Origin of the sequence: Planktothrix paucivesiculata PCC 9631, assembly GCF_900009265.2 — a bacterium.
Lineage (GTDB): Bacteria > Cyanobacteriota > Cyanobacteriia > Cyanobacteriales > Microcoleaceae > Planktothrix > Planktothrix paucivesiculata.
The window spans coordinates 109,936-225,278 of the sequence record NZ_LR735008.1 but is presented as its reverse complement, the minus strand read 5'-3'; the positions used below and the strand labels follow the sequence as shown (position 1 = coordinate 225,278).

Here is a 115,343-nt window from a genome sequence, read left to right as displayed (position 1 = left end):
TGTTATTTCACTTGACAAAATAGGTAAAGAATCACCGTGAAATATAATATGTCCCTGGTCTTCATATCGTTCAAACATTACCATTGTTTAGGAAAGTAATTTATAAACCCATAAAGTGTTTCCAGCTATTAGCGATCGCCCTAATCTAAACTTATTAAATATCACCTTAGATTAGGAATTATTATAACCTTTTTTTCACTATTTAACAACAAGTAGAACTCACAGGAGCGCAACAGGAATCATCGGAATTAGTGATAGTAACGTGATAATGTTCTCCCTTGGTTTCTTCCGGTTTACGAATAGCATTCCGTCTACAATCGAATTCTGGGGCCGATTCAATATAAAACGGCGACTTATGGGAATACCAATGTCTACTCATTTTCAACCCCATTTTCGTTGATCAAAATATCTTGTTCCTCTGCTTCTACATTAAATTCCACACGACTTTGTAAAACGATTTCTTCAATAACAGATGCACCTTTACCCCGTTCTAAAACCCTATCAAAATGACTGATCAGTTCGGGAATATTAATCACTTCTTCTACAGATTCCATATATTTTTTAACAATGGCTTTAATATTATATTTTTCCGTCGCTTTTTCTCTGATTTTGTTTAAGATTGTTTCAACGGTATGTTCTGTTTTCACAACAAAAGTAATTGGATATCTCTGAACCTTATCAATATCGAGAAAATATTTACCTGCATCAAGAGTTTCTGTGACTTGAAAAAATCTTCCCAGGGGTTTCATTACAAAGTCTATACCCCCATCGTTTGCGTTGGTTCGACCCGTTTTATATAAAACTAAATATTCCACATTTAGTTCATCGGGTGACCAACCCCAATATATTTGTTGGTCTGCATAATATTCCTTCAAAATGGCGTAGCTGACAATTTCAAAAACTCTTGCATCTATATTAGGTTTCAGTAAATCTTTAATAAATTTAACCGCTTGTGAAGGATCTTGTTTCTGAATATCGATCATCTGTTGACAATAGATCATAAAGTTATTGAATGCTTGACCACGCGCTGCTATATAAGCATCAATAATATCTTTAATCGCTTCAGCAATATTTATTTGAGAATTATCAATAGAACATTTTAAGAGATTTTCATTAATCCAATATTTATTGGTTTTAGAATCTCTGATTATAGGTACATAAGATGATGTGGGAAAGTATTTTTTAAATTCTTCATTTAGTCTACTATTGAGGGCATGATTTTGGAGTTTACTTCCAAATGGAAGTTCTCGTTGTCTCTGAAGAAGTCTTGTAAATTTTGCTCCTTCATAATCACTATAATTGCCATTAATATGAAACTTATTATTTAGATAGTCTTCGACCAAGACATATATAGCATAATGATTTGCAAATCCTGCTCGTGACTTGGAACCACGATTAGCAGCTTTTGTCTTAATATTTAGATATTGTAATAACTCGCTAGAATCCAAGATTTTACTTCCCTGTTCAGGAAAATATATATTTAAAATTTCAGTAATCTTATCGGTAAATTCATGCTGTACNTATGGCTCAGTGGAACCACTCCGATCCATCTCGAACTCGGAAGTGAAACGCTGATACGGCGAAGATACTTGGCGGGTAGCCGCCTGGGAAAATAGCTCGGTGCCAGGTTAATAATCAAAAACCCCTTCCAGTGATAAATCGGAGGGGGTTTTTGTTATCAATAGTTTCTGCAACGGCTGTTTGATATTCGTGCCTACAGACTTAATCTTCTCGGGAAAACTCATACAAATTTTTCCCGGTGGTCTTAGCGCGATACATGGCTGCATCTGCTAACTTAATCAGGGTTGACCTATCTTGGGCATCCGTGGGGTACAAACTAATACCGATGCTGGTAGTAATCGAAATTTTGTGTCCTTCTAAAACGGTTTCTTCCGTAATGGTATCAAGGATTTTTTGGGCAACCCTAGCAATATCTGACTTACTGGGAATCCCCGGCAGAATCACGGTAAATTCATCCCCCCCCAAGCGAGACACCGTATCACTTCCCCGCAGACACCCTTTGAGTCTGTCCGCAATAGTTTTAAGTAGTAAATCTCCCACCTGATGACCGAGATTATCATTCACATCCTTAAAGTCATTTAAGTCTAAAAATAACAGTGCCACCATTCGATTTTGGCGGTTTGCCCATTCGATTGATTGAGTTAACCTTTCTTGGAATAGGGTACGGTTGGGGAGTCCAGTTAGGGGGTCATGTTCGGCGGAAACCCGTAATTCTGCATTAGACCGTTTGAGTTCGGCGGCAATTTGTTTTAAATTATCTTCTAAAAGTTTCCGTTCGGTAATGTCTCGAATCACTCCTACTAAATAGACATTTCCGGCCGCGTCTCGGTGCAGCGATCGCTTGGTTGCAATATAATGGGTAGTACCCAAAGCATTGGTTAACTGTTCTTCATTTTCCTGTTCCCAGGTAGTATTAAAAGCCATTTCATCTTGTTGGCGAAACATTTCGGCTTCATGTTTAGGAAAAAGTTGATCATCGCTTTTTTCCATTAATACATTCAACGGATAACCCACAAATTTACAATAGGCTTGATTTAAAACTATTTTCTGATGGTCTTTATTTTTGACAAAAATCGGGTCAGGAATAGTATTAATAATACTTTGTAAAAATTCGGTAGACCGTTTTAACTCCCCTTGTAAATGGGCTAAATGGGCAATAATCACGCCCGCCGACCCCATTAAAGCCAGATTAGCCGGAATCACAGGAATCCACCAACCTTTAAGAAAAGCCAGATAAGTTACCCCGCCGATCCCAATACTAATTAAAATAATTAAAGACACCGAACGACGGAGGGATTGGAGTTTCCAACTCAAGGCAGCCCCCACCCAAGACCATCCGAAAATCCACAACCATTCTAAGGGTTCTGGCCAGACTTTAATTAGGGTTCGACCATCCAAAACTGAACTAATAATTTGACTGGTTAATTGGGCTTGTAGTTCAACACCATACATCGGTTCAGAAGACTTAAATATCCCATCACTATAGGAGGTAAATTCTGAATCTTTAATACTCGGAGCCGTGGAACCAATAATCACAATTCGATTTTTAATTAAATCAGGAGAAACTCGACCTTCCAAAATATCCCGCATCGGAATAGAGGGGAATGTTCCCGTCGGCCCCCGTAGGTTGACTAAGAATTGATAACCGCCATTGTTGGCTCTAATATAGGAACCATCATTAGGTTTAAACCAAGGAAATACAGTATTTTTGATTTTTAATTCCTTGGGATTTTTCGGAGAAGGTTTAGGTATAATTCCTTGATTTTCGAGATAAATTAGAGCCAGTTGTAAAGCAAAACTTGTGCGAAATTGTTGATCTTCATTGTTAATATATAATAATCCCCGTCTAACTTTACTATCGGCATCTCGCGGGACATTATTAAACCCAATTTGGTTTTTTTGTACTAAAATTGGAGACGATTTAACCTGCGACTTTCTGTTAGTTTCTAATAATTCAATCCCGATTAAATTAGGAATCGTTTCAAAGGCTTTTGCTAATTCTGCTTGTCCGGGTGCGATGGGCAAATCCCGATAAATATCTAAACCAATGGCTTGTGGTTGACCCTGATTAACTTTTTGTAACAGTCGAGCCAAAGTTCTATCAGAAGTTGGAAACCCATACTCTTGTAAATCCTGTTCATCAATCCCGATAATTAAAATCCGATCATCTACAGATTCTAAGGGACGTGCTCGAAAATATTGGTCATAAAGCGCCCATTCGGACGGTTGTAAAATCCCTAAAAATCTAATAAAAATCACCACCGCCGTCACACCAGAAGCAGTTACTAATACTCGACCTTCTTGAGATAACCAGCTTTTAAGTGGGACTCGACGACAATACTCTTTAAATCTTTTGAACATCGGTTGCAGCCATCCTCCTGTCGATTGAATGTCAAGTCCTAGGGGCGGATACTGTAACTGACCCTGGGTAATCCGCCCCATCTCTAGTTGATCAATCGATCAAAACTTGAAGTTTTGTTGCCCCTGATAGTTCGATAATTCAGCTAATTTTTCTAAGGGTTGAATTCCCGGGTACAATTTACCCCCAATTTCCCAAGTGGGGAAACCCTGAATTCCGGCTTTTTCGCAAACTTGGGTTTGAGAATTTTTGCCATCACTCGTACATTCAATATAGTTAATCATAGCAAACGCCTCCTTCCCAAAGAGTTGTTTTTGGTCGTAACAGTGGGAACACCAATAGGCCCCATATTCCTTTGCCCCGGTTTGGGTCAAGTGACGAGCTAAAGCAATTTCGGCTGGCCCGGATGTGGTAGTAATCGCTAACCCGGTCTGACCATTACTGTTATCCAAAGAGTTAGGAGCATTGGCAACATCAACACTATTGTACAAACCTAGGGCAACAATGGCCGTAATCATCGCTATCCCAAGACCCGAGAACCAAAGTTGACCCAGATCTTCCCAACTGGTGCCGATGAGAGTTAAAACAAATAGACTCAGACAGAACAGGGCCGAGGCAATACAGTAGGGACAGATTGCTTGAATTCTAAAAAATAGCAAAAACATCAAGTAACTACTGAAACAGACCATTGCAGTAGTTACAAGGAATAGAAAAAACCCCGTTTGAGCTTCAACTGTTTGGCGACGGGCTTTTTCTGTCACCGGGTTAACAATCAAAGGAGCAACGGCTAATAGCAAAACCGTGGTATAGGCTAAAAATCCAAATAAAGTTAGGGGTAAACCTAAGACCGTCGCATAAGGACTATTGAGAACCTCCTCACAGCCAGAAGTGGGACAAACCGCCGTCCCACCAAGGAGTTTAATACTGGTTAAGTAGATATTTTCGATCATACCGATAATCGCGATCGCCGCGATCATCGGCCGTGACCAACGGTAAACCCAAGGGGTAGAACGTCCCATAAATCAGTGATCAGTAAACAGTTATCAGTTATCAGTGTAAGAGTCAACAGTGAGGCGTCAAGACTATCAACTCGCTATTTCACTGATTATTTCTGGCTGGGACTAATGACTGATAACGGGTACAGCCGTGCCATGGCGCGTCTCTACTGATAACTGATTCAAGCTCCGGTGGGTCGTTTCTACAAACTGACTAACTCGACTGGGATCAATCGCTTGATGAATCTGTCCATGGCGTTTTAATGAACTGGACACAATCACCCCATCCGCTGCTTGCATCAGGGTTCCGACGTTTTCCCAACTGGCGCCACTGCCAATAAATACAGGGGTTCCCATAGCCGCCGCCTGAGCCAGTTCTAAATCTTCTAAACTGGGGGGGCTACCCGTAGACCAACCGGAGAGAATTACCCCATCGGCCAAGGCCCGCTCAATCGTTTCTTGGACAGCCGTGGTCAGGTTAGGAGATCCTAATGGACGACCATGTTTGACCAAAACATCGGCTAAAATTTTGACATCACTACCCAATTCCCGTCGATAGCGCAGGATTTCATGGGCGTGACCTTCAATAATCCCTTGATCCGTGGCCATGACGCCGTTTAAGACATTGACGCGGATAAATTGAGCACCCGTACAGGCCGCAATGGCTAAGGCACTATGGGCATCATTCCGCAGCACATTAATCCCTATGGGCAGCGTGACTAAGTTCATAATCCGCTGCACAATCAGGGTCATGGCGCTGACAACGGCTGGATCAACTTGATCTTTGGCAAAGGGAGCATCAAAAAAATTTTCGACGATGATGCCGTTAACCCCACCGGAAGCCAAGGCGGTTGCCTCTTGTTCAGCGCGGTCAATAACTGTTTTCAGGTTTCCTCCCCAACGGGGAGAAGTCGGTAGAGGCAACAGATGTACAACACCGATAATAGGATTAGGAGTTTTAAAGATTTGATCTAAGTCCACAGATTTACCTATGACCACCAAAGTTTTGCCACCTTACCTCTAGGCTCAAAGTAAAGGCAGAGTATGGAGGGTTTGAAAATTAATAAAGACATTACATTATACAGTTATCAGTTATCAGTTATCAGTTATCAGTGCAAGAATTAACAGTCTTTAAGTCTTCTGGTTCAGGAGTTGGATAGAATCGGTAACGGTAGGTTTTTTCTGTCATGTCTTAACATTCTCACACAAAATCTGTAATTTGTTTTTTTGGGTCGCCATTCATCTCGACGCCAACGTTCCTTATGGTGCGGGTCTTCTGGCTCCCATTTTTGATAACTGATAAAAAAATGAAAATTCTTCTAGTCCTGTTGGGAATATTGCTGGGTGTTTTGATGGCGATGGAAATGGGGTTACGCCTGGGTTGGGGATTGGGTTCTCCCGTCCTCTATTTGGCGGACTCGGACATCGGCTATTTATTAGCCCCCAACCAAAAAACCCGTCGTTATGGCAACTTAATTAACATTAACCAGTATTCGATGCGAAGTGGGAATATTAGTCCACTGCCAACGGCTGGGACTCGACGGGTGATGTTATTGGGGGATTCTTTGGTGAATGGGGGATGGTGGACAGACCAATCTCAAACCCTCTCGGCCTTAATGGGTAGACAATTGGCTGCTGCGGGCAGTGGGGGGAATTGGGAAGTCCTGAATGTGGCTGTAAATTCCTGGGGGCCACCGAATCAACTGGCTTATTTACAACGGTTTGGGCTGTTTGGTTCCGAGGTGATAGTCTTGTTGATCAATACCGATGATTTATTCTCTGGAACCCCAAATCCTGGCGTTGTCGGACGCGATCGCAACTACCCTAATATATCCCCTCGTTTAGCTTTAATAGAGGTGTTTAACCGCTATTTAAAACCCTCTGCACCGATGCCGACCGTCGCCCAACCTCAACCTTCTGACCCGGTGGGATATAATTTGGAAAAAATCCAAAGAATTCAAGCCCTTGCTCGGCAAAATGATGCTGACTTGATTTTAGCAATGACACCTTTATTAAGGGAAGTCGGTGAGCCGGGATCGCGGGATTATGAAATTAAAGCCCGTCAACGATTAATGGAAGTCGCACAAGCTGAAAATTGGGTTTATATTGATTTTTTGCCGATCTTCAAAGCTGCTGCTCAACCCGAAACCCTCTATCGAGATCATATTCATTTGACGCCCTCTGGCAATCAATTAGTCAGTGAAACCCTGAGTCAAAGGTTAACAGAAGCCTGGAAAATCCAGAATAAAAATAGATCCTGATTTTCTCCCGATTTTTTATCCGTTTGGTTCCATATTTATCAAAAATAACTAATATTTATTTTTGGTTCAAACCCCAAGAGAAGAATGAGTTTTTCCCTGGGATTTTCTAAAATCCTTGACTGATGTTAGATCTTCAATTAATCTAGTTAGTATGCTTGATCAACTCATCCAATGGCTGGAGATATCCTCAAGGTGATTGATCGGATTTTTTCCATCGAATTCGGTTAACATGAGGTGTAGACCTATGAAGATCAACATTTAATCAGGGTCAATTAAATCTAAATACAATTCACTATTTTAAGAAGGTGAGAATATTAACTATGCCGGGTACTTTAATTAATCGCTATGCTCCTGATTTTGAATTACCAGGAATTGATGATGAAGTTCATCATTTGGCTCGTTATTTAGAAGAATATAGAGCCGTTGTTGTAATTTTTATGTGTAACCATTGCCCCTATGTTCGTTCATACTTACATCGCCTGAAGCAGTTACAACAAGACTATCGGGAACAGGGTGTAATTTTAGTTGGGATTAATGCCAATGATGCCACCCAATACCCGGATGATAGTTTTGAGAATATGAAAAATTTTGCCATAGAACAGGGATTAAATTTTCCCTACATTCGAGATATTACCCAAGAGGTAGCCCATTGTTTTGGGGCGAGTAATACCCCAGAAACGTTTTTATTAGATCGGTCAGGAATTGTCCGCTATCAAGGCTTAATTGATGATAGTTCCCAACTGGCGGAAAATGTCACTGTCCCCTATTTAAAAAATGCGATCGCCCAACTCCTAAACAACGAACCGATTACCACCGAATGCACCGATGCGATCGGTTGCTCGATTAAGTGGAGATATTGATATCCCTCTTCTGTCACTCTCCGGTTTTTCCTATGATTAGTAATTTCCAAAGCCACGTTATAGTCAACTATCTGGGATGGGGCGATCGCATTTTAGCCAATTTCGCGCTCTCAGGAATTGCTACTCGGAAAAAAATAGTGTGATCGCTTGCTGTGTCTACGCTCTAGGACTGAAAAAATGCAAGATTTTTCGGAGAGTGACAGAAGAGGGATACCAGAAGCACTTGAACTATAGATCCTGATATGATAGCCCCAATGTCTGGGCGACGAGTAACGATCAACCTAATCCGTTCAGGAAAATTGGCGATACTGATGAATACAAAGGCTATGGGGGTATAAATGGGAACAGCGTACAAACGCATTTTACTTAAATTAAGTGGCGAAGCCCTGATGGGAGATTTGGGCTATGGCATTGATCCATCGGTGGTTCAAGAGATTGCTCAAGAAGTAGCCGAAGTGGTTAATCAAGGAGTACAAGTCGCTATTGTGGTGGGTGGCGGTAATATTTTTAGGGGGGTGAAAGCCGCCGCCGGGGGCATGGATCGAGCCACGGCCGATTATGTGGGGATGATTGCTACGGTGATGAATGCGATTACCTTGCAAGATGCTTTAGAACAAATTGGGGTTCCGACCCGGGTGCAAACGGCGATCGCCATGCAGGAAATCGCCGAACCCTATATTAGACGAAAAGCCATTCGCCACCTAGAACTAAATCGGGTGGTTATTTTTGGCGCGGGTTCGGGAAATCCTTTTTTCACCACGGACACCACCGCAGCACTGCGGGCGGCCGAAATTGATGCGGAAGTGATTTTTAAAGCGACCAAGGTAGATGGCATCTATGATAGCGATCCCAAACATAACCCGGACGCCAAACGTTATCAAACATTGACATACAGCTACGTCCTCACCCATGATTTACGAGTGATGGATAGTACAGCGATCGCGTTGTGCAAAGAAAATAATATCCCTATTGTTGTATTTGATCTGACTGTGCGGGGAAATATTAGCCGGGCAGTGAGTGGTGAACCTGTTGGAACCTTAGTTGGAGGTTGGTGTGAAGTTAGCTGAAGTTGAAGAACACATGGTTAAGGCATTGGAGGCGGCTCAACGCTCCTTCAATACCATTCGGACGGGGCGGGCCAATACCAGTTTATTAGATCGAATCATCGTGGAATATTATGGGAGTCCCATGCACTTAAAAGCATTGGCGAATATTAGTACCCCCGACTCCACCACGATTGCAATTCAGCCCTTTGATCGAAATAGCCTCAATATTATTGAGAAAGCGATTTTGATGTCCGATATTGGGTTAACCCCCAATAACGACGGTTCCGTGATCCGTCTGAATATCCCCCCTTTAACCAGCGATCGCCGGAAAGAATTAGTCAAACAAGTGGCTAAATTAGCTGAAGAGGGGAAAGTGGCCGTCAGAAATATTCGTCGGGATGCGATTGATTCTATTCGGAAACAGGAAAAAAGTAGTGAACTCTCAAAAGATGAATCTGCTGATTTGCAAGATTCCGTTCAAAAACTGACAGACAAGTACATTGCTAAAATCGATGAAGCCTTGGCTGTCAAAGAAAAAGACATCACCACTGTTTAACTGAGTTTGAGGGTTGGGGCTTGGTGATTTACGGTTAACACTCAACCCTCAATAAACAACAAAATCCCTAACATATTCATGACAACAATATTTGACTGTATTATTGTTGGTGCTGGCCCGGCCGGAGGAGCAGCAGCCTATCATTTAGCCAAACGCGGGCGTTCTGTTTTAATTTTAGATCGATTTGCCTTTCCTCGATTAAAACCCTGTGGAGGGGGAGTTTCTCCGGCGATCGCCCAATGGTTTGATTTTGATTTTAGTCCGGCAATTTCGACAACGGTGGAACGTATTCGCTATACTTGGCAATTAGATGATGCCGTTGAGTCTGAAATTCCCACGCCGATGTGGATGGTACGGCGAGATGTCTTTGATCAATTTCTCGTGGAACAGGCGAAGGGTCAAGGAGCGCAATTCCAGGACAATACAGAAGTTACCGGGATTGAATTTAAAAGCGATCATTGGCAAGTAAATACTACCACTGAACCCCTAACCGCTAAATATTTAATTGGGGCTGATGGGGCTAAGGGTTCAATGGCGAAATGGCTGGGCTTGAAACAGTCTAAACTGCGCCAAAGTCAATTTATGGAAGTGGCAACGGATCAATTGTTGTCACCCAGTTTTGAATTTGGCATGGTAAAAAATGGTAGTATTTGGGGATTCCCCAAGGCCGATGGTTATTCCCTGAGTATTGCGACTTTTATCGGGGGAGAGCCGAAAGATCTGAAGAAAGACTTACTGGATTACGCCACTAAAGCCGGTTTAGGTCATTCGACCGTTTATGACCATCCTCTGTGTCTCTGGGATGGAGATAAAACTTTACATACCCAAAACGCTGTACTTGCCGGAGAAGCCGCCAGTTTAGTTGATCCCTTATCAGCAGAGGGAATTCGTCCTTCCATTTTAAGTGGGGTCAAAGCGGCAGAAGCGATTGATCAAGCCTTAGGCGGTGTGGGTAATGCTTTAGAAGGCTATACCCAGACAATGAAGGAAGAATGGGGTACGGATATGGTCTGGGCCGGACGTCTGGGCGGTGCATTCTATCGGTTTCCCAAAGTCGCTTATAAGGCTGGGGTAAAAATGCCCGCCGCCACAAAAATCATGAGTAAAATTTTCTGTGGTCAACTCCGTTACGGAGATATTGCGAGTAAGGCAATTAAACAATTAATGCCCTTTTAGTTAGTTATCAGTTATCAGTCATCAGTTATCAGTTCCTAGTTATTAGTTATCAGTGACTAACAACTAATAACGGGTACAGACGCGCCATGGCACGTTTCTACTGACAACTGATAACTGATCACTGATGACTGATGACTGATTAGGTACTTATTATGAATCGGTTGGACAATACACAACAACTTCAATCTAAATTAGATCAACAGGTCTTGCTACATCGGATTACGAACCGCATTCGTCAATCCCTAGAATTACCCGGAATTTTAACCGCCACCGTTGCCGAAATTCGTTCATTTTGGGGAACCGATCGGGTGATGATTTATCAATTTAGTCCCGATGGTAGTGGGGAAGTGGTGGCCGAATCTCGCGATCGCGATCACCTTCCCTCCCTGTTGGGATTACATTTTCCCGCCGATGATATTCCGCCCCATGCTCGGGAAATGTTTTGTTCCCTGCGTCAACGCACTATTATTAATGTCGGTGAGGGAAAATTTGGGATCAGCAACGACTCAGGAGAAGCCGAAACCCCATCTGGGATTGACTATCGCAGCCTTGATCCTTGCCACCAAGCCTATTTAACGGCGATGGGGGTACAATCTTCCCTGGCGATTCCAATTTTACTAAATCCGCCCCATAACCTAGTCGGTGAAACCCCTCTACTCTGGGGATTATTAGTTTCTCACCACGCCGAACCCCAAGCCATTGCTGAAACCGATATCCAAGTAATCCAGTTATTAGTAGATCAATTGGCAATTGCGATCACCCAAGCTAATTTATTAAGCCAAACTCGACAAAAAGCTGGACAGGAAGCCACAATCAATAGTATTGCTTCTCTACTCCATGAACGCCCCACCATTGAACTACAAGAGGCATTAGAAGCCACCGTTAAAGCTCTGAGTGGAGTGGGGGGACGGCTCTATATTCCGGCTTATTCCCTGAGTCCCACGGAGGTGTTCACGGCGGGTAAACAGCCCCATGCTCCTATGGGTAGTGCTTCAGGTATTTTAGAAGAACATCCCCTCTGGCAACATTGGTTAAGTCAAGGTTATGGAAATCCGTCCCATTATTCGACTGCACCGAATCAATTCCTATCTCCTTGGGTGATCACCGATGTTTATAAGGAATATCAATGGCGAGTTTTAATCTCAGCCTTTCAGTCCACATTAATTCGAGGATTATTAGTTTTACCGATTCAATCTCGTCAGCAATTATTGGGGGTGCTGACTATTTTTCGGGAAGAAATTGATACAGAAACTTTGTGGGCGGGAGAATTTGATCCCAGTATCAAACAGATGATGCCCCGGCAGTCTTTTGAAATTTGGCGAGAGTCTAAACAGGGACAAGCTCAATCTTGGACAGAAACAGAATTAACTTTAGCCACAGCATTAAGCCGTAAATTTGCTATGGCAATTCAACAGTATCGACTATATCAAGAAGTTCAAACTTTAAATATTAATTTAGAACGGCAAATTGCCGAAAGAACCTCTCAACTTCAACGCTCCTTAGATTTTGCTAAAACCCTAGAACGAATTACCGATCAAATTCGTCGGACGCTGGATTTAAACGCTACTTTATCTTGTTTGGTTCGGGAAGTTAGAGTTTTATTAGATACGGATCGGGTGGTGATTTATCAACTGATTAGTGGACAGGCGGGGGAAGTTGTATTTGAAGATCGAGGGAAATCTATTGGCTCGATTTTAGGGATTAAAACACCCGATGATTGTTTTCCGCAGGAGATGGCGGATCTTTATAGACAAGGAAGAATGCGGGCTATTTCTGATATTTATAAAGAAAATTTAGCCCTGTGTCATCAAGAATTTTTAGAAGATTTGTGCGTGAAGGCAAATTTAATTGTTCCGATTAATCAAGAGTCTAAACTTTGGGGATTATTAATTGCCCATGAATGTACAAATCCTCGTAATTGGGAAGTTGAGGAATTAGATATTTTACAACAATTAGCAGATCAAGCAGCGATCGCAATTTATCAAACAGAATTGTATCAACAAAGTCTTCAATCTGCCCAAAATGAACAGGCAAAAGCCCAACAACTTACCCAAACTTTAAATGAGTTACAAAAAACCCAAAGTCAACTAATTCAAACCGAAAAAATGTTAAGTTTGGGGCGGTTAGTCGCTGGAATTGCCCATGAAATTAATAATCCGATTAATTTTATCTTTGGTAACTTAATCTACACGGGGGAATATAGCCAAAATTTATTAAATCTGATTCAACTCTATCAACATTATTATCCGTCTCCGCCGCCAGAAATTGTTAAATATATCAGCACTATTGAGTTGGATTTTATTACCCAAGATTTACCTAAAATTGTGGAGTCGATGCAAAGTGGGGCTGATCGCATTCGTCAATTAGTTCTATCTTTACGCAATTTTGCCCGATTAGATCAAGCGGATTTAAAATTTGTTGATCTTCATGAGGGGATTGAAAGTACATTATTGCTGTTGCAACATCGTCTTAATCTTGATTCATCAGAGGGGCCAGAAATTCAAGTTAAGCGAGAGTATGGCAACCTTCCCCCCGTGGAATGTTACGCTAGTTTGCTCAACCAAGTGTTTATGAATCTTCTAAGCAATGCCTTGGATGCGTTAGCATTAAAAAGCACCGGAGCCAATCAGTCCTATCCAGAACAGACACAACCATCTTTAGAAATCCGCACAAGCTTGAAGGATGAAATTACAGCATCCCCTAAAGTTGTGATCTCGATCATTGACAACGGAGCAGGTATTCCTAATGCCGTACTTACCCATATTTTTGATCCGTTTTTTACTACAAAACCGGTGGGTCAGGGGACGGGTTTAGGGTTATCAATCAGTTATCAAATCATTGTTGAAAAACATCATGGATCGCTCAAATGCCTCTCTAACTGGGGAATAGGAACAGAATTTAGAATAGAAATTCCCGTGCGACAATCATTACCTGATCTAGCCATGGATTCGTGAATGGCAAAATTCATACCCAAGATTTTAAGTGATGTTTTATACTGTAGATAAGTTGGCAAACTGATGACATTAGGCGCTTGTATATGATCGTAAATCGACATCAATGGAAGCAGTTACGAGAATGCTGTCTCAATGACAGTACCTTTGCCCAATTGCAGGGAATTTTAAACCTAAAACTCTCACCTTATGAACTAGAAACATCCAGTTTGAAGACTTGGGAAGATTTACAGGATCTCGCAGACAATAGTGAGGATATTTTTGTCGAATATGATATTAATTTATGTTATGTTAAAATTAATTTAGCCGGAGCGATCGCCCTGGGTATTCCTCCCTCTGAAATTGTGGGAAAAAGAAATCAGGACTTTTTTAATCAGCAAGCTGGGGAAATAGATAAATTTGTCGATTATGTTTTAAAAACAGGCGAAAATATTCGGGTAAATCAAGAAATTTCTTTATCCAAGGGAGCCAAAATTTATAATAGTTTATATACTCCGATTAAAGATACTAATGGGCAAGTGACAGGTGTGATGGGAGTTTGTCGAGATGTCACCCATTTAAGACAGCTTCAAGACACCTCAAATCCTATCTTAATTCAAGCTCAAATGCAATCTCAACATTATCAGTGTTTAACAAAAATAATTAAGAAAATTAATCAATGTTTGCAGTTAGATACCCTCTTACAAACCACAACATTACAACTTCAACAATATCTGAATGTTGATCGGGTAGGAATTGTGCAGTGCTATGGGAATGCGGAAAGTATCCGGGGAAAATATATTGCTGAAACCGTATTACCTGAGTTTAAATCCCTGTTAAATTTCGAGATCACAACAAAAGAATTATTGGGGTTTAATCCCGCCGAAAAAAATCAACAAGCTCTGGTAGTTTCAGATATTTATTATAGTGGATTCAATCCCTTAATGTTCCAATGGATGAGGGATTATCAAATTAGAGCCAACTTAGGAATTCCTTTATATAAAAAACAACACTTATGGGGATTTTTATGGGTATATAATCACCAACGCCGAGATTGGAAACCCGATGAAATTGAATTTGTCAGGGAAATTGCTAAATATTTAGAGACTGCAATTGAGCAACGAGAGTTAGGTCAAGCAATATCTCAAGAATTGGAACAACGAAAAACATTAACCAGGGTGATTAGTCGAATTAGAGAAACCTTAAATCTGGATCAGCTTTTTCAAGCTACTGTAACAGAGGTTAGACAGCTTTTAAATGCGGATCGAGTAGGTGTTTTTTACTTTAATCCCAATTCGGGATATGGGGAAGGAGAATTTATCTCGGAAGATGTAGTTGCCGGGTTTGGTTCAGCTTTAGCTCAAAAAGTAGAAGATCATTGTTTTTCTGATCAGTTTTATAATCTGTATCAACAGGGTAAAATTAATGCGATTCCTGATATTTATCAGGCTAATTTACAAGATTGTCATCGGCAAATTTTAGCCCAGTTTCAAATTCGAGCTAACTTAGTTGTTCCCCTGCTCAAAGGTCAAAAACTTTGGGGTTTACTCTGTATTCATCAATGTAAATATCCTCGCTATTGGCAACAATCAGAAATAGAATTTGTCACTGAAATTGCTAAAAATTTAGAAGTGGCTTTACGACAAATTAATTATATGGAACAGGTTCAAGAACAGGCAAAAAAAGTGGCGCAGTTAACTGAAAGACAAAAATCAAGTGAGCAGCAAGAATTACTCTATCAAGTGATTGAAAAAATCAGAAATTCTTTAGATATTTCTACTATTTTTAATACGACTGCCGCCGAAGTTAGAGCATTTTTAAATGCAGATCGAGTTGTGGTTTATCGCTTTAGTTCCGATTGGTCGGGTTATTTTGTTGCTGAATCCGTGACTGAGGGATGGAACTCTTTATTTGACACGGTTCCCATGATTCAAGATAGCTATTTACAAGAGACATTAGGAGGACGGTATCGAGACAATCAAACCTATGCTGTTGATGATATTTATACCGCCGGACATAATCCTTGTCATATAAAATTGCTGGAACAATTACAGGCTAGATCCTATATCATTGTGCCGATTTTACAAGGACAATCCCTCTGGGGATTACTCGCAGCCTATCAAAATTCCTATCCTCGTCATTGGGAGGATGAAGAAATTAAATTATTAGCTCAAATTGGGACTCAATTCGGAGTAGCTTTACTCCAAGCAGAACTGTATGCAGGGACTCAAAAAAAAGCGGAAGAATTAGCTCAAGATTTACAACAAACCCAAAGTCAACTGGTGCAAAGTGAAAAAATGTCGAGTTTAGGGCAGCTAGTGGCTGGAGTCGCCCATGAAATTAATAACCCGGTTAATTTTATTTATGGAAATTTGAGTTATGTCACGGACTATACCAGGGATTTATTAGAGTTAGTCAAATTATATCAAAAACAGTATCCTGATATTTCAGAGGAGATTGAAAATAAAATGGAAGACATTGAATTTGATTTTATCATAGAAGATTTACCTAAGATTTTATCTTCGATGAAAGTCGGAGCCGATCGCATTCGGCAGTTAGTTTTGTCTTTAAGAAATTTCTCCCGTTTAGATGAATCTGAGGTGAAAGCGGTTGATATTCATGAGGGGATTGATAGCACTTTATTAATTCTCCAACATCGCTTAAAATCTAAACCTGATCGTCCGACGATTGAAGTGATTAAGAAATATGGAAAACTTCCTAAAGTGGAGTGCTATGCTGCTCAATTGAATCAAGTGTTTATGAATATTATTAGTAATGCTATTGATGAACTAGAATCCTTATCTAAGGAGTCTTTAGATACTAGATATTTAGCCATTTCAATTCAAACCCAGTTAGTGCCACCAAGCCAAGAACAACCGATAGAACGAGTTAGAATTATTATTCAAGATAATGGTCATGGCATTCCTGAACCAGTCAAAAATCGGGTTTTTGACCCATTTTTTACCACTAAACCTGCGGGTAAAGGCACGGGATTAGGGTTATCGATTAGTTATCAAATTGTAGTAGAAAAACATCAGGGAATGATTGAATGTCAGGCTTTACCGGAAGAAGGGACAGAATTTATTGTGGAAATTCCGGTTCATCAAATCGGATAATAGAGTAAAGTTTATTTACACCAACCTATTACCCATTACCCATTCCCCGTTCCCTGTTCCCTATTCTATTGAGTTTTACTGACCCATTCTACTATACCATCGGCTAAGGTTATTGCTAGTTTTTGTTGTTCTTGGGGATTAACAATCCATTCAAATTCTTCGGGATTAATCATAAATCCTAATTCTAATAACAAAGATGGGGCAACCGTAGGACGAGTTAAGGCTAAATTATTCCAAAATACGCCATAGGAAGGACGGTTTAGTTTATTGACTAAATATTCATGTAAAAAGACGGCTAAATCATGGGCTTGAGGGTTATACCAAAAGGTGCTTACTCCTTTTGTTTTGATGGCATCTCCATTATCGGGTAAGGCATTATAATGAATAGAAAGGGATAAATCCGGTTCCTGTTGATTAATCATTTTTACCCGATCTTGAGGGTACAAATCTTCATCCCCGTTGCGGGTCATTAATACCGATGCACCGCGTTTAATTAGTTCGGTTTCTAATAGTTTAGAAACCACTAAATTAACATCTTTTTCGGGATAACCAGTTGGGCCTTTTGCCCCTAAATCATTGACGCTACCATGACCGGGATCAATTAAAATTTTTAACCCCGATAAGGGTAAATTCGATTGGAGGTTTGGGGGATTTTTCAGAGATAAAACTAAAGTTGTGCCATCATAACGGAGTTTATAACCCCATTGTTGTTTGGTTTTAAAATGAAATGTATATTGCACGGCATTTTGTGATTCTCCTCGGGGAGATAAAATCGGTTGCCAATCCATACGGGAAATTAAAGGACTATCATTAAACCGAATCGTATCGGTTTTTGCTGTTGTGTTATGGAGGGTTAAGGTTAAACTCTGATCTTCTTGTTTAACGGTGATTGGAACTGGCACTTGTAGAGGAAAAGAAACCTCTAACCAATCCCCAACTTGACGAGAACTAGCACTTCTAATTAAGGAATTCGGCGGGACTGACTCGGTGATGATCCGGGTTTCATTGGCTTTAATCCACCCCCCATAATCAAGACGTAAATAATCTCCTTGTCGTCCGATAATGGTGGCACGGGTTCCCTTGGGTAAAGGAGTTAAACGGGAATGATCGCTAGTGGGGCCAGTGCGGGCTACGCCTTCATCTGCAATAATTTCAGCCACTTCAAATTGAATGGGAGAGAGCAGAGAAATTTGCCCCGTTGCCCGTTGGGTAATAGTTTGATTATTCAGGGTGAGTTGATAGTTGGGTTGACCTAAATCTAAGGGTTTTTTGGGATCGGAAAATGGCAAATTCTCGGCGATTTTTCCACATCCTTGATATTTTACAGTGTTAGATTTTATCGGTTGATTGGTTCCAGTTAAAACCGCTTTGTTATCGGGTAATTCTAAGCTCTGGGACTGGGGGGATAAAGATAGGATTTGTCCGGCTAATTCAACAGAAACCGTTGATTTTTCTGGGGCGATCGCACTAAAACAAATTAACTCACCGGGCAGGATAGACAGATTCTCAGCCGGAGTCAATGAATCCTTTAAAAAGCTGACATTATTTCCCGGGCTCGCTTCAGTGGAAATTCGAGTAATATTAAGTTTGATTTTTTGATCTTTGTAGCGTAAAATGAAATTGTTTTCCCCAAGCTGCAATGGAAATGTGGGTGCAAAGTGACCAGCTTGGCTTCGGGGAACCACTTGGCCGTTAATCGAGACTTCTCCATCGGGTGTTGCTGTTCCAATCAAAAAAATACGGTCAGAGGTGGTTTTGTGATCTGGCGGCGGATAAGCAACATATAAAGGTTGTTGGGCCGATGTTGAAGATACCAAGACCATACTGATTAGCGTTGTTAGTCCTAGAATTCGTTTCATGAGTGTGATTTGAATTGGTGCTAAACCCATTGTATCGATTTAGGGAGTATGGGTATTACCCTCCATGTTTTCCGGGTTTTAGCTACGATTAATTTTTATTGCTATTAGACAATAGGAATTGATTGCCATTGAGGTTTTGAATTAGGGTATTAGGGTGCAGCCAGTACCAATAGCCGCAAGGAATCCATACTATGAACCATGAGTTTTTTAGCTTAACAGAAAATGATTATATTGTTAAGTTGGGTAAAGATGCCTTCACCATTTCACGATTAAAAGAATTAATTGCCATACAGTTGGAGGAGCATATCATTAATTATGGAGACTTTTTTAATTTGACTTTTTCTCCCGCTAAACATAATGATTTCTGCTTTGATATGCGGAGTGTCCAGTTAATGTTTCCCTTCGAGGGAATGAGCGGTTATTTACTTCCCTTGGGTTCTAAGGATTGGATTCCGGGCCAGGTTAGAGTTCAAGCCAATTTAAAACTAGATCCTGACACCTTGGAGCAAAGTTTTTCCGTTGATATTCAGTTTGCTACGGATGAACCCCGAATAATGGATATTTTTCACTATCCCAGCAATTTTAAGGAAGATCAAATTACTAATCACGGGCTTTCTTCCTGCCATTTGCTCCATCAATCTTAAATTCTAATCAATTTAGAGGGTCTAATTTTTGGACACCCCGCAGTCAGATAGGATTGAATTCTATCTGGCTGTAGGGTGCTGCTCCAAAGCATACCCCGGTTTTTATTTTTTTAAAAGGCAAATCGCAACCAACGATTGAGGGTATTGATAGAGCGATCGCACACAGAAGGTTGGGGTATGCCCTGATTTTGACTTTCCCATTGGTCAATTAATTGTCGGCCAAGGGGAGTGAGGCGAAAACTATCCGTAATCCCCTGACCATCAACTTCTCGACGCAGCACCCCCACCTGAATCAGCCATAACAGGGTATTTTCTGCGGCTAGTTCAGTTAGGGCTACACGGGTATAGGCAGAACTGACCCCAGACTCCCCCGCAATTACAGTCAGACTGACACTGTTAAACCGGATCGTTTGGAACAGTAGCAGTTGAAAGGGAGAACACCGGATCGCCCGTTCCGCCCGTTTTAAGGTGCGTTCAGAATATGGAATTAAAGACTTACCGGGAGATTCCAAAACGGTCATAACGCTCTTAATGGGATAACGTTCTTTTTTGTACTGTATCCCAGATCAAGGGTTAAGAGCGAAAGAATTGATGGCGATATAATACCATCTCACCGTGGTCAGGAACCCAAGCCACCCACTCATCCTCAGTCACCTGACACAAGAGCAACGCCTGATCATGGCTATAGGGATTGGGTTTTTCCCCCATCTGCACCCAGGTAGAGGGAGCAAATTCCGAGGCATACCCAACAATAGGTTGCCATTGGGGTTGAATCTCTGTATCCGCTTGTTTGAGATTAAGTTTCATAATTTTTTGTCCCTGGTCAACCATTGATGCTCAAGTTCTAGGGTTTTGAACCTGATCAATAAAATTATTTCTGTATTCAGAGTTACATAATTATCGATCAAATCCCAGATCCTGTTGCAGAACTTAACGTTTTGATCTGGGGTGCTCAATTACCCCTTCCAAACAAAAACCTTAGCTTCATATTCAGGTAAATCGAGCAGAATATTATCATCTCCCGATTGAATATCATAATTACTTGTCCACTCATGCCAAGTCCCGTTAGCTGGGAAGTTAGGAACTTGATAACCTGCAAAATAATGGTCAGAGAAATTCACCAGCACCACGATCCTTGATCCTTCATCATTCCATCGGGTATAAGCTAAAACTTTATTATCAGGATCTTCATGGAAAAAATCAATATTGCCACTATATAAAGCATGATTAGTTTCCCGTAGAAAAATCAAGCCCTTGTAGTATTGAAATAAACTCTGATTACTCTCATTTTTCACGAGTTTCCAATCGAGTTTCGCAGATTCAAAGGTTTTGGGTTTATATTCTCCAAATTCTTCTCCCATCCAAATCATCGGAATACCTACGGCCGTGATTAATAATGCCGCCCCTAATTTCACCCGTTTAAAAACTTCATCATCAAAAATACCCCGATTTCCTAACTTCACAATCAAACGATTATGATCATGATTGCCCAAATAATTAACAATATTATTCGGCCCCATAAACCCTTGACGTTTACCATCTAAAACATCTTTTAGTTGTTCTAAATCAAAGGTATCGCCACACAAATGATCCGTGAGAGTATGATAAAAACTATCATGCCAACAGCCATCCATCGGCCCATCACTGTTGGTAATAGTGGGGGTTTCCGGCACATATTCAGCCACATTATAAAAGGGTTTTATCCCAGCTTCCTGTTTAGCTTCCTGCACGACCCAACTCATAAAATCATAGTTGCCAATTTGCTTGGCTCCATCATAACGAATACCATCAATATGATATTCTTTAATCCAAAATCTCACCGTATCACCGATAAATTTGCGAGCCGGATAAGTGCCTAATTGCTCATCATACTGTTCATAATTAAATTCAGGCCCCCAGTTATATTCCGTATCTTGCTGGCTATGGTGATACCAATAATCATGATCAATTTGAGTTAAAGGACAGGAGGCTTCGGAATGGTTATAAACCCCATCAATTAATACTCGAATTCCTCGGCCGTGACATTCATCAATCAGGTTTTTTAATTGTTCGGTTGTGCCGTAACTAGACTCGGACGCGAAGAAATACCGAGGATTATATCCCCAACTATGATCCCCTGGATGTTCTTTGACGGGCATTAATTCAATCGCATTGATTCCTAATTCACACAAATAATCTAACTTTTCTATAATGTGCTGATATTTACCCCGGGAATAGATGTCATCTTCTCCCCCCGAAAAATCCCCGACGTGCATTTCATAAATCACTAATTTATGATCAGGGGGTAAGGGTTTGTCATCATTTTTCCAAACATAAGTATCAACAATTTTTTTCCCGTCTTTAATCCTAATAATGCCGTTTTGAGTCTTATCATCAATATCCGTGGCGTAGGGGTCAACAACTTCTATCCACTCATCGGGTTCTAAAAACCAACTTTTTGAACGGACTCGAAATTTGTATTGATAGATTTCGTCTTCTAACTCAACTTGAGTCCGAAAATAACCCTTGTCATCCTTTTGCATCGGAATATCTTTCCAGTTAGAAAAATTTCCGATTAACGCGGCTTCTTTGTTATAAGGAGCAAAAAGAGAAAATTCAATTAAATTAGACATTTTTTTATTGATAAATTTACCTGTATCCCTGATTATATAGAAAACCATTCCATAAATCATCTATCAAAAGAATGAGACATGATTTATTTGTGAGTTATTCATATTTTTATATTAGTCTTCAAGTTTAATTATAGTTCAAGATGGATTTAATTGAGTAAAATAGAAATTGATCTAATAATTAATTCAGGAATCAACTAATGTCAGAAGGTTTTTTACTCAGTCGTCTACTTTTGCGTTTTGATGCGACTAATGATCTGTTGTTACATGATTTATCTGCGGTGGCATTAACACCCGATGGCAACTTATGGTTGGGAGCCGATGAAGGCACAGGAATTGAGCGATTTTCTCCCCTGGAACCTTCGGTTTTTGGTCAGCATCAACATTTTGAATTAGGAAACTTTATTCCTTTGAAAAATCAAGACGAAGAAATTGATATTGAAGGATTAGATTATGATGGTTCCTATCTTTGGTTAGTCGGTTCCCATAGTCTCAAACGTAAAAAACCGAATGGAAAAGATTCCGGTTTAGATATTGAGCGTTTAAGCCAAATCAAAGCCGAACAGAATCGTTATCTTTTAGCCCGTATTCCGATTAAAAATGGAGAGTTAGTTGAGTCTTTTTCCTCTCCTGAGTTGGGGAGTCAAACCTTGAGAGCCGCTGTTCTGCAAACGAATGAAAACGGTAATCAATTGATGGAGGCTTTAAAAACAGATGAACATTTAGGTTTATTTATCTCAAATCCTCTCCCCTCCAAGGAAAATGGATTAGATATCGAAGGATTAGCGGTGGATAAAAATAAAATTTTCTTAGGATTACGGGGGCCGGTTTTACGGGGATTTGCGATTATTTTAGAACTAGAAGTCGAAGAAAAACAACCCGGAGTTTTAACCCTCAAACAAATAGGAGAAAAGGGGAAACCCTATCGAAAGCACTTTTTTGGATTAACGGGTTTAGGAATTCGAGATTTATGTTTACAGAGGGAAAATTTAATGATTTTAGCTGGGCCGACCATGGATTTATCAGGAATCTCAAAAGTCTATCGTTGGAAAAATGCTTTAACTCAATCTGGCAATACGATTACGGATCTTAATTCTGATCAGTTAGAGATTTTATTCGATATCCCTGCTGATGTGGATGGGGATAAAGCCGAGGGATTAGAACTTTTTAATAGTTTAGGACAACCCGGTTTATTAGTGGTGTATGATTCGCCTAATCCTACGCGAATTATATCTGAGCGGGAAGTGTTTGCAGATATTTTCCATTTGTCGAGGTAGGAGCACAGAAAATAATCCCCAAAAAATAATAGAGAGTCGCAACCGATAAATCGATTGATTTGACTCTCCGTTTCCACCAGACTAACCAGAGGGAATAAAGGATTGCACCCAGTACGCTTACTAATATAGGGTACGTCCCTTTAGTCATGCCTCTATCTATAGATAGAGATTGACAGAAAAATTTTAAATCATCAAACGGTGTAGGAGAGTTAGGGAAATAGAATTCCCAAAATATCGGGTTTGACTCGACTTTTGAGTCAAGTGTCGGGTCAAACACCCAAGGGGCCGTGAGCTTCTAAAGATAAAATTCAGGTTTTAAATCTCTTTCCATTAAAGATTCTACGGCTTTTTGAGGAGTAATTTGATGATTTAAAAGTTGATAAACTTGCCAAGAAATCGGCACAGGAATTCGTTCTCGATGGGCAATTTCAATTAAAACATTAGTGGTATTTACTCCTTCGGCCGTGCTCCCTAATTCTGTTAACACTTGTTCTAAGGTTTTACCTGCTGCTAATCCATAACCTACACGATAATTACGGCTTAAAGCACTATTACAAGTGGTTAACATATCCCCTAAACCGGATAACCCAAAAAATGTTTCTGTTTTCCCTCCTAAATGGGTTCCAATTCTAATAATTTCGGTTAAGGCACGAGTTAATAAGGCGGATTTAGCATTAGTTCCTAATTGTAATCCATCACAAACCCCGGCCGCGATCGCAATTACATTTTTTAAGGTTCCTCCTAATTCTGTTCCCATCGGATCGGAACTGGTATAAACCCGAAATCGATTAGAAGCAAATACCCTTTGCACAATCTTTGCTGCCTCTAAATCTTCACTGGCTACCACCGTGGCGGCAGGTAAACCTTGTTGAATTTCTGCGGATAAATTCGGCCCGGATAAAACCACAATTGGATGGTCAGGAAATCCCCTACCCCAAAGTTGAGAAGGGGTACAAGTGCTATCGGGATCTAAACCTTTTGTAGCGGTGACAATCGGAATTTGATCGGGTAATTTTAGGCTGTGAAGTTGATCGATAGTGGCGGTAACTCCTCTCATCGAAATCGCCGAGACTAAGACATCAATAGAGTGAATACTTTCGGCTAAGGAATTACCTAAACGCCGTGACCACAAATAGACGGTATGACCATTATAATTAGCTAATTTGGCTAAGGCGGAACCCCAAGCTCCCGCACCTAAAATGGCTATTTTTAAGGGTGGATTAGATACAGAGGAGTCAGACATGATGGTAGAATATTTTTAGAAGGTTGGATGATAATATTGAATGCCGTCAAAAATTCCAGTAACTCCCGGGTAATTACTGTAATAAACATTTTTTAAAGGTTTAATTTTTTCGACTAATTTTAATTCTGAGTTTGCCACCGCAATACTTTTAAGTCCGGTTTCAAATAAGGATAAATCATTTAATGAATCTCCTGATGTAATCACTTGAGGGGAAGCAATATTTAAGTAATTCATTAATTTGAGCAAAGTTGAACCTTTGGCAACGCCTTTGGGTAAAATATCTAAATACTTATCCCCCGAGGTAATACAATCAAATCCCGCATCTTGAATTTTTTTAATGATTCGGTCTTGATTTTGATCGGGTTTATAATAATAAGAAACTCGATATTCAGGCGATAGGGGTTGTAAGGTTAATCCCGGTTCATCGGCTAAGATTTTTCCAGCAAATTCACTGGAATTTCCCCAAAGATTAGCAATCCAATTTTGGACTTGGGCAACGGGTGTTAAGGTTTTTCCCTCATAAACCGTTGTTCCCACATCGCCAATAATATAATCTGGTCGAGGAATGATCAGGTTTTTTTCTTCATATAAACGCAGGGTAAATTCTAAACTGCGACCGGTGACAAAAATTAATAATAAGCGATCGCGTTTTGACTGCAAATAGTTATAAAATTTCTGTTGTTCCTGTGGAGAACCCCCTAAAAATGTCCCATCTAAATCCGTTGCTAAAACTAAAGTGTTTTGGGTGATCATGGTTCCGTTTTGAGTTATCCTAAATCTATCTATTGGTGATCATAAGACAAACAGACACACAGTAGTAAGCCCTTTAGGGCTATCTAAGTTTTTTTTGTTGAAATTGATTATGAATATCAGTTTTTTAGCTAAGGGTTTAATCATTGGTTTTTCCATTGCTGCCCCAGTTGGCCCGATTGGAATTTTATGTATTCGCCGTTGTTTATCTCAAGGTTATTGGGCGGGATTTTTTACCGGACTAGGGGCGGCTACTGCTGATGCCTTATATGGCTTTCTTGCCGGATTTGGATTAACCCTGATTTCTAATATTTTGGTGAGTCAACAACTCAAATTAAAGCTGATGGGGGGATTGTTTTTGTGTTATTTAGGATTTAAAATTTTCTTAGAAAATCCCCGAGAAGCAACAATAAATTCATCAGGTAAAATTATAAATGCCTATGCTTTAAGTTTTTTTCTAACGGTTACTAATCCGATCACTATTCTATCTTTTATTGCTATTTTTGCCGGATTAGGGGTGGGGAATGAAAACAATTATTGGGACGCGGCTACCCTAGTTTTTGGTGTGTTTCTAGGGTCGGCACTCTGGTGGTTAATCTTAGTCAGTGGGGTCAGTTTATTTCGGGATCAAGTCAATACTCATACGTTACAGTGGATTAACCGCATTTCAGGGGTTATAATTATTGGGTTCGGTTTGACTGCATTATTAAGCCTCATCATAGGTCATTAAATTATATAGAAATAATAAAAATTATTCAACTTTTAACTCCAAAGCCGGGAGAAATTTCTTTAAATTCTGTAAAGATTTATCTTGCCAAGCTACTTCTTTAGACCCTAAAATAATTAATTGAATATTGGGTTTTTTCCGTAATCCCATAACAAATTTTGACAATAAACTAATCCCAGAACTATTAAGAAATGATAGACTTCTTAAATTCAGTGTCATGATTGCTGGTTCCGTTGCGGTTACTTCTTCGAGTAAGTCTTTAATCGGTTTATATTCAACTGGCCCCCCTAAACTTAGTTCTCCTTGAAAACAAATTGTTACAGATTCGGGATCATATTGAACAATATGGTCTTCACCTTTAATTTCTTGTAATACCATTTTTTACCTCTATCTAATTCTGCAAATACACTAATTCTACACTGTTACTTGAGCCATTGTGGTCACTAAAACCAGAGTCACTTGATTGGAGATGGATTCAAATTTCCAACCCAGTTGCGCTTGATAATCATTAATCATCGTGAGTAAACCCAAACCGGAAGCATTATCGCTGTCATCTTCAACACTCCGTTCAACTTGATGAAAATATAATTCATTAGGATCTTGATGCAATAATTCTTCAATAAAATCCTGAAACTTTTTGGCTGCTTCTAAGCTAATCGAATTCGTGGCAAAAATAGCGGCGGTAACTGTGTGTTCTTCTTCAATAAAATGAATCCCAAATCTGATTTTAGATTTCACACTTTCATCATTGAATTTCATGGCATTTTCTAATAACTCATTAGCCACATAACTCACCGCTCCTTTCCCTTCTTGAATCCGTTTTTCCCGAGTCGGGTTATCCCCATCCAAAGGTAAGAAAGAGGAGAAATAATCGGCAACAAAATGGGCTGATAATCGATTATTTCGCCAACGCTGTTTAATGGGTCGGGATGTGGGAGTAAAGGTCAACTCTAGGGAATCATGATCGGGAGGGAATTGGTGTAAAAATTCTCCGAAAATTTGGATCATAATCACTTAACCTTTGGCTGAACTAATTAGATCAATAATATACTAATCCTACTCAAAAGCGCGGACTCTTATAGTTTTCAAATTATAGCAGACTTCAACAGTTTAGTAAACAAAACTTATGTTTTTCTAACTTAAAATCAGAAAATAATCAAATCCTTGACCAGAGGGAGCAAAATTCATATCGCAAGTCAGAGAAATCAGCTTTCCCTAGCGTTGTTTTAAAATCAAGAGGGTAATATCATCAAATTGTTTTTGTTCCCCCATAAACAGTCGAACGTCTGCAATCACATCCTGCTTAATTTTCTCTGCCGAATTATCCCAACTTTTACTGATAACTTCACAAAGTCTTTCCAAACCATATTGGGATTTTTTCATATTTCTAGCTTCGGTAATTCCATCAGTATAAAGAACAATAATATCTCCGACTTTTAACTCAATCATCACTTGACCAATAAATTCAGAAATATCCTCATCTAAACCGATGGGTAAACCTAAATCTATGGTATTAATTCGTTCAACCTTTCCCCCGTGACGCACCACTAATATTTCCTCATGCTGACCAGTAATACTTAGATGCCCATTTTTATAATTTAAAAGTGATAAAGTTAAATTTTTATCAGAATTCATTCTTTGAACATTGCGATAAATTGCTCGGTTTAAAATATTTAAAAACTTCACTGGATCACGTTCTTGAATTTCCTTCAGCACTCGAACCGCAGCCTGGGTCATTACCATTAAAATTCCACTTTCTAATCCATGACCGGTGACATCTCCAATCCCAATAGTAACCACATCATTCATATATAAAACATCATAATAATCTCCTCCTACTTCGTAGGCAGGCTCCATATAAACCGCAATTTCTAATCCTTCAATTAAAGCTAATTCTTCGGCCTTGGGTAGAATTAACTGCTGCATTCTTTTAAGTAAATCTAGTTCGCCACTCATCCGATAGTTGTCAGCTTTTAACCGTTGATTTAAAACCAAAATTTGAGCATGGGCAGAGGCTAATTCCGCCGTTCTTTCTATGACTTTTTGTTCTAAGTTTTCAAAAGAATCTTGAAGTTGATCCGCCATTTTATTAAAAGAATGAGCCAGTTCTCTGAGTTCAATAATTCGTTTAACTTTAACGACTTGATTTAAGTCCCCAGTTGTGATTTTTTGAGAAGCTCGATTCAATCTCAAAATCGGTTCAGTAATCCAATGGGCAATTAAAATTCCCATCCCCGTTGCGATCGCTAATGCCACTAAACATAATAAAATAGTTTTATGAGTATTAGCATTGATTTCTCCCATAAAATCAGACTCAGGAATGGCAACTACAATCAACCAATTTAAGCCTAATTTATCTTGCCAAGGATTCACCCTAACAAAAATATTTTCCCCATCCAATTTAAAATTTAAAGATTGTTCTTTTTGAATTCCGCTAAGGGTGCTAAACCGTTTTAACAGATATTTACTTGACCCCTGAATTAACGGATCACTACTTTGAAAAGCACTCAACCGTTGAGCTTCTCCATTAACTTCTAAATAGGGTTTTTCCTTACTGGAACTCGCAACAATTAAACCATTGCGTTCTATAATAAAAATTTTACTCGCAGGTGTAACTTTTAATTGGTTTAAAAAATTACTAATTTGGGTCAAAATTAGATCAATTCCGATCACTCCCACTAAGTTTTTTTGTTGATTATAGATAGGAGAACTAAAAGCAATAGAAATCACTTCCGGGCGATCGCCCCACTGATAAATTTTACTCCAAATCGGTTTTCCCGCCGCCACAGCATCACTATACCATTTATCTTCTTTATAAAGATATTTTTCGCGAGTAATCAGGGTTGTGGGATCACCTTGATCATTTAATAAATAACGGTTATAATAAAAGTTATCCGTTGGTTTCATTACTTCTACATAGAGGGTTCCATCATCTTCTCGACCGACTCCGAGGAACAGATTATCCACCGTACCTAAGTTAAAATAGCCCAGGGAAGGATAGACTTTCATCTGTTTCCAAAAATGGCGTCGAATGCTGTCCAAATCTTGGAAATTTAACAATTCCAATTCCATTAGATTCAGGTTGACTTCATTCACCTGAATGGGCAATGCTAAATAATGATCTAACTGTTGACTAATGCGATCGCTGACTTCATTTTGGAGTTGATTTGCTAAATCATTAACCGCCCGTTGTCCATTTTCAAATGATAACCAACCGACTAATCCAACGGCGATAAAAATTTGGAAAACAAAGGGAAAAATCAGCAGATTTCTCAAGGAAATTTTTTTAAACAATGGTTTAACCCAAGGATGGAGAAATTGATTTGACATAGGCTTTATTTCCAAAGGGGAATATAAATCATCAGTTGTCATGCGTTGTTGTGATGCGGCACCATCTTAAGATTGCGCTTAAGCGCAACAACGGCACAACAACAGGTTTTTAACAAATATCCCATTTTTGACCATAATCTCGCACAGGATATTCAACCCAACAATTTCTTAACCAGTCTCTCCCTTTTTCTTCTAAATATCTATGAACACTACTATTTTCCCAAGAATAAGGGGAATCTGTAAAGCCATGTTTAACCGGGTTATAATGAATATAATTGATCACTTGATAATAGTGTTGGTTATTTCTAATAGCGCGATCGCTATAACAACACCATAATTTACCTTTGACCTGATCTTCTAAATTCCATTGACGGGCTGTTCTCCCGTGAATTAATCTTAACTGTTTCCCTAACCATTCAAAATCAACAGTTGATGTTAAAATATGATAATGATTGGGCAAAATCACCCAAGCTATAATTTCAATTTCTTCCTGAGTTAATACCTCTGAGAACTCCTGAAAAAGTTGTTGACGACGGGCGACAGTATGTAAACGATGTTGATGTTCATAGCAAGCGGCTGTTAACAGATAAAAAGGTTGATTTTCAATTAAATGGGGGGGACTATGGCGTGGATATCCCTTTTGTAAGCGTTCTTCTATTAATTTTTGCCGTTGTTCAGGGTTGAGTTTACGATACTCGTACATTTTTTTCCTGATTATCTGTAGTAAAATTGTTGTTAGACTTTAGCCCCCAAAATTCAGTGCTTCACAACAATGGTTGCATCATTCTATTATAAACTACGTTGTTGTGATGCGGCACTATCTTAAGAGTGCGCTGAAGCGCAACAACGGCGCAACAACGGCGCAACAACGGGGTTATTTCTTTTTGATTACTAATAAAGTAATATCATCAAATTGCTTTTGTTCACCCATAAATGATTTTACATCCTCAATCACAGCATTTTTAATTGCTTCTGCTTCCCGATGCCAATTTTGACTAATAATAGTACAAAGTTTTTCTAGTTCATAGAATTTTTTCTCCATATTTTGGGCTTCGGTAATACCATCGGTATATAAGACGATTCCATCTCCATGATGTAATTCGATCAAGGTATTATTAATAAATTCAGAAATATTTTCATCTAAACCAATGGGAAAACCTAAATCCATTGTATCAATTCGTTCAACTTTTCCTCCTTGACGAATAATTAAGATTTCTTCATGTTGTCCACTAATACTCAATACACCTTCCGAATAAGTTAAAATAGCCAAGCTTAAATTTTTATCAGAATTCATTCGTTGAATATTATAATAAATCATTCGATTTAAAGTATTTAAAAACTTGATGGGATCATGTTCTTCTACTTCTTTTAATGTTCTAACTGCTGCTTGAATCATCACCATTAAAATTCCACTTTCTAATCCATGACCTGTGACATCTCCAATGCCAATAGTAACGATTCCATGCGTAAATAAAATATCATAATAATCGCCCCCAACTTCATCAGCAGGTTCCATATATCCCACAATATCTAAATCTTTAATTTCCGCTAATTCCTGGGGTTTAGGAAGAATTAATTGCTGCATTTCTCGTAAAATATCGAGTTCTGCACCCATGCGTAAATTTTCAGCTTTGAGTCGAGTATTTAAAGTACCAATTTCTTGATTAGCGTCCGCCAATTGTCCGGTACGTTCCTTGACTTTTTCTTCTAAGGTATCAAAGGACTCTTTCAATTGTCTCGCCATGCCATTAAAAGAATTTGCTAAGATATCTAACTCTTTAATTCCTCCTACTTTGACTTGTTGGTCTAATTCTCCTTCTGCTAATTGATGGGAGGCTTCATTCAGTTGAAAAATTGGTTTTGTAATCCAACTAGCGGTTAAAATTCCCATTGCTGTTGCTACCGCCAAGGCAATTAAACACAACGCAATAGTCATTTTAGTATTGCGTTTAATTTCTGTTATAAAATCCGATTCCGGGACAACAACCACAACTAACCAATCGAGTCCTTTTTGATCTTGAATCGGTAAAATTTGAGCATAATACCATTCGCTATTCTGTTGAAATTTGACTTGTTCACTATTTTGAATAGCCACAAAACTACCAAACCGTTTCAGAAAGGCTTTAGCCGTGTGGCGAATCGTGATATTTTCACTTTGATTAGCTGGAAACCTTTCAACTTCAGCATCTTCTCCTTTCCATTGAATTTTAAAAGGTTTTTCAATTTTAGAACTGACAACCAAATCACCCGAACGTTCAATAATAAAACTCTGTCCATGGGGACTAATATAGAGATTTTTTAAAAATTCTCTAATTCTTAATAAAGTGATATTAATACATAAAACTCCTTGCAATTTTCTGTCATCTTCAAACACTGGTAAAACTGCTGATATTCCTAAAGCGGTATCTGTATTTTGACGAGAAAAGAAGGGATAAATTGAAGTCCAAGTTGGTTTTTGGGCCTGTTTTGCCACTTGATACCAAGGTCGTTTACGGGGATCATATTCAGCTTGTTTTACAAATTCAGCCCGGTTTCCTTGGTCATCTAAACGGTAAATCTGCCGCAGAGGTTCCGTCTCAATGGTACGAATTTTTAGCTGAATTTCCCCCGTTTCTAAATGTTCAACCCCAATAAATTCTCCCTGTTCGTTGCCGTAAAAAATATAACTTTCTAAATCTCCCTCTAACACCAGATTCCAGAAATAGCGTTTTAGCCCTTCAAAATCATTCAAATCTAAATTTCCGGCTTTAATATTATCTTCCGTAACTCGCAGAATTTGAAAAGATTTATTAAAATATTCTAAAACATGATTTTCAATCCGCACACTCACACTTTGAATTAACTGTTGGGCTAAATTTTCAACGGCTTGTTGACCATTTCTAAACGAAAAATAACCCACTAATCCCACGGCGACTGTAATTTGCAAAATAAACGGAAAGACCAAAGCCGTTTTTAATCGGATTTTTCCTAAAGGCCGAAACCTCAAATGGGTTTTGCTAGAAAAATTCATAGACCTATTTTGTATCGCGTATAACGTCGCCAAACCAACAAATTCCGAGGGGAGAACCGGGGTATACTAAAATAGTGAAACATTTTTGAATGATTTCTGCGTGGAACTCTCTTGCAAAAGTCAGTATGCCCTTCTCGCCCTGATGGAGTTGGCAACTCACTATGATAACCCTGAACCCCGACAAGTGCGGCAAATTTCAGCCCAGCATAACATTCCCGATCGCTATCTGGAACAATTACTAGCAACCCTGCGGCGCTGTGGGATTGTTCGCAGTCAGCGAGGTTCTAAGGGTGGCTATTATCTGGGAAAGGAACCCGGGAAAATTACTCTGTTTGATGTGCTCAACTGCTTAGAGGGATCAGATCCCGAAGTCTCTACCCAAAATTCTTGCCCCAATACCGTTGAAAGTACGGTGATCTGGGAATTTTGGCGCGAAGCAGAGCAAATGGCGAATTCTGTATTACAAAAATACAGCTTAAAAGACCTTTGTGAACAAAGAGATGCACGACAACAGAAGGATATTATGTACTACATCTGAATTGTCGGGTATGAGTTCCTGAAACAATTTGTATCAATGTTCTTTATCTTCTAGTGAATATGCGTATCGCCCATAACATTACGGAATTAGTCGGTAACACTCCCCTAGTCCAACTCAACCGGATTCCCAAGGCGGAAGGGTGTGTGGCTCAAATTGTGGTCAAATTAGAAGGCATGAACCCCGCGGCTTCGGTCAAGGATCGAATTGGGGTAAATATGATTAATGTCGCCGAAAAAGAAGGACTGATTACCCCGGGTAAAACCGTATTAGTCGAACCCACATCGGGTAATACGGGAATTGCCTTGGCCATGGTGGCCGCCGCTAGGGGCTATCGTTTGATTTTAACCATGCCCGAAACCATGAGTTCAGAACGGCGGGCGATGTTAAAGGCCTATGGGGCCGAACTGGAACTTACCCCGGGAATTGAGGGGATGAGTGGCTGTATTCGCCGGGCGCAGGAAATTGTGGAGACCCTGCCCGATGCCTATATGTTGCAACAATTTCAGAATCCGGCTAACCCCCAAATTCACCGCAAAACCACCGCCGAGGAAATCTGGGCCGATACCGATGGATCGGTGGATATTTTAATCTCTGGGGTGGGAACCGGAGGCACCTTAACCGGGATAGCCGAAGTTCTGAAACAACGTAAACCGGATTTTCAGGCGATCGCCGTAGAACCCGCCAATAGTCCGATTTTATCCGGGGGTAAACCTGGCCCCCATAAAATTCAAGGGATTGGGGCGGGGTTCGTTCCTCCGGTTTTGAATGTGGATATCATTGATGAAGTAATTCAAGTTCGAGATGAGGATGCCATGGTTTTTGGCCGTCGGATTGCCCGGGAAGAAGGGATTTTATCAGGAATTTCCACCGGGGCTGCTTTATGTGCAGCAATTCAAGTGGGTAAACGTCCTGAAAATCAAGGCAAACTGATTGTTTTGATCCAGCCAAGTTTCGGTGAACGGTATTTGAGTACGCCTTTATTTCAAGAGTAACCAAGGGCTGACGGTTAACCGTCAAGAAATATTAACGGAAATAGTTAGAATTAAGATATTGACAGAATCATGTTCTGAACTTCAGGGCTGATTCTGTTTTTGAGAAACCCGTACCCGCATCTGTTATGTTAACTGGCCCAAAAGAGGAAACGGCACAACGCAATGGGGAAGTCAAACATCCCATTCAGTTCTCGGAGGTTCCCCGACGTCGATGGAAACCCTGGATGATTGCGATTTTGGTTACGGGACTATTGACTATTCCCGCCAGCTTTTATTTAGCACGGAGTCGTAGCCAAACCAAGCCCGACCCGATCGCCACCCTCACGGTTCCGGTGGAGGCCAAGGATTTAACGGTGAAAATCACCGCTAGTGGCGTGGTTCAACCCGTGCGCCGGGTTAACCTCAGTCCTAAAACCCAAGGGCGGTTAGCACAATTGTATGTGGAACAGGGCGATCGGGTGGAGGCCGGTGATATGGTGGCCCGGATGGAAAGTGGGGAAATTGAGGCCCAACTGTTCCAAGCCCAAGCCCGTTTGGATCGGGTTAAAGCTAATTTAGACAAGCTGCAAACCGGAACCCGACCGGAGGAAATTGATCAAGCCCAAGCTCGGTTAAATCAGGTTAAAGCTAATTTATCCCAACTGCGATCGGGGACTCGTCCCGAAGAAATTGCTCAGGCTCAAGCTCGGTTAAGAGAATCTGAATCTCGGTTAAGAGATGCTGAGTCAGGGAGTCTAAATGATGAAATTGATCAGGCAAAAGCTCGAATTGATGCCAATAAAGCGGAATTAAAATTAGCGACGGAACGGGTACAACGGTATCAAGATTTAAAAGGAGAAGGGGCAATTTCTCAGGATCGATTAGATGAATATTTCCGCGATCAACGACGGTTAGAAGCCTTACAAAATGAAGCGGAAAAACGCTTAGAACAATTACAACAAAGTCAGCGATCGCAAATTCAACAACGCCAAGCGAATGTGGAACAGGAACGTCAAGCTTTAAATCAACTAAAAAACGGTACTCGGTCTGAAGAAATTGCTCGTTCAGAAGCGGAAGTTGCGGAAGCCGAAAGTAAATTAGATCAGTTAAAAAATGGCACTCGTTCAGAAGAAATCACCTCGGCAAAAGCGGAAGTTGCTGAAGCCCAAGGACAGGTAAAATTCTATCAAGTACAACTGGAAGATACCAAAGTTCGCGCTCCCTTTTCAGGAATTATTACCCAACGTTATGCCGTGGAAGGCTCCTTTGTAACTCCGGCAACTTCGGCTTCCGATGCCACTTCTGCCACTTCCACATCGATTGTAGCTTTAGCCAAAGATTTAGAAGTTTTAGCCAAAATTCCCGAAGCCGATATTGCTCAAATTAAACCCAATCAACCCGTTGAAATTATTGCTGACTCCTATCCCGATCAAGTATTTAAAGGTCGGGTGAATATTATCGCCCCCGAAGCGGTAAAAGAAAGGGATGTAACCTTATTTCAAGCTCGAATTATAATCGAAACTGGAAAAGATCAACTTCAGTCGGGAATGAATGTGGATTTACGGTTTATTGGCGAAAAACTTAAACAGGCTTTAGTTGTTCCCACCGTTGCTATTGTTACTAATAAAGGTCAAGCGGGGGTTTTACTTCCCGATAACAATAATAAGCCCCAATTCCACCCCGTTACCGTGGGTTCCCAAATCGGGAATCAAATTCAGATCTTAAAAGGATTACAAACCGGAGATCGGGTGTTTATCGAGTTACCCAAGGGACAGAAATTAGACGATATTTTTAAGGATAAAATAGACCCCTAATCACAACAGGGCTGTTTGATGTCCCCTGGAATCTACCGGATCACCCACTCAGTTCTCCCAAAATCTCTTAAAATAACAAAAGACCATCAATATCAAATTTAGTCCCCTTGAGGAGGATAAAATAACAATGCCTTTATCTGTTGGCACAACCGCCCCTAGCTTTACAGTCAAAGACACCCAGGGAAATACCGTGTCTTTGTCCGACTTTTCCGGCAAAACCGTTGTCATGTATTTCTACCCTAAAGATGATACCCCCGGTTGTACTAAACAAGCCTGTAGTTTCCGCGATAACTATACAGAATATCAAGGCAAAGATATTGTGGTTTTAGGGGTGAGCATGGATGATGAAGCATCTCACCAAAAATTTACCGAGAAATATAGTTTACCCTTCCCTTTATTAGCCGATACTGACGGAGCGATCACCAAAGCTTATGATGTAGAAGGCGGTGGCTATGCTAAACGGGTGACTTATGTGATCGATGGCCAAGGAGTCATTTCCCACGTTGATGCAGCCGTTAAAACTGAAACCCACGCCCAAGATATTTTAGCGTTTGTGGGCAGTTAATTGTAATTGAAATTGTCTGTATTTCTAAGATAGCCGCCCATAGAATATTCTGGGGCGGTTTTCTTGCTAGTTTTAGCCTTTTATTCCTTTAGATCATAGAGAGTTTTAATCATGGTAACTTATCTCGGCCCCAGCAATATTCTGATTGATCAACCGATTGTTTTAGTGGGAATTTATGATCGCCAACAGTGTCAAACCGTTGTGGTTATGGCAGAAGACAAATATCCTCTGACTGTTGATTTGAATGGGAAAGCCGGAATTTGGTCTGTCAGCTTGGAAAATGGATTTAATACGGCGGGAAAACGATGGTTAAGACTTCAAGGAAAAGATTATAATAATAATATAATAGCTGATTCTGTGATTGATTTAATGGTTAATCAAGAAGGAATGAATACCCGCTCTGCCTATAGGGTTATGCCGCAACAAGACACATTATTAAAAATTCAACCTATTGATTCTTCCCAATTAAATGATCGACAAAAAGAATCCTTTAAAATTGGGGAAAATTTAGTAGTAGATAGCATAGAATTAGTCAATGATCATCTTAAACTAGAACTGAATAACCCCTTACCCAATTTAGGAAAATTCGTCTATGTTTATCAACCCCATATTATAGTCACAAAAGGCTCAAAACTATTATGGTTTAATCCCAATCAACTCCCCGAACATAGTCCGGGGAATCAACTATTATGGGTGACACAAACTACCCCGATAAAAATGAAACCCGATGATTTATCTCAGTTAGCATCGGATCAATTTATTGAAATGCCTCAAGGTAGTGCTTATAATATTATTGGATATGCCTGTGTTGCCGAACATTTTCGCGTCACTCTCAATCAACAATTCCCCGGTTTTGGTCAATCTGGATATCTCTATCGCCATCACGTTAAAATCTTAGAAAATAATCAAGAAATTCCCTTTGATAATAATGCAATTACCTGCATGATTATTAATACCACACCCTTAAAAAAACGTCCAATTGATTCAGCTTATCTGGAATCCTCCGAAAAAATTACCCTTCCGGCGGGAATGATTTATGGTATCCAAAGTTATACATCAGAATCCGGTCATATTAAAGTGACTTTAACCGAAAATTTTCCCGATTTTGGCAATACTGGATATTTGTATCCCGATTTTATTACCTTGAGTCGGGGGAATCTTCCCTTAATAGTTAATAAAACCTTAACCTATCAAGGAGCAACAGAAGTTTTAGTCAATACACCCGTGGTCTTAAAAGGAACATTTGATCCCAATACCACGGCCGAAATTACTTTATTTGCAGAAGATCGCTATGCTTTTAATATTAACTTAGATCGGGAAAAAAGCACCTGGGAAACTCAAGTTAACTCAGGATTTAGTGATGCAGGATATCGGTGGTTACGATTAAAAGCTATTGACTCACAGGGGAATGTTACCGCCAGTCGAGTGATTAATATTACGGTCAGTGAAAATCCCATGACCGTCGGAGAATCTTTAACTTTAGATATCCTTGAGGATACCTTATTTAAAATTGTTCCCTTTGATTCATCTTCCTTAAATCAACAGCAAAAAGTAGCAATTAAAGCGGGTCAAACCTTCAAAGTTTTAAAATATGGTTTAGTGGACGGTCATCTAAAAATCGTATTAGAAAATGCGATTCCTCCGGTGGGAAATTTTGGTTATATTTATACCAATCATTTAAGATTGAAAAAAGGATCGGAAGTATTCCGTTTTGACCTAGAAGAAGTTCCCGATACCGATGTTAATGCTCAAATGTTAGTGACAGAAACCACAAAAATTAAAGCTCAACCTGTTGATTCTTCTGATTTAGAACCTCGACAATTTGAACAATTATTATTAGGACAAACTTTTGCTATTAAAGGTTATGCTTCAATTAAGGGGCATTTTCGAGTCACTTTAGCCCAATCTATTCCTAATTTTGGAACAGTCGGTTATGTCTATTGGCAGCACGTTAAATTAATTCGAGAGGGTCAACAAATAGGTTATGATCCTGATGCGATTACCCTAACCGTTTTAGAAAAAACTGTCTTGAAAAAACAGCCGATTGATTCTAGTCAACTCAAAGAATTTGACCGCACAAGTTTACCTTTGGGACGGGTTTATGGTGTAAAAAGTTATGGTTTAGAAAATAACCATGTTAAGGTTTCTTTATTAGAAGAATTGCCTAATTTTGGCAATACAGGTTATATCTTTCCTAACTATGTCAGATTTAAGCGGGGAGGACGAGTTTTTAACCCCCTACCGCCTCAAGTTGAATTAAATGTACCCTACTTTTCTCAACGAGATAATCCCCGTTTTTATTGGTCTACTTGTAATGTTACGTCTATTGCTATGGTGATGTATTATTATGGTGTGCGATCAAAGTGGGGCGGACAATTAGAAGATGAATTATTACAATGGTGTTTTAATTATGCGGGAAGTGGGTCTCAAACCGATCATAATGTATTATCCGCTTTAATTCGTGCCTATGGATTTAAAAGTAGTTTTAGCACGACTCGATATTGGTCAGATTTGAAAAATGAATTGATTAATCGTCGTCCGGTTGTGATTGGTGTAGATACGACTCCATCGGGTCATATTCTAACAGTTATTGGCTATAATAGTCAGGGATATATTGTTAATGATCCTTGGGGAGATGCCTACACAGGTTATTCTAATACCGAGGGTCGGCGAATTATTTATTCCTATGGTTATATGAATCAAGTGGCGGGGCCAGATGGTTCAGTTTGGGCCCATTTTATTGAACCTTAATTAATTTAGGGAATAGGGAATAGATAGGGCGGGTTTATAGAATTTTTTTGAGGGTATCAAAGATTAACAGGACTTACGCACAAGACCAAAGAAACCGGGTTTCTGGCCCTGATTTTGCGGATGAAATCAAGATTTATCGTTCAGAAACCCGGTTTCTGAGTAAGTCCTAATTAATTCGGAACCCGCCCCTACGATGGCAACTTTTAGGACAAAAATAGTTTATAAGCTGGGTTTTTATTTTCATCCCAATAGCGATAACCCAAGGTTTCTAAAAAGGCTTGCCATTCTCCCATTTCTTCAGGAGGAACTTGCATTCCTACCACAATTCTGCCATAATCTGACCCATTATTCCGATAGTGAAATAAACTAATATTCCAGTTAGGACTCATCGAACAAACAAACTTCATTAATGCCCCCGGACGTTCGGGAAATTCAAAGCGATAGAGTAATTCATGATGGGCTAAAGCAGACCGTCCTCCGACCATGTGCCGCAGGTGTAATTTAGTTAGTTCATCATCGGTTAAATCAATAGTTTTAAATCCATTTTCTTCAAAATATTCAATAATTTGTGCCGCATCTTCCCGATTTTTAATCTGCATTCCCACGAAAATATGGGCTTCTTTTTCATCGGCAATACGATAGTTAAATTCGGTTAAATTGCGTTTCCCAATACATTCACAAAACTTCCGTAAACTGCCAGGTTCTTCGGGAATAGTAACAGCAAAAATTGCCTCCCGGCGTTCTCCAAATTCGGCTCTTTCTGCCACAAATCGCAGGCGGTCAAAATTCATATTAGCCCCGCAAGCGATCGCAATTAAGGTTTCTCCTTCAATTTGTTCTCTTTCTACATAAGCTTTAGCTCCCGCTATGGCTAAGGCTCCCGCCGGCTCTAAAATGGAACGGGTATCCTCAAAAACATCCTTAATTGCCGCACAGGTATCATCCGTATCAACTAATATAATTTCATCCACATATTCTTGACATAAACGGAAAGTTTCTTCCCCCACTTCTCGCACCGCTACCCCATCGGCAAATAACCCAACCTGTGATAATTTAACTCGATGTCCGACTTTTAAAGATTGTGACATCGCATCGGCATCAACGGGTTCAACTCCAATAATTTTAATTTCAGGCCGTAATCTTTTAATATAAGCGGCAATTCCTGAGATTAATCCCCCGCCACCAATGGCAACAAAAATAGCATGAATTGGTTGTTGATATTGGCGTAAAATTTCCATCCCAATTGTACCCTGTCCGGCAATCACATAGGGGTCATCAAAGGGGTGAATAAAGGTTAATCCTTTTTCGGTTTCTAGTTGACGAGCATAGGCACAAGCTTCATCAAAGGTATCTCCATATAATACGACTTCACCACCTCTTGCTTTAACCGCATTAACTTTAACTTGAGGCGTAGTTACGGGCATCACAATAATAGCTTTTGTGCCTAATTTAGATGCACCTAAAGCCACACCTTGGGCATGGTTTCCTGCTGATGCTGCTATCACTCCTTTCTTTAATAAATCCGGGGTAAGATGCGCCATTTTGTTATAAGCTCCCCGTAATTTGAAGGAAAAGACCGATTGCATATCTTCTCGCTTCAAGAGTAGTTTATTATTCAGGCGTTTTGAGAGGTTAGGAGCAGATTCTAAGGGTGTTTCTTGGGCAACATCATAAACACGGGCGGTGAGAATTTGTACTAGGTAATCGCAAAGCATGGGTTCAGAAATTGGCAGAATATATTATAATTTTAATATATTAGTGGCGTCAGGAGTCAATATCAGTTGTAATTCCTTGTCAGAGATATTTATTATGAATCCTAATATGATTAACTAATAAGAACACAAAAAAGGTTCTATAAGGAGTTAGTCGTCTGAACAAGGAGCAGTTGCAAAAAGATGCGAGGTACATTCGAGAAAGATACATTAAAAAACCGATTCGTAAAGGCAATGTTGCTGTTGCTGAATTACATCTCCATAATGGTACATCCTTGGGTGCGGGAGCTACATCAAGAGAGCGTCCGATTTCGCTCCCTCTACCTAAGACAATTTGAACCTACAATTGACTCTCGTACTCAACTTATAATGGATACGGATGCTGAATACAAAGTATTATCTATGATTGCAGCACCACTTGAAATGTTTTTTGAGCTAACAATTTCAGGGAATCTCTATCTTTACACTGAACTTCAACCCTGTGAAAGTTGCAACTCTATTATCAATCAATTTAAGGATAAGTTTCCTAATATCACGGTTGAACTTTTTTGGGAATTACCTTATCCACCCTGAGCATTAAAGGAAGAATCTTCATGAAATTAAGATCAAATCAAATCAATCATCAGATCAAAACCTCTTTCATCAATCCTATGACTGATGATTTTAAAGATTTACTGAATCAAATTCAACAAGAACATTATCCAGAGCTTTATGAGTCTGAAACTAATAGTACAGTTCCACTTTCTGATGTTTTAAATCAAGTATTAGAAGGGTTTAAAGTTGGTAATTCCACAATCTGCCATCTTCGTTATCTCTGGATGACATTAATTTTAACTATGGCAGTAGAACCCACATTAGAATACTACTATCCTAATGATTCTTTAACAAAAGATATTATAACTTCTTTGGAGTTATTTATAATCAATTCTGACAACATTAACACAATTGATAAAAAATATAAAAATAATTTAATTAATGATTGGTACAATAAAGTTATAGAACACTATGAATCTTTACCTTATCCAGAAGTTGTTAGTTTTCAAGTGATTTATGAGGCGATTGATGTTTTTCAGAATGCAATTCGTGTTTTTGATTATGACCAAGCCAAAGAAGCCTTACTAGAAATTTTAGAGGATTGTTTAGAAGGTTATGCAATTTTTCCCGGTTCGGAGGGAAGACGAGATTTATTTGATTGGTGGCTGCTGGAGGTTGTTCCTGCAAGTTGGAATTTATCACCTCTAAAATCTTTCTATGGAGTGGATCGGTTAATTAATCAAGATCAGATGACAAGGGAAAATAGGGGTAAAGATTTTTTATTTTAATAAAAATGGGCGATCGCTTAATTTTAAATTTTTATAAAGAATTCCTAATTGTCCGATAAGAATAAAATAATATTATAGAAGAAAAATAGAAAATTAAAACTCTGAATTTATGGATAAATCCATTGTACAGTTGGTTGATGAACTTCCCGCCGATAATATTACGGTGAAAGTCTTGAATGCTATTGATTATTTAATGCCGGGACAGTGGACGAATTTAGTGGGATTTGAAAATAGTATCCAAACAATTACCGGAGAAACAGATGCTCAAGTGATCCAAAGAATTCGAGATCGGGCTGTGGTCTTGTATCATGATCCCAAATATGGCTATCAATCGGCGGTTCAAATTTATCAAACCATTGATACGGCGGATGTGGCAATCGGAACGGCAGCCTTAGCCAATAAAATAGGAGAAAAAATCAGCTTTCTGTCTATTTTAAGCAGTATTACGCCTAAACCTGAAATGCTCCAAAGCTTTGATTTAGCCTTGAAAATTGCGGGGGAAATTGTTGCTTTTTGCAAGTTAAATGGCATTCCCCAACCCAACCCCCAAGAATTTGTTAAAGCCCTGAATAATAATTATCAAGATGCCGCTTTAATGCGGATGGTGGCTTTAGTTTGTTTGGATGGAATGTTACCTTTAGGCCCTAACTTCTTGAGTAAAATTCATCAAACGATGGCTCAAGCAGATACCAATATTCTAACACAAAATCCGGTATTTTCATCCCTGAGTAATTTTATTCCTGGGGGTACGCCCTCGGATAAATTGGGTTTTATCAATCAAGGATTTAATGCGGTTCAAGGTTGGATTAATAATCTAGTGACCAAAACCGGAATTACACCCGAATCAATTTTTAATGCTTTGGGAAATTCTATTCAAATAGCGGATGATAATTTAGATTTTGTCGCGGCATTTATTGATCAAAGCACGAATTATTATCAACATACGGGGATTCAAACCGTTGCCCGGAAGGTAATTTTACAAGCTCAAGACTCTGTAAAATCTTAATTACCTGCTACAATTCCATCGGTTAATCCTAATCCTTCATCGGCTTCTGTTACTTCTAGTTCTACTCCCTAATACCCATACAACCCGCCCGAGCGGGTTTGATTTTAGGATTGTTTTTGATAAGATTAATTCAGTATTAATATGGAACCTCAAAAAATTTATCCTTGTCGCTGTTGTGGCTATTTAACCCTAATAGAAGAACCTCCAGGGACTTATCTCATCTGTCCGATTTGTTTTTGGGAGGATAATGAGGACATGAATAATTGGAGTGTTTGGACGGGTTCTAATCAAGTCAGTTTACGTCAGGCTCAAAAGAATTTTTTAGAGTTTGGATCTTGTAAACTAGAATGGTTAAAGGATGTGCGATCGCCTACGGTTGACGAGGTTAGAAACCCGAATTGGGAACCGATAGAGGTTAGGGCAAAAAGAGAGGCTTTATTATTAATTGAAAAAATTAGAGCAGCATTTTTAGAGGTACAGCTAGAAGATGGAATTACGCTCCATGAAGCTCGCGCCCTGGATGATTATACAGATACGGAAAACGCTAGAATTATTGATTGTCATATTCATTGGTTAGATATTCCTGATAGCTGGATTGAAGATTTTTATGAGGCTTTTTCCTTTTTAGATGCAAAAGGATTCAGACATTATATTCCAGCTTATATGATTTGGTGTCTGAAAAATTATGAGCATACAACTTCGGCGTCTTTTGACTCTACTCTTTATGTTCTGGAGCGTATTTTTAATACTCAAGATGAGTATTATCGCCCCAATTTTAATATTTTAAATCAAGTGCAATTAGAAGTTATTCAAGAATTCATGACTTTTATGGAAATCTATAGTCCGGGTTAATATTATCCACTCGGGAACCGAACTTGATTATAATAATTGTTGAGCATAAGCGATCGCTTGTTCAATTGTGGTAATTTTTCCTTCAATTTGTCCTAACTGAATTTCTAATAGGAGTTCTCCAATTTTGGGACTCGGACGGAGTTTTAATGCTTCCATCAATTCATTTCCGGTTAATAATAATTGAGGATAGGCGATGGGATCATTGGGATTCAAATAACGATTAATTAAAGGAGAAAGAGTTTCTAGGGAAAACCCAGCCGCCATCGCTCTCACAATTACAGCAGGGAATAAGATTCCTAACCCTTGGAATAAAAAATATTGTTCTCTTAAAGATAAATCTTTGGTTTTCAATAGATTGATTTGAGATAAACCCTTGAGAATTGCTAAAACACTTTTTAACTCTATTTTACTAAACTTTAACTCTAGTAATTCTGCTTCAGCCAAAGTTAGATTCTGATTGCATAAACAACTTAATTTTGCTATTCCTAAAATCGATATTTTTAAAGTTTCTCGCAATCCTCGGGATAATTCCTGGGATAATTGAGGATAAATTTTTCCTAAGTTTTCAGCAGATAAATCCATTTGGGATAAGTGCTGAAACTGTTGATTGGCACTCTGAAACCAAGGAGAAATTAAGCCAACTTCCCAAGATTTTTGTATTATATTCGTGGCATTAGGAGTATTGAATAAATAGACTAATTCCGTGCGAATTCGCTCAACTGCAACCTGACTTAATAAAGGAGCAAATGCTTGAATAGCAGCCTTTGTTTCCGCCTCAATTTCAAATCCTAATTGAGCCGCTTGACGATATCCCCTTAACAATCGTAACGGATCATCCTGTAAATTTTCAGGGGAAATCATTTTAATTAAACGCCGTTGTAAATCTTCTTGACCCTTGTTAGGATCAATAAAAGTTTGTGTAAACGGATCAAAAGCGATCGCATTTACCGTAAAATCCCGGCGGCGTAAATCCTGTTCTAAACTATTGCCTTCAGCTTGAGCAAAGTCAACCGTTATATTTTTAAATACAACCCGGGCAATTTGCCGTTCCGCATCCAATAACACAAAACCAGCGCCATAATATTTAGCTAGGGTGCGTGCTGTTTGAACCGCATCTTGTAACAGGACAAAATCCAAATCCAAATCCGTAACGGTGCGACCCACTAACCCATCTCGCACAGCACCCCCGACTAAATAGGCGGGTTGCGGTAACTGACTCAGTTCAAACGGCCAACGGGCGGGAGAGAAGACATCGGGTAAAGCTTCAGACATGGCAATAAAAATCAACAAAAAAGTTCGTGCTAGTTTAGAGCTACCTAAGTTAAATTAACATCAAAGGGATGGGCAATTGTTTCCATCCTGGGCAAATACAGAGGAGAAAATTATGTGTATTTGTGTGAATTGTTATTATGTGGATGACTGCACCACCTACCACGCCGTAGAAACCCAGCATGAAGAACGTCATTTGACTGAAAATCCCAGCTTTGAACCCACCGAACCCACCATTAATGTCAATATTCGTACCCCGAATGACCAAGATATTGAAATAGAATGGGATGTAGTCGGATGTCTGAGTTTTAAAGCAGAAAACGGTAAATGGGCAAAATTAAGACCCGGGGAATTGGTTCCAACGTAATTGGGGTAGGCAAGGGGAGCAGGGGGCACTTCGACAGGCTCAGTGACCGCAGGGGAGGCAGGGGAGGCAGGGGAAGAAGAAAATAATTGACACTCTGTACTCTGCACCTTTGCTTCACATCTTACAACCCCCTGCTTCTTCCCACACCCTGATAATTTATAAATCACCGTATAACAAATGAGTTATTGTTTTAATCCAAATTGTTCTAATCCACCGAATCCTGGTGATGGCAAGTTCTGTCAACAGTGTGGTTCTAAATTGTTACTTAATTCTGTGTCTGTTCAGGGTGAACCTATTATTTATCGAGGGATAAAATTAATTGGGCAGGGGGGATTTGGGCGCACATTTTTAGCGGTCGAGGAGAGTCAAACCCTAACCTCTGATTGTGTGATTAAGCAATTTTTTCCCCAAAGTAGAAATATACAAAAATCCACGGAACTTTTCCAACAGGAAGCCGAACGATTACAAACCTTGGGACAACATCCCCAAATTCCCAAGGGTTTAGGTTATTTTCAACAAGACGGCTATCAATATTTAGTTCAAGAGTTTATAGAAGGTAAAAATTTAGCTCAGGAGTTGGAAGAAAAAGGAGCCTTTGATCAAGAAAAAATTATTATTATTTTGAAGGATTTATTACCAGTTTTACAGTTTATTCAAGAGCATAAAGTTATTCATAGAGATATTAAGCCTGAAAATATTATTCGTAGATTTGATGACCAAAAAACTACCGGAAATTTAGTTTTAGTTGATTTTGGAGCAGCTAAATTAGTTACTGGCGGAATGCTTCCCAAAACTGGAACTATGATTGGCAGTGCGGCCTATACCGCCCCGGAACAATTAATGGGAAAAGCCGTTTTTGCCAGTGATTTATATAGTTTGGGCGTGACTTGTATTCATTTACTGACAAATGTTACGCCCTTTGATTTGTTTGATAGTACGGAAGGAAATTGGGTTTGGCGAGATTATTTGAAAACTCCGGTTAGTGATTCATTAGGACAGATTTTAGATAAAATGTTGCGGGGTGCAACCCGTCACCGTTACCATTCCGCCTCGGCAATATTGCAACAGCTTAATCCTAAACCAGATTATGTGCGGGCGATGCCGGGATTAACAATTAATCCTGAAATGGGATTTAAACCCTTGGTAGAAAATCCAGAATTAATCACTCCTTCCCCCGCTATTTCCACCGAAGTAATACCTCAAATTTTGGAAGTTCCTCCCATCCCGCCGCAGAATAAAATCACTCAAATTCAAGAGGCAATTGAAAAACGTTTAGAGGACTATGGCATTGTTCAAGTACAGGTAAATCAAACCCAAAGAAATCAGTTAACGATTGTTTTGAATCGAGATGAAAACAGAGATATTCAATATAAACAATTAGTGCCTGTAATTGGCTATGAATTAACTCATTTTCAATTGAATACGATTGAAAAAGTCAAACTTTTGGGACGGGTGAACAATAACGAGGTTCCTGAATGGCAATCTTCGTTAAAGGTAGATAAAAAAACACAATTAAAGAATAAAATTATTAGATTTCAAAATAATAACGTTTTCTCTCTCTTATCCCAACTCCAATCTCCCCAGTTTTGGATTAACCAAATTCAAAGGCGAGAGTTTTGGATAGATGGGTTAATGGTGGCGATGATTGTTTTTATTTTTGCTGATAAAATTATTATCTTAAAACCGATCATTTCGTTATTGATTGCGGGAGGATTTTGGGGGGTTAAATATCTGGTCAATCGTACCCATCCCTTGAATATCAATCAACTATTTATCACAATCACTACTTTGTTTTTGGTGTTTGGCTGGTTAGACTTAAGAATTTGGGTGCAGGGATCTTTTGGTATAATCTTAGCGGGCTTGTTTATGTCCATGCCTATTTTCTTTTCCCGTCATTCCTCTTAACCTAAACTTAAACAAAGTGCCACCTATTTCCGCCCAAACCTGTTACGGTTTAGCCATCCATACCAGTAGTCCTGATTTGGGATTAGCAATCAGTAATTTTCAGGACGTTAAACGCTGTCAATCCTGGGCATTAGGACGGGATTTATCTACCCATTTACACTCCTATTTGTCAGAGTTTATTCAACCTCAAACCTGGTCAGATTTGGGATGGATTGCGGTGGCTAAAGGGCCAGGAAGTTTCACCGGAACACGGATTGGGGTCGTAACAGCCCGCACCTTAGCCCAAGGGTTAAATATTCCTGTTTTTGCGATTTCTAGTTTAGCAGCGATCGCCCAAAAAGAACAGTTTCACTTGATACAAAATCAAGATAAAAATTCAGTAATTGCCTTAGAAATGCGGGCGCAAAGAGGTCAACTTTTTGTGGCAATTTATGGTAAAAATAAACCCAGTGATTTTAGTTTAGTTCCCCTCTTAACTGATAGAGTTATGTCCCCTGAACTATGGGAAAAAACCTTAGCTTCTTGGGACAGTCCTTATCATCGGGTGCAGATAGAATCAGGGTTAGGAGAAACCGCCCTCCAGTTATTAGAACTAGGGTATTTACATTGGAAATCAGGAAAACAACCCCACTGGTCAGAAGCTCTACCCTATTATGGACAACATCCCGTAGACCTCTAATAAAAATTTCAGGAAAAATGTAATGTTCAGCATAATTAATTCCTCTGAGTATTTGACCGATTTATTTGGTAATTTACCTATCGATAATTTCCTGCTCCAAGCTCCAAGCACTCCAGAAGTAGCAACCCAAATCAATATCTTACAGGCATTTTTTTTGGGATTAATTCAAGGAATAACAGAATTTTTACCCATTAGTAGTACGGCCCATTTAAAAGTAATTCCTGTGGTCTTAGGTTGGGGCGATCCGGGTACGGCATTTACCGCCATTATTCAGTTAGGGAGTATTGTGGCGGTGGTTTGGTTTTTTTGGCAAGATTTAACTCAAGTGGTCATGGGTTCATGGCGAGCGATTCAAAAAAAAGATTATGATTCCATAGACTTTCGTTTGGCTCTGGGAATTTGTTTGGGTACAATTCCTATTTTGTTTTTTGGGCTATTAATTAAAATCTTAATTCCCGATTATGATAACTCTCCATTGCGGAGTCTGGGAGTGATTGCGATCGCCTCTCTGGCTATGGCATTTCTATTAGGATTAGGCGAAAAAATAGGAACCCGAAAACGGGATTTTGAACATCTAACACCACGAGATGGAATATTAATGGGATTGGCAGAAGCCCTAGCCTTAATTCCTGGAGTATCCCGTTCGGGTTCTACCATTACCGCCGGATTATTCCTGGGTTTAGAACGGGCAACCGCCGCCCGATTTTCCTTTTTATTAGGAATTCCAGCCATTACCATAGCCGGAATTGTAGAATTAAAATCGGTGTTTATCGATGGAGTTGGAAATATACAAATCCTGCCTTTATTAGTCGGTTTAATTTCCTCTTGGATTTTTTCCTATTTATCCATTGCTTGGTTAATTCGGTATTTACAAAGCAAAAGCACCTGGATTTTTGTTTGGTATCGTCTCGCCTTTGGAGTTGCCATTTTAACCGCCCTTTGGGGAGGTGCATTAAACAATATTTAGAATCATCATCCCGTAGAGACGAGCCACGGCGCGTCTCTGTATTCGTAATTCGTAATTCGTAATTCGTAATTCCTATATGATTAATCCCGCTAAAATTACCACCGTATTACCCAATTCCATCGCCGCAGAAATTGGCTTTGAACCCGGAGATGCGATTATTTCTATCAACGGACAACAACCCCGAGATTTAATTGATTATCAATTTTTATGTGCCGATGAATTTTTAGAATTAGAAGTATTAGATACCCAAGGAAAAACTCATAAAATCGAAATCGAAAAAGACTATGATCAGAATTTAGGATTAGAATTTCAATCGGCTTTATTTGATGGATTAATTCAATGTAATAATCGTTGTCCCTTTTGTTTTATCGATCAACAACCCCCCGGAAAACGGGAAACCCTCTATCTCAAAGATGACGATTATCGCCTAAGTTTTCTCTATGGTTCCTATTTAACCTTAACTAATTTATCGCCAAAGGAATGGGATAGAATTTCTCAAATGCGCCTTTCTCCCCTGTATGTTTCCGTTCACGCCACCGAACCCGATATCAGAATTCAGTTATTAAAAAATCCCCGAGCAGGACAGATTTTAGATCAACTCAAATGGTTTAAAAAAAATCGCTTACAAATTCATGCTCAAGTCGTCGTTTGCCCCGGAATTAATGATGGTAAACACCTGGAACAAACAATTTTAGATTTAGCCCAATTTCATCGCGGGAGAATCCCCACCGTTGCCTCCATTGCCGTTGTTCCAGTGGGGTTAACTCGCTTTCGTCCCAATCAAGATGAATTAATTCCTGTCACCCCCGAAAAAGCCCAAGAAATTATTACCCAAGTTCAAACTTTACAACAAAAATTTCAACAGGAATTAGGGTCAACCTGTGTTTGGATTGCCGATGAACTGTTTTTAATTGCTGGAGCCGAATTACCCCCCGAATCCCATTATCAAGATTATCCTCAAATTGGGAATGGAGTGGGTTCCATTCGCAAATTTATCAAAGAATTTGAACAAGCGGTAAAAGACTATCCTCTGCAATCTTGTTCTAGCCCCCGTCAGTTCACTTGGGTGGTGGGAAATGCGGTGGAAAAAGCCTTTCAACCCCTAGTTAACTCCTTAAATAATATTTCAGGACTAACAGTAAATTTAGTTGCCTTAGCCAGTCAATATTGGGGTCAAGAAATCACCGTTACCGGTCTATTAACCGGACAGGATTTGCGACAAAAATTAACCGGAAAAATATTAGGAGATGGCATTTTATTACCCTCAGTCATGCTCAAACAGGGAGAAGCGATTTTTCTCGATGATATGACCGTGGCAGAACTCGCTGAACAACTGCAAATTCCGATTTTTCCGGTCAGTAATGTTCAGGAATTGCTCTCAATTGCCCTGGGGAATTAATAGTTATCAACGAAAAGTGAAAACTTTGATTTATTTTAGGAGTTTATAATAGGGAAAATAACTATCCCGTAAATTTTTCCCCAGAGGACAATGGTATTTTCCCAAGCGGTTGCATTTTTTTCCCCCACCGACTGCATTGATCGTCATTTTTTGAGGGTATCGCCCGATACCCCTGTCCTGGATGTAATTCAACAAATGACTCAAAACACCAGGGATACTCAGCCCAAACCCGATCCAAGCTGTGTGTTGGTTTTGGAGGATCAGCAATTAGTGGGGTTATTAACCGAACGGGATTTTGTCAAATTGGCGACCCAAGCGCGAAATTTGCAGGGGACAACCGTGGGGGAAGTGATGACACGGGGGGTGATTACGGTTCGGGAACAGGACATCAAAGAGCCCCTGGAGATGATTTCGATTTTACGTCAACATCGAATCCGACATTTACCGATTGTGAATGAACAAGGAAAACCTCTCGGGATTATCACCCCCCAGAGTATTCGAGGCGTATTAGAACCCGCAGACATTCTTAAGTGTCGAACCATTCGAGAAGTGATGGTTACAACCGTAATTAGTAGCTCCTTAAAAACCAGTGTATTACATTTAGCCGAACTGATGACAAAATATCGAGTCAGTTGTGTGGTGATTGGTAAAAAAATAACCGATCAAAAAATTCGTCCCTTGGGAATTGTGACGGAACGGGATATCCTGAAACTTCAAGCTTCAGAATACGATTTAAACCAGTTACAAGCCGAACAGGTGATGAGTCATCCCTTATTTTTGATTGATGCTAATGCTTCGCTTTGGGAAGCACATCAAGCTATGAAACAAGGAAACATTCGGCGGCTAGTGATTGTCAATGAGCAAGGATATTTAGCGGGGTTAGTCACTCAAACTACGATTTTACAAGCCATTGACTTGAGTGAAATTCAGACGGTTATTTCAGCATTAAAACAACAATTAGAAAAACTTCAAAGCGAAAAAATTAATCTATTAAAGACTTTAAATTCTGATTTGAAACAAGAAGTTAACAGTAATATTAATAAACTCAAAGAACAAAATCAAAGATATCAACTATTAGCAGATACGGTCTTAAGAATTCGTTCCTCATTAAGTTTAGATGAGATTTTGAATGCCACCGTCACCGAAGTTCGTCAATTGTTAGACTGTGATCGGGTGATTATTCAGAGTTCAGAGAATCCTGGAAAAATTATTGTAGAATCCCTTGCGCCGCCTGAATTATTAACCTCAAATCCCCTGGGAATCACTTTTTTTGAGTCCTGTGATCCTATGTCCTCTGATTTGGTCATTCCGATTACGGTAGAAAATCAATTCTGGGGATGTTTAATTGCTCAGAATGGGGATAAAATTCGAGAATGGCAACCGGAAGAAAGAGAATTTTTAGAAAATTTATCGGTTCATGTTGCGTTAGGAATTCAACAAGCTACTCTCCTGGAAAAAGTTCAAAAAGCCAATCAAGAACTCGAAGCTAAAGTTCAGGAAAGAACAATTGAGTTAGAACAAACTAATCAACAGTTAAGGGAAGAAATAGAACGAATTAAACGCACCAAAATATTATTAAGAAAACAGGAAGCGATTCTCAGAAGTTTTTATAATTCTTCGCTGATGATGATGGGGGTAGTTGAACTTTTAGAAACGGATATTTTACACATATCTGATAATGCAGCTACAGCTAAATTTATGGGTAAAAATACAGAAGATATTCAAGATAAATTAGCCAGCGAATTAGGGAGAAGTTTTGAAGATATCCAAACTTGGATTAACTATTATCGGGAAAGTCAACGGTTAGGAAAACCCATCCAGTTTGAGTATGAACATACTCGAGATCATCAGACAAAGCAATGGTTATTGGCAACGGTTTCTTATATTGGTTTATCCGAACAGCATCGTCCTCGATTTTCCTATATTGTTGAGGATATTAGCGATCGCAAACGTTATGAAGAATCCCTCCGTCAATATGAACGGATTGTTGCTAAAACCGCCGATTGTATCTGTTTACTAGATCAAAACTATAATTATAAAATTGCTAATCCAGCTTACTTAAAACTCATCGATAAACCCTTAGAGACCGTGATTGGTCATTCTATTATTGAAGTTTTAGGAGAGCAAATGTTTAATCAAACCCTAAAACCCTATCTCGATCAAGTTTTAGCCGGAGAAGTGGTACAAAAAGATGGCTGGATTAATCTTAATTCCGCCGGGAAATGCTATGTCAGAGGCACCTATACCCCCTATTTAGATGAACAAAATAAAATATCTGGAGTTCTTGTTAGTATTCAAGATTTAACTCATTTAAAACAAACGGAAGATGCACTCAAACACAATGAAGAACTGTTTGCTTTAACCGTGCAGCACGCCCCCGATGTCTTTGTGATTTATGATCCAGAACGGCGATTTGAATATGTCAATTCACGCACCGTAGAACGAACAGGATTCCCCAAAGAAAAATTTATTGGTTATCGAGATGAAGACGTTTATCCCCCAGAAGTTTATTCTCAATACCTGCCCTTATTAACTCAAACCATAAGTACAAAAACCTTGCAAATTGGGGAATTTACCTTGCAAATTCCCGGGCTAGAACCCTATATGATTGTTGTTAAATATGTACCAGTTTTAGATGATCGGGGGGAGATTGAACAAATTTTAGGGATGACTTTTGACATTAGCGATCGCAAACGAATTGAGGAAACCCTACGTCAACGGGAAGCCCAATTAAAAGCCCTAGCTGACAATATTCCTGGAACAATTTATACCCATATTAAATGTGCCGATGGTTCGAGTTATATAGAATATATGAGTGATGGTTGCTTAGAAGTATTTGGCTGGAGTGCCGAGCAAATTATCAAGAATCATAAAATTTTAGAACCGGGGTTTTACCCTGAAGATATTAAACAAGAACGAGAACAAAAAATCAGGAATGCAGTGACATTAACTCCTGTATTTTGTGAACTGCGCTATCGAATGCCCAATGGGAAATTAAAATGGCTTGCAGAAGCTTCTCGCCCCGAACGTCGAGACAACGGAGATATCGCTTGGCAAGGGATTATGTTAGATGTGAGCGATCGCAAAAGAACCGAATTAGAATTAAGAGAAACTAGCGATCACCTGAATTTCCTGCTGAATTATTCTCCTATTGTTATTTTAAGTTGTCAAGCCGAAGGCAATTATCCGATTACTTTTGTTAGTAAAAATGTTCAGGATATTGTCGGATATGATCCTCAAATCTTTTTAGAGGATTCTGGCTTTTGGATTCAACAGATTCATCCTGATGATCGGGAACGGGTTTTAATCAACTTAGCCACTCAATTTACGGAAGATTCTTATATCCATGAATATCGCTGGCTCAAAGCCGATGGTCAGTATGGCTGGTTTCTTACCCAGTTAAGAAAAGTCAAAGATGAAACCGGAAATGTGACCGAAATCTTAGGGTACTTAATTGATATTAGCGATCGCAAAATCTTAGAACAGGAATTAGCGACATTACTCGAACAAGAAACCCGTCGCAGAGAAGAACTTACCCAGAAAAATATCGACTTAGAGCAAGCGCGCCGGGAAGCCGAAATAGCTAACCAAGCCAAAAGTGAATTTCTAGCGAATATGAGCCATGAAATTAGAACACCGATGAATGCCATTTTAGGGTTTACGGATTTATTACAATCGGTGGTGACTGATCCTAAAGCTCGGCCCTATTTAGACGCGATTATTACGGGTGGTCGTACCCTACTGGCCTTAATTAATGATATTCTGGATTTGTCTAAAATTGAATCGGGCAAACTTGAATTAAATTATACTCGCGTTAACCTGCGGGTGATGATTAAAGAAATTCAACAGATTTTTTACCCGAAAGCTTCAGAAAAAAGGTTAGTTTTGCAAACTAAGATTGATTCCCAACTTCCCCAAACTGTTTATATTGATGAAACTCGATTACGTCAAATTTTGTTTAATGTCATTGGTAATGCCCTTAAATTTACCAACACCGGAGCAATTACGATTTCTACCAGGACTCAAGCTTACCAAACCTTAAACGGTGAAAAATTTTGGTTAGAACTTATGATTGAGGATACGGGAATTGGCATTGCAGAAGATCAGCAAAGTCTGATTTTTGAAGCCTTCATTCAAAGTTCAGGACAAAGTAATCGTAAGTATGGAGGCACAGGTTTAGGATTGGCTATTACTCAGCGCTTAACTCAGATGATGGGGGGAACCGTATTGCTTCAAAGTCAGCTTGGGAAGGGGAGTATTTTTACTTTTGTCTTTCCCGAAGTATCTCCGGCTCAAAATCCTATTATTCCGCAATCTAATTTGAGTGAAGATCGCAATCTGAATCAGTTTAAACCGAGTAAAATTTTAGTGGTGGATGACATAGAATCCAACCGAAAATTGATTCAGGGATATTTTGCTAAAAGTCACCATCAATTATGGTTTGCGGAGAATGGAAAACAAGCGATTCATCAGGCAAAACTTAATCAACCTGATTTAATTTTATTGGATTTACTAATGCCCGAAATGGATGGAAGAGTTGTGGCTAAATGTCTCAAACAGGAGCAAAAAACCCAACATATTCCCATTGTTATTGTTACCGCTTCCTGTCAAACTCAAGAATTGAAAGAACTTCAAGATTTTTGTCAAGGATGTCTGCTAAAACCCGTGAGTTTAAAACAATTAGTCACGGAAATAAAAAAACATTTACCCCTAAACTCTCAAACTGCTATGGTTATGGCAAATGATCAAGAGACGGATGATCTATTAGTTGATCTGTCTTGGGTCATTGGATCAGCCGCAGCACAAGAATTTCTTTTAAAACTTAAATACGAGGAAGAACAGGTTTGGAATACGTTAAGAAAAACCTTAAAAACTCGAGATTTACAGCAATTTGTTCAACGCTTACAAACCTGGGGGCAACAATATCAATATCAGCCTTTAATTGAATATGCCGAAGTCTTGGAAATGCAGTTAGACGCATTTGATTGGAATAATATTCCTGAAACCGTCAATGCTTTTCCTCGGATTATAGAAAGTCTTAAAAATGATGTTAATCAGGAGTTGAATTAATGAAAATGGACTTATTTATCCCAGAAGATTTTTTTATTTTGATTGTTGATGATATTACGAATAATCTAAAATTAGTTGGAGAAATTCTTGATAGTCTGGGCTATAATACCACCTTTGCTACCAGTGGTTTTCAAGCGTTAAATCGATTAAAAGATAATAAAATAGATTTGATTTTGTTGGATTTAATGATGCCCGAAATGGATGGCTTAGAGGTTTGTCAATTTATTAAAAACGATCCCGCATTACAAGAAATTCCAATTATTTTTCTCACGGCTAGTTATGAAGAAGAAAAATTAGTTGAAGCGTTTGAATTAGGGGCTGTAGATTATATTACTAAACCTTTTATTAGAAATGAACTCTTAGCACGAGTTAAAACCCATTTAACCCTAAAACAAACAACAGATAATCTCAAAAGAGCTTTGGTAAAACTTCAACAATTATCTCAACTCGATCCCCTGACCCAAATTTTAAACCGTCGTAGCTTTTTTGAATATATTGAAAACCAATTCAATCGAGCGATTCACGATAAAAGTTTATTTTCTTTACTGATCTTAGATTTAGACCATTTTAAACAAATTAATGATAATTATGGTCATTTAACAGGCGATCAAATTTTAATCAATTTCACTTTAGCCATTCAGAATTATCTCCGATCCAGTGATTATTTTGGGCGCTATGGCGGAGAAGAATTCGTAATTTTACTCCCGGACACCGATCAAGCAGATGCCCTGAAAATTGCCCAGGAAATTTGTGATTTAATTGCTCACCTTTCCATTCCCACGGAAAAAGGGAATTTAAACATCACAGTTAGTATTGGAGTCGCAGTTTTTAGACCCCAGGATACTCGAATTGAGGATATTTTTGATCGGGCCGATCAATGTCTATACCAAGCCAAAGCCCTAGGAAGAAATACTTGTTATGCCGAACAATCTCAATTATAATTTTTCACCTTGTCTCCCGGTATTGCTAAACTGAGAACAATCAATATTTTAATCGCGGAGGATTCTATTTGTGGACTGGCGAGTTCGAGCCATTCGTGGCGCAACGACGGTTTCAGAAAATTCGGTTGCAGCCATTCGAGAAGCGGTCATAGAATTACTAGACGAATTGGAAACCCGTAATCAACTTGATCCTAATGAAATTATTAGTATGACCTTTTCTGTCACCAAAGATTTAGACGCTATTTTTCCCGCCGCGATCGCCCGTGAGCGTCCTCAATGGCAGAATGTTCCGTTATTAGATGTTCAACAAATGTACGTCGCCGGCAGTTTAGAAAAATGTATTCGCTTCTTAGTTCATGTTAACCTACCCAGCGATAAAACCCAAGTTTATCACCCCTATTTAAGAGCAGCAGAAAATCTCCGTCCCGACTGGAATTTAAACCCAGTTCATTCTTAATAAAAGGGGAATGGGGAATAGGCAATGGGCAATATTTTATCCCTTATTTTCTATTCCCTATCCCTTCTTGAAACCCCTATTCATAGCTTTATCCCGACACGGGATAACCTACCCTGAATTTACTCTTTTTCCGTGGCTAAAGTCACCGAATCGGATTTGCGATCGCGCCACCAAGCTAACATTGTACTGGCAATAAAAATACTAGAATAGGCCCCAGCCGTGAATCCCACTAATAAAGCTAAGGCAAAATATTTTAGGGTTTCACCGCCAAATAGGAAAATACAAATTAGGGGCAATAGGGTAGTTAAAGTGGTATTAATAGACCGGGTTAAAGTTTGTCCCACCGCATCATCCACCACTTGGTTAATATGCAGATCAGGATTTCGGGCAATCACTTCCCGAACTCGGTCATAAATTACCACCGTATCATTAACAGAAAATCCCACAATTGTCAACAGAGAAACCAGAAATAAACTATCAACTTCTACCCCTAAAACTAAACCCAAAATTGAGAATACTCCTAGGGTCACAAAAACATCATGGAATAAAGCAACAAAGGCAAAAAAGGCATAGTCCAACTTAAACCGAAAACTTAAATAAACTGTAATTCCGGCAAAAGACAATAATAAAGCAATTAGTCCCGAGATAAAAATTTGACGACCAGTAGTAGGGCCAACGGTATCAATTTGAATCCCTTTTGGGTCAAAGGCTCCGATTTTTTGACTTAAAGCCGATTGTAAATTGCTTCTTTCATCAACGTTTAAAGTTTTGGTGCGAATCGAAACAATTTGTTTATCTTTTTTGCTCGAATCTTTATCTAACAGTTGAATCGAACTATTTGCTAAACCCTGACTCGCTAAAACTTCCCGAACTTGAGTAATCTCAATCGGGCCATCACAATTATTAGCAACCGAACAATCCAATTCTAATTGGAGGCGAGTTCCTCCTACAAAATCCAAGGCTGGACGTAAGGGAGCGCCAATATCTGGCCGACTCCAAGAAATTCCCATAGCGACAATTCCCGCCAGAATAACCGCGCCGGAAATCGTCCACCATAGGTTACGTCGTTTAATAACACTAAAAGCCATAAATTAGTTGACCGTTGACTGTTGACTGTTTACTATTCCCTTGTTACTGAGCGAAGTCGAAGTGTTCCCTATTCCCTAATTACTAACTACCGAGAGATCTTTTTTCAAATTCGGACAAAACAATTCCGGTTTTCTTAACTCTGGGAAATCAAGAGATAGGAATAGGAAACTGCGACTACAAGTAATAGCAGTAAACATACTAACCACGACTCCTAATCCCAAGGTAAGAGCAAAACCTTTGACTAATCCTGTTCCAAACCAAAACAGGGCTACACAAGCAATTACCGTGGTCACATTCCCATCTAAAATACTACCAAATGCCCGATAAAAACCCGATTCCACAGAACGGTATAGGGTTTTTCCCGCCCGCAATTCCTCACGGGTTCGTTCAAATATCAGAACATTAGCATCCACCGCCATCCCAATACTCAGAATAAATCCAGCAATTCCAGGTAAGGTTAAAGTTACCCCCAATAAATTAAATAGGGCTAAACTTAATAAGGCGTAAATAATTAAAGAAAAATCCGCAATTACTCCGGGTAATCGATAATAAACAATCATGAAAATCAGGACTAGAATTAAACCCGTTACCCCGGCGTAAATACTCCGTTGAATACTATCCCGTCCTAGGGTAGCCCCCACGGTGCGGTTTTCCACAATTTCCACGGGAACAGGTAAAGCTCCGCCGCGCAATTGTACCGCTAAGGAATTAGCTTGTTCGGCAGTAAATCGACCCGTAATTACCGCCCGACCCCCGACAATTCCTGTATCAGCAAAATCCACCGGAACCGACGGAGAACTTAATAAACTATTATCCAGAAAAATCCCAATAGTTCGACCGGTTCCCGCTAAATTTTTAGTCAGTTCAGCGAACCTTTCCCCTCCTTCAGAACTAAACACTAAACCGATATTCCAGTTTCCTCCCCCTTGTACGGGTTCAGGATAGGCGTCTTTTAAATCTTGACCTCTCAAAAGAGGAGTATTATAGAGTTGGGCGATCGCATCATTACTTCTATTTAAAGATTCGATAGCGGTGGCTAAAGTTTGAGAATCACCCTTTTTTTTAGCATCCTCAATTTGTTGTTTAATTCCCTGTTGGACTTGAAATTCTACCGCTAACTGTTGTTCAGTTCCCGATTTTTGTTCCCGGAAATCTAACTGCGCCGTTCCTCCTAAAACCCTTTCCGCTTCTTGGGGGTCATTCACCCCTGGTAACTGCACCAAAATCTGATTTTCTCCTACGGTTTGCACCAGTGCTTCCGATACCCCCAATTCATTCACCCGGTTTTCAATTACACTTTGAACCGAGGTCAGAACCCGTTCATCAATCACAGGAACCGCTTCCGAAGGTTTCAATTGAACAGTAAGTTGGGAACCTCCCCGTAAATCTAAACCCAGCCGAAAAGGAACATTAGTTAAGACTATAATAGAGGCAATTAGCATCACTAAAATCAGAATTAAAGCAGATCTTTGTTTTCGCATTTTTATTAATAATTAGTAGTCAATCAGTTATCAATTATCAATTATCAGTAGAGACGTGCCCGAGCGCAGCGATGCCGTAGGCTATTGGCGCGTCTGTATCAGTTATCAGTCATCTGGCAACTAATAACTGATAACTGATAACTGATTACCGATAACTGATAATTGATTTAACTCCTTCCACAATTTGTTCCGGTTGAACAATAGTTAGTCTCTCTAAAGCACCGTTATAGGGTGTAGGAATATCTTGGGATGCCAATCTTAATACAGGCGCATCCAGTTCATCAAAAAGACGATCATTAATTGAAGCCGTAATTTCTGCCCCCAGTCCCCCGGTTTTCATACATTCTTCCACGATAACTACCCGATGGGTTTTGCGAATCGATTCCCCAATGGTTTCAAAATCGAGGGGTTTAAGAGAAATTAAATCAATCACTTCCGGATCATAACCCTGTTTGACCAAAGCAGGAACCGCTTGCATGACGTGATGGCGCATCCGAGAATAGGTCAGAATTGTTACATCTTTCCCCTGTCTGACTATTTCCGCCTTATCGATGGGGACAATATATTCCTCGTCGGGGATTTCTTCCTTGAGGTTGTATAACAGAACGTGCTCAAAAAATAGCACCGGGTTATCATCCCTAATCGCGGCTTTGAGTAATCCCTTAGCATTATAAGGCGTGGAACAGGCGACCATTTTCAAGCCGGGAACCGACTGGAAATAGGATTCTAAGCGTTGGGAGTGTTCCGCCCCCAGTTGACGGCCCACACCTCCAGGGCCACGAATTACCAGAGGCATTTTAAAATTTCCCCCGGAGGTATAGCGCAGCATTCCGCCGTTATTGGCAATTTGGTTGAAGGCGAGTAACAAAAATCCCATATTCATGCCTTCAATAATCGGCCGCAACCCTGTCATTGCAGCACCAACAGCCATTCCTGTAAAACTATTTTCGGCAATCGGAGTATCTAAAACCCGTAATTCCCCGTATTTTTCATAAAGATCTTTTGTAACTTTATAGGAACCGCCATATTGACCCACATCCTCCCCCAACACAAACACGGAGGGGTCACGGGCCATTTCTTCATCGGTTGCCTGTTTGAGGGCGTTAAAAAGTAGGGTTGGTGCCATTGCAATTGTTGATAAGCGATTGTGGATCACAGCTAATCTTACCCGAAAACGAATCCTCAAACCCACCAGGGTAAACTCTTGTCTTCCTGTGTTGCGGTGTTCCGGTGCGATATAGCGCTACGCATTACAGTTAGGACACTTTTGAGTTATGAAACCCTGTTCCCTGTTCCCTGTTCCCTGTTCCCTAGCGCGTAGCGCGATATCAGGGATGATTTAACGATGGGCTGAATTTTTTCTTTCCAACATTCTGACGCAAAACAATAATATAAAAGCGATCGCCGTCATGATCAATACCATCATATTCGCTAGTCCATACTCTTGCCTCTGCACCGCATCATAGATAGCCAGAGGCAAAGTTTGAGTCCGTCCGGGGATGCTACCACAGACCATCACCGTTGCCCCAAACTCTCCTAAACCTCGGGCTACACTCAATCCAAAACCTGCCAAAATACCCCGATAGGCAAGGGGCAGGGTGATACACCACAGCAAATCTAATCGAGAACAACCACAGATCCGGGCTGCATCTTCTATCTCAGAGTCAACATCACAGATCGCCACTCTGGTTGACTCCACCATCAGGGGCATGGCCACAACGGCCGCAGCGATCGCCCCCGCTTGCCAAGTGAATAACAGATCAATTCCTAGCCATTCTTTGATCGGGCTACCCCGTCCCAAGCTCAACAACAGGAAATAGCCCACCACACTAGGCGGTAAAACCAGGGGCAAATTCAGCAAAGTTGAGAGAAAAATTTGCCCTGGGAAGTTATTTTTTGCCAGCCACAGGCCCAAACTCAAACCGATAAACAATACGGCAATACTGGCGGCGAGCGTAACTTTCAATGACAAAATTAGAGGGGCTAAGATCACTTAATAGGCTCCTCTCCCGGCAAAATAAAACCGTATTTCTGCATCAGAGGGCGACCCTTTTCACTATTAATAAAACTAGCAAACTGTTTAGCAGCTTCGGGGTAAGGGGCATTTTTAGGGACGGCTAACATCTGTTCCAGGGGTTTATGCAAATTGTCGTCAATTAGAGTCCATTTACCCGGTTTATTCATACTGATCGACAAAGCCACGATCGCCACATCCGCATTACCGGTTTCGGCATATTGCTGAGTTTGTCGGACATTTTCACCTAAAATTAGTTTGGGTTGGAGGGTTTCCCAAATCCCCAGCGATTGTAAGGCTTCTCTGGCGGCAATTCCATAGGGAGCGTGGTCAGGATTAGCGATCGCAATTCGTTTAACTTCTGGCTTCAATAAATCTTGAAGTTGTTTAATTTCTAGGGTTGCCTCCGGTCTTTGCCAGAGTGTAATTCGCCCCACACCATAGAGGGCTTTAGTATTAGAAATAATCAGTCCCTTGGCGTCTAAATCTTCCACAAATTGTTTATTAGCCGCGGCAAATAAATCAACGGCCGCGCCCCTATCGATCTGTTGGGCCAGTTGTCCGGTGGAACCCAGATTAAGTGTCACCTGATTTCCGGTTTCCTGTTCCCATAACCTACCAATTTCGGGAAAAACATAATTGAGATCGGCAGCAGCAGAAACAATTAAACTGATCGGGGGCGGTGGCGAGGAAATAGTTTCTACAGAAGTTTTTTGATTAGCAATACCACAGGCTGATAAAATTCCTATAAAAAATAGAGATAGCCATAACCATTGATATTTTTTCATAAAATCTATAAAAATATTGGGAAGGGATTGAAACTGCGACCAATTGTACTTCCCTATTAACCTGCGATCCCACCCCAAGAGCGATCTCCAATCATCAAAATGACACAAAATGGTAAAAATAAGTTAAGCTAAGTAAAAATTATCAAATTACATTGTTTGATTTATGAATAGTCTATTATCTGAACAAATTTTACCCCTAACTATTTCCGAAAAACTTCAATTAATAGAAGATATTTGGGATAGTGTTGTTATGGATGCCGATCAAATTCCTTTAACTCAATCTCAAAAACAGGAATTAGATCGGCGTTTAGCATCTTATCAAAATATTGAAAATGAAGGTGAATCTTGGGAAGTAGTTAAGCGAAGAATTATTAAAGATGACATATAAAATTAAAATTTCCGAGGAAGCTGAATTAGATTTAGAGGAGGCGTATCGGTGGTATGAATCACAAGTTAACCAACTCGGATCAGAGTTGATTCGAGTTGTAGATAAAAATTTAGCTTTAATTCAACAAAATCCTCTCGCTTATCCCATTATTTATAATTACGAAACGCTTTTGTGACAATCGATTTCATGACTTGACCGGAAAGACTTCATCCAATGAAACGGTGTCACCGTCTGAGATTTCCTGCCGAACCATGTCAGCTAATCGATCCCACTGCTCGTCTGTGGTTTATTCAAACTGCTTTGTCCATCTCTGTTCGTCTTTCAGTTCAGCCATAAGACGCAATGCGATCGCATCTTGCTGGTCGGCAGGAAGTTCTTGGATTTCTGCAATAACTTGCTTGAGGAGTTCAGTCATGATTCCAGGCAATAGATATATTACACCATTCTATATAATACTAACCAAAAATTCATTAAAATATGCTATAATTTGAAAAAACAAATTTGACATTGTAAAACAATGAAATTATCAATTGATGACGAAACTACAAAAGAAATGCTGACAGAAATAATGGTAGAAATTATTAAAACCAGAAAAGATTTATTTTATGATCTTATCCTAGAAGCATTGGAGGAAATTTCTCTAGCTAATGCCATTAAAGAAGGACGACAAGATGATTTTGTTTCTGAAGAAAAAATATTTGCTTTATTAGATAGTGAAAATTAATGAAAATCAAATTCGAATCAAGATTTGAAAAAGATTTAAGAAAAATTAAAGATAAAAAAGTTTTATCTGAGTTAAAGCAAATAATCATTCAATGTAAAACAACAGAAAACCCATTAGAAATTAATCATCTCAAAAAATTACAAGGTTATGATACATTCTATCGTATCCGTTTAGGCAACTATAGGATAGGGATAGAATTGAGTGAAGATACAATTATTTTTACTAGGTTTTTACATCGAAAAGATATTTATAAGTTTTTTCCTTGATTAGCAAAAAATGTGTGATTGGCAATCAATGAAAGTAACTGTAGGGTTGGCAATCAGCGTTAAATGGTGATTATTAAGGAATAACTTTTATAATTGCCCACCACAACCAAAAATCCACCAACTCCCTCAAAAAAGCGATCACACCTCAAACTTCCTTCAAACAGTGATCGCATCTCCAACTCCCACAAAGAGCGATCGCAATAAAAATAAATGTATATAATTTAGTGGGTGAGAATCAAAGGTTTAAAAGCATTGCCCACCCTACGAACTACTACCAGAAAAATTATTCCAGTCTAGTCCAAGTGGATGTTGCTGGTGCTGTATTCACTCCACAACCATGCCAACCTTCTTGCCAGAATCTCACATTATCATTGTCAATCACTCTAATGTAACCTCGAACTGAAGTCTTGCAACCGGTGGAGTAATCTATGCGTGTCACTGTTATATTAATTCGATTCGGATCTTTAGTCGAGTAAGATCCCTGTATAATATGATTGAAAGAACCATTATCACAATTACCTTCAATAGTAGTTCCATCATCGTCCAAGAAATTGATTGGACAGTCTGGACTTCCCGTCCATTCACCAATAATGTTGAAAGAACCAGCATAAGCTTGTGGTGCTTGTAATAAAGCTGTTGTAATACATGAACCAGCTAAAAGCAGAGAACCAACTAATAAATTTGCTAATCGTTTAGATTTCACGACGTTAACCGCCTATATTTTGTAAATTACCTATATTATCTAAATAAACCAAGCTAATTACTATCCTAAAAAGCCCTATTAAATCGTGTCTTTTGTTAAAAAAATCTAAAGACAATATCGTAAAATATCGTAAAAAGTCCTATTAAATTAAGCTATAATCCTGAAAATCCCTACTCTATCTAATTTATATGACTATTACAGAAATTTTACAAATCGCTGATCGCTTAGTTTTCTCACAAACGGGAAAACACTTAGATGATCTTCAAGAAACGGTGATTAAGGGAGTATGGCAAGGTCAAACCTATCAAGTAATAGCAGATGAATGCCAGTATAGTGAAAGTAGAGTTAGGGATGTGGGTTATAAATTATGGGAAATTCTATCTGCACAATTAGGAGAACATATTAATAAGTGTAATTTTCGCTCTACCTTTGAAAGATTAGACTTAGCATTATCACAATTTATTGATATACAAAATAGTAATGATTTTAGATTTTGTTCATATCCGCACCAATCTCTTAATAATGATCAAAAAGTTCAAAGTAATCAGCAACACCCCTATTGTAATTTAAAAGAAGCCCCTAGAATCAACCACTGTTACGGACGAGAAAACCAATTATCAACTCTCTCCCACTGGCTAGAAGACCGTAATACTAACCTAATATCAATTTTAGGAATAGCAGGTATTGGTAAAAGTACATTAGTACGATACTTTCTTGATCTTAATACTCAACCTTTTGATGTAATCATTTGGAAAAATCTTAAATTATCTCAATCTTTTAATTTTAATATTACTGAAATTTTAACTAATATTCACGCTAATAATACTGAAAATATTTTCAATAAATTTATGAATTTACTACATAAAAAACAATGTTTAATTATTTTTGATAATATAGAGGAAATTTTTATACCTGAACAATTAGCAGGAATATATAAACCTGAATATCAAGATTATCAAAAGATTTTCACCATGATTACCCAAACTGAACATCAAAGCAAAGTAATTTTAGTTAGTCAAGAAAAATGTACTGAAATGCACTGTTTAGACAAACAACTATATCCGATTAAATACTTAGAATTATCAGGTTTAGATGATATTAAAATTTTAGATAATACAGGTTTAAATAATCAAGATAGTTGGTTAAAATTAATTCGGCTTTATGAAGGTAATCCGACTTACTTAAAAAATATTGTTAGTTTAATTCAAGATGTTTATGATGGTGAAGTAGCTGATTTTTTAGAAGAAAATAGCTTAATTATTACTCAAACTATGGAATCTCATTTTAATGATTTATTTAATAGGCTATCATCAATCGAACAGCAAATTATTTTAGAATTGAGTAAATCAGATCAACTGATATCAAGAGAAGATTTAAAACAAAAACTACCTTTATCTTCAGTAGATTTTGTTAAGGGTTTACAATCTTTACAGCAACGGTATTTAGTAACAAAAATCAAAGAAGAAAAAGTTATGTTTAAATTGTCTCCATTTTTTCGGGAATATGTGAAAAATCGCTGTAAAGATTGATGGTAATTTAAGCAATAGCAAACTCAGTTAATTTACGAGTTTCAGGATCATAAAAAGCTAATACAATATCCTCTTTCGGTACACCTTCGGTTAATAACTCATTAGCAATACCTTCCTCTGTCCAATCTTCCTCAATATAAATTTTCTCATTTTTAATGCGGATATGAACTTGAATATTTCTAATTTTTTTCTTGCCTTCCCAACCCATAAATAGCCAAAAATATTGATCATGTATCTCATCAAAAACTAGACAACTTTCTTGATCTAAATTTGCTGAACCTGAAACCCATTCATGATATTCTGTTAATACCTTTTTAATAGAATTACGGTATTTTTCTAATTGAGCCATTGTAAAATTTCCTCCTTGTAATTTTTTAGTTGAGTAGGTGAGCAATAAAGACCCCGCAATAATAATACTAACCAAAAATACCTTGTAATAAGCGATCGCATCTCAATCTACCATCCCCAAAAAGCGATCGCACCACTAACTCCCCTCCCAAAAAGTGATCGCACCCCAAACTTCCCTCTAAAAAAGCGATCGCATCTCAACTCACTTTTAAAAAAGCGATCACACCTCAAACTCCCCACATTCTCAAGCGCGCACCGCTACGCGGATCTCTGCGAGATCGCATGACCAACTCCCCTATCATCAGTTTTTTGACTCAATTGCTACTTAGTACGACCATTCTGAATTATAAATAGAGGGCTACCCTGAAAATTCGGATCGTAATCTGAGATTGTGCCTAAATTATTTCACAAAACCTGATGAGCTAGGTTTATCTTCTAAGCACAAGCCCCAGCTATCTCCAAATAAGTTTAGTTTTTGCTAAGTTCAACTACCGCACTAAAATTTGTGGGAATATCGCAACGACCGTCTGTACCTGTATAGACTGCTCTTGCTGTGTTATTGCTTCTTTGAGTCAGAATTCCACTCATCATTGTGGTACAACCATTTGAACGGTTTGTTCTCTTTGTGGTTATATTCCAAATAACTTCTCCCCCATTTCTAGAAACTAAAGTACCCTTTGTTAAATGAGTAAAATATTGATTTTCATTATTATCATCTGCAGAGAAAGCTGAATTGTTACTAGCTGTGACTCTTAAAACTCCCCATATATTTATGCCACGATAAATCCCCGATATACTAGGAGAAGAACGGTTACACTGTGGACATCCAACCTCTGATTCTGCTTGTGCTAGGTTTCCACTAGGGAGATGAATATGAGGACAAAGCTCTTCTTTACTTCCCCATGGCGTTCTAACAGGACACTTAATGTCAGCGAGTACCCTTTCTGATAATAAAGCCGATGTGATAGATAAACCAGCTAAAAAGAGAGAACCAACTAATAAATTTGCTAATCGTTTAGATTTCACCACGTTAACCGCCTATATTTTGTAAATTACCTATATTATCTCAATAAACAAAGCTACTTGCCATCCTAAAAAGCCCTATTAAATCGTGTTTTTTGTTAAAATAATCTAAAGACAATATCGTAAAATATCGTGAAACGTCCTATTAAATTAGGCTATAATCCTGAAAACCCTTGCTCTATCTACTTTGCATGACTATTACAGAAATTTTACAAATAGCCGACTACTTAATTTTATCACAAACGGGAAAACACCTAGATAATCTTCAAGAAACGGTGATTAAGGGAGTATGGCAAGGTCAAACCTATCAAGCAATAGCAGATGAATGTCAGCATAGTGAAAGTAGAGTTAGGGATGTAGGTTATAAATTATGGGAAATTCTATCTGCACAATTAGGAGAAGATATTAATAAATCTAATTTTCGCTCTACCTTTGAAAGATTAGACTTAACATCATCACAATTTATTAATATACAAAATAGTAATGATTTTAGATTTTGTTCATATCCCAACCAATCTCTTAATAATGATAGACAAGCTCAAAGTAATCAGCAACAACCCTATTGTAATTTAAAACAAGCCACAAAAATCACTCATTGTTACGGACGACAAAACGAACTTTTAACCATCTCCAAATGGTTAGAAAACCCTAATATTAACTTAATTTCAGTTTTAGGAATTGCAGGTATTGGTAAAAGTACATTAGTACGATACTTTCTTGATTTGAATACTCAACCTTTTGATGTAATCATCTGGAAAAATCTTAAATTATCTCAATCTTTTAACTTTAATATTACTGAAATTTTAACTGATATTATTCACGCTAATAATAGTGAAAATATTTTTAATAAATTTATGAATTTACTAAATAAAAAACGATGTTTGATTATTCTTGATAATATAGAGGAAATCTTTATACCTCAACAATTAGCAGGAATGTATAAACCTGAATATAAAGATTATCAAAAACTTTTCACCATGATTACCGAAACTGAACATCAAAGCAAGGTGATTTTAATTAGTCAAGAAAAATGTGCTGAAATGCAATGTTTAGATCAGCAATTATATCCGATTAAATCTTTAGAATTATCAGGTTTAGATGATAATATTTCAATTTTAGACAATAATTGATAGTAATTTAAGCAATAGCAAACTCAGTTAATTTTCGAGTTTCAGGATAATGAAACGCTAAAACAATATCGGATTTAGGTACACCTTCGGTTAATAACTCATTAGCAATGCCTTCCTCTGTCCAATCTTCCTCAATATAAATTTTCTCATTTTTAATGCGGATATGAACATGAGTATTATTAATTCTCTTTTGATTAACCCAATCTACAGACATCCATAAATAATGATCATGAGTTTCATCAAAAACTAAACAAGTTTCATATTTTTTCTTAGATGAACGATTAGCAAGATAATCATGTTCTGTTAATATCTTTTTAATAGTTTGACGATAATTAGTTAATTTATCCATTGTAAAATTTCCTCCTTTTCCATATCAACAACAATTAACAATAATTGATTTAATTGAACTGATTATCGGGTTGTACAAGCCCAGGTTTCAATTTTGCAAGTCCCGGTACCACATTCAATTAGAGCATTAGCTTGGGCTTGTTCAGGAGTGATCGCCCAACCCCACCCGATAATTCCTTCTGGATTCTTAGCAACTGCACCACAGGCATTTTTAAACCAAACCTGGACTTTACAATCGGATTTAGCACATTCTTTCAAAGCCTTTTGTTCAGCTTCTTTTCGAGTCGGATAATCGTAACCATAACCCCAACCTCCCGATATTGAGGTGGCGATCGCTCCATAACGATCGGGTTGAGCTAGGGCGACCCCGGCCATTAAACTTTCAAGCACGAGAACAGAAGCACTAACTAATAGAAAATGTTGTTTTATCCAATTTTTATTCATTCGGTTTCCGAGGTATTTTGTAAGGGTAAATAAATCGTCATTATGTTCCTTTGTTGCGGGCGCTGTTTAATTACCAGTTTCCCACCTAACGCATGAAATAGATTTTTTGTCACCGCCATATTTAGGCTTAAACTTCCCGTTTCCGGTTGGAACATTAATAAAGGCCCTATTGATTTTAATGGAGATTGGGGAGACACGGCAAAGGGGGAATTAACTTCTTTTCCGGGTTGGGATTCTAATTGTAACTTTAATTGATGTCCTGCTAATCTCACGCCGACTTTAATATGGCTACCACAGGGAAGACTGCGGGTAAAATTATCAATAACTCCAGTTAAGACTTGATCAAGCATAGTCGGATCGCTGATTACCGTTGGTAGTTTATGCGGCAAAATTACCTCTAAGGTTTGGTTACGCTGACTGGCTTTTTTTTGCCATTGAGATAAACTACTTTGAAACACATCTCCTAATGACATTGCCGTTAATGGTAGGGATTTCTCCTCACTATTTCCTCGACTATTTTGTCGGCTTTGTTCTATTTCTAATTCAACAGCCCGGAAAATTAAGTTAAACCGATCAATTTGGGTAGTACATTCTTGATCAATCATTTCTAAACGTTTATGAATTACTTCGGCTGGTAAATTTGGCCGTTTTAATAGTAACCGTGTTAAGGTGCGAATTGTGGCTAAGGGTGTCCGAACTTCATGGGCGATCGCTTGTAATAATTCGACTTCTGCCGTTTGTATGGGGTTGTCGGGAATAGTTGTTTCTAGCCCGGAAGCATAAAGTTTTGGACTCTTATTTTTATCTGAATTAGATACTTTTTTGACGGCAATTTCAACGGTTTTTAACTGAGTAGTTAAGGGTGCAATTTCTGGGGTTTTTTCTACTTCTAAGGATATATTATTTAATAATAAACGACTAAATTGCATTACGGTTTTATAATTAGGTTCAATTGGGATAAACTGAGCAATACTCTCCTCTAATTTAATTTTTTGTCTGGCTACTTCCATTTTTAAATCAAGGTTTGCTGTGGATTTAATTAATTCCATGCGATCGCGCAATATTAATAATGATTTTTCCACAATATCAGGATCAAAAGAAAATAGAAAAGCCGGACTTCCAGTTAAATCCTGACCCAATACCATCACTAAACTAAACTGACTTGTTAAAACTAAACAAAACTGTTCTTTAACTAAAGGATCTTTTCCGTGTAAGGGACAGGCTTTTGTTTCAGGCATAGAGTTATAAAATTCCTCCGATGCCGGAAGTAAGGCTTTAGGATGGCGTAATTTTAAAACTAATTCATCCCCTAATTTTGACAGGTCATGGGTAAAAATTTGAGTAGCAAAATGAATCGCTAAGTGGGGATGAATTAAAACTGGAACTGGCCCGGAAATAATTAATCCTAGATGGAATAATGGATCGGAACTTGAAATAGAATTTTCTGCTAATATATTAATATTGGATTGGAGTTCTTCTAATAAAAAATTCATAGACTTAACTCCACTATACCATTCTTTTTCTGCCTTTAAAAATTGTTTGACTTCGGAAGAAAGATTAGAATTAATTTCTGAATGATACAAGGATTTAGACGAATAGGAATAACCTAATTTATGGGTTTCATCTTCCGCCAAAATCTGACTGAGCGTTGGTAATAATATTTGGTTCATCATCATCCCCCTAAAACGAATTATATAATTTAGCAATAACTTTTAGAAATAAATCAAGTCTCACTCCCCGACAAACGCGGTTTGTTATGCCTTCACCATAGCGACATTTGCCCAATTCGTATATTGGTAGAACCGAACCCCCTAGGGGTGAAGTTTCCCCCGTAAGGGGGCGAGGGGCAGGGGGAGCAGGGGAGGTAGGGGGACTATTCTGGAGCGGTAATATATCAAAACCTGAATATCTCCAGAGTCAATATCCGCTCTCTGAGGCAAAATAGGGAAATACAGTCAACCTTGCTGACCATTATGCCTAGTTTGCTTGCCGATGTGAAGAATCTGTTAGCGGATTTGATGGGGCGTTACCAGTCCCAAGTAGATTACTTAGCAATTCGTCTGGAGGAAGCCGAAGAAACCGATATATTATTACGAGGAGAGCGAATTGAAACCTTGAGTGAAGGACTTTCCATCGGCGGTCAAGTTCGGGCTTGCTATCGAGGGGGATGGGGTTTTTCTAGTTTTAATCGCCTTTCAACCCTAGAAGATCGCATTAGTGAAGCGATCACGGCCGCCAAACTTATTGGTACGGAAGAAACTATTCTGGCTCCGATTCCTATTATTCAAGATAGCTGTAACCTACCCTTAACGGGAACCGATCCCCGTCAAATTTCTCTGGCGCAAAAAAAAGAATTATGCGATCGCTACGGCCAAATTCTTCGCGGTGTTGACCCCTGTATTGCCACAATTTCCGTCCGCTACAATGACAGTACCCAAAGAATGATTCTGATCACCTCAGAAGGGACTCTGTTAGAACAATCTTGGGTCGATATGGAAATGCGCTTTGCAGCCACGGCCAGAAATGGGGAAACCGTACAAACGGGACGAGAAACCACAGGCTCCCGTAAAGCCTATGAAGACCTGACAAATCTCGATCAGCAGGTTCGTAGTGCGGCGGGGCGGGCGGTTAACTCCCTGGCCCTTCCCCCCGTGAAAGGCAATGTTTATACCGTTGTCATTGACCCCATTTTGTCGGGTTTATTTGTCCATGAAGCCTTTGGTCATTTGTCTGAAGCGGATATGACCTATGAAAATCCCGACTTATTAGAAGTTATGACCTTGGGCCGTCAATTTGGCCCCAAAAATCTACAAATCTTTGATGGTGCAGTTCCCGGGGGACATCGGGGAAGCTATAGCTATGATGATGAAGGAACTCCGGCGACTACCACCCAACTGATCCAAGATGGGGCTTTAGTCGGTCGCCTTCATTCCCGTGAAACCGCAGGTAAATTAGGGGAAATTCCTACGGGAAATGCTCGTTGTTTGAATTATCATTTTCCCCCTTTAGTCAGGATGACAAATACTTGGATCGAACGGGGTGATACTTCCGTTGAAGACTTATTTAGTGATATTAAAGAAGGGGTTTATGCTCGTAATTGGTTAGGGGGAATGACCAATGGTGAAATGTTTACCTTCACTGCGGGAGAAGCCTGGATGATTAGAAATGGCAAACTAGAAGAACCTGTTAGAGATGTGACGTTATCGGGAAATGTCTTTACCACCCTAGCAGATATTGAAGCTATTGGTAATGACTTTTATTGGGATGAATCGGGGGGGTGTGGAAAGGGGGGACAAAATGGTTTACCCGTGGGCTGCGGAGGCCCTAGTTTACGGCTTCGCAATGTCGTTGTCGGAGGAGAAGCAATAGAATAGAAAAACCACAACCAGATTAATTCATTTTCATCGGTGATTAGTTTTCTCGTCGTCCATCACCGCGTTTAGGAGCAATATCCTCGGTATTTTTATCGTCGTGGTCGTGATTGGCAATTTCTATTTGATCCGAGTTCAGAGACACAAGGAATTCTCTGGACTCGAAGGACTGAATTTCTTGTAAATCACGCTGTTGTGTTGTTTGAGGTTGGGGGTCAAAACTCTGATGCAAACCCACGAGCGGAAGGATGACTAAGACTGTAAGAAGGTTAAACATTTTGAGTTCAGAGATTAGGATAACTAGCTGTAAATACCAGTGTTTTAATTCCTGATCCGGATCGTTAATTAAATCCTGATCGATCATCCCCTGATCAAAGATAAAAAAATGGAGTAAGTCTCAGATACTAAAAAACCTATCGGGATTATCCTCTTGGTTTTTAACTCACTCCTCCCTATTTCTAATCATGATCATTAACGTCCACTTCCCCGATGAGGAATGCCTTGTGTATCAAATTCCGTACTGGTTTGAGTCACAATAAAAGCCACTTTTTCACCTTTTGAAACTGAGGTATAGTTAACAGGATTAAGATATTGACGAGTCATGGCAGCGACTAACAAAGTAGATAATAAAATAGTGCTGTAGATTCGCATAAGAGTTGTCCGTATTAGAGTGTCCATTCTCTAATACAAGTGGGATGAAATTGATCCGGTAAAAAAGATAAACTTTTGCGGGATTGCTTTTGAGTCTTCTAATAGTGTTAAATTAAAGAGATAAATCTTGTGATTAGGAATTGGGTAAGCGATCGCTAGTTATGACAACTCAAGAACAAAAACATCCTCAATACAATACTGACCGAAAGATCGTTCTTGGCCTTTTAGAGCAAGAAGCAACGGACTATAATCTCGTAGAATTAGCCCGTCTAAAAATTCGCTATCGGGGTTTTCCTGGTGCAAAAGATATTCAAAGCAATTTAGAAAGAATCTCAGAAATTTGGGGATATACCGACGACACTTTATTTGAAAAAACTCGCGAAATTCACGCCACTGGTCAAATTTATCGAGGCAAAAAAAACGATCAAGAAGATTGGATTTGAAGGGTGTATGCTTTATTCTTCACTGTCAAGATCGGACTCTCCGCCTAAATCCCAATCAAAATTTTCTTGGCTTGCTGGGAGTTTTGTGGCGATTTTGTGCAAAGATAGAAAGACTGTCTGATCAGATTACCAGTAACACTTACAGGTACTCTTACCGGGGAGTTAGAGAGGAAATACTAGGTTAAAATTTATGAAGGCTGGCGATCGCGTTTCTGTTAAAACATCTGTTGTCGTTTATGTCCATCCCGAACACCGAAACCAGGAGTTCGATGCTAAGGGATTGGAAGGAAATGTTGTATCTGTTATTACCGATTGGCAGGGAAGACCCCTTAGCCCGAATTTGCCAATTGTTGTGGATTTTGGGAATAAGTTCAAGGCCCATTTTCGAGAAGATGAGTTAGAATTGATACAATAGTTTGAGAAGACAGGAGACCGGAGAATTTTGATCCATAATTTCTCCCTGTCTCCTATTTTTTACCTAAAAACCAACCGAGAATATTAATATCCCTTCGCATTTTTTCCAGTTCTTGACGGTGGCGTGCTGCTGTCTGATAATACCAGGAACAATATTGAGCAAATTCATCCCGATATTCAACTTCTTGGTGAAATTCACGGGTAAGTTGATGGACTTGGAGCGCTTCTACCACAGCCTGATCGGGTTGTTTAACCGTCTGTTCCCATTCAAATGGCATGATCACACAATCCTAGATTAAGGAATGCTTTTACCTTAACACAGTTATCAGTCATCAGTGTAAGAGTTGATTTATTACCCCTTCCCTATTCATAATTCGTAATTCGTAATTCGTAATTCGTAATTCGTAATTCCCTATAACCAACCTCGAAACCGATAAACCCCTAATCCAATATATTCTTTTAAAGCTTGGGTAGTTTGATGTAGGGAGAGGGTATCGGGTATCCAACTGAGTAAAATTCCTTGCCAAGTTTTTTGAGCTTGATTAATTTCAGAAGGAATCATTAGAAAATCCGTAGGTGCTGGTATAACATCGATTCCTAGACGCTTAAAAATTAATAGCGATCGCGGAGTATGTAAAGCAGAAGTAACTAATAAAATCGGCCCTTGAATCTTATTTTCTTTTAAAATACTCTGCACATTCACCGCATTTTCATAGGTATTTAATGAAGTCGGATCTTGTAAAATTGCGGAGGAAGGAACACCCATTACTTCGGCAATTTTAGCCATATCTTGAGATTCGGGATCACCCCCGCCTTGCCAATTAATTCTACCCCCACTTAATATTAACCAAGGGGCTTTTTTCTGACGATGTAATAATGATCCATATAAAATGCGATCGCCCGCTTCCGAGACATCCACCCAAGGACGCGGGGGTAAAGCGGGTTTAGTCCCACCTCCTAAAACAACAATCGCCGCAGCATTAGGAATTTCAGTCTTGGGAATATTTTGAGATTCCAGAGATCCGACTAATAACTGAGCTACTCCTCGACTACTTGCTAATAATAAAATTACTAGGGCGCAACTGATCACGGCTCCTGTCCATCGAGGATATTTCCACAGGGTAAATAGAGCTACAAACATTAATAAACAACTTAATCCCAAGGGGTAAATAAATAAAGGTAAAAGTTTAGATAAAAATAGAAACATAGTATTTTTTTTAGTAGAGCGAGAATGGGTAACTGTAATTTATTTCTAGGTTTGTATGATAAAATTAACAATAATTGTAATTTCTGATTGTAGATAAGTAAATAATTTATTCAACATTTTATTAATTAACTTCAGGCATGAGATCAACCCATTACCCTGTTACTGAGCGAAGTCGAAGTATTACCCATTACCCATTATTCAGCTTTTATTTCGTTTGAAAATCCAACCTAAAATGGTTGTAGCTTCGGTGGGACGCCGATTCAATTTAGATGGAGGGGGTAAGAGCTTGGATTTAGTTAGAATATCAGAAAGATTATCGGTGATGGCTTCAATTTCAAAAGTCTCCGTTGATTCTGGTTTCTGATCTATTTGCCACCATTTAACTAAACACCCTACACACCATCCCGAGATAATTCCTAACTGTACACTGGTCAGTACCACATCTCCTACAGCCAGAAAACAGACGGTAAAAAATAATCCCGTTCCCAATCCTGCACGCAATACTGTCGATGATTTTAACATATATTTTTTCAGTTGATATAGTTTCCTTCCTGGCTTAGAGGTCAGATTTCATGATTTTAAGCAATGGAAGAACTTTGAGGAGGAATAGGGCAATAATTAATGGGTTTATCTTCGGGATACTTTGTGGCAAATTCAACATTTTGATACAAGTGACTGATCATTTGGTTTCCCTCTATAGTAAAACTTAAATAATGCAACCCCGTTTGAATATATTGGGCTACAATATTTTTAAAGAAATTCGGATAGGCTTGTCTAATATGATCAGGATGGTGATAGCCAAACTGTCGATTTGATCCGGTTTCTTCAAACTCTTGAAATAAATCGGGCATTTTATGGAGATATTTGGGATCAGCTAATTGACCAATTAAATCCGCCGCCCGAATTAAACCCGGATAATCACTGGTATCACGATGTTCTTCATCATTAGGAACAGGGAAACGAGTTAACTCAATATAGTGTTGAATTGTGTTAGTATTAACCAAGGGATTACCCTCAAAATATTCTCCAATAAACTGTTTTCCTCGATCAACATGATAGGGTGTTAAACTAGCATCGGTTGTGTCAGGTGGAAGTTGAATCACTTCTCTATTTTTTCCCGTCGTATAGATTCTGTCTTCAATTTTATCGTCACGACAAATGCTTTTAACATAGCCAATATCGTGACAAAGTAAAGCAATAATAGTATGGAGCCACTCTTGAGGAAAAACATTTTTTTCACTCAGATATTTTCCCCGCAAAATTGCTTGTCCAGTTAAAGTGACTAAAATGGTATGTTCTACGTTGTGGTAGGGTGCATCACTTTGTAAAATTCGATGCAAAGTAAAGTTCGCTACTTCAACTATCAAGTCTGCATAGTCAAGTTGTTGCTGGCCATAAACTTGATAGTAACCTCTGTATAAACGATGAATGCAGTCTTGAATCATCAGAGTTTGAGTTCGGTGGCACATATAGAGGGTTTTCCTTAAAGATAGAGGGGATTTTCCATTCAATTGTGATCAAGAATGGATTTACTTATATCTTGATTCAATTTGAACCGAATGAAAACCAGAAAAGCTCATTAGTTTTGCCAAATTTTTACCGACCTGTAAAATTCCCCCAGGCTAAATTGATATTTTATCCTAAATTCTCTGCTTAAAACCTCATAAAACCTCAGAAATATTCAGGAATTACCAAGATTTGATTGACTTTTATCACAATTCTCTATCCACTTTCAGTGATTTCACTCACACCGGGATCAAAATCAATACTTATAATTAAAATGTACCTGTTCCTAAAGGGTATAATGGTCACGGATGGGAGAGGTTTGTGCAAAAATCTTGATTAAAATTGTAACATCATCAGTTTGATCACAGTATTTTTTATGAATAAACTAAATATATTAGAACTAGACTATGGATGCTAAAGCAGCATTAGAATGGATTGATCAATTGATTTTTGAACATCAGGGTAAGCATTTCAATGATTTAGAAAGGGAGGTTTTTATTGGCTCTTGGGAAGGAAAAAGTTACCATGAAATTTATCCTTTAAATCCTAGCTATATTGAAAAATATGTGGGCTATAAACTTTGGCAGAAAATCTCTCAAACTTTTGGAGAAAAAGTCACAAAAAAAACGATTAGAGGCGCAGTGGCACGCTATCAAAACCAAGATGATTGTATTCAGTTGAGTCAAATTCCTGGGGAACTACTGCAACTCTCTCCCCATTCTTATCGAGTATTTATCAGTCACGGAAATACTGAGTTAAATATTAATTTTGCACAGCAGTTAGAAGCGATTTTAATTCAAGTTGGACATCATGTATTTTCAGCCGCTTGGGAAGTCACCCGCTCTCAAATTAATCAACAGGAAACAGATTTTTTAGCTGAAATTGATACAGAATTAAAACATTGTGACTATTTTATTTTACTGTTATCCCCTCAATCAACCCTTAGTGAAATGGTGATTGAAGAATTGCGTCAAATCCGAGAATTACAAGATACTCATTCTCACCGTTTACCAATAATTATTCCAATTTGGGTGAATTGTCCGGCAAATTTACCCTTAAATCATGATCTAAGAAGTTATTTATTGGGAACTGTTCAACGCACCTGGACAGGTCAACAAGATACGACTTTAATTATACAAGAAATTCTGGGTTTTTTGCAAGAATCTATTCCCGAATCTTCGCCCCAAAATTTACAGTTAAATTGGGATGAATCTGAACTCGAAGAACATCCGAATTTAGCAATAGAATCCCATCAACTATCCTCGGTTTTTTCCCTTGCAATTAAACCCATTTATTCCTCGGAAATTCCCTCTCCCCTTCCCGTAGCAGAACCGGAATTACCCAGTGGACAAGTCCGTTTAGAATCGGTTTTTTATATTAAACGGGTTCCCCATGAAGATCAATGTTATCACGAAATGACCCATCCGGGGGCATTAATTCGTTTAAAAGCACCCCGTCAGATGGGAAAAACTTCACTGATGGCGCGAATTTTAGAACAAGGACGGGAACAGGGTTATCGCACGGTTCCTTTAAGTTTTCAACACGCGGATAAATCAATTTTTACTAACTTAAATCATCTGTTACAATGGTTATGTTCTAAGGTAACTCGTAAATTAAAATTAGCCCATCACGTTCCTGATTATTGGAGTGATACATTTGGGAGTAAAGATAATTGTACAGCTTATTTTGAGGATTATTTATTATCAGAAAGTGATACTCCTTTAGTCCTAGGATTAGATGAAGTAGATCGAGTGTTTCAATATCCAAATATTGCCGATGATTTCTTTAGTTTACTCCGAGCTTGGTATGAAGAAGCTAACTATGGAGGAGGAGATAGTGAACTCTGGGCAAAACTGCGATTAGTAATTGTTCATTCCACAGAAGTTTATATTCCTTTAGACATTAATCAATCTCCATTTAATGTCGGTTTACCGATTGAATTAACCGAATTTACCGCAACTCAAGTTAACGAGTTAGCACACCGACATGGATTAAATTGGGGAGATATTGAAGTCGAAACTTTAATGAGAATAGTGGGTGGACATCCCTATTTAGTTCGAGTAGCACTTTATCATCTAGTTCAATATTCCATGAGTTTAGAACAATTCGCAGAAATAGCACCAACAGAAGCCGGAATTTATGGCGACCATCTCCGCCGACATTTATGGAATTTACAACAACATCCTGAATTAGCTGAATCTTTTTATCAGGTGGTTTGTTCTCCTCAACCTGTGGAATTAGAATCAATTTTAGCGTTTAAATTACATAGTTTAGGTTTAGTTCATTTGCAAGGAAATGAAGTCACTCCTCGCTTTGAACTTTATCAAAACTATTTTGGTCATCGTTTAATGAGTAAAACCTAATAATTAACCTAAATTATATGAATTTAACCTCTATTCCAACCTATCATTATAAAGTCGGTGGACATCTATCTTTAGATACTCCTAGTTATGTAATTCGACAAGCCGACAGGGACTTATATGAAGCCTTAAAAGCGGGAGAATTTTGTTATGTTTTGAATGCGCGTCAAATGGGAAAAACCAGTTTACGAGTCAGAACTTTACATCAACTACAAGATGAAGGTTTTGCTTGTGCGGCGGTAGATTTAACAAAAATTGGTTCCCAAGATATTACACCCGATCAATGGTATGCGGGAATTATGAGGCGTTTAGTCACCAGTTTTCGGCTTCCCATTCATTTAAAAGCTTGGTTACAAGAACGAGAATTTTTACCCCCCATTCAACGGTTAAGCGAGTTAATTGAACAGGTATTATTAGACTGTATTCAACAACCGATTATTATTTTTATTGATGAAGTTGATAGTATTCTTAGCCTAAATTTTTGTGTGGATGATTTCTTTGCATTTATTAGAACTTGTGACGAATATCCCTTATTAACTTTTGCCTTATTAGGGGTCGCCACACCCAATGATTTAATGCAGGATAAAAGCTGTAACCCTTTTAATATCGGTCGTCCCATTCAACTGAATGGATTTTGTTATCAAGAAGTGCAACCCTTAATTAATGGATTAATCGGGAAAATTAGTCAGCCTGAATTAGTCCTAAAAACTATTTTAGACTGGACAGGAGGACAACCTTTTTTAACTCAAAAACTCTGTTATCTAATTCATCAAAAAGTGATTGAAAATACTCAATATTTGGATATTCCTAGTTCTCAAGTGCAGAGTTGGGTTGAACAGTTAATCCATACCCGTTTTATTGAAAATTGGGAATCTCAAGATGAACCTCCCCATTTAAAAACCATTCGAGATCGGATTCTAAAAGCCGATAATCGGATTACATCTCGCTTAACTTTATATCAAAATATTTTGCGAAAAGGTAGTATTCCTACGGATATTACTGTGGAACAAATGGAACTGCGATTATCGGGATTAGTGGTTAAACAGGGAACCGATTTAAAAGTCTATAACCGAATTTATGAAACGGTTTTTAACGAAAATTGGTTACAAAAAACCCTAGCGAGTCAAGAACCAAGTTTTAATCAAATTATTGCGGAAAAAGAACAAAAACTCCTGTCCATGTTGCGAGAAATGGAAGGGAAAGAATTTGATGATATTTTAAGTGAAATTTTAGGTTCAATTGCCTTAAAACTGGTAGAATTAATGTGTGTGGATCGGATGACGATTTATTTTATTGATAAAGATAAAAACGAAATTTGGTCAATTAGTACCCGATTCACCGGAAATCAAACCACAAAAATTTCAATTTTAGCTAATAATCAAACCGCCGGACGAGTTACGATTTATAAAAAAGCGATTCCCACGACTTCAGATTATTCTGCGGATTGGTATTCGATTTTTGCCCAAACCCAAAATCCTAGAATTGGGTATCAAATTTATAATCAGTTAACCCTTCCTCTGGGAGAAGATCATCAAACAATTTTTGCTTTTGTTCATTTAGTGAATAAACTTAAAAAAAATCATTTTTCCGCCGATTCTTTTCAAGATAAAATTGATAAAGCTGGATTTACTGAAATCGAACCTCAGCAATTTTCACAATATGCCCCCGGTTTACAACGCATTTTGACAAGCTGTTATGAAAGTTATAAACTAACCCAAAAAATACAAGCATCTGAAGCCTTAACAGAAGCCACTAGAACAGTTCATCAAAGTAGTTTAGACTGTGAAGAAATTATTCAACGGGTGATGAAAGCTGCTAAAAAATTGATGAATGCGGATCGAAGTACCCTATGGTTATTAGATAAAATTACCCAGGAACTTTGGACACAAATTCCCTTTGAAGACGGATCTATTCGAGAACTGCGATTAAAAATCGGACAAGGATTTGCGGGAAAAGTTGCAGAAACGGGAAATACTTTAAATATTCCCTTTGATTTATATGCTCATCCTGATTCGGAAATATCGCAAAAAACCGATCAAAAAACCGGATATCGTACCTGTAGTTTATTGTGTATGCCTGTTTGGAATCCCGATGGTGAATTAATTGGTGTAACTCAATTAATTAATAGGCGCAAACAGGGTGAATTTCCCGAATATGAACCCGATGATTGGCCGACAGCACCGGAATGTTTTGAAGCAAGTTTTGATGCTAATAGTCAAAAATATATGCAGATTTTTAATTCCCAAGTCGGGGTGGCTTTATATAATGCCAGACAATATGAAGCGATGAAACAACACGCCGAAAATACTCCCCAAGGCGTGATTAGCCAAACCTTAGCCATGTTAAATCAAGTTATGGATGGACAGGGGTTTGATGAAATTTTAGATGCCACATTACGGTCAATTACCTTGAAAACCGGAAAGTTATTAAATGCAGATCGCACAACTATTTTTATGTTAGATGAAGAACGGAATGAATTTTGGTCAATGATTGCTGAAAGTGAAGAAAATTGTCCTTTAGAAATTCGAGTTCCGGCCGATAAAGGGATTGTGGGAGAAGTCGCTAGATTAAAAAAAGTCGTGAATATTCCCTATGATTTTTATGATGATCCTAGATCAAAAACTGCTCAAGAACAGGATCAGAAAAATGGTTATCGAACTTATTCAATGTTGGCTTTTCCGTTATTAAATGAACAGGGGATTTTAGTGACGGTTGTGCAAGCGATTAATAAGTTAAAATCAGGATGCGATCGCAGTCTTCCCTTATCAGAAAAAATCGATCATCAAGGATTTACCAGTGATGATGAACAACAATTTTTAGAAAATGCTCCCTTAATTCGGATGATTTTAGAAAGTTTTTGTTCCTATCATAAAACCGCCAGAGGACAAAGAGTTGCAGCCGCTCTAATGGCCGCGACTCGTTCTGTGAGCCAAAGTAGTTTAGAACTTGATGAAATTCTCAAACGAGTTATGGCTGCCGCCAAGGATTTAATGATGGCAGATCGCAGTACATTATGGTTATTAGATCGGCAAAATAATCAACTTTGGACTAAAATTACTTTTAATGATGGTTCCGAGCATGAAATTAGAATTCAAGTGGGTCAAGGGTATGCGGGAAAAGTTGCGGAAATGGGAGTTTCTTTAAATATTCCCTTTGATTTATATGATTATCCTGACTCGGAAACGGCTAAAAAAACCGATCAGAAAACGGGATATCGTACCTGTAGTTTATTGTGTATGCCTGTTTGGAACCCCGATGGTGAGTTAATTGGTGTGACTCAATTAGTTAATAAAAAGAAACCCGTTGAAGATGATGATCAAGTATTAAGTTATGATACGGAAGTTCCCGAAGCATTTCGAGTCAGTTTTGATAGTAATGATCAGAAATATATGCAAGTTTTTAATAATCAAGTTGGGGTAATATTACAAAATGCTGAACTTTTAGCAGCCGTCAAACACCAGGAAAAAAGTTTCCGCGAAAAATTCAATCAAGATAATAGGGAACAGGGAACAGGGAACAGGGAATAGGGAATTACGAATTACGAATTACGAATGGGGAATAGAAAGAGTTTACCTCCCCTGCCTCCCCTGCGGCCACTGAGCCTGTCGAAGTGCCCCCTGCTCCTCTGCTTCGTCTACCCTTACCATTCCCGCTCTAAACGCGGGGGTAAACGCAATTTGGGAAACTGATAAAAGGTGTTTCCTTCATCATCAATTTCAGGGAATGCTAAAAAGACTTGAACTTGATGATCTAAATATTTTTGGGCGACTTCGGGGCTAACTCCGGCTAAAGCTGATAGTTGAATCAGAGATACTTTACCTCCTTGGGCTGCAACTAATCGATAAAATGCTGAATCTAATTGACGTTGTTGTTCTCGATTATTGCCTAAATTTACAATTAATAAAGTTACTAATACACCCAAACCAGCAATGGAAATTAACTCTAGGATAGCCATAATTAATAAACAATAAATTAAACAAAAAATGAGGTTAACAATTAACAGTTTATCGGTTCTGTTAATTGTTAATAATTTACCCGAAATTAAGAGGGTTGCACAAGATTATCAGCCCCTCGAATTACTTTTGCCGATTCAATTACATCTCCTTTCCGCAGTTCTTCTAAAACTTCTTTTCCTTCGGTGACATAGCCAAAGACAGCATAACGACCATCTAATAAATTAAGTCCAGCCGGAGTTAATTCCGGTTCAAATAGGAAGAAGAAAACTTGAGAAGATCCGCCGTCGGGAATGGCTTCTGGACGGGCTAAGGCTAAAGTTCCAAAAGCAGAAAAGGGTAAAACCGGATGATCTTGATAACGACCGATTTCTTCAAAGGTGGTATTATAAATGGGTGCTTGATCTCCCTGGGCTAAAATTTCTAAAGGAATCCCCCGATATTTTCCGGTTTTAGGATCAATAAAACCATCGTCCGCTCCTTCAGGATCTCCGACTTGCAGAGCATAGGATTCTTCTGAACGAATGAATTTTAAGCCATCATAAAATCCCCGTTGCACTAAATCAACAAAATTACCCGCCGTCACCGGGGCACTATAACCATCCACAACAACAGTTAAGTTACCTTTGTTAGTTTTGATTTCAATGGTAGCCCGACCTTTCAATTGTGGCAAATTAGAATATTCGGCGGGAACTTCAAAGGGAAATTCCTTAACCATTAATTCTTCTAATGTGCCAATATTATCTAATATTTTACCCCGGGTTAATAGCAGGTTTTCCACGCTTTTAGCTTCAACTGCTGCCCGCAAGCTATCAATATTTTGTTTAATTTGTGCAACTAAAACTTGAGCTTGGGGTTGGCGTTCTTCGGGAATATTGGCTAATAATTCTGCCTCTTTGGTGGTCAAAACCCGAGAAGCGGTGGTGATATTGCCGTTAATATTACTCCAGCGTTTTCCCCGCAGTTGGGACTGAATCCCTTCTAAACTCGCTTGAATTTTTCTCGCGGCTTCGTTATCAATGGGCAGAGCATAGCGTAAGAGGGCTTGACCATCGGTGATAGCGTTTCCTTGAGGTAGGATACTTTCGCGTTTTGGGGAACTGTCACCCTCCCACCAGGCGGCACTCAGACCTACGGATAAGGTAAATAGCAGCACAGCCACTAAACCCGTTCTCAACCAATGTTTATAGGTGTTTCTCATGGAATTGGACAAATGCAACATAAATCTTAACTTTTGTTCTCTATACTGATCTTGCCACTATTTAGCCCGTTGGCACGGGAAAAAAATTAATCCTCTGTTCCCCATTCCGGGGTACAATAGGATGCCGATTATTCTGCCCAGGTATTAGTTTGCATGATTTCCAGTAACGACTTTCGCACAGGTGTCACGATTGTATTAGATGGTTCAGTCTGGCGTGTAATAGAATTTCTGCACGTTAAGCCCGGAAAAGGTTCTGCTTTTGTGCGAACAAAGCTCAAAAATTCACAGACAGGCAGTGTAGTAGAACGCACTTTCAGGGCGGGAGAGACTGTTCCTCAAGCGACTCTGGAAAAAAGCGAAATGCAACATACCTATAAAGAAGGGGAAGACTTCGTTTTTATGGATATGGAAACCTATGAAGAGGCCCGTTTGAAGGAATCTGAGATTGGCGATCGGGTTAAATACCTCAAACATGACATGACCGTTAACGTGGTTCGTTGGGGAGAGCAGGTTCTGGAAGTAGAACTCCCGAACTCTGTCACCTTAGAAGTGGTCGAAACCGATCCCGGAGTCAAAGGAGATACCGCCACAGGGGGGACAAAACCCGCTATTGTGGAAACAGGTGCTCAAGTGATGGTTCCCTTATTTATTACTAAGGGGGAACGGATTCGGATTGATACCCGTACCGATAGCTACCAAGGTCGAGAATAAAAACTCGCCGAACTATGATTTCATATTTTAGCGGTTTAGGCTGTTGGGCGATGGGTTAAACACACACCCAACGGACTGAATCAAGATAGACTGCAAATTTAGGGGAGACATACCAACTGTGCAACTAGATTTGAACCAGCTTCGTGAATTGCTGGCTGATCTCGATAAAACTAACATTTCAGAGCTAACACTCAAAAGCGCAGATTTTGAACTGACTGTTCGTAAAGAAGTTTCGCCCGGATCTCAAACTTTGTCCCCGGTTGAAACCCTGTTAACTGCTGCGGGGGTTGGTTCACAGTTGGTGTCGTCTCCGGTGATACCCACTGCGGTTGTCGCTCCAGTTGGGGGAACTCTGACTACAGAGACCCCAGCAACGCCGTCGGCACCGACTCCTCCACCCCTTTCGCCGGAATCGAAGTGGGTCGAAATTACTTCCCCCATGGTGGGAACCTTCTATCGTTCTCCCGCCCCGGATGAACCGCCATTTGTGGCAATTGGCGATCGCATTTCTACGGGTCAGAGCGTTTGCATTATTGAAGCCATGAAGTTGATGAATGAAATTGAAGCCGAATTTTCTGGCCAGGTAATGGAAATTTTAATTCAAAATGGTTCTCCCGTTGAATATGGCCAGCCATTAATTAAAATTAAACCCGATTAAATCCCCGGGTCTATTGGCCAGCCATAGCCACCGAGATCAAAAATCAACCTAGGTATTTTCAAATCTCCTTAAAACTGAAATTCCTGATCAAAAGTTGAGCGAGTGATCGGTTGGGGAATTTCTAAGCCTTCTCCCCCCAATACTGTTAAAGGTTTCCCGGCAACGGATAGCCAAACTTTGCCATTGGGGTTAAGCGTCGTAGAGGTATAAACGATTTGTCCTAGGCGTCCGATCATGGATGCACTACCTCCCCCTTGGGTGAAGTCCGGGGATAGGTCTACATAAATGTCATCGTTGTTGGTGGTTAAGTTCAGGAGTTTTGTTCCTTTGGGAATTTCACTCAATTGATTTGGGTCGGAAGCCCCGGCAAATAATTGATCCAGGGCGATATTTAAAAATACCGTTGGGTCGTTTTGGGCTTGAATTTTTATCGGTTGGGAAACAATTGCAAATTGACCGTTTTTATCTTCTACCCAATAGAGGTTTAGGATTTTCTCAACGGTTGGCGATGGCGAGGGGGTGGGCAGTGGTAAAGTTGGGGTTGGGGAGGAAACAACCGGTTCTTTGGGAGAACGGGAGCTTAATGTCCACCAGCTTAACCCCGCACCCACAGCAATTAAGCAGGCGGCAATTCCTGCCATAATTCCAACGGGAATAACACGAGTCTTTTGGGGATCTTCCATTGATTTTAAATTTTATGTTTCATAGCAACTGAAATGCTGATCAAGGTCTAACACAGAAAAACCTGACTAGGAATACACCAAGCCAGCCTCAAAGATAATATACTATAATTGCCCTGAAAATATTGATATCAAAAATATCCAATTTACTAACCCGTAGTCAGTGCAATATTTAATAGACTGACTACAGATTAATGACTACTGATCACTGATTAGTCAATAGCTTTTTTAGTTGCATCCTTCACATCTTCAACCGTATGACGGACTTTTGCTTCGGCTTGCTTGGCTTGTCCTTCCGCTTGAGTTTGGGGATCTCCAGTCACATCTCCCACTGCTTCTTGAACTTTACCTTCAATATTTTTAGCGGTTGCTTTAACGCGATTTTCTAAACTCATGATATTCTCCGTATTGGCTTGATTCTGGTTAAATAAACCGAATTGAGCTACACTGATTTTTTTACAGTTTGCTTCAGTTATCTATACAAATGATAATAGTAAACATAGGGAAAAGAGTCTTCCCTTAGACAGATATTGATTAAACAAAATAAAATTTTATCAATGAGTTCGGATCAAGATTTTAGCTTTTCAGGATTCTCCTATTTTCCTAAAGGTTAAGTTAAGAAAATATAATAATTATCAGTATTTATAATTATTCGACTAAAATATGAAGGTATCCATCAGAAATTTGACCGTTGTTCAGACCGGACGAGGCAGTGTAACTCTTGGTTTCAAAGATTTTTCAAATTTTGTTTGAATTGTAATCCCTCATTCGATCAATTCAAACCTTGAACTGCGCGTGTTTCATGAATCATCAAGGTATTGTGCAATCATGAAAAATCAATCAGAATTTAATCTCATATTAGGAACCCATTCTTCTGATCTGATTGACGGCACATCGGGTCAGGACAAGATTTTTGGACGTGATGGTGATGATGATATTCGTCCTGGCGAGGGAAACGATATCGTCCATGGTGGTAGAGGAAACGATCTGATTTTCGGTGGTGGCTCCACTGATGCTGAGGACAATGATACTCTGTCTGGCGAACAGGGTGACGACCGAATTTTTGCACAAAATGGAGACGATCAGATTTTTGGTGGTATCGGTAACGATAGTCTCGGTGGAGACCTGGGGAATGATCTCCTTGAGGGTGACTCTGGCAACGATACCCTCGATGGTGGTAGTGGCAATGATTATTTGAGAGGTGGCCCGGGGGATGATCTTCTACTGGGCAATGGTGGTGTTCAAGGTGTACCATCCATCACTTCTCCATCCAATGATATCCTAGTAGGAGGGGCAGGCAATGATACCCTAGACGGTGTATTTGATCTCGTCACGGGTTCCTCATCGGGAACAGATGAAATAGATGTCCTGATTGGAGGAGGAGGGAAAGATACTTTCATCTTGGGCAAAAACCGGGTGTATTACGACGATGGGGATTTATCGTCTGCTGGACTCAAGGATTATGCACTGATTAAAGATTTTCAAAAACATCAAGACACGATTCAATTATTTGGCAATTCTAATGACTATGTTTTAGGGGTATCTCCTTTACATACTTCTGACACAGGCATTTTCCGAGACACCAATCAGAATAATATCTTTGACGCTGAGGATGGCTTGATTGGCGTTGTCTCGGGCGTGAAAAATTTACGCTTATCAGAGAGTTATTTTAACTATATGAGTTAGTTGTGAATAATACTCTGTTCCCCACCTGATTTATAGCAGTTGCCATAACGCTTAGGACTTATATTCAGTGTCTTCCCAGGGGAATGAAAAGTCTATATTTTGTCCTAATAGTCCTGTCAGTTACTATAAATCAGGTTGGGAAACTCTTGTAAAATTGGGGTTAATTTGGAGATGGGGATAACAAAATTAATTGTCGATTAATTAGCGATCGCACCCCCGCTAAATCAAGAGATACTTGAGTTAAAATTTCCCCGACTGTTCGAGGAGATTCTGAACTGAGATCACAGGCTTTCAGAAACTCAAATTCAGCGTCAGATAAACTGACAATTTGATAATTATAGTCAAATAAATTCTGACTCGGCCAGCCATTCATACAAGGACTACGTTCAGGAATAGCCGCTAATAATGCCTGATCACTTAACCAATTATTCCTGGGTAAAGGCGAACGTCCGAGGAAAAATTCATAGTGACTCATCTCAGGATCGAGAAGTTCAATTAAACGATAGCGTTGGCGATCGCTCAATTGACTAGCCCTTTCCACCAACTCCGGTGAATCCCCAATTAATCGCTCCAAATTCCAATAATTCGGATTAGAAAAACCCAGAAATTCTAAACCAGAAGCATCAATTAACTCAAACAAATTGTTAATATCGTAGTCAATTTCTTGAGGATGAACATACATATCAGCAAAACATTCATCTCGCTGATTTTCTAGTCCCCAACGTTTGGATTCATAACTGACTAATCGATTGGTTTCCGGTAAAGCTTCAAAAATCTGACGGCCAATTTTTACCCCGTCTTTATAATCCCCTTGTTTTTCACCTTGTAAAAGGGCGATCGCTTTTTGCATCAACTGAATTTCCCAGCGTCCCAATTCAGCATAGACAAAAATGTGCATTAACCCTCCGGGGGCCAACTTTAACGCCAAGGTTTGAATTCCGCGAATTGGATCGGGTAAATGGTGCAAAACACCCACACAGTTAATAAAATCGAACTGTCCGGCCAACTGTCCCGCATCATAGAGACTCAAACAGCGAAATTCTGGGGAGGGAGTGCCGGGGGTAGAAATTCCAGACCGACGACAGCGTTCTATGGCTGTTTGGATCGCCCCTTCACTCAGGTCAATCCCGAGAACCGATGCTTCTGGGTTGAGTTGAATTAAATACTCCGTACTCGAACCCGTGCCACAACCAGCATCTAAAATAGAGATAGCTTGGTTTTGGGGTTTCTGACCCGTACAAAAACTATAGGCCACGGGCCAAGACCATCGCCAGTTATACCCGGGGGGCGGTTCATCCAGCAGGGGGTCAGGGGGAAAGGGATAGATGTCATAAAGCCGTTTAACCGCAGAACTCACTTCTTCCATCGTTGTAACCGATTAAAAATTTAGGGATTGATTGCTGTACAGTAGATCAAGAGATCAAAGTTTACTTTGGGTTGAGGGTCAACTGCCAACGGTCAAAAGTGACTACGCCCCCAACGTAACAAAACTTATTCTTTTTTCTCAGATAACTACACTCAAGTCTATACAATAATTGTCGGTACGCTTTTTTATAAATGTCTGGTTAATTCAGCCAAAATCATTTTAATCTGAAAGATTAAATTGGCAACAACTCAAGCGCGGATAGGGTTGAAAGCGCAAGGGCGATTCAGCCGGGACTAATCCGTTTATTGTTTGAGAACAGTACCATATTTCAGGTTCCATACTGTTAAAGATTCAGATAGGGAGCAATAGAGATCAAATGAGTGTAAAAGCAAGTGGTGGAAGCTCAGTTGCACGTCCGCAACTATATCAAACCGTACCCGTTGCCACCATTTCCCAAGCGGAGCAACAGGATCGCTTTTTGGGCAAAAGCGAATTAAGTGAACTGGCAACCTATTTCAGTTCTGGGGCGAAACGTTTAGAAATTGCTCAAATTCTGACACAAAATGCAGAATTGATTGTTTCTCGGGCTGCTAATCGGATTTTCACCGGAGGTTCACCTCTGGCGTTTTTAGAAAAACCGAGCGAAACTCCCACATCCGAAATGGTGGCGGTTGGTGGCGGTGGCAGTAATGTCGCCGAAGGCATGAAACTAGGAACGATTTCCTATGCGGAGAGCCGAGGTAACAGCCTGTTAGAGGGTTTAAAATCAATTTTTGTAGACGCCGGATCGGGGCCAGCGGTATTTTTACCCCCCGGTTTCGGGCCGATTAACGTTTCTCGTTATGGCCCGAGGAACATGACCAAATCCCTGCGGGATTTAAGCTGGTTCTTGCGTTATACAACCTACGCGATCGTGGCAGGTGATCCGAATCTGATTGCCGTTAACGTCCGGGGATTACGAGAAATTATTGAAAATGCTTGTTCTAGCGCGGCGACTTTGGTAGCCCTGCAAGAAATGCGTCGGGCTGCTTTGGGCTATTTGAAAGAAGACAAAGAAGCTCAAGAAATCGCTCTGCAATATTTTGGGGTATTAATCACCGAATTTGAGGCTGCCACTCCTGGGACAAAGGTTCGCCAACGTCCTAACAGTAGTGACAAACAAGGGTTAGCACTACCTCAAATTTACTTTAACGCCGCCGAGCGCCGTCAGAAGTTCGTGATGAAACCCGGATTGTCTTCGACGGAAAAACAAGATGTGGTGACAGCCGCCTATCGCCAAGTGTTTGAACGGGATATTACCCGCGCCTACAGCTTGGGAATTTCCGACTTAGAATCCAAAGTGAAAAACGGCGAAATCTCTACCAAAGAGTTTATCCGCCGCTTAGGGAAATCTCCGTTGTACCGGAAGAATTTCTATGAACCCTATGTCAATAGTCGGGTGGTGGAACTGGCAACCCGTCACTTTTTAGGTCGGGGTTTAAGTTCTCCTGAAGAATTTAGCAAATATTTCGCGGTTGTGTCCAAAGGAGGCTTATCGGCCCTAGTGGATGCGATGGTGGATTCTGAGGAATATTCCGATTATTTCGGAGAAGAAACCGTTCCTTATTTACGCGGTTTGGGTCAAGAAGCCCAAGAATGCCGTAACTGGGGGCCACAAATCGACCTGTTTAACTACAGTGCTCCTTTCCGTAAAGTTCCCCAGTTTGTGACCTTGTTCGCAGACTATAAACAACCCCTGCGGGATCAGCACGTTTACGGAACTGGGAATGATCCTCTGGAAATTCAGTTCGGGGCAATTTTCCCGAAAGAAACCCGGAATCCCAGTAACCGTCCGGCGCCCTTTGGCAAAGATACCCGTCGGATTTTGATCCGTAATGGGGCTGGAATCGATAACCAGTTGAGCAACCCGGCAGCCCGGGGGAACAATCCTGGGTCTTTGGGGCCGAAGGTGTTCAAACTGGATCAACTGCCCGGCGGCTATATTAGCAGTCGGTTCAAGCGCAGTGGTAGCAGCAAAGGAACCAGTGTTAATTACTCGGAAACCTCTACCCAAGCGGTGATTCTGGCGGCTTATCGGCAGGTGTTTGGCCGGGAACTCTATGAAGGTCAACGCCAAACCGTTGCGGAAATTAAGCTGGAAAACGGCGATATTACCGTGCGGGAGTTTATTCGCGCCTTAGCCAAGTCCGATGTTTTCCGTAAGATGTATTGGACATCGCTGTATGTGTGTAAGGCGATCGAATATATTCATCGGCGTCTGTTGGGTCGTCCGACCTACGGCCGTCAGGAAATGAATACCTACTTCGATCTTTGCTCCAAGAAGGGCTTCTATGCCCTGGTGGATGCCATTCTCGATGGTCAGGAATACAACGAAGCCTTTGGGGAAGATACGGTTCCTTATGAACGGTATTTGACTCCGGGGGGTGTGTTCCTGCGGACGGGTCGAGTTGGTGCTTTTGCCGAGAAAAACCCGGTGGGTACGGCAGTGGTCACGCCTCGGTTTATCGAACTCGGTACCCCAGATCAAAACAAGGGTGAGATTGAGTTAGATAATCGCATCGCTCAAGGTGTCAGCAAACGACGCCAACAAAGCAAGGTATTCAAGCTGACGACGACCACCGATAAAGTGGCTCTGAAAACCCTAATTCAAGCCGCTTATCGTCAAGTTTTTGAGCGCAATATTGATCCCTATGTGAATAGAAATGAGTTTACGGCTCTGGAAAGTAAACTGGGGAACAATGAAATTAACCTGAAAGAGTTTATTGAGGCACTGGGAAGCACTTCTCTGTATATCAAGGAGTTCTATACCCCCTATCCCAATACCAAGGTGATTGAGTTGGGAACCAAGCATTTCTTGGGTCGCGCTCCTCGTAACCAGGCGGAAATTCGGGAGTATAACCAAATCCTGGCAACCAATGGCTTGAAAGGGTTTATTAACGCGATGGTGAACAGTGTGGAATATGCTCAACTGTTCGGGGAAGATACGGTTCCCTATCGTCGTTACCCGACTTTACCTGCGGCTAATTTCCCGAATACGGAACGGTTGTACAACCAGTTAACCAAGCAAAATGATGAGTTAGTGGTTCCTAGTTTTGAACCCGTGGTGGCAACTGACCGCAGCTAAAATCAGTGATCAGTGATCGGTAAACAGTTATCAGTGTAAGAGTTAATTAACTATTAACTCTTGATTTTTTTACTAATGACTGAAAAACTGATCGTTAATTGTGTCCCTCTGTATTCCTACAGGGGGATTTTTATTTTTCTGAGTATAAAAAATTACTATAGCGTTAGGGAACAGGGAACAGGGAACAGGGAACAGGGAACAGGGAACAGGGAACAGGGAATGAGTTAAAAGTATCCTAACTGTAATAGACATCTCCGAAAATCCTCAAACGCCCTCTATCGCTACTTTTTGAGCCTCTAGCACTCCTGTGCCGGGTTCTCCTAAAGTAACGGATTCATAGGCTTTTTCAGTTACATTAATAATAATTAATGAATTTTATTTCTGATATTCAATCATTTTTCAAAAGTATTCTGGGCAATTCTTAGATGATAATACAATCGCTCCTATTCGCCATCTTATTAGTCCACATACTGTCAAGATTACTGCTTCATAATTTTGGCTCTTTAACCGAAATCTTTCGGAAGCAACTCGATAAATTTTTATCAGTCTTATTAAATGTTCGACTACAATCCTTTGTTTGGCTTTTAACCGATTTTCTTCTCGATGTTCAAGGGATATTTCTTGATTCCTCGGTTTCTTATGTGGTGTATTAATTGCTGTTTCCCCTACATAAGCTTTATCCCCCCTGTATTTTTGATGATTCCCCAATTCCTCCCTTCTTTCTCTCCACAATTTCAGATCGCTTGTTGCTCCGGTATAACCCACAGCTACATCCACTATTTCTTTCCCGCTCGGCATGACAATGACTTGATTTTTAAACGTATGTGTTTTTTTCTTTCCTGAGTAATATTTTTTCTGCTCTTCGTTGTCTATTGGTCTTTGCATGGGCTGTTCATAGCTATCTACTATTAACTCAAATTCCAGCAGAATTTCTTCTACCCACTCCCAATCACTCTCGTTTTTTTTTACTTGCTCAACTAAACTGGCTGGCAGTAATTCTCTGAAGATTTTTATCCAGTTATGGAAAATATCATTCGCTGTTGATTCACTCACTTCAAACTGTAACCCTAACATTTGAAATGTGGGCATCTGATGCAGATAAATTAGAGTTAGTAAGATTTGTTCATCGACAATAGCCTTTTTGTTTGCTGGGGATTCTTGTCCAGATAGCCTCTTAATTTAGTCATCTCTCCTTGGGGTAAAATCTAATTTTACCATCAAGTATCCCTCCCCATTTTTATTTCGGAGATGTCTAATGCGTAGTGCTATATAACCCATTACCCATTACCCTGTTACTGAGCGAAGTCGAAGTATTACCCCTTCGTAATTCGTAATTCGTAATTCGTAATTCCCTCCCCATGTGGAAATCAACATCTACCCCAAATTCCCAGGGTTCGCTAAATTATAGGGAGGTAGTGTTGATTATGGAAGGATGATATGACCAGTACCAGTAATTTCCGTCAAGCTGTACGAGAGGCTAGAAATGAGGCTATTGTTGGCCCTAATGTGATTGCTAACGCCTTACCCTATGTGGGAGGCGGGTTAATTCTGACCGCCCTGGGTACTTTTGGGGGTCTGAATGTTGCCGCGGCTAACCCTGGATTATTTATGACGACCTTCTGGGTCGCCTTCATTGCCCAAATCGCTTTGTTTTTTGTGGCTTCGGGTATCGCCAACAAGGGTAATAATCAGGCGGCTTTACCACTATTAGCAACCTACAGCCTACTAACGGGCTATACCCTCACAGGTCTAGTAGCCCTGGCATTAGGTACAAGTGGTGTTGGGGTCTCTGGAATTGGGGTGGCGGCTTTAGGATGTGGAGTCACCTTTATCGGGGCGCGTTCGATTGGGTCTAACCTCTCCGAGTCCGATGGGATGGCTTTGACCAAAACTATCCGTCTGGGAATTATTTCCCTATTCGTGGTGATTTTAGCCCAATTTGTCCTGAGTTTCTTTGGAATCATTGCCCCTTCTTGGTTAGAAATTGGGATTTCTGGCCTGGGAGTGTTGCTATTTGTGGGGGCGGCGGTGGTTGATTTTTATTTGCTTCCCCGTGCTTACACCGACAAACAGTATTTATCCGCCGCATTATCGATGTATTTGACTTACATCAACCTATTTATCTTCATTCTGCGCCTACTGATTGCCTTTAATCGGGATTAATTTTTAGCAGAATAGAAAGCGCTCGGAGCAAGGCAACACAGAGGAAAATCTAGCTTTGTTGCCTCAGTCTATGTCAAACACCGTGAGTCGGGCGATTACTATAAATTAAGGGAGTGGGTGATAACCCGCTCCTTTTTATTGGGGTTTTTCTCCATAATTTCTCGGAGATACGATGTTCTTTTTTGCTAAAAAAGTTCCGTATAATTTCTGATGGAAAAACCCAGCAATTAGGCTATTAATAGATTAGAGCTTGAATCAAGACAATTTAGGCTTTAGTAATATGCTTTTGTGGCTTCTTGGCAGTATGCCACGTTTGGATTGGTGCTTTCCTGTGGTGGCTGGGTGAAAGCGCCAATCTATTTATTACAATAGGGTGAATCTGAGTCAATTCTAAATATTGAGAATAGGGAAACTCTGATTCAAGGTTTTTCGTCAAATATATAGTGTAGCCTGACTTGATTATGATAGGGATGTATCTACTAATATGCACCCTTTGAGAGTCTAAAAAATGCCTGCTGTTTCAACCTTGTGCTTTTCTGGATATTTTAATTTAACCCTCGTTTGGCTGGGATTATGCTTAGGAAATGCTTCTAGGATAGTTTTTCCTATCAAAAATGAGGTTAAATCCCTTCTTTTTAATCAACACCAGAATGGGATTTTTTCAGAAATCAAAAGTTTTGCCCAATTCTATACTATAATCTTAGTCTTTTATGGACTAATAACAGTATCATGTTTTTCTCAACCCTTAGATCAAAATGATCAAGGGTTGAAATTTTCTGTCCAATTTCATGGGAAATTGCGATCGCTAATTCTATTTATTTTAGCCCTCGACAAAAAAGGCTAGAAGATTAAAAAAATATCCCAGATAACCGGATATTTATGAACTGTGATTGAAAAGATAATTGTCTGAAAATCATACCTAAAATTAGGATTACTCGTAATGGCTGCCGTAATTGTTACCAACTTAAATGATAATGGGACGGGTTCTTTAAGAGAAGCGATCGCCCTAGCTCAACCCGGAGATATTATCCAATTTGATTCGAGTTTAGCAAGTTTAATAAATCCTACCATTAAACTCACCAGTGGTCAATTAAATGTTAATAAAAGTGTTACCATTGATGGACTAATTCCGGGTACAGTTCCCACTCCGATTACTATTAGTGGTGAGAACCAATTTCGAGTATTAGAAGTTCAAGCTGATGCTCAAAATCAACCGACGAATACAACGCTTAAAAACCTAATTATTGTTAATGGAAATGCCCAAGGAGTTGAGCAAGAGGGTGCAGGGGGAGGAGTTAGAGTTAAAACATTGAACACTTTAACTTTAGAAAATAGTCAAGTTAATAATAATATAGCTCAGTATGGAGGAGGTCTTTTTGCGGGCTATAGAACTAATACAATTATTATTAATAGTAAATTCGATAGTAATGATGGAACACCAGGAGGAAGTGAACGAGGTGGCGGGGCAATTTCTACCGATAGTCAAACGGATCTGACGGTTATTGATAGTGAATTTACTAATAATAAAGGAATTAATGGCGGAGCCATTTATAGTGTTATTTGTGATTTAAATGTTCAGAATTCTAAGTTTATTAATAATACTTCTGTTCCCGGGGCAAATATTAACCTTGGCCCTGCTATTTCTAATGGTTATGGGGGTGCAATTTTTTCCGATGGTGCTAAATCAGAAGGAACAGTAAGAACAATTCAGATTAATAATTCTTTGTTTGATGGAAATACCGCAGCCGGACAAGCAGGGGGGTTATATTTATATGGTTATTCTCCCGATAAAATGATTGTTGAAAATAGCACTATCATTAATAATAGTGTTGTTTTTAATGATAAAGGTGATAGTTATGGGGGAGGAATTAGACCGGGAAACAATGGAAATTTCACGCTTAAAAATACAACTGTTGCGAATAATAACGCTTTGAGTCAAGGCGGTGGTTTGTGGGTTGGGGAACAAATTCCCATGACGATTATTAATAGTACAATTTCAGGAAACAGGGCTGAATCTGAAGATGGAACAAAAGGCATAGGCGGAGGAATTGCTCTGGCTAATGGTACAACTGCTACCAGTATTATTAATACAACAATTGCTAATAATTATGCGGGTTTTTTAGGTGGAGGAATATCATCGGGAGGAACAAATGTTACGTTAACCAATACACTTTTATCTAAAAACACAGCATTTAATGGTGGAAATACTTGGAATACAAACCATCACGTTACTGCTCAACTTAACAACGGTAGTGGAAATATTCAAACGACGGAATTAAACCCTAATGATATCAAAGCAACCGCTAATATTCAGTTAGTTGCTGATGCTTTATTGGGGGATTTACAACCCATTAATGGGTTATTAATTCATCCACTCTTAACAGGAAGTCCCGCTATTGATACAGGAAGTAGTAATAATTCACCTACAACGGATCAACTCGGTCAGCTTCGCCCTATGGATGGTGATCAAAATGGTACAGCAATTATTGATAGTGGTGCTTATGAGTTTTCAGTGGTAACTCCCGCGCCAACTCCCGCACCAACTCCCGCACCAACTCCCGCGCCAACTCCCGCGCCAACTCCCGCACCAACTCCCGCACCAACCCCAGCACCAACTCCCGCGCCAACTCCCGCACCCACACCAACTCCCACAGCACAACCTATTCCAACACCCACACCAACTTCCGCACCAGGCGAAACAAGCGGACTTGAATTACAAGATCAATGTATTGATATCCCTAATATCATACCTGCTAAAAATCCTGTTGTTAATACTATTTTTAACCCCGAACAAACTAATGGGTTAGGAACACCTGAAGCAGATGGGATTTTAGGTCGAGATACTGACGATATTCTCTATGGTTTAGAAGCAAATGATAACTTGGATGGTGGGTTTGGAAATGATATTTTATTTGGAAATCAAGGAGATGATTATATAACCGGAGATTTGGGAGACGATAGTATTTATGGAGGTCAGGAAAATGACTTTGTTTTAGGTGAGGATGGTGATGATATTATTTGGGGAAATTTAGGAGATGATAACCTTCAAGGCGGAAGTGGAAATGACATTATTTATGGAGGTCAAGGAAATGATTTAGTTTGGGGAAATCAAGGGAATGATACTCTTTTTGGAGATTTAGGAAATGATACTTTAGTTGGGAATGAAGACAACGATATTTTATTTGGAAATCAGGGAGATGATTTATTACAAGGAGGATTTGGAAACGATATTATATATGGTGGACAAGATAATGACATGATTTGTGGAGGGGAAGATAATGACCTAATCTTTGGTAATTTAGGGAATGATTTTTTAAAGGGAAGAACAGGTAATGATACTCTCTATGGCGGCCAGGGAAATGACACGCTTTTAGGGGGAGATGGAGATGATTTGATTAGTGGAGATTTGGGAGATGATTTATTATGGGGAGGGAAAGGACAAGATACTTTTGTTTTAGGAGAAAATCAAGGTAATAATTGGATAGATGACTTCACCGATGAGGAAGACTTTATCGGTTTAACTGGAGGATTAACTTTTGAAAAATTAGAATTTAACCAGGTCGAAAACAATACTTTAATTCAAGTTTCAAGTACAGGGGAAATTTTGGCAACCTTAAAAGGATTTAATCCTAATTTATTAACTTCTGAAGATTTTATTGGTTTAGCTTTTAACCCGAACTAAGGTTTGATTTATCCTTAAAAATGAAACAAATTTTTGTATTATTTTTAAGGATGAAATATTGTTAAAATTCTATAAATTGAGGATGAAATAAAATGGCAAACTTGATTGTTACTAACTTAAATGATAATGGTGTGGGTTCTTTGAGAGAAGCGATCGCTGAAGCTCAACCTGGGGATATTATTCAATTTGATTCGAGTTTAGCCAATGAACCTAACCCAACTATTCTACTCACCAGTGGCCAATTAAATATTAATAAAAGTATTACCATTGATGGACTCATTTCTAGTGCAACTCCTGGTAAAATTACTATTAGCGGAGACAATCAATTTCGCGTCTTTGAACTTCAAGTTAGTCCCCAATTTCAACCCACTAATACAACCCTAAAAAACCTGATTATCACTAATGGGAAAGCTGAGGGAATTAATGAAGCGGGTGCAGGGGGTGGAACTCGGATGCAAGGTTCAACCAACCTGAGTTTAGAAGATAGTGAACTGAATAATAATATCGCTCAATTTGGAGGCGGAATATATACGGGTTTTAGGAGCAATACGGTTGTTATTAATAGCAAATTTAATAATAATGATGGCACATTAGGCGGGAGTGAACGGGGAGGCGGTGCGATCGCCACAAAAAGCGCAGGTTCTCTCACAGTTACTAATAGTGAATTTACTAATAATAAGGGAATAAATGGCGGTGCAATTAATCATTTATTGGGTAATTTAACTGTTGATAATTCCAAATTTATTAACAATACTTCTGTTCCAGGGGGTACAATTCCAAATGGTTCAAGTAACTATCACGGCGCAGGTGGAGCCATTTACACCGATGGTGCAAACGCTTCTGGAGCTAATGCTACCCCAGGATCAACAGGTGGAATTATTCGGATTAATAACTCCGTATTTGATGGAAATACGGGTTCTGGACAGGGGGGAGGATTATTTCTATTTGCCTATCCTCCCGATAAAATTATTGTAGAAAATAGCACAATTATTAATAATACAATTCAAGCCAATAATAACGGCAATTCTTTAGGAGGAGGAATACGTTCTGGAAATGCTGAATTAACCCTAAATAATACAACATTTGCTAATAATCGAGCCTATAGTCAAGGTGGCGGTTTATGGGTGGGTGAAACCTCTCCTACTACCATTACAAATAGCACTTTTTCAGGAAATCGCGCCGAATCTATTGACGAAAATAGTGGTTTAGGGGGTGCAATTACCCTCGTTAATGGTACTAATTCAACTAATATTATTAATACCACAATTGCCAATAATTATGCTGGATTTCAAGGAGGTGGATTTTGGGGAGGGGGTACAAATGTTACCTTGACAAATACGATTTTATCCAAAAATATTGCTAATAATGGCGGAAATCCTTGGAACGTTAAACACCATACTGGAACCGAATTTAATGACGGTGGCGGTAATATTCAAACTAATGAATTAAATTCTAATGATACGAAAGCAACTCCTAATATTCAATTGGTTGCTGATGCTTTATTAGGGGATTTACAACCCATTAATGGGGTTTTAATTCATCCATTATTAACAGGAAGTCCCGCTATTGATACGGCAAATAATGGGACTTAAACAAAAATCAAGCCCAAATCAAGCCTAAACTTGCTTTGTAGGCTGCAAATACATCCCTATTATCCTGGAGCCACTCCACAAATCGAAAAGAAATCGCTGTGCGAAAGGCTTCAAGGGCATCAACAAATGTGTTTAAGGGTTTGTTCGCCCATCGACGTCTTAACCCTCCAGTTAAACTATGCCAGAGAATAAAAGTATAGGCACAAAATACCAAAATCCAATGTCTGATTAGACTTCTTTTATCTCGGACTTGATATTCTTTTAGCCCTAACCAGCCCTTTGCTTCCCTGTAAAAAACTTCTATCCAATTTCTTTGTGAATAGGTCGTTACTATCCACTCTCCTGTAGCTTTTGAAGCTTCAACATTAGTCATTAAATAATCAATATCACTGGCTTGGTCGAAAGTAGCAGCATTCATGACGATGGCTATTACTTTCTTCCCTGCATACTTTGATAATTCAATTTCTTTTGTTGCTACCCACACAGTTTTGGGTTTTTCCAGTTGGAGTTGAATTTCACTAAAAGCTCCTTGGGGCAACGATTTAGCTAAATTATCTAATCGAGTTTCCTCGGTTTCATCTTCCCCTTTTTTGAGGATTACCTTTCGATTCTTGGCGACTCCCCCTATATATTTTAATCCTTTTTTCTCTAACTCTTGTAAAAAACTTGTGTTATTTCCATACCCGGCATCTGTTAGCACAATTCCCGGTCGATATCCTCTGTCTAAGCTCCTCTCTATTAATTCTAATGCTATTTCTGGTTTCTTTTTAAATTCGGGGTCGGCTTTTCCTAAGGGTAATGACTCGGCTTTTTGATATAATTCTATATCTAATGGTAAGCTTTTTTTGCCATCGTATAGATGGCTCGTTACTGCTACAATTCCATTGTCGGTTTTTCCGATTTCTCCGATGTATTGTCGTCCGACTCCATCGGTAAAATTTCCGCTTTTTCGATGTCCTGAATCATCAATAATTAGAGCAAATCCCCGACTAATCTGGGTTTGCTTACACTGATTCATCACCTCCAGCCGACGCTGATTTAGTTTCATTGCTGACCAAGGAGCTTCGGTTAAAAAGTGGTGTAATCGGTGGTAAGTTACTCCTACGGCGTTATTCGCCATTTGCGACAGGTTTTTTCGCTCACTTTCTCCCAATAATCCCCCTAAATAGTTCCTAAATTCCCGTTTTTGGGCTTGATGGCCGAAAATATCGTCAAATCGACCACACCATCTATCGAAGCAAGGGGGCATCGCTGCCGGGGTTGTCTCTTTCATGGGTTATTCTTTAACGTTATCTGCTTGCTCTATAATCATTATCATCTATTTCCCTCCTTATTTTTGTTTAAGTCCCACTAATCAGTTTCAAGTTATTTCTATATAATAATGGGACTTAACTCTCTTTTGTCACTCTCCGAATTAAGCTAGTAGTAAATCAACTAATTTATCCAGAAGAATAAAAGGGTTTAAATTCATTCATTATATATAACCGTCAGAATTGAAACGTCAAAATTAAAGATGATCATAAAAAGCAAAATCCGCGACGTTACTCCCTGCTTCATCCATGAGGCATTAAGCGGGAGTCGGGGCACGGTAGATACAAAAGCAGTTTTCAGGTCTTGAAAATCACCAAAACTAGAGCTACGATGTCCGTTTTTTGCGGAAAGCACGTCTTTGACGTTGATTAGCGATCGCCTTACGCTTACGCTTCTCTGGAGGGGTTTCAAAGTGACGGTTTTTTCTAACATCCGCCAAAATACCAGCCTTAGAAACTTCCCTCTTAAAACGTCTTAAAGCTGACTCTAGCTGTTCATTTTCACCCAGAATAACTTGGGTCATGTCCTCTCCTTAAATGGTCTACAACAACATTTGAAAATCTTTTGTGAGTTCTAAACCCCCTTCATGCAATATTACAGCAAGGGGCAATATCTAGTCCATCTTGCAATGGCTACAAAGCAGATAATATATTAGGTTCGGTGAACCTAGAAACTCAAGTTTATCGGCTCACCGAACTTATAATTCCAGTCGCAATAGACAGAAATAGCAAAATCCAAATCACATAACCCGGGATAAATGCTAAAACAGATAGACCCCTGAGCGTCCATAACAAGACCAGTAGACCGGTTATAGAGGCAAAGAGGTAGGAAAAAATCAACTTTTGGGAATCACGAGATCGAGTCACAAATAGTACGGGTTTTAAGACGCTACGGATCTAGCTTAACCTAAGACCTGAAAGCTATTAGAAGTAATTAAATTTGTCTGTACACCCGCCAGACGCACTAGGGGCTGATCTCCCAGATTAATTAAGGTGGAAGTTCCCTCTTGGATAATAGTCAGTTGGTTCAGTGTTAGACCATTCGCCAAGACCAAGAAATCTTCTCCTACTTGGAAATCTGTAATCTGGTCGAAACCAGTATCAGCACCGATAACAAAACGATCTTTACCTATACCTCCGGTGATCAAATCATCACCAAGATCCCCAAACAACCAATCATCCCCAGCCCCGCCGTTCAAGGTATCGTTCTGTTGTCCACTGTAGAGGCTATCATTACCATCACCGCCACAAAGTAGATTTTCTCCCTCATTAGCCAAGATCAGGTCATTGCCCGCACCGCCACTGAGTTGATCTCGGTCGGAACTATTCCCCACAATATTCTCACCTCCGACACCCCCATAGATTGTGTCATCCCCATCGCCAGCGCAGAGGATATCCGTGCCTTGGTCACCATAGAGGAGATCATTTCCCCCATCTCCATAGAGGACATCATCTTGTTCACCGCCATAAACCGTATCGCTACCCTCACCCCCCATCAGGGTGTCGTTATTGCGGTTACCATAGATGACATCATCTCCGGCTCCGCCCCAGAGTAGATCGGGGCCATCTCCTTCGTTACTCAGAGGATCGGTTTCACCATCGATATTCAGGTTGTCACCATAGAGGGTGTCATTGCCTTCATCCCCATAAATGGTATCCGCCCCTAACTCCCCTCGAAGCAAGTCGTCGTCTTGGCCACCAAAGATAAAATCATTGCCCGTACCACCATAGACCGTATCGTTACCGATACCTCCGTGCAGTAAATCCTCTCCGGTGTAGCCATAGAGGACGTCCTGTTCCTGGGCTGGGATCGCCGAATCATCACTAGGACTGCCAATCAAGGTATCGTTACCATGGTCGCCATAGAGGGTATCGCTACCGTGGTCTCCAAATATCAGGTCATCATCCTGACCGCCATATCCAATATCATTGCCATCTCCCCCCAGCAGGGTATCGTTGTTTTCGTTACCCGAGAGAAAATCATCTCCGGTGTCCCCCAAGAGTAAATCCCGTCCTTCTAAGTCCTGGGAAAGTGAAGGATCATCAATTCCCGCTAAGAGGATATCATTTCCCTCTTGACCTTGCAGGGTATCGTTGCCATAACTCCCCCGAAGATAATCATTACCCAGTGCCCCTTCTACTAAGTCATTGCCCGATGTGGCATCAACGGTATCATTCCCCTCGCCAGCATAGATATTGTCATTCCCTGTAAAGGCGGTAATCCAATCATCTCCACCAAAGGCAAAAATACTTTGATCCAGAACCGTTCCCGTCAAGGTATCGTTATCCTCTGTGCCGTTAAGGATATTTGAGGTTGGGTTAGGAGAAATTAAACCCAGTACAGGGGGTTCAGGAAACGCCACGTCTAGGAGTTCAGGAGCCGGGAGACAAATACCACACTCCTGGTTTGGTGCAGGTAACGGTGTTGAGGTGGGCGCGGGAGTGGGTTCGGGGGTAGGAGTGGGTTCAGGGGTGGGATTAGGAGTGGGACTGGGTATCGGTTCCGGAGTGGGAGTCGGAACGGGACTGGGGGTGGGACTAGGTGTGGGACTAGGTGTTACTGAGGGTGCGGCGACAACAGAAATATTGAGGGTTGCCACATTGGAAGTTGCACCAAAACTATCGGTTGCTTGATAATTCAGAACAAAGGAACCCGTAAAGTTAGGATTGGGGGTGAAGGTTAGGGCTTGGACTTGTTCCGGGGTGAGTCCTTGTACCTGAGTTGGATCGGTAATGGGGGTTTCACCTAGGAATAATGTTCCTTCTTCAGCAGTCGGTAAGTTGGTGAGGTCATAGCTAACAACGGTTCCAGTCAAATCCGTTACTACTAAATCCGGTAATTCTACCGCACTAGAATTATTGAGCACTCCCTCGAGGGTGACATTTTCAGCAATAGGGGGTTGATTGGGAAGGGTGATCTCAACTTTGGCTGGATTGGACACCTTGCCTTGATCGTCTTCGACGGTATAAGAGAGGGTGGCAACTCCAGCAAACCCAGAAACCGGGGTAAAGGTAATATTACCCTGATCATCAACTTCAAATGTCCCTTGATTCTCCAGGGTGAGTGTTTTTTGTTGGCCTGGAGTATTCGGATCGAGATCAACCGTAGCAAGATTGATCGTGCCATCGGCATCAGTAGTTTGATCCAGAACATTAAAGCTGATCGGGGTATTGGCGGTGGCTTCCAGAGTCTTGCTTGTGGCCACGGGGGGCTGATTCGGTATGGGCTGAAAGTTTAAGTTGACAGTCGTCCCAGTTGATGTAGCGCCTTGATCATCCGTGACCGTGAAACTAAAGCCACCGCCATCGAAGTTACCTGTAGATTGAAATTGCAGTTGAGAGGCTTCTTCTGGGGTCAAAACCTGATTGGCGGTTACAGGTTGACCATTGAGGAGCAGTATCCCATCGGCCGGATCGGGCAGTTGAGTTATCGTAAAACTAGCGATCGTACCATCGGCATCTGTTCCCGAGAGGGGTGGCACGTTGACGGTGCTATTGGGTTGTACGGACAGAGCCAAATCGTTAGCAACCGGAGGCAAATTCACATCCAGGGGAACTAAAGACACCGTAGCCGCTGTCGGAGAAATCAATCCTTCGTTATCAATGGTTTTATAGGCAAAAATAACCTCGTTTGAAGAACCTGTAGATTGAAATTGCAGTTGCGTTGCCTCTTCGGGGGTGAGGATTTGATTCAGTTCGACAGGTTTTCCATTCAACAGCAGCACACCATCGGCGGGATTAGGCAGTTGAGTTATCGTAAAATTAGCGATCGTACCATCGGCATCCGTCCCCGATAGCGGGGGAATGAACGAGATACTATTGGGCAAGAAGGGAACGTTCAGGTTATTGGCGGTAGGAGGTTGGTTAACATCCACCAGGACTAAATCAACTATTGCCGACTGCACCGAAACCGTCCCTTGATTATCTGTCGCGGTGTAACTGAAGCCACCGCCGTCAAAGTTTCCTGTAGCTTGAAATTGCAGTTGAGCAGCCTGTTCGGGTGTAATAGTTTGATTCAGGGTGACAGGGTTTCCATTCAGTAATAACACCCCATCTGTCTGATCAGGTAAATTAGTAATCGTATAATTTACTATGGTTCCATCGATATCTGTTCCCGATAAGGTAGGTGTATTTACGGTGCTATTGGGAACAACAAGAGTATTTAAGTTATTGGGAATCGGAGGTTGATTGACGGGAGGTTCAATCAAGCCAATGCTTCCGGCTCCGGCAGAAGTCAAGCCTTGATTGTCCGTGACTGTGTAACTAAAGCCACTGCCATTAAAACTACCTGTAGATTGAAATTGCAGGCGAGAGGCTTGTTCAGGCGTTAAAACCTGATTAGCTGTTACAGGTTGACCATCCAGGAGCAGCACCCCATCAGCGATATCCGGTAAGCTAGTAATCTTAAAGCTGGCAACTGTGCCATCGGGATCAGTTCCTGATAAGCTCACGGGCACAGTGGTATTTGGGGTGACAGAAATGTTCAGGTTATTCGCTACAGGCGGTTGATTCACCGCCGGCGAAATTAAGTTAACAACGGCAGGACTTGGGGAAATTAAACCTTGATTATCCGTAACCGTATAAGTAAAACTACCACCATTAAAGTTGCCTGTGGTTTGGAATTGCAGTTGAGCGGCTTCTTGAGGCGTTAAAACCTGATTTACCTGCACAGGTTGACCATTGAGCAGCAATACCCCATCGGCTACATCAGGTAAGCTACTAATCGTGATATTCGCTACCGTTCCATCAGGATCTTGTCCAGATAAGGAAACCGTCGTCGTACTATTCGGAGTTAAAACCAGGTTAATATTATTAGCATTCGGAGGTTGATTCACCACAGGCTGAATCAAAGTTACCGTAGCCGGGGTGGCGTCAGTGGCTCCTTGATTATCCGTGACCGTATAACCAAAACTACCCCCATTAAAGGTTCCTATGGCTTGGAATTGCAGTTGAGCGGCTTCTTGAGGTGTTAAAACCTGATTTAACTGTACGGGTTGACCGTTGAGCAGTAATACCCCATCAGCGATATCCGGTAAGCTAGTGATGGTAAAACTGGCAATACTACCATCAGAATCACTTCCCGATAGTGAGACTGGAATCTTACTATTCGGTAAAACCGCAGCATTCAGGTTGTCTGCTACTGGGGAAATATTTTCCGGTGCTGGTGTGGGTACGGGGGTGGGTACAGGGGTGGGTGCCGGAGTTGGTACGGGGGTAGGCGTTACCGTTGGTTCCGGTGTGGGCGTTACCGTTGGTACGGGGGTGGGCGTTACCGTTGGTTCCGGTGTGGGTTCAACGTTGATGGTGAAGGTGTTATCACCACTAAAGACGGTTCCGTCACCGACTTGGAAGTTGAAGTTGGCGTAGTTCGTGCCGTTTTCGTTGGGGTCGGGTTGAAATTGCAGTTGAGCGATATTGGCGATGGGGATGTCTAGTCCCCCTACGGGTAAGCTGGTGACGGGGCTACCGTTGTAGAACAGTTGACCGTTAGCAGGAAGTTGGGTAATTTTGACCGTTTGTAGGGTGTCTCCATCGATATCGTTGAAGGGGAAGTCACTGCTACTGAAGGTGTAGGGGACGCTGGGGTCTTCTGGGATGGTGGTGGCGTTGGGGCCGCTGGTGGGGGGGTCGTTAACTGGAGTGACGTTGATGGTGAAGGTGTTATCACCACTAAAGACGGTTCCGTCACCGACTTGGAAGTTGAAGTTGGCGTAGTTCGTGCCGTTTTCGTTGGGGTCGGGTTGAAATTGCAGTTGAGCGATATTGGCGATGGGGATGTCTAGTCCCCCTACGGGTAAGCTGGTGACGGGGCTACCGTTGTAGAACAGTTGACCGTTAGCAGGAAGTTGGGTAATTTTGACCGTTTGTAGGGTGTCTCCATCGATATCGTTGAAGGGGAAGTCACTGCTACTGAAGGTGTAGGGGACGCTGGGGTCTTCTGGGATGGTGGTGGCGTTGGGGCCGCTGGTGGGGGGGTCGTTAACTGGAGTGACGTTAATTGTGAAGGTGTTATCACCACTAAAGACGGTTCCGTCACCGACTTGGAAGTTGAAGTTGGCGTAGTTCGTGCCGTTTTCGTTGGGGTCGGGTTGAAATTGCAGTTGAGCGATATTGGCGATGGGGATGTCTAGTCCCCCTACGGGTAAGCTGGTGACGGGGCTACCGTTGTAGAACAGTTGACCGTTAGCAGGAAGTTGGGTAATTTTGACCGTTTGTAGGGTGTCTCCATCGATATCGTTGAAGGGGAAGTCACTGCTACTGAAGGTGTAGGGGACGCTGGGGTCTTCTGGGATGGTGGTGGCGTTGGGGCCGCTGGTGGGGGGGTCGTTAACTGTAATTGTACTAACAGCCGGATTAACATTGGTATAAATACCATCACTAGCAGTTACGGTAACTGTCCGATCGCCCCCCGTAGGATTTACTGAAGTATTCTTGTAGGTAATGCCACGTAATAAAGTTTGTAAGTCAGCCGTTGGAATAACACTGCCACCAGGTCGAGTTATTGTAACTAGCTTGAGAGTGTCATTATAGACAACATTGAAACTGGTGCCACCTACTGTAATTGCTGGTGATGTTTTGTTTACATTTAGGGGAAAATCTACATTCCCAATTGTTAATACTTCTGCAACTCCATCGGAAACATTAGAAATCTTGAGGGTGAGGCTGATAATATCATCATTAGGATCGCTGACTGTAGCAAGACTATTACTAGCAATATTAACTGGAATAATATCGCCTTTAGTAAAGATTGTACTGTAGTTAAATCCATTAATACCCTGATTATCATTGAGGTCAACAACGGGGGGTTCAGTAATAATACTACTTACTAATAACCCACCGGTAATCAGATCTAACCCACCACCATTACCTGTATTTAATGGAACATTGGTTAATCCAATACGATCCATCGCAGAGGTAACATCCGGGGGAAATAGGGCGTAACCATAGAAGGTATCCCCTGGATTGATACCTAAATCTGCAAAGCTAACATATACACCAAAGATATTTTGTAAGCCGGCTTCATTTGAAAAACGTTGTACTGTATCTGGTGGGGTATTGTTGTCACTACGACGTGTTATTTGTCCTTTAGGGATAGTAATTCCAGAATCCCCCCAGTCTGTTGTATTTACGGTGACTAAATTTCCAAAGCTCAGTGGGTTATTACCGGCATCAATTCCTGTAATTGCTGCGATTTTAACTGAGTCGAAGTTAGTAGAATTAGATCGATCTCCAATAAAAAAGCCAACTTTGGTATGCTGTGTCGGTGCTGTTAAACTTGATGTTGATACAAAGTCCGCCCGTTCAATATTATTATTATTAGTATCATCCCTGTTAGTAAATAGATTGTCAACCCCCATATTCAAAATAGGGCTTAACAATGCCTTTTCCATGTTGTCCTGATAGCTGGGTTTCATCGTAATCGTAGTACCACTGCCACTACCATCGAACCACAGGGTGTTCATTACCCCTGTTACGAGGGGATTATTAACTCTTTTTAACTTGAGAATATCTAAATTAGCAACTACATTGTAAGTATCTACACCAGCTTGAAAAGAAGTTAACTTTACGTCATTTCCTGTTCCATAATTCATTGTATAGTTTGTACCCGAATTACCGGCATTAGCACCGGCAGCACTGTAGCTAGAAAGTACCGCAGTGGAGGTAATGGAGGTAAAATTAGTTGCTGGTAGAACCAAAATACCACTATAATTTATAATCGCATTTTTACTAAAAGCTAAAGCAGTTTCAATATTTCCAGTTTGAACTTCTAATGCCCAGTTTCCGCCGAATGCTGTGTTTCCAGTTAAGTCATTAGAAGCGGCGATATCGGCTTGAGTCAGTTGGGATAAATTTGTAACGAACGATTGTCCTAAACTTCCAGACGCAACATTACATCCGTATAATAAAATATCAGCATTTTCACTTAATCCGGTTTGCCATTTTTGGAACTGTTCAGTATATTTACTCAGGGTATTTTGATCTAAAACTGTATTGCCCAACCGTAAACTCCCACTTTCACCATGAGAAATAATATGGAGGGCATCGATATCTTTTTGGGTAGAAAGAATAGAACTAATTTGAGCGATTCCATCTTGATTTGGATCAAGTATAATAACTTCTGCACTGGGATCAACCCCTTGCAATAATGTTTCGTAGTTTTCGACACTAGAATCGATGAAAACGACAGTTTTCACTTGATCTTGAATAGAATTATGGTTAGATGACATACCTGATTTTCCTTGGTTTGGCTGGTCTTTCAACAAATGTATGGGTTAATTAAACTTGAAATTTAAATTTTTGCACTTGAGGGAAACTGATACAGTTATGTGATACTCTTAGCACTAAACAAAAAGCGTACACTCTAATATCTACAGTTTACTCTGAGTCTAAATGCGGAAACTAGGGGTTTTGAAGACGTGCGTACCAGATCTAAAACTGTCATACTTACGATTGACAGAATGTCGAAAAAGTGTTATGGATTTTCTAAGTGATCACAAGTGTTACTGATTTCGCTGAAATTGAATAGAATATAATTGGCTAAAATATTAGGAAAGAATATCCTCGTAACCTGGCATAGAATATAGTATAAACTTCCCGGCTAAGAGCGACCTCACGGATGTCTCTAATTTCGTCTAAACATAACTTAACCAAAAGTAAAACCGCCCCTGCCACTGTCCTGTCTTTGTTTAATCGTTTAAGCATTCGGCAAAAAATTGGCTGGGGTTATGGGTTGGTCATCGGGGTTGTCCTTATGGGTGTAACCTCAGCATTTCTGGTATCGACCTATTCGGTGCGACCTTTGCGTACTCAATTAGCCATTGACCAGAAAAAAGCCAACGTTCTCGATGGACTTAGCCAAAGTCTGCTCCAGTTAAAGCATCATCAGGATAATCTGGTGCAGTTCTTGAGTAACGGCAAGGATATAGAAAAAATTGAACGGGGAGTTTCCGCCCTGCGTTCAAATATCTTTGTGATGAATAATCAATTGCAACAACTCCAAGATATTCCTGAAACAACGGATATTAAAATTCAACAGGATTATCAAGCCTTACAGGACTTAACTCAACGCTATAAAGAACGGTTGACTAACTATTCAGAACAGTTTGAAACCCTGATTCAAACTACGGAAAAACCGAATCTGAGTCCCCAAATTTTACAATCGGTTCAAAAATCTTTGATTAACTTGAATCGCAGCAGTGGAATTATTCAAGTCTATCCGGTTTATGCTGAAACAACCCAACTGGAAAATCGATTCAGAAAGCGGGCTGAAATGGCTCTGAGCGATTATGAAAGAATCGAGTCTATTCGTAATAATATTATTATTATCACGGTGGTTTTATCCAGTGGATTAGCAATAATATTTGCAATTTTTACGGGTCATATAATTGCGACTCCCTTAGATATTATGATTAAGGTCGCCGAACAGGTGAGTGAAGAATCGGATTTTGCTCTGCAAGCTCCTGTGACCAGTTCCGATGAAATTGGGGTGCTCACCCAATCTTTAAATCATCTGATTCAACGGGTAGCTGAATATACGGAAGAATTACAGAAAGCCAAAATTATGGCGGAGGCAGCTAACCGTTCTAAGAGTGTGTTTTTAGCCAATATGAGTCATGAACTTCGCACGCCGTTAAATGCGATTATTGGCTATAGTGAAATGCTGCATGATGAATCGGAAGATTTGGGATATACGGACTTTTTACCTGACTTAGAACGGATTCAAACTGCTGGAAAACATCTGCGGGATATGATTAGTGATATTTTAGATATTTCTAAAATTGAAGCGGGTCATGTTACTCTCTATTTAGAAAATTTCCCCGTTGATAAACTCATAGAAGATGTGATTACCACCGCTACACCTTTAGCAGAAAAAAATAATAATGTTTTGAAAGTGAAGATGAAACCCGATATTGGAACCATGTATGCCGATATGCCAAAAGTTCGACAAATTCTGTTAAATTTACTCAGTAATGCTTCTAAATTTACCGAAAAAGGAATCATTTATTTAATTGCTGAACGCACTCAAGAAAAACCCCCGATTCCAGAAGATGATGAATTTATGTATGGAATGGTTGCTAATTCCTCTGAATATTTAGTGTTCCGGGTTAAAGATTCGGGAATTGGGATGACCGAAGATCAATTACAACATATTTTTAAACCCTTTATTCAAGCAGATGTTTCTACAACCAAACGATTTGGCGGTACTGGGTTGGGACTAGCTATTAGTCAGCGTTTATGTCAAATTCTCGGGGGGGTAATTACGGTGGAAAGTCAGATGGATGAGGGTTCTATTTTTAGTGTTTGGCTTCCGGTTCATGTTAAGGGATAGGGAATTACGAATTACGAATTACGAATTACGAATTACGAATTACGAATTACGAATGGGTAATAACTTCGACTTGGCTCAGTAACAGGGTAATGGGTTAGGCGGTGGAGGAGTGGACTTCCAAAAGGAGATTAGAATTGCGTCTAAACTCTTGTTTTAAAGGTAATTCTATCACGAATTCCGTGCCTTTTCCCACTTCAGAAAAACAGAAAAGTTTGCCATGATGTTTAGCAATAATTTGATAACTAATTGCTAATCCTAAACCCGTACCTTTCCCGACTGGTTTGGTGGTAAAAAATGGTTCAAATAAACGGTGTTTGACCCGTTCCGTCATACCATTTCCATTATCAGTAATTCGGATAACTACTCGGTTAGCTTCATTCAATTCTGTCCGAATCCTAATTGTGGGGGAGGTAGCAGAAATTTGCCATCCGGGTGCGGGGGAATTATGATGGGGAAGGGGGTGCAAAAACTTAGATTCTCCTTCTAATACGGCATCAATGGCATTATTTAAGAGATTCATAAACACTTGATTCAACTGACCCGGATAGCATTCGGTTTTAGGAAGGTTTCCATATTCTTTAATGATTTCAATGGGAGGATTTCGTTTATCCCGGGGGTTATTCGCTTGGGGGCGTAGTCGATGTTGTAAAATCAATAAAGTGTTTTCTAAGCCATCATGAATGTTAACGGGTTTCATGTCAGCTTCATCTAATCGAGAAAAGTTACGCAGTGATAGCACAATTTCCCGAATCCGGTTAGCCCCGACTTCCATTGAGGATAAAATTTTGGGTAAGTCATCGAGAATAAAATCTAATTCAATGGTTTCTCGATGTTGTTTAATTTCGCCATGGGGTTGGGGATAATGCTGTTCATAAAGGGCGATTAATTGCAATAGGTCTTGGATATATTGACTGGCGTAGTTAATGTTGCCATAAATGAAGGTAATCGGGTTATTAATTTCATGGGCAATTCCGGCGACTAATTGACCTAAACTGGATAATTTTTCGGTTTGAATTAGTTGGGCTTGAGCCTGTCCTAATTCCATTAATGTTAGTTCTAATTGTTGGGCTTTGGCTCGTTCTCGGGCTTCCGATTGACGTAAGGCTTCTTCGGCTTTTCGCCGATCGCCAATATCTTTTACAGTCCCGGTCATTCTCAGGGGCTGTTGCTGTTCATCCCGCACCACTACTTTACCCTGATTCAGAATCCATTTCCATTCCCCAGAACGGCTTAACATCCGATGTTCAATTTGACAAAAGGGCGTTTTTCCCTCTAAATGTTGTTTGAGGACTTCAACGACTTGATCCCGATCTTCTGGATGAACTAACTTTAACCAAGAGCGGGCTTTTCCATGAATTTTGTTAGCTTCATACCCCAACATTGAACTCCATTGGGGACTAAAATAAACCTCTCCTGTGACTAAATTCCAATCCCATAATCCTTGATCAGTTCCAGCTAAAGCTAATTTTAACCGTTCTTCACTGGCTTTCAAGGCTTCAGAGGCTTGGCGTTTTTCGGTAATATCAAAAATGGCTCCATTTAACCAACAAATTGAGTCTTCTTCGGTGAAAATAACCTGTCCTTTTTCATATACCCAACGAATACTGCCATCAATTCTAATTAAACGGTATTCTAAAATATAGGGTTGTCGAGATTCAAAACTAACCCGAATTTTGCGTTTAACTTTCGCCAAATCATCGGGATGAATAATACTATTAAAGGAGCGAACTCGATTTTGAATAAACTCCGTCGCCGGATATCCGGTAATCACTTCAATCCCTTGACTGAGAAACACCATCATCCGATCTTCTTCTAAAACCCCTCGATAAACTGCACCCGGAATGTTAGCAACTAGGGATCGATATTCTCCTTGACGTTCTCGTAATTTTCGTTCAATTTGTTTGCGATCGCTAATATCTCGGGCAAAGGCACATTGATATTCTCTCCCATTAAAATTCAGATGATTAATCATAATTTCCACGGGAAAAATCCGATTATGTTTGGTGCAATGACGGGCCTCAATATTCAAAGAACCACAACGTCTTAAAATCTTCCAATGTAATGACCAGGAGGAGGCTGGAAAATCTGGGTTAATATCATGAATGGTTAAACTTAATAATTCTTCGGGTGCATAACCCAGAGAACGACAGGCGGCGTCATTGACATATAAAATTTCTCCATCTTCTCCCACCCATAAAATAGCATCCGCCGCCTTATCAATAGAAAATTTAGTCAGTTTTAAAACTTCTTCAATGGGTTGCTGGAAATCTAGTTTAAAGGGAAAAGTGGCATCCACTTTAAACAAATTATTAAAATTAGATCGCAGTTTATCTAATGTGGAATGGGATGGAGAAATTTTATCCTCAGTTTCATCGGTGGTTAAGGAATCAATCAAGGGTTTTTTAACTCGGTAAGAATTAATTATCTGAATTAATCCCCCGATGCTAAAGAAAAAGATTAAAGCAATAATAACTTGACTTTCTCCTAATGCTTTATTTAGGGGATATTTCCACATTAATAAATGGATTAGATGTAGAGTTCCATTGGCAATCACAGCTAATCCTAAAAACCCCAAAATTCTGATTAAGGGTTGAGAATCAGCCCAATTGATGTTTAAAGATTTTACCACCTTAGACAGAAAGGAAGGTTTTAACCGAGGGGGCGTTAATAAATGATTAATCAGTAAAAAACCTAAAACATAGTGAATAAAAATGATCAGCAATTCTGAACTAAAAGTCAGAAACTCCATGGGAATATTGCTGATGGAATTAGGGGAACAGAGGGGTGATAATCCTAGTAAAGTCATGGGATTTTTAAAAAAGGCTGAAAAAAATTTTAAACATCCATTTGATCGCCGTTCTCAATCGGGTGAAGTATAATCTAAGTCAGGAAAAGCCTGTGCAGCATTACCGTCAACGATTGGACTACATTCCGGCACGAGCGATTAACATAAGATTTTGTAATACCAGCTAACGCTGTTGTTCTGTCACCCTGAACTTATCGACTTGGTTACACCAGTCCAATTGTAAGAAATTATTTGATGTTATTCTACAAATTGCTAAAAATTGTTGTTTTTTTATATATTTATTTGAAGTTTCCTATAGTTTTATTTCACTTGGCCTAATTTGTCCTAACTGATTCTCTGGCAAAAATTGTTTGACCTTTGCCCCAAGCCTTCTCCTACCAGCCGAGGGGAGTAGAATTCCTAATCTTAAATCTCCAAGGAATGTGAACTACCCACACTTCTCTACGAATAAGTGTGGGCTTCTAGCATCAACGGGGATAGCATCAGAAGAAACAGAAGTTTGTTCCGGTGACTGACATCCCCTCAGACTAGCAGTATCGCTGGTTCCCAACGATAAAACTTGTACTGAGCATAGTCGAAGTATCCGCAAGGCTTCATTTTTGATATTGATCGACGCATTAATATCACGGTCATGGGTAGTTTGACAATGTTCGCAAGTCCAACTTCTAATATCAAGTGGTAAACTACCGACTTGATTTAGACAGACGTTACAAGTTTTAGAAGAAGGGAAAAACCGATCAATTTCGATATAGGTTTTCCCTTCTTTTTCGGCTTTGTACTTGAGCATTGTACCAAACATTCCCCAACCACAATCGCTAATTGACTTGGCTAGTTTATGGTTTTTAACCATATTTTTAACTCCTAGATCTTCTACAGCAATCACTTGGTTTTCGTCAACTATCTTGCGGGATAGCTTGTGTAGAAAATCTTCTCGGCAACGAGCAATCTTAGCGTGGACTTTGGCAACTTTTAATCTTGCTTTTTGTCTACTATTACTTCC

The 115,343-nt window shown here is 39.8% G+C and carries 95 protein-coding genes and 1 rRNA gene (1 of these 96 running past the window's edge); 48 read left to right on the top strand and 48 right to left on the bottom strand.

Annotated features, from left to right (window positions below; translation table 11 throughout):
- The 3 genes from yhdJ to PL9631_RS07945 form a co-directional block, all read right to left on the bottom strand.
- Positions 1–78: the start of an adenine-specific DNA-methyltransferase gene (yhdJ, locus tag PL9631_RS07955; protein WP_083618896.1), read on the bottom strand. It extends 810 nt beyond the left edge of the window; the window shows 78 of its 888 coding nt (coding positions 1–78); its start codon is at positions 76–78; its stop codon lies beyond the left edge, outside the window.
- A gap of 124 nt (positions 79–202) precedes the next feature.
- On the bottom strand, positions 203–379 hold the full coding sequence (locus PL9631_RS07950; RefSeq protein WP_156090481.1) for a hypothetical protein: 177 nt from the start codon (positions 377–379) through the stop codon (positions 203–205).
- Positions 372–1,448: a restriction endonuclease gene (locus PL9631_RS07945; RefSeq protein WP_231516673.1), complete on the bottom strand. Its 1,077-nt coding sequence runs from the start codon at positions 1,446–1,448 to the stop codon at positions 372–374. The genes PL9631_RS07950 and PL9631_RS07945 overlap by 8 nt, the downstream gene beginning before the upstream one ends.
- Positions 1,449–1,512: 64 nt before the next feature.
- On the opposite strand from PL9631_RS07945, the gene rrf reads away from it, so the two are divergent.
- Positions 1,513–1,629, top strand: a 5S ribosomal RNA gene (gene rrf / locus PL9631_RS07940).
- Between the two features lie 93 nt (positions 1,630–1,722).
- Here the strand turns inward: rrf and PL9631_RS07935 are convergent.
- The 3 genes from PL9631_RS07935 to btpA all read right to left on the bottom strand — a co-directional run bounded on the left by PL9631_RS07935 (position 1,723) and on the right by btpA (position 5,856).
- A complete protein-coding gene (locus PL9631_RS07935; protein WP_083618892.1) occupies positions 1,723–3,882 on the bottom strand; it encodes a CHASE2 domain-containing protein in 2,160 nt (719 codons plus the stop codon).
- 99 nt (positions 3,883–3,981) lie between these two features.
- Complete coding sequence (locus tag PL9631_RS07930; RefSeq protein WP_083618751.1) at positions 3,982–4,899, bottom strand: vitamin K epoxide reductase family protein; 918 nt, start codon at positions 4,897–4,899, stop codon at positions 3,982–3,984.
- Positions 4,900–5,001: 102 nt separating this feature from the next.
- Positions 5,002–5,856, bottom strand: coding sequence for a photosystem I biogenesis protein BtpA (gene btpA / locus PL9631_RS07925; RefSeq protein WP_156090480.1), 855 nt, complete (start codon positions 5,854–5,856; stop codon positions 5,002–5,004).
- 326 nt (positions 5,857–6,182) lie between these two features.
- Here btpA and PL9631_RS07920 point away from each other — a divergent pair, with 326 nt between their 5' ends.
- The 7 genes from PL9631_RS07920 (at position 6,183) to PL9631_RS07890 (ending at position 16,820) form a co-directional block, all read left to right on the top strand.
- On the top strand, positions 6,183–7,136 hold the full coding sequence (locus tag PL9631_RS07920) for an SGNH/GDSL hydrolase family protein (protein WP_083618747.1): 954 nt from the start codon (positions 6,183–6,185) through the stop codon (positions 7,134–7,136).
- A gap of 320 nt (positions 7,137–7,456) precedes the next feature.
- A complete protein-coding gene (locus PL9631_RS07915) occupies positions 7,457–7,996 on the top strand; it encodes a thioredoxin family protein (protein ID WP_083618745.1) in 540 nt (179 codons plus the stop codon).
- A 338-nt stretch (positions 7,997–8,334) separates the two neighbouring features.
- Positions 8,335–9,063 carry a UMP kinase gene (gene pyrH / locus PL9631_RS07910; RefSeq protein WP_083618743.1) on the top strand — a complete coding sequence of 243 codons (729 nt, stop codon included), beginning with the start codon at positions 8,335–8,337 and terminating at the stop codon, positions 9,061–9,063.
- Entirely contained in the window at positions 9,050–9,598 is a 549-nt protein-coding gene (gene frr, locus PL9631_RS07905; RefSeq protein ID WP_083618741.1) for a ribosome recycling factor, read from the top strand. Before pyrH ends, frr begins: the two co-directional genes overlap by 14 nt.
- Positions 9,599–9,685: 87 nt before the next feature.
- Positions 9,686–10,774: a geranylgeranyl reductase family protein gene (locus PL9631_RS07900; protein WP_083618889.1), complete on the top strand. Its 1,089-nt coding sequence runs from the start codon at positions 9,686–9,688 to the stop codon at positions 10,772–10,774.
- Positions 10,775–10,926: 152 nt separating this feature from the next.
- Positions 10,927–13,728: a GAF domain-containing sensor histidine kinase gene (locus PL9631_RS07895; protein WP_083618738.1), complete on the top strand. Its 2,802-nt coding sequence runs from the start codon at positions 10,927–10,929 to the stop codon at positions 13,726–13,728.
- Positions 13,729–13,811: 83 nt separating this feature from the next.
- On the top strand, positions 13,812–16,820 hold the full coding sequence (locus tag PL9631_RS07890; RefSeq protein WP_083618736.1) for a GAF domain-containing protein: 3,009 nt from the start codon (positions 13,812–13,814) through the stop codon (positions 16,818–16,820).
- A 65-nt stretch (positions 16,821–16,885) separates the two neighbouring features.
- Here PL9631_RS07890 and PL9631_RS07885 read toward each other — a convergent pair whose 3' ends face one another.
- On the bottom strand, positions 16,886–18,679 hold the full coding sequence (locus PL9631_RS07885; RefSeq protein ID WP_083618886.1) for an N-acetylmuramoyl-L-alanine amidase: 1,794 nt from the start codon (positions 18,677–18,679) through the stop codon (positions 16,886–16,888).
- Between the two features lie 191 nt (positions 18,680–18,870).
- Between PL9631_RS07885 and PL9631_RS07880 the strand changes: the two genes are divergently transcribed.
- Complete coding sequence (locus PL9631_RS07880; protein ID WP_083618734.1) at positions 18,871–19,323, top strand: KGK domain-containing protein; 453 nt, start codon at positions 18,871–18,873, stop codon at positions 19,321–19,323.
- A gap of 110 nt (positions 19,324–19,433) precedes the next feature.
- Here PL9631_RS07880 and PL9631_RS07875 read toward each other — a convergent pair whose 3' ends face one another.
- From PL9631_RS07875 to PL9631_RS07865, 3 genes are all read right to left on the bottom strand, one after another.
- On the bottom strand, positions 19,434–19,844 hold the full coding sequence (locus PL9631_RS07875) for an Npun_F0494 family protein (RefSeq protein ID WP_083618732.1): 411 nt from the start codon (positions 19,842–19,844) through the stop codon (positions 19,434–19,436).
- Between the two features lie 52 nt (positions 19,845–19,896).
- The gene (locus PL9631_RS07870) at positions 19,897–20,130 is read right to left on the bottom strand and encodes a hypothetical protein (RefSeq protein ID WP_083618884.1); all 234 of its coding nucleotides are present in this window, start codon (positions 20,128–20,130) and stop codon (positions 19,897–19,899) included.
- Positions 20,131–20,279: 149 nt separating this feature from the next.
- Positions 20,280–21,935: an alpha-amylase family glycosyl hydrolase gene (locus PL9631_RS07865; RefSeq protein WP_083618882.1), complete on the bottom strand. Its 1,656-nt coding sequence runs from the start codon at positions 21,933–21,935 to the stop codon at positions 20,280–20,282.
- 197 nt (positions 21,936–22,132) lie between these two features.
- On the opposite strand from PL9631_RS07865, the gene PL9631_RS07860 reads away from it, so the two are divergent.
- Positions 22,133–23,209, top strand: coding sequence for a DUF3616 domain-containing protein (locus tag PL9631_RS07860; RefSeq protein ID WP_083618730.1), 1,077 nt, complete (start codon positions 22,133–22,135; stop codon positions 23,207–23,209).
- A 295-nt stretch (positions 23,210–23,504) separates the two neighbouring features.
- Here the strand turns inward: PL9631_RS07860 and PL9631_RS07855 are convergent, their stop codons facing one another.
- Both PL9631_RS07855 and PL9631_RS07850 read right to left on the bottom strand, forming a co-directional pair.
- The gene (locus PL9631_RS07855; RefSeq protein WP_083618728.1) at positions 23,505–24,452 is read right to left on the bottom strand and encodes an NAD(P)H-dependent glycerol-3-phosphate dehydrogenase; all 948 of its coding nucleotides are present in this window, start codon (positions 24,450–24,452) and stop codon (positions 23,505–23,507) included.
- Positions 24,453–24,467: 15 nt separating this feature from the next.
- Positions 24,468–25,205 carry an HAD-IIB family hydrolase gene (locus PL9631_RS07850; RefSeq protein WP_083618727.1) on the bottom strand — a complete coding sequence of 246 codons (738 nt, stop codon included), beginning with the start codon at positions 25,203–25,205 and terminating at the stop codon, positions 24,468–24,470.
- A 109-nt stretch (positions 25,206–25,314) separates the two neighbouring features.
- Here PL9631_RS07850 and PL9631_RS07845 point away from each other — a divergent pair, with 109 nt between their 5' ends.
- Positions 25,315–25,932 (top strand): LysE family translocator, encoded by a 618-nt coding sequence (locus PL9631_RS07845; RefSeq protein WP_083618725.1) that lies wholly within the window; start codon positions 25,315–25,317, stop codon positions 25,930–25,932.
- Between the two features lie 21 nt (positions 25,933–25,953).
- On the opposite strand, the gene PL9631_RS07840 is transcribed toward PL9631_RS07845, so the two are convergent.
- The 5 genes from PL9631_RS07840 to PL9631_RS07820 form a co-directional block, all read right to left on the bottom strand.
- A complete protein-coding gene (locus PL9631_RS07840) occupies positions 25,954–26,307 on the bottom strand; it encodes a slr1659 superfamily regulator (RefSeq protein ID WP_083618723.1) in 354 nt (117 codons plus the stop codon).
- Positions 26,308–26,343: 36 nt separating this feature from the next.
- Positions 26,344–26,937, bottom strand: a complete 594-nt coding sequence (locus PL9631_RS07835) for a DUF6272 family protein (protein ID WP_083618721.1) — start codon at positions 26,935–26,937, stop codon at positions 26,344–26,346.
- A 207-nt stretch (positions 26,938–27,144) separates the two neighbouring features.
- Positions 27,145–29,259: a SpoIIE family protein phosphatase gene (locus tag PL9631_RS07830; protein WP_083618719.1), complete on the bottom strand. Its 2,115-nt coding sequence runs from the start codon at positions 29,257–29,259 to the stop codon at positions 27,145–27,147.
- Between the two features lie 109 nt (positions 29,260–29,368).
- On the bottom strand, positions 29,369–29,962 hold the full coding sequence (locus PL9631_RS07825) for an REP-associated tyrosine transposase (protein ID WP_083618717.1): 594 nt from the start codon (positions 29,960–29,962) through the stop codon (positions 29,369–29,371).
- A gap of 171 nt (positions 29,963–30,133) precedes the next feature.
- Positions 30,134–32,269, bottom strand: a complete 2,136-nt coding sequence (locus tag PL9631_RS07820) for a SpoIIE family protein phosphatase (RefSeq protein ID WP_083618715.1) — start codon at positions 32,267–32,269, stop codon at positions 30,134–30,136.
- Positions 32,270–32,369: 100 nt separating this feature from the next.
- Between PL9631_RS07820 and PL9631_RS07815 the strand changes: the two genes are divergently transcribed.
- From PL9631_RS07815 to PL9631_RS07795, 5 genes are all read left to right on the top strand, one after another.
- On the top strand, positions 32,370–32,807 hold the full coding sequence (locus PL9631_RS07815; protein ID WP_083618713.1) for an RrF2 family transcriptional regulator: 438 nt from the start codon (positions 32,370–32,372) through the stop codon (positions 32,805–32,807).
- A 59-nt stretch (positions 32,808–32,866) separates the two neighbouring features.
- On the top strand, positions 32,867–33,799 hold the full coding sequence (gene cysK / locus PL9631_RS07810; RefSeq protein ID WP_083618711.1) for a cysteine synthase A: 933 nt from the start codon (positions 32,867–32,869) through the stop codon (positions 33,797–33,799).
- Positions 33,800–33,924: 125 nt separating this feature from the next.
- Complete coding sequence (locus PL9631_RS07805; RefSeq protein WP_083618709.1) at positions 33,925–35,592, top strand: efflux RND transporter periplasmic adaptor subunit; 1,668 nt, start codon at positions 33,925–33,927, stop codon at positions 35,590–35,592.
- Between the two features lie 127 nt (positions 35,593–35,719).
- Positions 35,720–36,157: a peroxiredoxin gene (locus PL9631_RS07800; protein ID WP_083618707.1), complete on the top strand. Its 438-nt coding sequence runs from the start codon at positions 35,720–35,722 to the stop codon at positions 36,155–36,157.
- Between the two features lie 111 nt (positions 36,158–36,268).
- Positions 36,269–38,908 (top strand): C39 family peptidase, encoded by a 2,640-nt coding sequence (locus PL9631_RS07795; RefSeq protein WP_083618705.1) that lies wholly within the window; start codon positions 36,269–36,271, stop codon positions 38,906–38,908.
- A 203-nt stretch (positions 38,909–39,111) separates the two neighbouring features.
- Here the strand turns inward: PL9631_RS07795 and ilvA are convergent, their stop codons facing one another.
- Positions 39,112–40,623 carry a threonine ammonia-lyase, biosynthetic gene (gene ilvA, locus PL9631_RS07790; protein ID WP_083618703.1) on the bottom strand — a complete coding sequence of 504 codons (1,512 nt, stop codon included), beginning with the start codon at positions 40,621–40,623 and terminating at the stop codon, positions 39,112–39,114.
- Positions 40,624–40,803: 180 nt separating this feature from the next.
- Here ilvA and PL9631_RS27350 point away from each other — a divergent pair, with 180 nt between their 5' ends.
- The 4 genes from PL9631_RS27350 to PL9631_RS07770 all read left to right on the top strand — a co-directional run bounded on the left by PL9631_RS27350 (position 40,804) and on the right by PL9631_RS07770 (position 43,800).
- Positions 40,804–41,193, top strand: a complete 390-nt coding sequence (locus PL9631_RS27350) for a deaminase domain-containing protein (RefSeq protein WP_407947575.1) — start codon at positions 40,804–40,806, stop codon at positions 41,191–41,193.
- Between the two features lie 20 nt (positions 41,194–41,213).
- Positions 41,214–41,942: a hypothetical protein gene (locus tag PL9631_RS07780; RefSeq protein WP_083618701.1), complete on the top strand. Its 729-nt coding sequence runs from the start codon at positions 41,214–41,216 to the stop codon at positions 41,940–41,942.
- Between the two features lie 109 nt (positions 41,943–42,051).
- Entirely contained in the window at positions 42,052–42,948 is an 897-nt protein-coding gene (locus tag PL9631_RS07775) for a hypothetical protein (protein ID WP_197046292.1), read from the top strand.
- Between the two features lie 141 nt (positions 42,949–43,089).
- A complete protein-coding gene (locus PL9631_RS07770; RefSeq protein WP_083618699.1) occupies positions 43,090–43,800 on the top strand; it encodes a DUF6714 family protein in 711 nt (236 codons plus the stop codon).
- Positions 43,801–43,827: 27 nt separating this feature from the next.
- Here PL9631_RS07770 and PL9631_RS07765 read toward each other — a convergent pair whose 3' ends face one another.
- Positions 43,828–45,072, bottom strand: coding sequence for a tRNA nucleotidyltransferase/poly(A) polymerase family protein (locus PL9631_RS07765; protein WP_083618697.1), 1,245 nt, complete (start codon positions 45,070–45,072; stop codon positions 43,828–43,830).
- A gap of 112 nt (positions 45,073–45,184) precedes the next feature.
- Between PL9631_RS07765 and PL9631_RS07760 the strand changes: the two genes are divergently transcribed.
- From PL9631_RS07760 to aroH, 8 genes are all read left to right on the top strand, one after another.
- Positions 45,185–45,436, top strand: coding sequence for a Ycf34 family protein (locus PL9631_RS07760; RefSeq protein WP_083618695.1), 252 nt, complete (start codon positions 45,185–45,187; stop codon positions 45,434–45,436).
- A 177-nt stretch (positions 45,437–45,613) separates the two neighbouring features.
- Positions 45,614–47,341 (top strand): serine/threonine-protein kinase, encoded by a 1,728-nt coding sequence (locus tag PL9631_RS07755; RefSeq protein ID WP_083618692.1) that lies wholly within the window; start codon positions 45,614–45,616, stop codon positions 47,339–47,341.
- A 16-nt stretch (positions 47,342–47,357) separates the two neighbouring features.
- Positions 47,358–48,020 carry a tRNA (adenosine(37)-N6)-threonylcarbamoyltransferase complex dimerization subunit type 1 TsaB gene (gene tsaB, locus PL9631_RS07750; protein WP_083618690.1) on the top strand — a complete coding sequence of 221 codons (663 nt, stop codon included), beginning with the start codon at positions 47,358–47,360 and terminating at the stop codon, positions 48,018–48,020.
- A gap of 22 nt (positions 48,021–48,042) precedes the next feature.
- Positions 48,043–48,987, top strand: a complete 945-nt coding sequence (locus PL9631_RS07745) for an undecaprenyl-diphosphate phosphatase (RefSeq protein WP_083618688.1) — start codon at positions 48,043–48,045, stop codon at positions 48,985–48,987.
- Between the two features lie 76 nt (positions 48,988–49,063).
- Complete coding sequence (locus PL9631_RS07740; protein WP_083618686.1) at positions 49,064–50,386, top strand: TIGR03279 family radical SAM protein; 1,323 nt, start codon at positions 49,064–49,066, stop codon at positions 50,384–50,386.
- 90 nt (positions 50,387–50,476) lie between these two features.
- Positions 50,477–55,456, top strand: coding sequence for a PAS domain S-box protein (locus PL9631_RS07735; protein ID WP_083618684.1), 4,980 nt, complete (start codon positions 50,477–50,479; stop codon positions 55,454–55,456).
- Entirely contained in the window at positions 55,456–56,397 is a 942-nt protein-coding gene (locus tag PL9631_RS07730) for a diguanylate cyclase (protein ID WP_231516672.1), read from the top strand. The genes PL9631_RS07735 and PL9631_RS07730 overlap by 1 nt, the downstream gene beginning before the upstream one ends.
- Positions 56,398–56,467: 70 nt before the next feature.
- Complete coding sequence (aroH, locus tag PL9631_RS07725; RefSeq protein WP_083618682.1) at positions 56,468–56,854, top strand: chorismate mutase; 387 nt, start codon at positions 56,468–56,470, stop codon at positions 56,852–56,854.
- A 119-nt stretch (positions 56,855–56,973) separates the two neighbouring features.
- On the opposite strand, the gene secF is transcribed toward aroH, so the two are convergent.
- From secF to modA, 5 genes are all read right to left on the bottom strand, one after another.
- Positions 56,974–57,942, bottom strand: coding sequence for a protein translocase subunit SecF (secF, locus tag PL9631_RS07720; protein WP_083618680.1), 969 nt, complete (start codon positions 57,940–57,942; stop codon positions 56,974–56,976).
- Between the two features lie 75 nt (positions 57,943–58,017).
- A complete protein-coding gene (secD, locus tag PL9631_RS07715; protein WP_083618678.1) occupies positions 58,018–59,424 on the bottom strand; it encodes a protein translocase subunit SecD in 1,407 nt (468 codons plus the stop codon).
- Between the two features lie 145 nt (positions 59,425–59,569).
- Positions 59,570–60,550, bottom strand: coding sequence for an alpha-ketoacid dehydrogenase subunit beta (locus PL9631_RS07710; RefSeq protein ID WP_083618676.1), 981 nt, complete (start codon positions 60,548–60,550; stop codon positions 59,570–59,572).
- A 213-nt stretch (positions 60,551–60,763) separates the two neighbouring features.
- A complete protein-coding gene (modB, locus tag PL9631_RS07705; protein WP_231516671.1) occupies positions 60,764–61,390 on the bottom strand; it encodes a molybdate ABC transporter permease subunit in 627 nt (208 codons plus the stop codon).
- 23 nt (positions 61,391–61,413) lie between these two features.
- The gene (gene modA, locus PL9631_RS07700; RefSeq protein WP_083618671.1) at positions 61,414–62,226 is read right to left on the bottom strand and encodes a molybdate ABC transporter substrate-binding protein; all 813 of its coding nucleotides are present in this window, start codon (positions 62,224–62,226) and stop codon (positions 61,414–61,416) included.
- Positions 62,227–62,389: 163 nt separating this feature from the next.
- On the opposite strand from modA, the gene PL9631_RS07695 reads away from it, so the two are divergent.
- Positions 62,390–62,614 carry an addiction module protein gene (locus tag PL9631_RS07695; RefSeq protein ID WP_083618669.1) on the top strand — a complete coding sequence of 75 codons (225 nt, stop codon included), beginning with the start codon at positions 62,390–62,392 and terminating at the stop codon, positions 62,612–62,614.
- The gene (locus PL9631_RS07690; RefSeq protein WP_197046291.1) at positions 62,604–62,789 is read left to right on the top strand and encodes a hypothetical protein; all 186 of its coding nucleotides are present in this window, start codon (positions 62,604–62,606) and stop codon (positions 62,787–62,789) included. The genes PL9631_RS07695 and PL9631_RS07690 overlap by 11 nt, the downstream gene beginning before the upstream one ends.
- Before the next feature lie 111 nt (positions 62,790–62,900).
- Here PL9631_RS07690 and PL9631_RS27010 read toward each other — a convergent pair whose 3' ends face one another.
- Complete coding sequence (locus PL9631_RS27010; RefSeq protein WP_269321691.1) at positions 62,901–63,029, bottom strand: hypothetical protein; 129 nt, start codon at positions 63,027–63,029, stop codon at positions 62,901–62,903.
- A 102-nt stretch (positions 63,030–63,131) separates the two neighbouring features.
- Here PL9631_RS27010 and PL9631_RS07685 point away from each other — a divergent pair, with 102 nt between their 5' ends.
- Both PL9631_RS07685 and PL9631_RS07680 read left to right on the top strand, forming a co-directional pair.
- Entirely contained in the window at positions 63,132–63,338 is a 207-nt protein-coding gene (locus PL9631_RS07685; RefSeq protein ID WP_083618666.1) for a hypothetical protein, read from the top strand.
- Positions 63,338–63,604 (top strand): type II toxin-antitoxin system RelE family toxin, encoded by a 267-nt coding sequence (locus tag PL9631_RS07680; protein ID WP_083618664.1) that lies wholly within the window; start codon positions 63,338–63,340, stop codon positions 63,602–63,604. The genes PL9631_RS07685 and PL9631_RS07680 overlap by 1 nt, the downstream gene beginning before the upstream one ends.
- A 283-nt stretch (positions 63,605–63,887) precedes the next feature.
- Here the strand turns inward: PL9631_RS07680 and PL9631_RS07675 are convergent, their stop codons facing one another.
- Complete coding sequence (locus PL9631_RS07675; protein WP_083618662.1) at positions 63,888–64,307, bottom strand: hypothetical protein; 420 nt, start codon at positions 64,305–64,307, stop codon at positions 63,888–63,890.
- A 188-nt stretch (positions 64,308–64,495) separates the two neighbouring features.
- Here PL9631_RS07675 and PL9631_RS07670 point away from each other — a divergent pair, with 188 nt between their 5' ends.
- The gene (locus tag PL9631_RS07670; protein ID WP_083618660.1) at positions 64,496–65,836 is read left to right on the top strand and encodes an NB-ARC domain-containing protein; all 1,341 of its coding nucleotides are present in this window, start codon (positions 64,496–64,498) and stop codon (positions 65,834–65,836) included.
- A gap of 7 nt (positions 65,837–65,843) precedes the next feature.
- Here PL9631_RS07670 and PL9631_RS07665 read toward each other — a convergent pair whose 3' ends face one another.
- Together PL9631_RS07665 and PL9631_RS07660 are read right to left on the bottom strand one after the other, a co-directional pair.
- Entirely contained in the window at positions 65,844–66,185 is a 342-nt protein-coding gene (locus tag PL9631_RS07665) for a XisI protein (protein ID WP_083618879.1), read from the bottom strand.
- A gap of 467 nt (positions 66,186–66,652) precedes the next feature.
- Positions 66,653–67,210 carry a hypothetical protein gene (locus PL9631_RS07660; RefSeq protein ID WP_156090479.1) on the bottom strand — a complete coding sequence of 186 codons (558 nt, stop codon included), beginning with the start codon at positions 67,208–67,210 and terminating at the stop codon, positions 66,653–66,655.
- 188 nt (positions 67,211–67,398) lie between these two features.
- Here PL9631_RS07660 and PL9631_RS07655 point away from each other — a divergent pair, with 188 nt between their 5' ends.
- A complete protein-coding gene (locus PL9631_RS07655) occupies positions 67,399–68,337 on the top strand; it encodes an NB-ARC domain-containing protein (RefSeq protein ID WP_083618658.1) in 939 nt (312 codons plus the stop codon).
- A 7-nt stretch (positions 68,338–68,344) separates the two neighbouring features.
- Here the strand turns inward: PL9631_RS07655 and PL9631_RS07650 are convergent, their stop codons facing one another.
- From PL9631_RS07650 to PL9631_RS07640, 3 genes are all read right to left on the bottom strand, one after another.
- A complete protein-coding gene (locus PL9631_RS07650) occupies positions 68,345–68,686 on the bottom strand; it encodes a XisI protein (RefSeq protein ID WP_083618656.1) in 342 nt (113 codons plus the stop codon).
- A 62-nt stretch (positions 68,687–68,748) separates the two neighbouring features.
- On the bottom strand, positions 68,749–69,129 hold the full coding sequence (locus PL9631_RS07645; protein ID WP_083618654.1) for a DUF4189 domain-containing protein: 381 nt from the start codon (positions 69,127–69,129) through the stop codon (positions 68,749–68,751).
- Positions 69,126–70,799: a sensor histidine kinase gene (locus tag PL9631_RS07640; protein WP_083618652.1), complete on the bottom strand. Its 1,674-nt coding sequence runs from the start codon at positions 70,797–70,799 to the stop codon at positions 69,126–69,128. The genes PL9631_RS07645 and PL9631_RS07640 overlap by 4 nt, the downstream gene beginning before the upstream one ends.
- A 303-nt stretch (positions 70,800–71,102) precedes the next feature.
- Here PL9631_RS07640 and PL9631_RS07635 point away from each other — a divergent pair, with 303 nt between their 5' ends.
- On the top strand, positions 71,103–72,503 hold the full coding sequence (locus PL9631_RS07635; protein WP_083618650.1) for a TldD/PmbA family protein: 1,401 nt from the start codon (positions 71,103–71,105) through the stop codon (positions 72,501–72,503).
- A gap of 37 nt (positions 72,504–72,540) precedes the next feature.
- On the opposite strand, the gene PL9631_RS07630 is transcribed toward PL9631_RS07635, so the two are convergent.
- Together PL9631_RS07630 and patX are read right to left on the bottom strand one after the other, a co-directional pair.
- Positions 72,541–72,777, bottom strand: coding sequence for a hypothetical protein (locus PL9631_RS07630; protein ID WP_156090478.1), 237 nt, complete (start codon positions 72,775–72,777; stop codon positions 72,541–72,543).
- A 194-nt stretch (positions 72,778–72,971) separates the two neighbouring features.
- A complete protein-coding gene (gene patX, locus PL9631_RS07625; protein WP_083618647.1) occupies positions 72,972–73,151 on the bottom strand; it encodes a heterocyst-inhibiting protein PatX in 180 nt (59 codons plus the stop codon).
- A 161-nt stretch (positions 73,152–73,312) separates the two neighbouring features.
- Between patX and PL9631_RS07620 the strand changes: the two genes are divergently transcribed.
- Positions 73,313–73,594, top strand: a complete 282-nt coding sequence (locus PL9631_RS07620; RefSeq protein WP_083618646.1) for a DUF3288 family protein — start codon at positions 73,313–73,315, stop codon at positions 73,592–73,594.
- A gap of 190 nt (positions 73,595–73,784) precedes the next feature.
- Positions 73,785–74,009: a ferredoxin-thioredoxin reductase variable chain gene (locus PL9631_RS07615; protein ID WP_083618644.1), complete on the top strand. Its 225-nt coding sequence runs from the start codon at positions 73,785–73,787 to the stop codon at positions 74,007–74,009.
- 52 nt (positions 74,010–74,061) lie between these two features.
- Here PL9631_RS07615 and PL9631_RS07610 read toward each other — a convergent pair whose 3' ends face one another.
- The 4 genes from PL9631_RS07610 to PL9631_RS07595 all read right to left on the bottom strand — a co-directional run bounded on the left by PL9631_RS07610 (position 74,062) and on the right by PL9631_RS07595 (position 76,684).
- Complete coding sequence (locus tag PL9631_RS07610) at positions 74,062–74,286, bottom strand: hypothetical protein (RefSeq protein WP_083618642.1); 225 nt, start codon at positions 74,284–74,286, stop codon at positions 74,062–74,064.
- Positions 74,287–74,420: 134 nt separating this feature from the next.
- Positions 74,421–75,215 (bottom strand): YdcF family protein, encoded by a 795-nt coding sequence (locus tag PL9631_RS07605; RefSeq protein ID WP_083618640.1) that lies wholly within the window; start codon positions 75,213–75,215, stop codon positions 74,421–74,423.
- A gap of 198 nt (positions 75,216–75,413) precedes the next feature.
- On the bottom strand, positions 75,414–75,737 hold the full coding sequence (locus PL9631_RS07600) for a hypothetical protein (RefSeq protein WP_083618639.1): 324 nt from the start codon (positions 75,735–75,737) through the stop codon (positions 75,414–75,416).
- A gap of 56 nt (positions 75,738–75,793) precedes the next feature.
- On the bottom strand, positions 75,794–76,684 hold the full coding sequence (locus tag PL9631_RS07595; RefSeq protein WP_083618638.1) for a metal-dependent phosphohydrolase: 891 nt from the start codon (positions 76,682–76,684) through the stop codon (positions 75,794–75,796).
- Positions 76,685–77,128: 444 nt separating this feature from the next.
- Here PL9631_RS07595 and PL9631_RS07590 point away from each other — a divergent pair, with 444 nt between their 5' ends.
- Positions 77,129–79,084 carry an AAA-like domain-containing protein gene (locus PL9631_RS07590; protein WP_083618636.1) on the top strand — a complete coding sequence of 652 codons (1,956 nt, stop codon included), beginning with the start codon at positions 77,129–77,131 and terminating at the stop codon, positions 79,082–79,084.
- A 17-nt stretch (positions 79,085–79,101) separates the two neighbouring features.
- Positions 79,102–82,608, top strand: coding sequence for a GAF domain-containing protein (locus tag PL9631_RS07585; protein WP_083618635.1), 3,507 nt, complete (start codon positions 79,102–79,104; stop codon positions 82,606–82,608).
- A gap of 113 nt (positions 82,609–82,721) precedes the next feature.
- Here the strand turns inward: PL9631_RS07585 and PL9631_RS07580 are convergent, their stop codons facing one another.
- Both PL9631_RS07580 and PL9631_RS07575 read right to left on the bottom strand, forming a co-directional pair.
- Positions 82,722–83,036 (bottom strand): hypothetical protein, encoded by a 315-nt coding sequence (locus PL9631_RS07580; protein ID WP_083618632.1) that lies wholly within the window; start codon positions 83,034–83,036, stop codon positions 82,722–82,724.
- An 86-nt stretch (positions 83,037–83,122) separates the two neighbouring features.
- Positions 83,123–84,256: a peptidylprolyl isomerase gene (locus tag PL9631_RS07575; RefSeq protein WP_083618630.1), complete on the bottom strand. Its 1,134-nt coding sequence runs from the start codon at positions 84,254–84,256 to the stop codon at positions 83,123–83,125.
- Between the two features lie 132 nt (positions 84,257–84,388).
- Here PL9631_RS07575 and efp point away from each other — a divergent pair, with 132 nt between their 5' ends.
- Both efp and accB read left to right on the top strand, forming a co-directional pair.
- Positions 84,389–84,946, top strand: a complete 558-nt coding sequence (gene efp / locus PL9631_RS07570) for an elongation factor P (protein WP_083618628.1) — start codon at positions 84,389–84,391, stop codon at positions 84,944–84,946.
- A gap of 118 nt (positions 84,947–85,064) precedes the next feature.
- Entirely contained in the window at positions 85,065–85,604 is a 540-nt protein-coding gene (gene accB / locus PL9631_RS07565) for an acetyl-CoA carboxylase biotin carboxyl carrier protein (RefSeq protein ID WP_083618626.1), read from the top strand.
- A gap of 68 nt (positions 85,605–85,672) precedes the next feature.
- On the opposite strand, the gene PL9631_RS07560 is transcribed toward accB, so the two are convergent.
- Both PL9631_RS07560 and PL9631_RS07555 read right to left on the bottom strand, forming a co-directional pair.
- Complete coding sequence (locus PL9631_RS07560) at positions 85,673–86,287, bottom strand: GerMN domain-containing protein (RefSeq protein WP_083618624.1); 615 nt, start codon at positions 86,285–86,287, stop codon at positions 85,673–85,675.
- Between the two features lie 209 nt (positions 86,288–86,496).
- Positions 86,497–86,679, bottom strand: a complete 183-nt coding sequence (locus PL9631_RS07555; protein WP_083618622.1) for a CsbD family protein — start codon at positions 86,677–86,679, stop codon at positions 86,497–86,499.
- A gap of 433 nt (positions 86,680–87,112) precedes the next feature.
- Between PL9631_RS07555 and PL9631_RS07550 the strand changes: the two genes are divergently transcribed.
- Positions 87,113–87,970, top strand: a complete 858-nt coding sequence (locus PL9631_RS07550; RefSeq protein WP_083618620.1) for a calcium-binding protein — start codon at positions 87,113–87,115, stop codon at positions 87,968–87,970.
- A 160-nt stretch (positions 87,971–88,130) separates the two neighbouring features.
- Here PL9631_RS07550 and PL9631_RS07545 read toward each other — a convergent pair whose 3' ends face one another.
- Positions 88,131–89,336: a class I SAM-dependent methyltransferase gene (locus PL9631_RS07545; protein WP_083618618.1), complete on the bottom strand. Its 1,206-nt coding sequence runs from the start codon at positions 89,334–89,336 to the stop codon at positions 88,131–88,133.
- 376 nt (positions 89,337–89,712) lie between these two features.
- Between PL9631_RS07545 and PL9631_RS07540 the strand changes: the two genes are divergently transcribed.
- Entirely contained in the window at positions 89,713–92,460 is a 2,748-nt protein-coding gene (locus tag PL9631_RS07540; RefSeq protein ID WP_083618616.1) for a phycobilisome rod-core linker polypeptide, read from the top strand.
- 399 nt (positions 92,461–92,859) lie between these two features.
- Here PL9631_RS07540 and PL9631_RS07535 read toward each other — a convergent pair whose 3' ends face one another.
- Complete coding sequence (locus tag PL9631_RS07535; RefSeq protein WP_269321674.1) at positions 92,860–93,579, bottom strand: transposase; 720 nt, start codon at positions 93,577–93,579, stop codon at positions 92,860–92,862.
- Between the two features lie 318 nt (positions 93,580–93,897).
- Here PL9631_RS07535 and PL9631_RS07530 point away from each other — a divergent pair, with 318 nt between their 5' ends.
- From PL9631_RS07530 to PL9631_RS07515, 4 genes are all read left to right on the top strand, one after another.
- Positions 93,898–94,623, top strand: a complete 726-nt coding sequence (locus PL9631_RS07530) for a Bax inhibitor-1/YccA family protein (protein ID WP_083618615.1) — start codon at positions 93,898–93,900, stop codon at positions 94,621–94,623.
- A 508-nt stretch (positions 94,624–95,131) separates the two neighbouring features.
- Positions 95,132–95,467, top strand: a complete 336-nt coding sequence (locus tag PL9631_RS07525) for a hypothetical protein (protein WP_083618613.1) — start codon at positions 95,132–95,134, stop codon at positions 95,465–95,467.
- Positions 95,468–95,563: 96 nt separating this feature from the next.
- Positions 95,564–98,305, top strand: coding sequence for a calcium-binding protein (locus PL9631_RS07520; RefSeq protein WP_083618612.1), 2,742 nt, complete (start codon positions 95,564–95,566; stop codon positions 98,303–98,305).
- A 92-nt stretch (positions 98,306–98,397) separates the two neighbouring features.
- Positions 98,398–99,897 carry a hypothetical protein gene (locus PL9631_RS07515; RefSeq protein WP_083618610.1) on the top strand — a complete coding sequence of 500 codons (1,500 nt, stop codon included), beginning with the start codon at positions 98,398–98,400 and terminating at the stop codon, positions 99,895–99,897.
- A 7-nt stretch (positions 99,898–99,904) separates the two neighbouring features.
- Here PL9631_RS07515 and PL9631_RS07510 read toward each other — a convergent pair whose 3' ends face one another.
- The 3 genes from PL9631_RS07510 to PL9631_RS07500 all read right to left on the bottom strand — a co-directional run bounded on the left by PL9631_RS07510 (position 99,905) and on the right by PL9631_RS07500 (position 109,435).
- The gene (locus tag PL9631_RS07510) at positions 99,905–101,170 is read right to left on the bottom strand and encodes an IS701 family transposase (RefSeq protein WP_083618608.1); all 1,266 of its coding nucleotides are present in this window, start codon (positions 101,168–101,170) and stop codon (positions 99,905–99,907) included.
- A gap of 363 nt (positions 101,171–101,533) precedes the next feature.
- A complete protein-coding gene (gene rpsU / locus PL9631_RS07505; RefSeq protein WP_083618606.1) occupies positions 101,534–101,731 on the bottom strand; it encodes a 30S ribosomal protein S21 in 198 nt (65 codons plus the stop codon).
- A 378-nt stretch (positions 101,732–102,109) separates the two neighbouring features.
- Positions 102,110–109,435 carry a DUF4347 domain-containing protein gene (locus PL9631_RS07500; RefSeq protein ID WP_083618602.1) on the bottom strand — a complete coding sequence of 2,442 codons (7,326 nt, stop codon included), beginning with the start codon at positions 109,433–109,435 and terminating at the stop codon, positions 102,110–102,112.
- A 524-nt stretch (positions 109,436–109,959) separates the two neighbouring features.
- On the opposite strand from PL9631_RS07500, the gene PL9631_RS07495 reads away from it, so the two are divergent.
- On the top strand, positions 109,960–111,537 hold the full coding sequence (locus PL9631_RS07495; RefSeq protein ID WP_231516670.1) for a sensor histidine kinase: 1,578 nt from the start codon (positions 109,960–109,962) through the stop codon (positions 111,535–111,537).
- 94 nt (positions 111,538–111,631) lie between these two features.
- On the opposite strand, the gene PL9631_RS07490 is transcribed toward PL9631_RS07495, so the two are convergent.
- The gene (locus PL9631_RS07490) at positions 111,632–114,343 is read right to left on the bottom strand and encodes a PAS domain-containing protein (RefSeq protein WP_083618598.1); all 2,712 of its coding nucleotides are present in this window, start codon (positions 114,341–114,343) and stop codon (positions 111,632–111,634) included.
- Between the two features lie 427 nt (positions 114,344–114,770).
- On the bottom strand, positions 114,771–115,343 hold a 573-nt coding region (locus PL9631_RS07485), incomplete at its 5' end, for an RNA-guided endonuclease InsQ/TnpB family protein (RefSeq protein WP_083618596.1).

What these genes read in the sequence shown, in the direction of transcription:
- PL9631_RS07640 (WP_083618652.1), bottom strand. Translation starts at nt 70,799, where the DNA reads ATGAACCAAATATTATTACCAACGCTCAGTCAGATTTTGGCGGAAGAT.
- PL9631_RS07690 (WP_197046291.1), top strand. Translation starts at nt 62,604, where the DNA reads ATGACATATAAAATTAAAATTTCCGAGGAAGCTGAATTAGATTTAGAG.
- rpsU (WP_083618606.1), bottom strand. Translation starts at nt 101,731, where the DNA reads ATGACCCAAGTTATTCTGGGTGAAAATGAACAGCTAGAGTCAGCTTTA.
- PL9631_RS07930 (WP_083618751.1), bottom strand. Translation starts at nt 4,899, where the DNA reads ATGGGACGTTCTACCCCTTGGGTTTACCGTTGGTCACGGCCGATGATC.
- PL9631_RS07550 (WP_083618620.1), top strand. Translation starts at nt 87,113, where the DNA reads ATGAAAAATCAATCAGAATTTAATCTCATATTAGGAACCCATTCTTCT.
- PL9631_RS07875 (WP_083618732.1), bottom strand. Translation starts at nt 19,844, where the DNA reads ATGACCGTTTTGGAATCTCCCGGTAAGTCTTTAATTCCATATTCTGAA.
- PL9631_RS07805 (WP_083618709.1), top strand. Translation starts at nt 33,925, where the DNA reads ATGTTAACTGGCCCAAAAGAGGAAACGGCACAACGCAATGGGGAAGTC.
- PL9631_RS07575 (WP_083618630.1), bottom strand. Translation starts at nt 84,256, where the DNA reads ATGTTGCATTTGTCCAATTCCATGAGAAACACCTATAAACATTGGTTG.
- PL9631_RS07510 (WP_083618608.1), bottom strand. Translation starts at nt 101,170, where the DNA reads ATGAAAGAGACAACCCCGGCAGCGATGCCCCCTTGCTTCGATAGATGG.
- PL9631_RS07885 (WP_083618886.1), bottom strand. Translation starts at nt 18,679, where the DNA reads ATGAAACGAATTCTAGGACTAACAACGCTAATCAGTATGGTCTTGGTA.
- PL9631_RS07605 (WP_083618640.1), bottom strand. Translation starts at nt 75,215, where the DNA reads ATGTTTCTATTTTTATCTAAACTTTTACCTTTATTTATTTACCCCTTG.
- PL9631_RS07540 (WP_083618616.1), top strand. Translation starts at nt 89,713, where the DNA reads ATGAGTGTAAAAGCAAGTGGTGGAAGCTCAGTTGCACGTCCGCAACTA.
- PL9631_RS07560 (WP_083618624.1), bottom strand. Translation starts at nt 86,287, where the DNA reads ATGGAAGATCCCCAAAAGACTCGTGTTATTCCCGTTGGAATTATGGCA.
- PL9631_RS07670 (WP_083618660.1), top strand. Translation starts at nt 64,496, where the DNA reads ATGACTATTACAGAAATTTTACAAATCGCTGATCGCTTAGTTTTCTCA.
- PL9631_RS07610 (WP_083618642.1), bottom strand. Translation starts at nt 74,286, where the DNA reads ATGCCATTTGAATGGGAACAGACGGTTAAACAACCCGATCAGGCTGTG.
- PL9631_RS27350 (WP_407947575.1), top strand. Translation starts at nt 40,804, where the DNA reads ATGCGAGGTACATTCGAGAAAGATACATTAAAAAACCGATTCGTAAAG.
- PL9631_RS07795 (WP_083618705.1), top strand. Translation starts at nt 36,269, where the DNA reads ATGGTAACTTATCTCGGCCCCAGCAATATTCTGATTGATCAACCGATT.
- PL9631_RS07760 (WP_083618695.1), top strand. Translation starts at nt 45,185, where the DNA reads ATGTGTATTTGTGTGAATTGTTATTATGTGGATGACTGCACCACCTAC.
- PL9631_RS07500 (WP_083618602.1), bottom strand. Translation starts at nt 109,435, where the DNA reads ATGTCATCTAACCATAATTCTATTCAAGATCAAGTGAAAACTGTCGTT.
- PL9631_RS07580 (WP_083618632.1), bottom strand. Translation starts at nt 83,036, where the DNA reads ATGGCTATCCTAGAGTTAATTTCCATTGCTGGTTTGGGTGTATTAGTA.
- PL9631_RS07740 (WP_083618686.1), top strand. Translation starts at nt 49,064, where the DNA reads ATGATTAATCCCGCTAAAATTACCACCGTATTACCCAATTCCATCGCC.
- PL9631_RS07870 (WP_083618884.1), bottom strand. Translation starts at nt 20,130, where the DNA reads ATGAAACTTAATCTCAAACAAGCGGATACAGAGATTCAACCCCAATGG.
- pyrH (WP_083618743.1), top strand. Translation starts at nt 8,335, where the DNA reads ATGGGAACAGCGTACAAACGCATTTTACTTAAATTAAGTGGCGAAGCC.
- PL9631_RS07585 (WP_083618635.1), top strand. Translation starts at nt 79,102, where the DNA reads ATGAATTTAACCTCTATTCCAACCTATCATTATAAAGTCGGTGGACAT.
- PL9631_RS07835 (WP_083618721.1), bottom strand. Translation starts at nt 26,937, where the DNA reads ATGATCCAAATTTTCGGAGAATTTTTACACCAATTCCCTCCCGATCAT.
- PL9631_RS07770 (WP_083618699.1), top strand. Translation starts at nt 43,090, where the DNA reads ATGGAACCTCAAAAAATTTATCCTTGTCGCTGTTGTGGCTATTTAACC.
- PL9631_RS07745 (WP_083618688.1), top strand. Translation starts at nt 48,043, where the DNA reads ATGTTCAGCATAATTAATTCCTCTGAGTATTTGACCGATTTATTTGGT.
- PL9631_RS07840 (WP_083618723.1), bottom strand. Translation starts at nt 26,307, where the DNA reads ATGGTATTACAAGAAATTAAAGGTGAAGACCATATTGTTCAATATGAT.
- PL9631_RS07825 (WP_083618717.1), bottom strand. Translation starts at nt 29,962, where the DNA reads ATGTACGAGTATCGTAAACTCAACCCTGAACAACGGCAAAAATTAATA.
- PL9631_RS07525 (WP_083618613.1), top strand. Translation starts at nt 95,132, where the DNA reads ATGCCTGCTGTTTCAACCTTGTGCTTTTCTGGATATTTTAATTTAACC.
- PL9631_RS07765 (WP_083618697.1), bottom strand. Translation starts at nt 45,072, where the DNA reads ATGTCTGAAGCTTTACCCGATGTCTTCTCTCCCGCCCGTTGGCCGTTT.
- PL9631_RS07490 (WP_083618598.1), bottom strand. Translation starts at nt 114,343, where the DNA reads ATGACTTTACTAGGATTATCACCCCTCTGTTCCCCTAATTCCATCAGC.
- PL9631_RS07655 (WP_083618658.1), top strand. Translation starts at nt 67,399, where the DNA reads ATGACTATTACAGAAATTTTACAAATAGCCGACTACTTAATTTTATCA.
- secD (WP_083618678.1), bottom strand. Translation starts at nt 59,424, where the DNA reads ATGCGAAAACAAAGATCTGCTTTAATTCTGATTTTAGTGATGCTAATT.
- PL9631_RS07890 (WP_083618736.1), top strand. Translation starts at nt 13,812, where the DNA reads ATGATCGTAAATCGACATCAATGGAAGCAGTTACGAGAATGCTGTCTC.
- PL9631_RS07665 (WP_083618879.1), bottom strand. Translation starts at nt 66,185, where the DNA reads ATGGCTCAATTAGAAAAATACCGTAATTCTATTAAAAAGGTATTAACA.
- PL9631_RS07865 (WP_083618882.1), bottom strand. Translation starts at nt 21,935, where the DNA reads ATGTCTAATTTAATTGAATTTTCTCTTTTTGCTCCTTATAACAAAGAA.
- PL9631_RS07595 (WP_083618638.1), bottom strand. Translation starts at nt 76,684, where the DNA reads ATGTGCCACCGAACTCAAACTCTGATGATTCAAGACTGCATTCATCGT.
- PL9631_RS07545 (WP_083618618.1), bottom strand. Translation starts at nt 89,336, where the DNA reads ATGGAAGAAGTGAGTTCTGCGGTTAAACGGCTTTATGACATCTATCCC.
- PL9631_RS07620 (WP_083618646.1), top strand. Translation starts at nt 73,313, where the DNA reads ATGACAACTCAAGAACAAAAACATCCTCAATACAATACTGACCGAAAG.
- PL9631_RS07850 (WP_083618727.1), bottom strand. Translation starts at nt 25,205, where the DNA reads ATGATCACCCAAAACACTTTAGTTTTAGCAACGGATTTAGATGGGACA.
- PL9631_RS07615 (WP_083618644.1), top strand. Translation starts at nt 73,785, where the DNA reads ATGAAGGCTGGCGATCGCGTTTCTGTTAAAACATCTGTTGTCGTTTAT.
- PL9631_RS07590 (WP_083618636.1), top strand. Translation starts at nt 77,129, where the DNA reads ATGGATGCTAAAGCAGCATTAGAATGGATTGATCAATTGATTTTTGAA.
- PL9631_RS07695 (WP_083618669.1), top strand. Translation starts at nt 62,390, where the DNA reads ATGAATAGTCTATTATCTGAACAAATTTTACCCCTAACTATTTCCGAA.
- PL9631_RS07710 (WP_083618676.1), bottom strand. Translation starts at nt 60,550, where the DNA reads ATGGCACCAACCCTACTTTTTAACGCCCTCAAACAGGCAACCGATGAA.
- PL9631_RS07755 (WP_083618692.1), top strand. Translation starts at nt 45,614, where the DNA reads ATGAGTTATTGTTTTAATCCAAATTGTTCTAATCCACCGAATCCTGGT.
- PL9631_RS07920 (WP_083618747.1), top strand. Translation starts at nt 6,183, where the DNA reads ATGAAAATTCTTCTAGTCCTGTTGGGAATATTGCTGGGTGTTTTGATG.
- PL9631_RS27010 (WP_269321691.1), bottom strand. Translation starts at nt 63,029, where the DNA reads ATGACTGAACTCCTCAAGCAAGTTATTGCAGAAATCCAAGAACTTCCT.
- PL9631_RS07520 (WP_083618612.1), top strand. Translation starts at nt 95,564, where the DNA reads ATGGCTGCCGTAATTGTTACCAACTTAAATGATAATGGGACGGGTTCT.
- PL9631_RS07530 (WP_083618615.1), top strand. Translation starts at nt 93,898, where the DNA reads ATGACCAGTACCAGTAATTTCCGTCAAGCTGTACGAGAGGCTAGAAAT.
- cysK (WP_083618711.1), top strand. Translation starts at nt 32,867, where the DNA reads ATGCGTATCGCCCATAACATTACGGAATTAGTCGGTAACACTCCCCTA.
- modA (WP_083618671.1), bottom strand. Translation starts at nt 62,226, where the DNA reads ATGAAAAAATATCAATGGTTATGGCTATCTCTATTTTTTATAGGAATT.
- PL9631_RS07880 (WP_083618734.1), top strand. Translation starts at nt 18,871, where the DNA reads ATGAACCATGAGTTTTTTAGCTTAACAGAAAATGATTATATTGTTAAG.
- PL9631_RS07645 (WP_083618654.1), bottom strand. Translation starts at nt 69,129, where the DNA reads ATGAATAAAAATTGGATAAAACAACATTTTCTATTAGTTAGTGCTTCT.
- PL9631_RS07685 (WP_083618666.1), top strand. Translation starts at nt 63,132, where the DNA reads ATGAAATTATCAATTGATGACGAAACTACAAAAGAAATGCTGACAGAA.
- PL9631_RS07495 (WP_231516670.1), top strand. Translation starts at nt 109,960, where the DNA reads ATGGGTGTAACCTCAGCATTTCTGGTATCGACCTATTCGGTGCGACCT.
- PL9631_RS07860 (WP_083618730.1), top strand. Translation starts at nt 22,133, where the DNA reads ATGTCAGAAGGTTTTTTACTCAGTCGTCTACTTTTGCGTTTTGATGCG.
- PL9631_RS07780 (WP_083618701.1), top strand. Translation starts at nt 41,214, where the DNA reads ATGAAATTAAGATCAAATCAAATCAATCATCAGATCAAAACCTCTTTC.
- PL9631_RS07845 (WP_083618725.1), top strand. Translation starts at nt 25,315, where the DNA reads ATGAATATCAGTTTTTTAGCTAAGGGTTTAATCATTGGTTTTTCCATT.
- PL9631_RS07775 (WP_197046292.1), top strand. Translation starts at nt 42,052, where the DNA reads ATGGATAAATCCATTGTACAGTTGGTTGATGAACTTCCCGCCGATAAT.
- PL9631_RS07950 (WP_156090481.1), bottom strand. Translation starts at nt 379, where the DNA reads ATGAGTAGACATTGGTATTCCCATAAGTCGCCGTTTTATATTGAATCG.
- ilvA (WP_083618703.1), bottom strand. Translation starts at nt 40,623, where the DNA reads ATGCTTTGCGATTACCTAGTACAAATTCTCACCGCCCGTGTTTATGAT.
- PL9631_RS07935 (WP_083618892.1), bottom strand. Translation starts at nt 3,882, where the DNA reads ATGTTCAAAAGATTTAAAGAGTATTGTCGTCGAGTCCCACTTAAAAGC.
- PL9631_RS07600 (WP_083618639.1), bottom strand. Translation starts at nt 75,737, where the DNA reads ATGTTAAAATCATCGACAGTATTGCGTGCAGGATTGGGAACGGGATTA.
- PL9631_RS07650 (WP_083618656.1), bottom strand. Translation starts at nt 68,686, where the DNA reads ATGGATAAATTAACTAATTATCGTCAAACTATTAAAAAGATATTAACA.
- PL9631_RS07515 (WP_083618610.1), top strand. Translation starts at nt 98,398, where the DNA reads ATGGCAAACTTGATTGTTACTAACTTAAATGATAATGGTGTGGGTTCT.
- PL9631_RS07730 (WP_231516672.1), top strand. Translation starts at nt 55,456, where the DNA reads ATGAAAATGGACTTATTTATCCCAGAAGATTTTTTTATTTTGATTGTT.
- PL9631_RS07630 (WP_156090478.1), bottom strand. Translation starts at nt 72,777, where the DNA reads ATGTTTAACCTTCTTACAGTCTTAGTCATCCTTCCGCTCGTGGGTTTG.
- PL9631_RS07895 (WP_083618738.1), top strand. Translation starts at nt 10,927, where the DNA reads ATGAATCGGTTGGACAATACACAACAACTTCAATCTAAATTAGATCAA.
- PL9631_RS07855 (WP_083618728.1), bottom strand. Translation starts at nt 24,452, where the DNA reads ATGTCTGACTCCTCTGTATCTAATCCACCCTTAAAAATAGCCATTTTA.
- PL9631_RS07915 (WP_083618745.1), top strand. Translation starts at nt 7,457, where the DNA reads ATGCCGGGTACTTTAATTAATCGCTATGCTCCTGATTTTGAATTACCA.
- PL9631_RS07555 (WP_083618622.1), bottom strand. Translation starts at nt 86,679, where the DNA reads ATGAGTTTAGAAAATCGCGTTAAAGCAACCGCTAAAAATATTGAAGGT.
- PL9631_RS07800 (WP_083618707.1), top strand. Translation starts at nt 35,720, where the DNA reads ATGCCTTTATCTGTTGGCACAACCGCCCCTAGCTTTACAGTCAAAGAC.
- PL9631_RS07830 (WP_083618719.1), bottom strand. Translation starts at nt 29,259, where the DNA reads ATGTCAAATCAATTTCTCCATCCTTGGGTTAAACCATTGTTTAAAAAA.
- PL9631_RS07680 (WP_083618664.1), top strand. Translation starts at nt 63,338, where the DNA reads ATGAAAATCAAATTCGAATCAAGATTTGAAAAAGATTTAAGAAAAATT.
- PL9631_RS07635 (WP_083618650.1), top strand. Translation starts at nt 71,103, where the DNA reads ATGCCTAGTTTGCTTGCCGATGTGAAGAATCTGTTAGCGGATTTGATG.
- PL9631_RS07735 (WP_083618684.1), top strand. Translation starts at nt 50,477, where the DNA reads ATGGTATTTTCCCAAGCGGTTGCATTTTTTTCCCCCACCGACTGCATT.
- secF (WP_083618680.1), bottom strand. Translation starts at nt 57,942, where the DNA reads ATGGCTTTTAGTGTTATTAAACGACGTAACCTATGGTGGACGATTTCC.
- PL9631_RS07820 (WP_083618715.1), bottom strand. Translation starts at nt 32,269, where the DNA reads ATGAATTTTTCTAGCAAAACCCATTTGAGGTTTCGGCCTTTAGGAAAA.
- efp (WP_083618628.1), top strand. Translation starts at nt 84,389, where the DNA reads ATGATTTCCAGTAACGACTTTCGCACAGGTGTCACGATTGTATTAGAT.
- patX (WP_083618647.1), bottom strand. Translation starts at nt 73,151, where the DNA reads ATGCGAATCTACAGCACTATTTTATTATCTACTTTGTTAGTCGCTGCC.